This window comes from Rhodococcus sp. 05-2255-1e, assembly GCF_002259025.1.
GTDB classification, from domain to species: Bacteria; Actinomycetota; Actinomycetes; order Mycobacteriales; family Mycobacteriaceae; genus Rhodococcoides; species Rhodococcoides fascians.
Map to the genome: position 1 here is coordinate 1 of NZ_NOZE01000046.1, position 114041 is coordinate 114041.

At 63.9% G+C, this 114041-nt stretch carries 109 protein-coding genes, 1 rRNA gene and 1 pseudogene (1 of these 111 running past the window's edge); 67 read left to right on the plus strand and 44 right to left on the minus strand.

Features of this window, described 5'->3' with window-relative positions; translation table 11 throughout:
- Together rrf and CH262_RS25180 are read left to right on the plus strand one after the other, a co-directional pair.
- Positions 1-97, plus strand: a 5S ribosomal RNA gene (rrf, locus tag CH262_RS25175); the annotation flags it as partial.
- A 135-nt stretch (positions 98-232) separates the two neighbouring features.
- Complete coding sequence (locus tag CH262_RS25180) at positions 233-835, plus strand: DUF6188 family protein (protein WP_052056393.1); 603 nt, start codon at positions 233-235, stop codon at positions 833-835.
- Here the strand turns inward: CH262_RS25180 and CH262_RS25185 are convergent.
- Complete coding sequence (locus CH262_RS25185; RefSeq protein WP_230591010.1) at positions 814-1563, minus strand: YqjF family protein; 750 nt, start codon at positions 1561-1563, stop codon at positions 814-816. The genes CH262_RS25180 and CH262_RS25185 overlap by 22 nt on opposite strands.
- A 24-nt stretch (positions 1564-1587) precedes the next feature.
- Positions 1588-2256: an SIMPL domain-containing protein gene (locus CH262_RS25190; RefSeq protein ID WP_032384770.1), complete on the minus strand. Its 669-nt coding sequence runs from the start codon at positions 2254-2256 to the stop codon at positions 1588-1590.
- 86 nt (positions 2257-2342) lie between these two features.
- Between CH262_RS25190 and CH262_RS25195 the strand changes: the two genes are divergently transcribed.
- On the plus strand, positions 2343-3335 hold the full coding sequence (locus tag CH262_RS25195) for an isopenicillin N synthase family dioxygenase (RefSeq protein WP_032384921.1): 993 nt from the start codon (positions 2343-2345) through the stop codon (positions 3333-3335).
- On the opposite strand, the gene CH262_RS25200 is transcribed toward CH262_RS25195, so the two are convergent.
- Positions 3329-3757 carry a DoxX family protein gene (locus tag CH262_RS25200; RefSeq protein ID WP_032384922.1) on the minus strand — a complete coding sequence of 143 codons (429 nt, stop codon included), beginning with the start codon at positions 3755-3757 and terminating at the stop codon, positions 3329-3331. The two genes, CH262_RS25195 and CH262_RS25200, sit on opposite strands and share 7 nt — an antisense overlap.
- A 34-nt stretch (positions 3758-3791) precedes the next feature.
- Here CH262_RS25200 and CH262_RS25205 point away from each other — a divergent pair, with 34 nt between their 5' ends.
- Positions 3792-4883, plus strand: coding sequence for a DNA polymerase IV (locus CH262_RS25205; RefSeq protein WP_032384923.1), 1092 nt, complete (start codon positions 3792-3794; stop codon positions 4881-4883).
- A gap of 1 nt (position 4884) precedes the next feature.
- Here CH262_RS25205 and CH262_RS25210 read toward each other — a convergent pair whose 3' ends face one another.
- Positions 4885-5577 carry a TerD family protein gene (locus CH262_RS25210; protein ID WP_032384924.1) on the minus strand — a complete coding sequence of 231 codons (693 nt, stop codon included), beginning with the start codon at positions 5575-5577 and terminating at the stop codon, positions 4885-4887.
- A 140-nt stretch (positions 5578-5717) separates the two neighbouring features.
- On the opposite strand from CH262_RS25210, the gene CH262_RS25215 reads away from it, so the two are divergent.
- The gene (locus CH262_RS25215; protein WP_032384771.1) at positions 5718-7196 is read left to right on the plus strand and encodes a carboxylesterase/lipase family protein; all 1479 of its coding nucleotides are present in this window, start codon (positions 5718-5720) and stop codon (positions 7194-7196) included.
- 47 nt (positions 7197-7243) lie between these two features.
- Here the strand turns inward: CH262_RS25215 and CH262_RS25220 are convergent, their stop codons facing one another.
- Positions 7244-8995: a pyruvate dehydrogenase gene (locus CH262_RS25220; protein WP_032384069.1), complete on the minus strand. Its 1752-nt coding sequence runs from the start codon at positions 8993-8995 to the stop codon at positions 7244-7246.
- A gap of 205 nt (positions 8996-9200) precedes the next feature.
- Complete coding sequence (locus CH262_RS25225; protein WP_032384772.1) at positions 9201-10313, minus strand: YbfB/YjiJ family MFS transporter; 1113 nt, start codon at positions 10311-10313, stop codon at positions 9201-9203.
- Between the two features lie 130 nt (positions 10314-10443).
- Between CH262_RS25225 and CH262_RS25230 the strand changes: the two genes are divergently transcribed.
- The 5 genes from CH262_RS25230 (at position 10444) to CH262_RS25250 (ending at position 14149) form a co-directional block, all read left to right on the plus strand.
- Positions 10444-11307, plus strand: coding sequence for a hypothetical protein (locus tag CH262_RS25230; protein ID WP_032384773.1), 864 nt, complete (start codon positions 10444-10446; stop codon positions 11305-11307).
- A 91-nt stretch (positions 11308-11398) separates the two neighbouring features.
- Complete coding sequence (locus CH262_RS25235) at positions 11399-11698, plus strand: type VII secretion target (protein WP_032384774.1); 300 nt, start codon at positions 11399-11401, stop codon at positions 11696-11698.
- On the plus strand, positions 11695-12678 hold the full coding sequence (locus tag CH262_RS25240) for a hypothetical protein (RefSeq protein WP_032384775.1): 984 nt from the start codon (positions 11695-11697) through the stop codon (positions 12676-12678). The genes CH262_RS25235 and CH262_RS25240 overlap by 4 nt, the downstream gene beginning before the upstream one ends.
- Positions 12675-13622, plus strand: a complete 948-nt coding sequence (locus tag CH262_RS25245) for a hypothetical protein (protein WP_032384776.1) — start codon at positions 12675-12677, stop codon at positions 13620-13622. Before CH262_RS25240 ends, CH262_RS25245 begins: the two co-directional genes overlap by 4 nt.
- A gap of 17 nt (positions 13623-13639) precedes the next feature.
- The gene (locus CH262_RS25250) at positions 13640-14149 is read left to right on the plus strand and encodes an LpqN/LpqT family lipoprotein (RefSeq protein WP_143547172.1); all 510 of its coding nucleotides are present in this window, start codon (positions 13640-13642) and stop codon (positions 14147-14149) included.
- Here the strand turns inward: CH262_RS25250 and CH262_RS25255 are convergent.
- The gene (locus CH262_RS25255) at positions 14146-15513 is read right to left on the minus strand and encodes an MmgE/PrpD family protein (RefSeq protein WP_052056400.1); all 1368 of its coding nucleotides are present in this window, start codon (positions 15511-15513) and stop codon (positions 14146-14148) included. The two genes, CH262_RS25250 and CH262_RS25255, sit on opposite strands and share 4 nt — an antisense overlap.
- A 177-nt stretch (positions 15514-15690) precedes the next feature.
- Here CH262_RS25255 and CH262_RS25260 point away from each other — a divergent pair, with 177 nt between their 5' ends.
- The gene (locus CH262_RS25260; RefSeq protein WP_032369053.1) at positions 15691-16503 is read left to right on the plus strand and encodes a cyclase family protein; all 813 of its coding nucleotides are present in this window, start codon (positions 15691-15693) and stop codon (positions 16501-16503) included.
- Positions 16500-17918, plus strand: coding sequence for an MmgE/PrpD family protein (locus CH262_RS25265; protein WP_094718724.1), 1419 nt, complete (start codon positions 16500-16502; stop codon positions 17916-17918). The genes CH262_RS25260 and CH262_RS25265 overlap by 4 nt, the downstream gene beginning before the upstream one ends.
- 50 nt (positions 17919-17968) lie before the next feature.
- Here CH262_RS25265 and CH262_RS25270 read toward each other — a convergent pair whose 3' ends face one another.
- Together CH262_RS25270 and CH262_RS25275 are read right to left on the minus strand one after the other, a co-directional pair.
- Positions 17969-18796, minus strand: a complete 828-nt coding sequence (locus CH262_RS25270) for an HpcH/HpaI aldolase/citrate lyase family protein (RefSeq protein ID WP_094718725.1) — start codon at positions 18794-18796, stop codon at positions 17969-17971.
- Entirely contained in the window at positions 18793-19581 is a 789-nt protein-coding gene (locus tag CH262_RS25275) for an IclR family transcriptional regulator (RefSeq protein ID WP_094718726.1), read from the minus strand. Before CH262_RS25275 ends, CH262_RS25270 begins: the two co-directional genes overlap by 4 nt.
- A 211-nt stretch (positions 19582-19792) precedes the next feature.
- Here CH262_RS25275 and CH262_RS25280 point away from each other — a divergent pair, with 211 nt between their 5' ends.
- Genes CH262_RS25280 through CH262_RS25320 form a run of 9 tightly spaced genes read left to right on the plus strand, consistent with a single transcriptional unit; the run spans position 19793 to position 29147 of the window.
- A complete protein-coding gene (locus CH262_RS25280; protein WP_027497866.1) occupies positions 19793-21013 on the plus strand; it encodes an ABC transporter substrate-binding protein in 1221 nt (406 codons plus the stop codon).
- The gene (locus CH262_RS25285; RefSeq protein WP_094652289.1) at positions 21010-21999 is read left to right on the plus strand and encodes a branched-chain amino acid ABC transporter permease; all 990 of its coding nucleotides are present in this window, start codon (positions 21010-21012) and stop codon (positions 21997-21999) included. Before CH262_RS25280 ends, CH262_RS25285 begins: the two co-directional genes overlap by 4 nt.
- Complete coding sequence (locus CH262_RS25290; protein ID WP_094623270.1) at positions 21996-23039, plus strand: branched-chain amino acid ABC transporter permease; 1044 nt, start codon at positions 21996-21998, stop codon at positions 23037-23039. The genes CH262_RS25285 and CH262_RS25290 overlap by 4 nt, the downstream gene beginning before the upstream one ends.
- Positions 23036-23758 carry an ABC transporter ATP-binding protein gene (locus CH262_RS25295; protein ID WP_027497863.1) on the plus strand — a complete coding sequence of 241 codons (723 nt, stop codon included), beginning with the start codon at positions 23036-23038 and terminating at the stop codon, positions 23756-23758. Before CH262_RS25290 ends, CH262_RS25295 begins: the two co-directional genes overlap by 4 nt.
- A complete protein-coding gene (locus tag CH262_RS25300; RefSeq protein WP_032369048.1) occupies positions 23755-24459 on the plus strand; it encodes an ABC transporter ATP-binding protein in 705 nt (234 codons plus the stop codon). The genes CH262_RS25295 and CH262_RS25300 overlap by 4 nt, the downstream gene beginning before the upstream one ends.
- 13 nt (positions 24460-24472) lie before the next feature.
- Positions 24473-25105: a hypothetical protein gene (locus tag CH262_RS25305; RefSeq protein ID WP_094718727.1), complete on the plus strand. Its 633-nt coding sequence runs from the start codon at positions 24473-24475 to the stop codon at positions 25103-25105.
- Positions 25102-26466, plus strand: a complete 1365-nt coding sequence (locus CH262_RS25310; protein WP_094718728.1) for an FAD-dependent oxidoreductase — start codon at positions 25102-25104, stop codon at positions 26464-26466. The genes CH262_RS25305 and CH262_RS25310 overlap by 4 nt, the downstream gene beginning before the upstream one ends.
- Before the next feature lie 27 nt (positions 26467-26493).
- Positions 26494-27960, plus strand: coding sequence for a dihydroorotase (locus CH262_RS25315; protein WP_094718729.1), 1467 nt, complete (start codon positions 26494-26496; stop codon positions 27958-27960).
- The gene (locus tag CH262_RS25320; RefSeq protein ID WP_094718730.1) at positions 27957-29147 is read left to right on the plus strand and encodes a CaiB/BaiF CoA transferase family protein; all 1191 of its coding nucleotides are present in this window, start codon (positions 27957-27959) and stop codon (positions 29145-29147) included. Before CH262_RS25315 ends, CH262_RS25320 begins: the two co-directional genes overlap by 4 nt.
- Before the next feature lie 40 nt (positions 29148-29187).
- Here the strand turns inward: CH262_RS25320 and CH262_RS25325 are convergent, their stop codons facing one another.
- The gene (locus tag CH262_RS25325; RefSeq protein ID WP_052056464.1) at positions 29188-30114 is read right to left on the minus strand and encodes an ABC transporter substrate-binding protein; all 927 of its coding nucleotides are present in this window, start codon (positions 30112-30114) and stop codon (positions 29188-29190) included.
- Positions 30115-30190: 76 nt separating this feature from the next.
- Positions 30191-32494, minus strand: coding sequence for an ATP-binding cassette domain-containing protein (locus CH262_RS25330; RefSeq protein ID WP_230591011.1), 2304 nt, complete (start codon positions 32492-32494; stop codon positions 30191-30193).
- A gap of 171 nt (positions 32495-32665) precedes the next feature.
- Here CH262_RS25330 and CH262_RS28265 point away from each other — a divergent pair, with 171 nt between their 5' ends.
- Positions 32666-33130: a hypothetical protein gene (locus CH262_RS28265; RefSeq protein ID WP_032375304.1), complete on the plus strand. Its 465-nt coding sequence runs from the start codon at positions 32666-32668 to the stop codon at positions 33128-33130.
- A gap of 4 nt (positions 33131-33134) precedes the next feature.
- On the opposite strand, the gene CH262_RS25340 is transcribed toward CH262_RS28265, so the two are convergent.
- Complete coding sequence (locus CH262_RS25340; protein WP_032375303.1) at positions 33135-33674, minus strand: DUF2231 domain-containing protein; 540 nt, start codon at positions 33672-33674, stop codon at positions 33135-33137.
- An 87-nt stretch (positions 33675-33761) separates the two neighbouring features.
- Here CH262_RS25340 and CH262_RS25345 point away from each other — a divergent pair, with 87 nt between their 5' ends.
- Entirely contained in the window at positions 33762-35258 is a 1497-nt protein-coding gene (locus tag CH262_RS25345) for a fatty acyl-CoA synthetase (RefSeq protein ID WP_094718731.1), read from the plus strand.
- 5 nt (positions 35259-35263) lie between these two features.
- Here CH262_RS25345 and CH262_RS28270 read toward each other — a convergent pair whose 3' ends face one another.
- The 3 genes and pseudogenes from CH262_RS28270 to CH262_RS28280 all read right to left on the minus strand — a co-directional run.
- Complete coding sequence (locus CH262_RS28270; protein WP_032384787.1) at positions 35264-36907, minus strand: HNH endonuclease signature motif containing protein; 1644 nt, start codon at positions 36905-36907, stop codon at positions 35264-35266.
- 37 nt (positions 36908-36944) lie between these two features.
- Positions 36945-37196 carry a DUF3253 domain-containing protein gene (locus CH262_RS28275; RefSeq protein WP_230073891.1) on the minus strand — a complete coding sequence of 84 codons (252 nt, stop codon included), beginning with the start codon at positions 37194-37196 and terminating at the stop codon, positions 36945-36947.
- Positions 37197-37211: 15 nt separating this feature from the next.
- Positions 37212-37340 (minus strand): annotated as a pseudogene (locus tag CH262_RS28280) (DUF2256 domain-containing protein); the annotation flags it as partial.
- Between the two features lie 63 nt (positions 37341-37403).
- Between CH262_RS28280 and CH262_RS25365 the strand changes: the two are divergent.
- Entirely contained in the window at positions 37404-37970 is a 567-nt protein-coding gene (locus tag CH262_RS25365) for a peptide deformylase (RefSeq protein ID WP_094718733.1), read from the plus strand.
- 24 nt (positions 37971-37994) lie between these two features.
- On the opposite strand, the gene CH262_RS25370 is transcribed toward CH262_RS25365, so the two are convergent.
- Positions 37995-38327 carry a hypothetical protein gene (locus CH262_RS25370; RefSeq protein ID WP_094718854.1) on the minus strand — a complete coding sequence of 111 codons (333 nt, stop codon included), beginning with the start codon at positions 38325-38327 and terminating at the stop codon, positions 37995-37997.
- 106 nt (positions 38328-38433) lie between these two features.
- On the opposite strand from CH262_RS25370, the gene CH262_RS25375 reads away from it, so the two are divergent.
- Positions 38434-38847 (plus strand): DUF6992 family protein, encoded by a 414-nt coding sequence (locus tag CH262_RS25375; RefSeq protein ID WP_197077426.1) that lies wholly within the window; start codon positions 38434-38436, stop codon positions 38845-38847.
- 142 nt (positions 38848-38989) lie between these two features.
- A complete protein-coding gene (locus CH262_RS25380) occupies positions 38990-40258 on the plus strand; it encodes a DUF4185 domain-containing protein (protein ID WP_094718855.1) in 1269 nt (422 codons plus the stop codon).
- Here CH262_RS25380 and CH262_RS25385 read toward each other — a convergent pair.
- Both CH262_RS25385 and CH262_RS25390 read right to left on the minus strand, forming a co-directional pair.
- Positions 40221-40844, minus strand: coding sequence for a hypothetical protein (locus CH262_RS25385; RefSeq protein ID WP_094718734.1), 624 nt, complete (start codon positions 40842-40844; stop codon positions 40221-40223). The two genes, CH262_RS25380 and CH262_RS25385, sit on opposite strands and share 38 nt — an antisense overlap.
- A complete protein-coding gene (locus tag CH262_RS25390; protein WP_256988986.1) occupies positions 40841-41797 on the minus strand; it encodes a hypothetical protein in 957 nt (318 codons plus the stop codon). The genes CH262_RS25385 and CH262_RS25390 overlap by 4 nt, the downstream gene beginning before the upstream one ends.
- Before the next feature lie 319 nt (positions 41798-42116).
- Here CH262_RS25390 and CH262_RS25395 point away from each other — a divergent pair, with 319 nt between their 5' ends.
- From CH262_RS25395 to CH262_RS25420, 6 genes are all read left to right on the plus strand, one after another.
- Positions 42117-43097: an ABC transporter permease gene (locus CH262_RS25395; RefSeq protein ID WP_032364425.1), complete on the plus strand. Its 981-nt coding sequence runs from the start codon at positions 42117-42119 to the stop codon at positions 43095-43097.
- A 32-nt stretch (positions 43098-43129) separates the two neighbouring features.
- Positions 43130-44050, plus strand: a complete 921-nt coding sequence (locus CH262_RS25400) for an ABC transporter permease (RefSeq protein WP_032364290.1) — start codon at positions 43130-43132, stop codon at positions 44048-44050.
- Complete coding sequence (locus tag CH262_RS25405; RefSeq protein ID WP_094718735.1) at positions 44043-45944, plus strand: ABC transporter ATP-binding protein; 1902 nt, start codon at positions 44043-44045, stop codon at positions 45942-45944. The genes CH262_RS25400 and CH262_RS25405 overlap by 8 nt, the downstream gene beginning before the upstream one ends.
- Positions 45945-45981: 37 nt before the next feature.
- A complete protein-coding gene (locus tag CH262_RS25410) occupies positions 45982-47670 on the plus strand; it encodes an ABC transporter family substrate-binding protein (protein WP_032384933.1) in 1689 nt (562 codons plus the stop codon).
- A gap of 209 nt (positions 47671-47879) precedes the next feature.
- Positions 47880-48320 (plus strand): hypothetical protein, encoded by a 441-nt coding sequence (locus tag CH262_RS25415; RefSeq protein ID WP_141215041.1) that lies wholly within the window; start codon positions 47880-47882, stop codon positions 48318-48320.
- Between the two features lie 89 nt (positions 48321-48409).
- Positions 48410-49774 carry an acetamidase/formamidase family protein gene (locus tag CH262_RS25420; protein ID WP_094718736.1) on the plus strand — a complete coding sequence of 455 codons (1365 nt, stop codon included), beginning with the start codon at positions 48410-48412 and terminating at the stop codon, positions 49772-49774.
- A gap of 75 nt (positions 49775-49849) precedes the next feature.
- Here the strand turns inward: CH262_RS25420 and CH262_RS25425 are convergent, their stop codons facing one another.
- Positions 49850-50467 (minus strand): TetR/AcrR family transcriptional regulator, encoded by a 618-nt coding sequence (locus CH262_RS25425; protein ID WP_179275112.1) that lies wholly within the window; start codon positions 50465-50467, stop codon positions 49850-49852.
- Positions 50468-50552: 85 nt separating this feature from the next.
- Between CH262_RS25425 and CH262_RS25430 the strand changes: the two genes are divergently transcribed.
- Positions 50553-51905, plus strand: a complete 1353-nt coding sequence (locus CH262_RS25430) for a cytochrome P450 (RefSeq protein WP_048320081.1) — start codon at positions 50553-50555, stop codon at positions 51903-51905.
- Here CH262_RS25430 and CH262_RS25435 read toward each other — a convergent pair.
- From CH262_RS25435 to CH262_RS25445, 3 genes are all read right to left on the minus strand, one after another.
- The gene (locus CH262_RS25435; RefSeq protein ID WP_094718738.1) at positions 51902-52771 is read right to left on the minus strand and encodes an alpha/beta fold hydrolase; all 870 of its coding nucleotides are present in this window, start codon (positions 52769-52771) and stop codon (positions 51902-51904) included. The genes CH262_RS25430 and CH262_RS25435 overlap by 4 nt on opposite strands.
- Positions 52772-52818: 47 nt before the next feature.
- Complete coding sequence (locus CH262_RS25440; RefSeq protein ID WP_032364295.1) at positions 52819-53115, minus strand: antibiotic biosynthesis monooxygenase family protein; 297 nt, start codon at positions 53113-53115, stop codon at positions 52819-52821.
- A gap of 68 nt (positions 53116-53183) precedes the next feature.
- Positions 53184-54560, minus strand: coding sequence for an NAD-dependent succinate-semialdehyde dehydrogenase (locus CH262_RS25445; RefSeq protein ID WP_094718739.1), 1377 nt, complete (start codon positions 54558-54560; stop codon positions 53184-53186).
- Between the two features lie 240 nt (positions 54561-54800).
- Here CH262_RS25445 and CH262_RS25450 point away from each other — a divergent pair, with 240 nt between their 5' ends.
- On the plus strand, positions 54801-57038 hold the full coding sequence (locus CH262_RS25450) for an NADP-dependent isocitrate dehydrogenase (RefSeq protein ID WP_048320079.1): 2238 nt from the start codon (positions 54801-54803) through the stop codon (positions 57036-57038).
- Positions 57039-57234: 196 nt separating this feature from the next.
- On the opposite strand, the gene CH262_RS25455 is transcribed toward CH262_RS25450, so the two are convergent.
- Entirely contained in the window at positions 57235-58071 is an 837-nt protein-coding gene (locus CH262_RS25455; protein ID WP_179275113.1) for an adenylate/guanylate cyclase domain-containing protein, read from the minus strand.
- Positions 58068-59048: a GlxA family transcriptional regulator gene (locus tag CH262_RS25460; protein WP_094718740.1), complete on the minus strand. Its 981-nt coding sequence runs from the start codon at positions 59046-59048 to the stop codon at positions 58068-58070. Before CH262_RS25460 ends, CH262_RS25455 begins: the two co-directional genes overlap by 4 nt.
- Positions 59049-59170: 122 nt before the next feature.
- Here CH262_RS25460 and CH262_RS25465 point away from each other — a divergent pair, with 122 nt between their 5' ends.
- From CH262_RS25465 to CH262_RS25480, 4 genes are read left to right on the plus strand one after another with little or no spacing between them, the layout of a single operon-like run.
- On the plus strand, positions 59171-59803 hold the full coding sequence (locus CH262_RS25465) for an isochorismatase family protein (RefSeq protein ID WP_094718741.1): 633 nt from the start codon (positions 59171-59173) through the stop codon (positions 59801-59803).
- A 21-nt stretch (positions 59804-59824) separates the two neighbouring features.
- The gene (locus CH262_RS25470; RefSeq protein ID WP_256988989.1) at positions 59825-60244 is read left to right on the plus strand and encodes an EVE domain-containing protein; all 420 of its coding nucleotides are present in this window, start codon (positions 59825-59827) and stop codon (positions 60242-60244) included.
- Between the two features lie 12 nt (positions 60245-60256).
- Positions 60257-61243: an alpha/beta fold hydrolase gene (locus CH262_RS25475; protein ID WP_094718742.1), complete on the plus strand. Its 987-nt coding sequence runs from the start codon at positions 60257-60259 to the stop codon at positions 61241-61243.
- A gap of 7 nt (positions 61244-61250) precedes the next feature.
- Positions 61251-61907 carry a nitroreductase family protein gene (locus tag CH262_RS25480; protein ID WP_094718743.1) on the plus strand — a complete coding sequence of 219 codons (657 nt, stop codon included), beginning with the start codon at positions 61251-61253 and terminating at the stop codon, positions 61905-61907.
- Between the two features lie 22 nt (positions 61908-61929).
- Here the strand turns inward: CH262_RS25480 and CH262_RS25485 are convergent, their stop codons facing one another.
- The 3 genes from CH262_RS25485 to CH262_RS25495 form a co-directional block, all read right to left on the minus strand.
- Complete coding sequence (locus tag CH262_RS25485; RefSeq protein ID WP_094718744.1) at positions 61930-62220, minus strand: DUF1330 domain-containing protein; 291 nt, start codon at positions 62218-62220, stop codon at positions 61930-61932.
- Positions 62221-62323: 103 nt separating this feature from the next.
- The gene (locus tag CH262_RS25490; protein ID WP_094718745.1) at positions 62324-63391 is read right to left on the minus strand and encodes a ParB/Srx family N-terminal domain-containing protein; all 1068 of its coding nucleotides are present in this window, start codon (positions 63389-63391) and stop codon (positions 62324-62326) included.
- Positions 63392-63499: 108 nt separating this feature from the next.
- A complete protein-coding gene (locus CH262_RS25495; protein ID WP_094718746.1) occupies positions 63500-64030 on the minus strand; it encodes a GNAT family N-acetyltransferase in 531 nt (176 codons plus the stop codon).
- Between the two features lie 191 nt (positions 64031-64221).
- Between CH262_RS25495 and CH262_RS25500 the strand changes: the two genes are divergently transcribed.
- From CH262_RS25500 to CH262_RS25515, 4 genes are read left to right on the plus strand one after another with little or no spacing between them, the layout of a single operon-like run.
- Positions 64222-65007: an ABC transporter permease gene (locus CH262_RS25500; RefSeq protein WP_256988990.1), complete on the plus strand. Its 786-nt coding sequence runs from the start codon at positions 64222-64224 to the stop codon at positions 65005-65007.
- 3 nt (positions 65008-65010) lie between these two features.
- A complete protein-coding gene (locus CH262_RS25505; RefSeq protein ID WP_094718747.1) occupies positions 65011-65730 on the plus strand; it encodes an ABC transporter ATP-binding protein in 720 nt (239 codons plus the stop codon).
- 36 nt (positions 65731-65766) lie between these two features.
- Positions 65767-66813, plus strand: coding sequence for an ABC transporter substrate-binding protein (locus CH262_RS25510; protein ID WP_094718748.1), 1047 nt, complete (start codon positions 65767-65769; stop codon positions 66811-66813).
- Between the two features lie 28 nt (positions 66814-66841).
- Positions 66842-67945, plus strand: a complete 1104-nt coding sequence (locus tag CH262_RS25515; protein ID WP_256988991.1) for an LLM class flavin-dependent oxidoreductase — start codon at positions 66842-66844, stop codon at positions 67943-67945.
- A gap of 108 nt (positions 67946-68053) precedes the next feature.
- Here CH262_RS25515 and ribA read toward each other — a convergent pair whose 3' ends face one another.
- The 4 genes from ribA to CH262_RS25535 form a co-directional block, all read right to left on the minus strand.
- The gene (gene ribA, locus CH262_RS25520; protein WP_094718750.1) at positions 68054-69280 is read right to left on the minus strand and encodes a GTP cyclohydrolase II; all 1227 of its coding nucleotides are present in this window, start codon (positions 69278-69280) and stop codon (positions 68054-68056) included.
- Positions 69280-69777 carry a flavin reductase family protein gene (locus CH262_RS25525; RefSeq protein ID WP_094718751.1) on the minus strand — a complete coding sequence of 166 codons (498 nt, stop codon included), beginning with the start codon at positions 69775-69777 and terminating at the stop codon, positions 69280-69282. The genes ribA and CH262_RS25525 overlap by 1 nt, the downstream gene beginning before the upstream one ends.
- Complete coding sequence (locus tag CH262_RS25530) at positions 69774-70280, minus strand: NADPH-dependent FMN reductase (protein WP_057474790.1); 507 nt, start codon at positions 70278-70280, stop codon at positions 69774-69776. Before CH262_RS25530 ends, CH262_RS25525 begins: the two co-directional genes overlap by 4 nt.
- A 156-nt stretch (positions 70281-70436) precedes the next feature.
- Entirely contained in the window at positions 70437-71729 is a 1293-nt protein-coding gene (locus tag CH262_RS25535) for an NtaA/DmoA family FMN-dependent monooxygenase (RefSeq protein ID WP_094718752.1), read from the minus strand.
- A gap of 417 nt (positions 71730-72146) precedes the next feature.
- Here CH262_RS25535 and CH262_RS25540 point away from each other — a divergent pair, with 417 nt between their 5' ends.
- From CH262_RS25540 to CH262_RS25595, 12 genes are all read left to right on the plus strand, one after another.
- Entirely contained in the window at positions 72147-72974 is an 828-nt protein-coding gene (locus CH262_RS25540; RefSeq protein WP_094718753.1) for an ABC transporter ATP-binding protein, read from the plus strand.
- The gene (locus tag CH262_RS25545; RefSeq protein ID WP_094718754.1) at positions 72971-74014 is read left to right on the plus strand and encodes an ABC transporter permease; all 1044 of its coding nucleotides are present in this window, start codon (positions 72971-72973) and stop codon (positions 74012-74014) included. The genes CH262_RS25540 and CH262_RS25545 overlap by 4 nt, the downstream gene beginning before the upstream one ends.
- Positions 74014-74895, plus strand: coding sequence for an ABC transporter permease (locus tag CH262_RS25550; RefSeq protein ID WP_032388509.1), 882 nt, complete (start codon positions 74014-74016; stop codon positions 74893-74895). Before CH262_RS25545 ends, CH262_RS25550 begins: the two co-directional genes overlap by 1 nt.
- Before the next feature lie 122 nt (positions 74896-75017).
- Positions 75018-76676, plus strand: coding sequence for an ABC transporter substrate-binding protein (locus CH262_RS25555; RefSeq protein ID WP_057474792.1), 1659 nt, complete (start codon positions 75018-75020; stop codon positions 76674-76676).
- Positions 76677-76860: 184 nt separating this feature from the next.
- The gene (locus CH262_RS25560; protein ID WP_032384814.1) at positions 76861-78168 is read left to right on the plus strand and encodes an NtaA/DmoA family FMN-dependent monooxygenase; all 1308 of its coding nucleotides are present in this window, start codon (positions 76861-76863) and stop codon (positions 78166-78168) included.
- Positions 78169-78200: 32 nt separating this feature from the next.
- Positions 78201-79514, plus strand: a complete 1314-nt coding sequence (locus CH262_RS25565; RefSeq protein WP_032388511.1) for an NtaA/DmoA family FMN-dependent monooxygenase — start codon at positions 78201-78203, stop codon at positions 79512-79514.
- Between the two features lie 29 nt (positions 79515-79543).
- A complete protein-coding gene (locus tag CH262_RS25570; protein WP_032388512.1) occupies positions 79544-80833 on the plus strand; it encodes an NtaA/DmoA family FMN-dependent monooxygenase in 1290 nt (429 codons plus the stop codon).
- A gap of 83 nt (positions 80834-80916) precedes the next feature.
- Positions 80917-82353: an MFS transporter gene (locus tag CH262_RS25575; protein ID WP_143547173.1), complete on the plus strand. Its 1437-nt coding sequence runs from the start codon at positions 80917-80919 to the stop codon at positions 82351-82353.
- Complete coding sequence (locus CH262_RS25580) at positions 82350-83639, plus strand: NtaA/DmoA family FMN-dependent monooxygenase (protein ID WP_094718756.1); 1290 nt, start codon at positions 82350-82352, stop codon at positions 83637-83639. Before CH262_RS25575 ends, CH262_RS25580 begins: the two co-directional genes overlap by 4 nt.
- Positions 83639-85069: an MFS transporter gene (locus CH262_RS28285; RefSeq protein ID WP_094718757.1), complete on the plus strand. Its 1431-nt coding sequence runs from the start codon at positions 83639-83641 to the stop codon at positions 85067-85069. The genes CH262_RS25580 and CH262_RS28285 overlap by 1 nt, the downstream gene beginning before the upstream one ends.
- A gap of 5 nt (positions 85070-85074) precedes the next feature.
- Entirely contained in the window at positions 85075-86238 is a 1164-nt protein-coding gene (locus CH262_RS25590; protein ID WP_256988992.1) for an NtaA/DmoA family FMN-dependent monooxygenase, read from the plus strand.
- Positions 86235-87563 carry an NtaA/DmoA family FMN-dependent monooxygenase gene (locus CH262_RS25595; RefSeq protein WP_094718759.1) on the plus strand — a complete coding sequence of 443 codons (1329 nt, stop codon included), beginning with the start codon at positions 86235-86237 and terminating at the stop codon, positions 87561-87563. Before CH262_RS25590 ends, CH262_RS25595 begins: the two co-directional genes overlap by 4 nt.
- A gap of 24 nt (positions 87564-87587) precedes the next feature.
- Here CH262_RS25595 and CH262_RS25600 read toward each other — a convergent pair whose 3' ends face one another.
- On the minus strand, positions 87588-88439 hold the full coding sequence (locus CH262_RS25600) for a GntR family transcriptional regulator (RefSeq protein WP_032384821.1): 852 nt from the start codon (positions 88437-88439) through the stop codon (positions 87588-87590).
- A gap of 280 nt (positions 88440-88719) precedes the next feature.
- On the opposite strand from CH262_RS25600, the gene CH262_RS25605 reads away from it, so the two are divergent.
- Positions 88720-89637, plus strand: a complete 918-nt coding sequence (locus CH262_RS25605; protein WP_094718760.1) for an ABC transporter ATP-binding protein — start codon at positions 88720-88722, stop codon at positions 89635-89637.
- Between the two features lie 121 nt (positions 89638-89758).
- Here CH262_RS25605 and CH262_RS25610 read toward each other — a convergent pair whose 3' ends face one another.
- The 3 genes from CH262_RS25610 to CH262_RS25620 are packed head-to-tail and all read right to left on the minus strand — an operon-like array spanning position 89759 to position 92167.
- Positions 89759-90658, minus strand: coding sequence for an intradiol ring-cleavage dioxygenase (locus CH262_RS25610; RefSeq protein WP_094718761.1), 900 nt, complete (start codon positions 90656-90658; stop codon positions 89759-89761).
- Between the two features lies 1 nt (position 90659).
- The gene (locus CH262_RS25615) at positions 90660-91730 is read right to left on the minus strand and encodes a maleylacetate reductase (protein WP_094718762.1); all 1071 of its coding nucleotides are present in this window, start codon (positions 91728-91730) and stop codon (positions 90660-90662) included.
- Between the two features lie 35 nt (positions 91731-91765).
- A complete protein-coding gene (locus CH262_RS25620) occupies positions 91766-92167 on the minus strand; it encodes a nuclear transport factor 2 family protein (protein WP_094718763.1) in 402 nt (133 codons plus the stop codon).
- 382 nt (positions 92168-92549) lie between these two features.
- Here CH262_RS25620 and CH262_RS25625 point away from each other — a divergent pair, with 382 nt between their 5' ends.
- The 5 genes from CH262_RS25625 (at position 92550) to CH262_RS25645 (ending at position 99156) form a co-directional block, all read left to right on the plus strand.
- The gene (locus tag CH262_RS25625; RefSeq protein ID WP_094718764.1) at positions 92550-93635 is read left to right on the plus strand and encodes an ABC transporter permease; all 1086 of its coding nucleotides are present in this window, start codon (positions 92550-92552) and stop codon (positions 93633-93635) included.
- A 67-nt stretch (positions 93636-93702) separates the two neighbouring features.
- Positions 93703-94788, plus strand: a complete 1086-nt coding sequence (locus tag CH262_RS25630) for an ABC transporter substrate-binding protein (protein WP_094718765.1) — start codon at positions 93703-93705, stop codon at positions 94786-94788.
- A gap of 41 nt (positions 94789-94829) precedes the next feature.
- Complete coding sequence (locus CH262_RS25635; RefSeq protein WP_094718859.1) at positions 94830-97340, plus strand: ATP-binding cassette domain-containing protein; 2511 nt, start codon at positions 94830-94832, stop codon at positions 97338-97340.
- A 36-nt stretch (positions 97341-97376) separates the two neighbouring features.
- Positions 97377-98351: a zinc-dependent alcohol dehydrogenase gene (locus CH262_RS25640; RefSeq protein ID WP_094718766.1), complete on the plus strand. Its 975-nt coding sequence runs from the start codon at positions 97377-97379 to the stop codon at positions 98349-98351.
- A 34-nt stretch (positions 98352-98385) separates the two neighbouring features.
- Complete coding sequence (locus tag CH262_RS25645; protein ID WP_032384828.1) at positions 98386-99156, plus strand: SDR family NAD(P)-dependent oxidoreductase; 771 nt, start codon at positions 98386-98388, stop codon at positions 99154-99156.
- Between the two features lie 7 nt (positions 99157-99163).
- Here CH262_RS25645 and CH262_RS25650 read toward each other — a convergent pair whose 3' ends face one another.
- Positions 99164-99886, minus strand: a complete 723-nt coding sequence (locus tag CH262_RS25650) for a helix-turn-helix domain-containing protein (RefSeq protein WP_032384944.1) — start codon at positions 99884-99886, stop codon at positions 99164-99166.
- 228 nt (positions 99887-100114) lie between these two features.
- Here CH262_RS25650 and CH262_RS25655 point away from each other — a divergent pair, with 228 nt between their 5' ends.
- From CH262_RS25655 to CH262_RS25675, 5 genes are read left to right on the plus strand one after another with little or no spacing between them, the layout of a single operon-like run.
- Entirely contained in the window at positions 100115-101179 is a 1065-nt protein-coding gene (locus CH262_RS25655) for a zinc-dependent alcohol dehydrogenase (protein ID WP_094718767.1), read from the plus strand.
- The gene (locus tag CH262_RS25660; RefSeq protein ID WP_094718769.1) at positions 101176-102261 is read left to right on the plus strand and encodes an SDR family oxidoreductase; all 1086 of its coding nucleotides are present in this window, start codon (positions 101176-101178) and stop codon (positions 102259-102261) included. Before CH262_RS25655 ends, CH262_RS25660 begins: the two co-directional genes overlap by 4 nt.
- A complete protein-coding gene (locus CH262_RS25665) occupies positions 102258-103031 on the plus strand; it encodes an SDR family NAD(P)-dependent oxidoreductase (RefSeq protein ID WP_094718770.1) in 774 nt (257 codons plus the stop codon). Before CH262_RS25660 ends, CH262_RS25665 begins: the two co-directional genes overlap by 4 nt.
- Positions 103032-103080: 49 nt before the next feature.
- The gene (locus CH262_RS25670) at positions 103081-104154 is read left to right on the plus strand and encodes a 2,3-butanediol dehydrogenase (protein WP_032384831.1); all 1074 of its coding nucleotides are present in this window, start codon (positions 103081-103083) and stop codon (positions 104152-104154) included.
- A 49-nt stretch (positions 104155-104203) separates the two neighbouring features.
- Entirely contained in the window at positions 104204-105082 is an 879-nt protein-coding gene (locus CH262_RS25675) for an NAD(P)-dependent oxidoreductase (protein WP_094718860.1), read from the plus strand.
- A 3-nt stretch (positions 105083-105085) separates the two neighbouring features.
- Here the strand turns inward: CH262_RS25675 and CH262_RS25680 are convergent, their stop codons facing one another.
- The 4 genes from CH262_RS25680 to CH262_RS25695 are packed head-to-tail and all read right to left on the minus strand — an operon-like array spanning position 105086 to position 109083.
- The gene (locus CH262_RS25680) at positions 105086-106219 is read right to left on the minus strand and encodes a serine hydrolase domain-containing protein (RefSeq protein WP_094718771.1); all 1134 of its coding nucleotides are present in this window, start codon (positions 106217-106219) and stop codon (positions 105086-105088) included.
- Positions 106209-106835 (minus strand): TetR/AcrR family transcriptional regulator, encoded by a 627-nt coding sequence (locus CH262_RS25685; protein WP_094718773.1) that lies wholly within the window; start codon positions 106833-106835, stop codon positions 106209-106211. The genes CH262_RS25680 and CH262_RS25685 overlap by 11 nt, the downstream gene beginning before the upstream one ends.
- Complete coding sequence (locus CH262_RS25690; RefSeq protein WP_094718775.1) at positions 106832-108394, minus strand: class I adenylate-forming enzyme family protein; 1563 nt, start codon at positions 108392-108394, stop codon at positions 106832-106834. The genes CH262_RS25685 and CH262_RS25690 overlap by 4 nt, the downstream gene beginning before the upstream one ends.
- Before the next feature lie 26 nt (positions 108395-108420).
- The gene (locus tag CH262_RS25695) at positions 108421-109083 is read right to left on the minus strand and encodes a nitroreductase family protein (protein ID WP_027497814.1); all 663 of its coding nucleotides are present in this window, start codon (positions 109081-109083) and stop codon (positions 108421-108423) included.
- 176 nt (positions 109084-109259) lie between these two features.
- Here CH262_RS25695 and CH262_RS25700 point away from each other — a divergent pair, with 176 nt between their 5' ends.
- Entirely contained in the window at positions 109260-111185 is a 1926-nt protein-coding gene (locus CH262_RS25700) for a flavin-containing monooxygenase (RefSeq protein ID WP_179275115.1), read from the plus strand.
- On the opposite strand, the gene CH262_RS25705 is transcribed toward CH262_RS25700, so the two are convergent.
- The 3 genes from CH262_RS25705 to CH262_RS25715 are packed head-to-tail and all read right to left on the minus strand — an operon-like array spanning position 111186 to position 113136.
- Positions 111186-111818 carry a hypothetical protein gene (locus tag CH262_RS25705; protein ID WP_094718776.1) on the minus strand — a complete coding sequence of 211 codons (633 nt, stop codon included), beginning with the start codon at positions 111816-111818 and terminating at the stop codon, positions 111186-111188.
- The gene (locus CH262_RS25710) at positions 111818-112450 is read right to left on the minus strand and encodes a hypothetical protein (protein WP_143547174.1); all 633 of its coding nucleotides are present in this window, start codon (positions 112448-112450) and stop codon (positions 111818-111820) included. The genes CH262_RS25705 and CH262_RS25710 overlap by 1 nt, the downstream gene beginning before the upstream one ends.
- A 14-nt stretch (positions 112451-112464) precedes the next feature.
- Positions 112465-113136 carry a hypothetical protein gene (locus tag CH262_RS25715; RefSeq protein ID WP_094718862.1) on the minus strand — a complete coding sequence of 224 codons (672 nt, stop codon included), beginning with the start codon at positions 113134-113136 and terminating at the stop codon, positions 112465-112467.
- A gap of 261 nt (positions 113137-113397) precedes the next feature.
- Here CH262_RS25715 and CH262_RS25720 point away from each other — a divergent pair, with 261 nt between their 5' ends.
- Positions 113398-113925 (plus strand): hypothetical protein, encoded by a 528-nt coding sequence (locus CH262_RS25720; RefSeq protein WP_094718778.1) that lies wholly within the window; start codon positions 113398-113400, stop codon positions 113923-113925.
- A 12-nt stretch (positions 113926-113937) separates the two neighbouring features.
- Here CH262_RS25720 and CH262_RS25725 read toward each other — a convergent pair whose 3' ends face one another.
- On the minus strand, positions 113938-114041 hold the 3' end of the coding sequence (locus tag CH262_RS25725; protein WP_094718780.1) for an ArsR/SmtB family transcription factor. Its footprint extends 370 nt past the window's final position; 104 of the gene's 474 nt are visible here — the last part of the coding sequence; its start codon lies beyond the right edge, outside the window — the gene reads right to left on this strand; its stop codon occupies positions 113938-113940.

A 114041-nucleotide genomic window follows, 5' to 3' on the forward strand; every position in this document is an offset into this window, starting at 1 on the left:
GGAAACGCCCGGTCCCATTCCGAACCCGGAAGCTAAGCCCTCCAGCGCCGATGGTACTGCACTCGACAGGGTGTGGGAGAGTAGGACACCGCCGAACACAACATCCCAAAATGCCCCTGACCACCCGTGGTCAGGGGCATTTTGCATTCGAACCCACTACCCACACAACACAATCGAAAGAACGCGTCCGCACTGTGTACCGCGCTGGATTCGTGTGGCACAGTCGTGTTCGATGAAACTTCCCGTCGACGGCCAGCGCGTCCACAAGGTTCTGCTCGATTTCGACCTGACCATCGAATTCGACAGCGGTGCCACTGTCGCGTTCAGTGAAGTCGTCGTCGATGATCTTGTGGTCGACGAAGACAATCAATTCGAGGGACTCAGGGCGTTCGCCGTGTTACTCGGTCTAGTCTGCGATGACGCCGAGTTCGACGAATCCGGTGTTCTCCGTCTGACATTCGACGGACGGACGCGAGTTGTGGCCCATCCACGACCGGAGGTCGAGTCGTGGGAATTCTGTGCGGCCGACGGGTCGACCGTGCTGTGTGGTGCCGAGGGCAGCGTCGAATCGTGGCCGGCACCGCCGCACCGAAGCGACGAAGTATCCACTCGGGAGGGTCTGCCCTCGATCGGTGCGACCGTCGTTCGTATATCTATCGGCGACGATGCCTCCGTAGAATTCTCCGACGGAACCTGCCTGAATTTCGATCTACCGCTCGACGCGGGTTACTTGGTGCTTCGGGAGAGCGTTACTGCCAGTTCCGACGCGGGCGGAGACTGGGTCGTCGAGTTGTCGTCGGGGCACGTCATCTTCTACCGACCACGCACCACATAGGGCTTGCCGAACTGAGTTGCGACACCGTCCGAGTACAGCACCGAGTCGGGTGGTCGAGTACTGACCCCCGGAAGACCCGCAGCGGCAACCAATTGATCCGAGCAGTGGGTCAGTTCCGCGTCGACCAGGGCCCAATGTCGATGCACGTTCGGCACGTACAGCAGGCGTCCGCCCAGCGCGGTGTGCAGTCCCCACCGCGCGGTGAGGAAGACCGCCAGCGGGTCGTCGGACATGTCGCGTGTGCCCCGCACGATGCCGAAGTCCGTCGTCGCACCGCGCTTCGGCGGTGCCAGCCGTCGGCTTCGGTAGGAAATTGTCCGCTGGTCGTCGTCGATATCGATCGATGCCCACCGGTAGGGGATACGTGCGGCATTGGTGCCCACGACGACTGCGAGTCGGGTCGCCTCGAGGGAGCGAAAGACGACACCGCGTCGACCTTCTGCGTCGCTCGAGTACAGCCGCACATTGATCTCGCCGAAGGTCCCGAAGTACGGCACCGGGTGCCGATATCCGAGACCGGCACCGACCATGTGGAACCCGATGAGACCGACCCACGACGAACCGTCGAACTCGTCCGGTACGCACCCGTCCGGTAACAGCGGCGCGACGACCGAACTCGGTACTCGCCAGTGCAGGAAAACGAGTCGTTCCCACCGCTGGTCCATCAGAATCGGACGAGGCAACAGCGGTGGCCGGGGCCAGAGGCGTCGGGCATCGTCGCGGTTCATGTACTCGAGGGTAGGCGCGCCACGTCAGGAGGCGGTGAATCTGGCGTGCACGCTGGCGGAGATCGTGATGTTCTCGGGCTTCAGGGCGAACGCGGCGGGCCCGGATTGTGCGGCAAGCATGCGGTGGGACGGCTCGGTGACGCCGCGTTCGGCAGACCCCGTCAGCAGTCCGGGATCGGCAACGGCCACGGCCGTCACATTCACCCTTCCCAGGCTCGACGCGTAGGCCTCTGCCTTGGACACAGCATCCTGCACTGCACGTTCGCGGACCTCATGGGTGTGGGCTTTCCTGCTCGGTTCGGTGAGGTCCCAATCGAAGTGGTCGATCGAGACCCCGTCGAGAGCGGATGCCGCGTACACGAAGGCATCCACCAGGTCGAGTTGGCTGAACTTCACTTCGACGGACGCCTCGGCCTGATAGACGTACGGAAGTTGTTCGCCGTCCTGATTGAACGGACGGTGACGGGAACGCCGAACCTGATCGATGGTCCATCGATCGATCGGCCCGTGTTCACTGTTGTAAAGGGGTTCGATGAGGCGAGTGAGCTCACGTACGAGTTGCCCCGCGGGCTCCGACGCGGACTCGGCGCTGCGGCCGTCGGTACGCACCGTCAGGGACAACGTGCATTGTTCGGGTGGGTATGTCACCTCGCCGTGACCGACGACGGTGATGTCGAGTGCTTCCGGGCTCATGGCGTCCAGTCTGGCATCCAGGCACGGGGATTCATCGAATCTCAACAGTGCTGGCCGACGCGTCAGGTGCGGAGGACAATCGGGTCATGCTCCCTGTGCTCGATCTCGAGTCGTCCGAACACGACCCACAGACCTTCCGACGGGCTCTGCGCGAGGCAGCCCACGACTCGGGGTTCTTCTACCTCGTCGGACACGGCATCGGCACCGACCGGATGGCCGACGTGTTGCGTTCGGCGCGGGCATTCTTCGCGGTGCCCGACGCCGTCAAGGACGAGATCAGTCAACTGAAGAGCCCACACTTTCGCGGCTATTCGCGAGTGGGCGGCGAGCTGACCAACGGTCGGGTCGATTGGCGCGAGCAGATCGACATCGGTCCCGAGCGGCCGGCGATCGAGCATGCGCAGGGCTACTGGAATCTGCAAGGACCGAACCTGTGGCCGTCCGAACCCGAGGGCTTCCGCGAGACGTTCGAGCAGTGGGAGCAGTCGGTGTCGCAGATCGGACTCGCGCTGCTCAGACATTGGGCGGCCTCTCTCGGCGCGGACGACCACGTGTTCGACGACGCGTTCGGCACGGCGCCGGCAACGTTGATGAAAGTCGTGCGCTACCCGGGGACGCCGGATCACTCACAGGGTGTGGGTGCGCACAAGGATTCTGGGGTGTTGACGCTGCTCCTGGTCGAACCCGACTCGGCCGGTTTGCAGGTGGAGACGACCGCGGATAGCTGGGTCGATGTGCCGCCGCTGGAGGGCGCATTCATCGTCAACATCGGTGAGCTGTTGGAAGTGGCGACGGGCGGCTACCTCCGGGCGACGCGGCATCGGGTGATCGCCCCCGGGCCGGGTACCGACCGGGTATCGGTGCCGTACTTCCTCAGTCCCGCACTCGATGCCGTCGTACCGATCATCACGCTGCCACCGGAACTGGCACGGCACTCACGTGGCGTCGAGGACGATCCCGACAACCCCATCTACGACACCTACGGGGCGAATGCCTGGAAATCCCGTACGCGCGCACATCCCGACGTGGCTCTGTTACACCACGGCATCGTTCCCGCCGGGCACAGCTCCGCTCAGTGAGGCTGGCTGCGACCCTTATTCGAGGCGCGCCACTGCGCCCAGGCACCGGTGCACCACAGCGCCCACACGATCAGAAGGGGTTGGAACAGCAGTCGGATGCCGCGTGCGGCATCGGAGTCGAGACCGAACGCGTCGGTGTGCGTGACGAATTGAGAGATGTTTCCTGGGAAGACGGCGACGAAGAAGGCGGCCACCACCCATCCCACGAGCGCTGAGCGAGCAGTCCAGAACAGGAGCGCAAGACCGAGAACGATCTCGACGACGCCCGAAGCCAGGACGACGAAGTCGGTGTCGACGGGCATCCATGTCGGTACCTGGGCCGCGAAGGTACTGCGTGCCCAGAACAGATGGCTCAGACCGGCGAAGACGAGAAATGCTCCCAGCACGATCCGGCCGATGGTCCGAGATATCGATTTCGTCATTGCGCCATGAGACACCACGGGCACACTGGTGACCATGACCGGGACCACCACGACCGAGCATGCGTCGACCGATGCCACTCGGCGGCGCTGGGTACTGCACGTCGATCTCGACCAATTCATCGCAGCGGTCGAGGTGCTGAGGAACCCCGACCTCGTGGGCAAAGCCGTCGTGGTCGGCGGCAGGGGAGATCCGACCGAGCGTGGGGTGGTGTCGACGGCGTCCTACGAGGCGCGGGCGAAGGGCGTCGGATCCGGACTGCCGCTGCGGATCGCAGCGAAGAAGATTCCCGACGCCGTCTTTCTCCCCGTCGACAAGCCGGCATACGACGAGGCGTCGGCGACGGTGATGGACACGTTGCGTTCCCTCGGGGTGGTGGTGGAGGTGATCGGCTGGGACGAGGCCTTTCTGGGCGTCGAGACCGACGATCCGAAGACATTCGCCAGGACCGTGCACGACGCGGTGTTCGATGCGACCGGGCTGCATTGCTCGGTCGGGATCGGGGACAACAAGCTTCGAGCGAAGATCGCCACCGATTTCGACAAGCCTCAGGGTATCTACCAACTCACCCAGGACAATTGGTACGAGGTGATGGGAGAGCGCGGCACCGATGCGCTGTGGGGAATCGGCAAGAAGATCTCCACCCGGCTTGCTGCACTCGGTATCACCACCGTCCGTGAATTGGCCGATGCGGACGACGCAGACCTTGCCGCGGCGTTCGGGCCGAAGATCGGGCCGTGGCTCGGTACGAAGGGGCGGGGGATCGAGCTGTCTCCGGTGACGTCCGAACCGTGGGTCGCGCGATCACACAGTCGGGAAGTCACGTTCCAGACCAACGTCGCCGACTGGACCGTGATCAGGGACGAGGTCGCGAATTTGACGTCGAAGGTGCTCGCAGACATCGAAAGCGAGAATCGGCCTGCGGTCCGCGCGGCATTGAAGATCCGGTATGCCCCGTTCGAGACGCATACCGTCAGCGCCCCGATCGCGGGCCCGCCAACCTTCGATGCAGCGACTCTCACGTCGGCCGCGGTGGCCCTGGTGGATCGGCTCGACCACAGCCGAGAGGTTCGCTTGATCGGTGTGCGACTGGAAATGGTTCCGCCGCAACCGAAACCAGCGTCCTAGTTCACTTTCGGCCGGCAGCCCACTTCATTCCCCAGCCGTACTTCTTGTCGAGATCGGCTTGGCTGCCCTGGATGTACTCCACCTCGCGCGTCACGGTGATCCCGGCGGACGTGTTCTGCAGCAACGCGATCGAGCAGATCCGTGCCGAGTTCTCGGCCGAGTCCAGGCGAACCTCCACCTGTGGACCGCTGGTGGGGTACAGGGTCACCACGCCGTCGACCGCAGCCCAGTTGGGCGCGCCGTCGTAGATCATCGCGAAGATCAGAATGCGCGTGAATTTGTCGGGGTCGGCGAGATTGATATGCATGTTCTCGCCGCCGCTGACCGAACCCGACCGGTCGTCGCCGTCGAGCGCGATGAACGGCGCCTGCTGCAACGAACCGAAGCTGTTTCCCAGTGCCTGAACGACGCCCTTGGAACCGTCGCGCAGCTCGTAGAGGCAGCCGAGGTCGAGGTCCACCCCTCCGGTGCCGTACGACGCGGCGGCCAGCTTCGCCAGAAAGCCTTTCTTCTTCGGTTGCGCGGCAGGTGCCCCGCTCGACCAGTTGAGATTCACCCGCATCGACCCCTGCTTCTCACCGGACTTGGTCAAGCTGATGGTGGGCGACGCCTTGGACAGCGTCACCTTGCTCAGATTCACCGACGCGGCGGGCTGGGCGGGCTGAGAGGGCTTGCGGGTGTAGTCGATGGCCATCGTGGAGCCTTCCGAAACGGTCGAGTTCCGGATCGCGATGTCCGGTTTGGGCGGTCCGTCGAGAATAACCGCAACCGGGGTCGACGACGTGGGCCGGGAGTGCACTATGGAGTTCTCACGTTCGAAATTGAAAGGAACCGATGAACCCGGTCGTAGAGGTCGCGCAAGGGAAACTCAGTGGTCGCACAGTTGCGGGGGTGAGCGCCTTCAAGGGAATCCCGTACGCGGCACCGCCCTTCGGTGCACACCGCTTCCAGGCACCACAGCAACCCGAGTCGTGGGAGGGCGTCCGGCAGGCCACCGAATTCGGCCCGACGGCTCCCAAACCCGGATTTCCCAGCCCGATCGACCAGATTCTGTCCGAGGTGGCGATCGACGGAGACGATTGCCTGAACTTGAATGTCTGGACGCCCGACGTCGAGGCTGCGGGGTTGCCGGTACTGGTATGGATTCACGGTGGGTCGTTCACCAACGGCAGCGGCGCGGTACCCACGTACGACGGCACCGCCTTCGCCCGCGACGGAATCGTGTGCGTCACCATCAACTACCGATTGGGCGTCGACGGATTCCTGGCGATCGACGGAGCGCCCGCCAACCGCGGTCTGCTGGATCAGGTTGCGGCGCTCGAATGGGTGGCCGCCAACATTGCGGCGTTCGGCGGCGACCCCGCCCAGGTGACGGTTGCGGGGGAGTCGGCGGGCGCGATGAGTGTGGGCACGCTGCTGTCGATGCCTCGCGCGAAGGGGCTGTTCCGCCGCGCCATCCTGCAGAGCGGCGGCGGGCACCATGTGCTGACGGAGGAGACCGCGAAGAAGGTCACCGCGGCGTTGGCGTCGGACCTCGGTGTGGAACCCACCGTCGACGGTTTCGGTTCGGTGCCGGTGGTGGACTTGACGGCCGCGCAGACCGCGCTGTCGAATCGTATTGCCAAGCAACCCGATCCGCGTCTGTGGGGCGAGCTGGTCCTCAATGTCATGGCGTACGAACCGCACATCGACGGGGACGTGGTGCCGGCCCGGCCGATCGATGCGATCGCCGCCGGCTCGACCGCAGACGTCGAGATCATGGTCGGATCCAACTCCGACGAACACGCGCTGTTCTTCGTACCCAGCGGCGTGTTCCGGCACATCGACGAGAATCTGCTGCGCATGGCCATGGCGGGCATGGGTGCCGACGCAGACCGGGTGCTCGAGCTCTACCGCGCCGACACACCCGACGCCACCGCAGGTGAGGTCATGATGGCCGCGATGACCGACTGGTTCTTCCGAATTCCTGTCATCCGTATTGCCGAGGCTCGTTCGGGTTCCGCGACGTATATGTACGAATTCGCCTGGCCGTCACCGTCGTACGAGGGCAAGCTGGGTGCCTGCCACGCAATCGAGATCCCGTTCGTCTTCGACAACCTCGCCGAGGGCACCGGAGGGTTGCTCCTCGGGCCGAACCCTCCGCAGAAACTCGCCGACCGGACTCACCGCGCCTGGGTGGACTTCGTCACGGCAGGCGACCCGGGCTGGGCCCCGTACGGGTCGGAGCGAACGGTCATGACATTCGACGAGGAGTCGGCTTCGGTGCAGGATCCTCGTGCGGCGCAGCGGGAGCTGTGGGACGAGATCCGGTAGACGACAGCACCGGTGGTACATGCCGTACCACCGGTGCTGGGTCTCGATCAGGGACGCGGAACGTTACGCAGGTTCGACTTCGCCATCCGAACTGCTTCTCCTACACCGCCGTTGAGAACCACCTTGCTCATCGCGAGCGCGAAGCCCTTGAGCTGCTCGCCGGTGAGGGTCGGCGGCACCGACAGTGCCAGCGGATCGGTGATCAGTTGCACCAGGGCAGGCCCGTCCGTGGCGAACGCGGTTTCGAGTGCGCCGCGAATATCACCCGGCTGGTCTACGCGCTGCGCGTGAATGCCCGCAGCCTTGGCGATTCCGGTGTAGTCGACCTGTGGCACGTCTACGCCGAAGTCGGGGAGTCCGTCGACGAGCATCTCGGCCTTGACCATGCCCAGGGTCGAGTTGTCGAACATGACGATCTTCACCGGCAACTTGTACATCGCCACGGTGAGGAGTTCGGAGAGCATCATCGAGAATCCACCGTCACCCGAGATGGAGACGACCTGACGGCCCGGGTGCGCGAACTGCGCGCCGATGGCGTGCGGTAGCGCGTTGGCCATCGAGCCGTGCAGCATCGACGCGACGAAAGCTCTTCTGCCGGTGGGGTTGATGTATCGGGCGGTCCACACGTTGCACATACCGGTGTCGGTGGTGAACACGGCATCGTCATCGGCCAGATCGTCGAGCACGGACGCGGCGAACTCGGGATGGATCGGCACGAGCTTCTCGGCATTGCGGGTGTACGCGCCGACTGTCTTGCCCATCAGATCGTTGTGCTTGTCCAACCACTTCTCTGCGTAGCGGCGATCGGTCTTGCGAGTGACCAACGGAGCCAACGCGTTCAGAGTTGCACGCACGTCTCCGTGGATGGGGTACTTCACTGAAGTACGGCGGCCCAACTTGGTCGGATCGATGTCGATCTGCGCGGTCGCGACATCCTCGGGAAGAAACTGTTGGTACGGAAAGTCGGTGCCGAGCAGGATCAACAGATCCGCGTCATGGATACCGGCGTGCGCAGCTCCGTAGCCGAGCAGGCCGGTCATGCCGACGTCGTACGGGTTGTCGTACTGGATGAACTCCTTGCCGCGCAACGAATGTCCGACGGGAGCGCCGATGGTGTCGGCGAATGCGACGACCTCGTCATGGGCACCCTTGACGCCGTAGCCGGCGAAGATCGCGACCTTCTCGGCATTGTTGATGGCGTCGGCCAGCTGTTGGATGTCGGCGGCGGGCGGAGTGACGACGGGAGTCGACGGAATGGCGATGGGATCCATTGCGCCGGCAGCGGACAACTCGGCGATGTCACCGGGGAGCGTCACCACCGATACTCCTCCGCCGGTGATCGCTGCGTTGATCGCAGCGCGGAAGACGCGCGGTGCTTGCTCGGCGGTGGAGACGAACTCGTTGTAGAGCGAACATTCGACGAACAGTCGATCGGGATGCGTCTCCTGGAAGTACCCCGACCCGATCTCGCTGCTGGGAATGTGGGACGCGATCGCGAGAACCGGTGCGCCGGAACGGTGTGCGTCGAACAGCCCGTTGATCAGGTGCAGGTTACCCGGCCCGCAGGAACCGGCGCAGACGGCGAGGGTGCCGGTGGTCTGCGCGTCCGCCGATGCCGCGAACGCCGCAGCTTCCTCGTGGCGAACATGGATCCAGTCGATGCCGCCCTTGGCCGACCCTCCGGTCCGACGCACCGCGTCGACCACCGGGTTGAGACTGTCGCCGACGATTCCGTAGATGCGCCGGACTCCGGCGTCGACGAGTCCGCGAACGAGTTGATCGGCCACTGTGGTGGACATAGTTTTTCTCCTCGGATGTAGTAGCGCGCCTCGGGGTCGATGTGCCCTGTGCGCATTCTCGACGCCTTCCCGGCGTCGAGGGTGTACGAAACATCCTGGGTAGGTACGCGTGAACCGTCAAGAGCGAAGGCCCTGGTCACAGCGGACGCGATCTTCGTCACGTGGGCTTTTTCCCGTCAGCACCCAACCGAATGTGGGGGTGGCCTTACGCCGACATCCGCAGGATCCGCACAGAAGCCACGGTTCCGAGCACCAGCACTCCGGTCGCGATGGCGAAGGCGATCGCGTACGAATCGCCGATTGCGGGCGCAACCACCAATGGCCCCACCACTTGCCCGACGCCGTAGACCGCCGTCAGCGTCGCCGCGGTACGGCCGATGGGAAGTATTTGCGCTGTGCTCATCGTCAGCATCGTGATGCCCATGAACGTTCCCCCGAACAACAACGCTGAACATACGGCGGCAACGGTGTTCCCGGTCAGTGCGGGAAGCACTGCGGCCACGGTCTGCAATGCGAACGCTGCTACCAGAGCTTTGCGCAGGCTGGTTCGGCGTGCCACCCCTTGCCACAGCACCGTCGCCGGCACCGCAGCCAATCCCACGACGATCCACACCGCTGGACCCACCGACGTGCTGCCGTGGCCACCGACCGCTGCCACGAGAAACGTGCCGACGACGATGTAACCGAGGCCCTCGAGGAAGTACGCGACGAGCAATGTCCGCCACACCGCGCGGGTTCCGGCGTGCACCTCGCCCGCCTCGGACCGCCCTGCAGGCTCGGGGTGTACCCGAAGCGTCCACGCCGGGGCGACGAGCACCGCAGTCAGTATCGCCGAGCACAACCACAGCGCCTCCCACGACAGATGTGGTCCGGCGAGCAACGTCAGAATGCCCGACGCTGCAATACCTGCACCGACGCCGCCGAACGCGATTCCTGGTGACGCACCGTCGGCTCTGTGCTTGGTGACGGTGCTCGCGCAGGAGATGAACACCGCGGCACTCGCCAGGCCGGCCAGGAACCGCAGCGCCGAAAACGTTGCGGTGGAATGCACTGCAGCCATCGCCAATTCGCTTGCGATGAGCACGAGCGTCCACAGCCTGAACGACGTCGTCGTATTGATCGACGGGCGCACCGACAAGACGATCGCGCCGACGAGGTAGCCGGCATAGTTCGCGGTTGCGATGACGGCACCGCTGCTCGGGGTCACCTCCGCCGCGTCGACCATGATCGGTAGCAGCGGCGTGAACACGAACCGCCCGACGCCCATCGCGGCCGCGAGTCCGGCCGCGGCAGCGAACGATAATCGACGGCCGTTCATTGCGATCGCCCTCCTAAGTCGTTAGCCGCGCCAACGGTACGCGTTGGATCCCCGTCTCATCGAACCGAGCAGCAGGGAACCGATCGCACCACCGGTGCGTCCAATACCTGATACCGACTGTGGGGGACGCATGAGTGAGACGAAGTACACCGACGCAGAACGACCTATCTGGGTCCCGTACTGGCCGAACACGTTGGGCCGCCTGTGGCAGGCCGTCATCGCGATTGTCGCGGTGGTAGCCATTGCGATCTATCGCGGACGGCTCGAGGTGCAGGGAAGCGACAATGGGCACACGATCGGATCGATCGCTCTACTTGCCCTCATGGCTTGCGTTTGGATCGGCATCAACGACAACGTGATTCGATGGGGAATCCCCGTCCGATTCGTTCGGCGCGTCGAGGACCACGCGCTCGGTAGCGGCGTCTGCATTCCGCCTCGGACCGCCAAGTTCTGGTTGATCACGGTCGCGTCCATCTTGGTGTCAGGAATGGGGGTCGCCCTGTCGAAGAGTGACGTGTTCGGCGCGGCCGGTATGCCGATTGCTGGAATTGCCATCGTTGTACTGGTGGCGACGCTCGGCTTCCGCAGCCGCGTCGAACTGCGCTTGTTCGCGGACGGATTTGTCAGACGCAGACGGTCGTGCATGTTCTTCTTTCCGCGCACCCACGACATCCTCGTGCGCTGGGACGATGTGGAGCAGTACGAGGCCTCGACGTACCGAACGTCAGAGAAGCGGGGGAGTGGGTTCACCGAGCCCGTACTGTATGTCCGAGCGACTGGGCTCGATATCGAGCGTCCCCGCGACCGGCTGGATCAACCGGACCGGATGGCGATTCGCATCCATTTGCTCGCAGCCGAGCCGAATGCCGTTCTGGCATTGATGAAGTGGTGCACCGACGGCCCGGTCAACCGGATCCGCATGACCGGCTACGACTCACCCGACCTGCTGGTGCCACCACCGCTTCGTGAGCGACTGGAACTGTCGCGGTCCTAGCTTCGGCACGGAACCGATACCGGGCTCGCTGCGTCAAACCCGATGACGCCGATTCACCGGGCGTCGATACGGTGCGACTCGGGGGAGCGTCATGACAGTGAATGTGGATCCAGTGATCCTGCGGCAGTTCTCGAATGTGCTGTCGGGAACGGGGGAGGCGATCGCCGAGGTGGACACCCTCGCCCCGTTCCGAGCATCCGAGAATGCGCTGCAGGGTACCGACTTTCGCGCAGCGTGTGCGGCAGCGTCCGCAGCGGCTGCGGGAGCTGTTGCCGCTCTGGCAGGCCGAGCCGAATGCGTTGCGGACATCGCCCGTGGTGTCGCGCAGAACTACGAGATCACCGACGACGACCTTGCCCGCCGCCTCGCTGCGATGGACCAGCCGAAATGACGCCGACCGTGCCGCACGTCGCCGGCTGGGAGCCGCAGTCGATGCGCAAGACGATGATCGAACTGGCCGAGATAGTCGAGCGCGTCAACGGCCAACGAACCGGGGTGTTGGAAGAGCAGGACACACTGGCCGAGACGTGGACCGGCGAGGCGGCACGCGCCGCAGCCGATCGCGTGGTGGCCGAATGCTCCCGGATGAGCTCCGTCTGCAGTGAAATCGACTCGCTCGGAGCCGCATTCGAAGGTGCGGCCGACATCGTCGAGGCCGCCCAAGCGCACGTGCGGGCTCAGGTGTCCGCGGCGACGACGAGCGGGTTCGCGGTACGGGCCGACGGTGTGGTGAATCCCGAAGGGATGATCGCGCTGATTCCCGACAGCCTGGGTGAAGAGAAGACGCGTCGAGCCGACGAACTGCGTTCTGCAGCATATCAATTGACCGAGGACATCCAGAGTGCTCTGCGCCAGGCCGAGAGTGTCGCTCTCGACGCTGCGCAGCAGCTGGCCGAGCCCACCGAGGTGCTGACGGCGCTCGCCCTCGACAATCCCACCGGAAAGTTCGTCGAGAACCCGGACGGGTCGTTCTCCTGGATGCCGGACTGGCCGTCGACCATTGCGGCGTCGGTCGTCGGAGGCATGGCCGCCGTGACGAGGCGGGCGCTGGAAATACCCGGTGTCGAATCCGTCGACGACGTTGCCAAGAACATCGGACGAGGGCTCGGGGTCTTCGGAGTCGTTGCCGGTGCGATTCCCGGAATTGCGGGAAAAATCGACGAGGGGGTGAACCCGGCCGAGGCCGTGATCGTCGAGGCGACGCCGATAGTCGCGGGAGCAATTACGACCTGGGCGTTCGGAGCCGTGGGTGGCATGGCGGGTTCCATTTTTCCGGGGCCCGGCACGGTGGCAGGCGCTGCTGCCGGGATCGCACTGGGCCAAGTCGTCAGCTACGGCGTGGAGAAGTTGTTCGAGGCGGCAGGAAAATGAGCGAGATCAGAGACGATCGCACGCCCCAGACCGAGGACGTGCTGCGTAAGAGCCTGGTAGCGCAGAAGTATCCATTGTGGGTGCGGACGTGGCGCAGTGTTCACCTGGGTTGGCTGGTAGCTCTCGGGGTTTCGTCTGCAGTCCTTGCCGCGACGATCGTGGCTCCGGTTCTCCTGTTCGGGACGCTTTCTGGGGAGACCGCTCTCCTCGTGTCGCCGCTGGTGCTCGCGGTGCTGATACCGCTCACAGCGGCCGTGGTGTTGTCCGGCATCGGGTCTGCGCGGCTGTCGCTGTTCGTGCGACCGGTGACTGTCGCCGGAGTCGGCCGAGGCGTGGCAGTGCCAGGGCGGGGGACTGTGTTGTATCGCAGCGGAATACTCGCATTCGCGTTGGTGTCCGGCCTGTCCTACATCCACTGGGGAGGAGACGCACGGGTAAGTACAACGCGTCACGACCTGAGCGTCGTAGTCATGTCGCACTTCGGCGCTCCGATATGTCTGCTGTTCTTCGCACTGAGTGTGCTCGTCGTCAACCGGACCCGAATTTCACTGCATCCCGATGGCCTCGTGGAGGAGATCTATCGGCGCCGCGGATGGAAGGCCACCACTGCAATCACGGTTGTCCCGTGGGACGGGATCGTCGAGCTGCAGCCGCAGACGCATCCGAATCCTGCGGTGTCGCATTCACATTGGTACCCCACCATCCGAGTCGTGTATCGCGACCCTGCCGGTGGAACGGATCAGGTGCTGGTCCTGATGGCGTGCGAGAAGAAGGTCGAGCCCAACGCGCTGCTGTCCGTACTGCAGTGGTGTCGGGACAATCCCTGGGTCCGTGCGCAGCTTGCCCATGACGACGCGCGAGAGCTACTGCGCCCGCCTCGATTCCTCGATCGCATCGAAGCAGACCGAGCGGCGTCGATGTCGGGACGACGGGACGTCCAGTGACAACTCGGGAACAATCGATGCAGGGCGTTCTGCAACAGCGTGGTGTCGAGCTCGTGCCCGTACATCTCGACGAATGCGCAAGGTTCGGTCTGGAGCTCCCTGCGCTGCCGGGGTGGGATCTCGTTCCTGCGCATCTGTTTCCGCACGCCACCGCGGTGCTGTGTTCTCCGGCAGATGCGGTCGACGGGTTCGTTCCCAACGCGGCAGTCTTGACCGGAAAGTTGACGCGGTCACTCGATCCGCAGACCCTGCTGGCTTGTGGGTTCGGCGACTCCCGGGCACTTCCGGAATGGATCGACGTCAGCTACGACCGTGACCCGTTCTGCGGTCTACCGTCCGTTTCGATTGCGGGTCGGTACGACTGGGACGGTCGGACGCTGTTCGCTCGGACTAGGTATGTCGTGGTCCACCACATCGTCGATCAGTACCTCGTCCAGTTGACGGTCACCTTGCCAGACCGGATCAGGTCTCGGTTGGCATGGGCAGCAGACGAATTCGTGGACGAAGTTCGTATCGGGAGAAATTAGGTCGTAGGTAGCCTGCGCAGTTCCTCAGCAACGTCATCCGTCGTGCAGATGGATTCGACGATGCCTTCGAGCTCTGCTGCATCCTCTTTTCCCACCAGGCGGGCAATTTTGGCTCTGATCCCGCCGTAACTCATCGGGAAGTGGTCGACATCTCCGACGGGATTCGGGGTCGAGGCAGACATGGCAGTTCCATCTCGGAATTCGATCGTCACCTCGGCAGCCCGGCGCTCGGGTAGAAGTTCATCGAACTCGCCGGCCGAGGAGACATCGACCTGGGCGCTGAATTGTTGCGCGCGAGAGAAAGTGGGACCATCCGGATCGAGCGCGTCGACGTCGATCGCGTCGGACAAGAACGCAGCAGCGACGACGAACGGTAGCGAGAACATCGCGCCGAGGCGAGTGCTCGGATTGCGTTGGAACAGCGGCTCCGCCAGTGAATGTGTACGCACGACGACCCTTGCGATGTCGTCGGCTGACCAGTCGGCATGGCTGCGCAGACTCTGCACGGTGTCGATGGCGGCATGTGTGTAGGAGCAACTCGCATGCTGCTTGGAATAACCTTCGAGAGTCAGCCATCGCTCACCGAGATTCTCGGTGAGCTTCGCCAGATCCAGCGTGCCGATGATCGAGCCCAGTGAATGCTCGATCGCACCGGTATTGCCCACCACACCCGCACTGGCCAGTCGTGCGGCGTTCGTACCGGCCCGCGCCGCACCGCCGATCCAGAGGTTGCGTGCAAAGTTACCGTCGAGCACCACAGCCCACGGCGCGACCTGTACCAACGCCGCGGACGAATCGATCGCTGCAGCAATGGCATCGCGTTCGCATCCGTGAACGACGGCGGCCGCAGTCGCCGCACCGGTCGCACCCCAATGCCCGTGGGTGTGCCATGCGCTGTTCCGCGTCAGCGCATAGCCGAACCTGGCCGCCACTTCGTATCCGGCAACAACGGCGGTGAGGAAGGTGTTGCCGGAGACCTGCTGGGGTGCAAGTCGCGCTGCGGCGATCGCTGCAGGCACCACGTGCGCGGCGGGGTGTCCAGCGGCGTACTTGTTTCCTTCGTCGAGTTCCAGGCAGCACGAGGCAATCGCGTCGAGTTCGGCAGCCGATTCGACCGTGGTGCCGCGGGGTCCGCCGAGCGGGTGCGTCGAGCCGGGTTCGGCGTTCCAGTGGGCGCGTAATCGTGTCATCTCTGTGGTGCGCGCCCCGGCCAGTGTCACGCCCAGTAGGTCCAACAGAACGAGCTTGGCGCGCTCGGCGAGGTCGTCCGGCAAGGGCCGGCCCCGAAGTGTGTCGACTTCCTGGGCGAGCCGCGCGACGGAGTTCTCATGTTCCGTTGAGCGAAACGATAGTGAACCGTCCATTGTTGAATGTTAGAAGTAACAAGATCTGATCGTCAATGAAGCAACCGATAATGCCTGGTCTGTTACTCTGACGGCATCGCTTTGCTGTGAACTGGGTCGCTCCACAATGTTCCGCTTGGCGAAACGAACGCATTGCTGACGTGATCGGCGCGCTCAGCGAGTAGAAGGAGACAATCAATGTCCGATCAACTCCTCGATGCCGTCCAGCAGGGCGTGCACACGGTGGATCTCGGGAGGCAGCTGCGGGTGGGAATGCCGCAGTCGCCCAATCACCCGCAGTTCTGGCACACGCTGCCGCGCAGACACGGGGACATGACACGGTCGGACGGCGGTAGCGCAGCCAACGACATGATCACCACGGGTACCCACGTCGGAACCCACATCGACGCGCTTGCGCACGTGAGTCACAACGGGAAACTGCACGGCGGTGCCGACGCGGGCCAGTCCTGCCTCGGTGGAAAGTACGTGGAGCACGGCGTGCACACCATCGCACCGATGATCCGGCGCGGTGTACTGCTGGACATCCCCAGGCTTCTCGGTGTCGGTCGCTGCGATGGAGGTTACGAGATCACGGTCGACGATCTCGAATCTGCTTGCGCTGCACAGTCGGTCGAGATCCGTACCGGCGACGTGGTGCTGATTCGCAGCGGCTGGGGCCAGCTCTTCGACGAAGGCCTGCCCTACGTCGGAGGCCCTTCCGGCGTGCCGGGGGTCAGCGAAGCCGGGGCTCAGTGGCTCGCTGCCCTGCAGGTGCACGCGGCTGGTGCCGACACCATCGCGTTCGAACGACTCGCCCCCGGCGGAGGTCACGCTCTCCTGCCCGCACACCGAGTGCTGTTGGTGGAGAGCGGAATCTACATCATCGAAGCGTTGGACCTCGAAGAATTGTCGCGTCAGGAGATCTTCGAGTTCACGTTCCTGCTGGTGCCGCTGAACATCTTCGGTGCAACCGGCTCGCCGGTTCGCCCTCTGGCGGTGACGTCCGCATGAGTGAACTCACCCTCGCGCAGCAGGTGGCGCGGTTCGCTGTGAACACGCGATACGAGGATCTGCCGGAAGATGTGGTGGCCTCGGTCGGTATGCGCGTTCTCGATACCCTCGGAATCGCGGTCGCGGCCACGGACCTCGATACCAGCCGCGCCGCCATCGCATGGGCGTGCGAACAGGGTGGCACTGCGACGGCGACAGCCATCGGAGTCGACGTCGCGCTACCGCCCATGCTCGCCGCATTCGTCAACGGGGTGCTCGCGCACTCCTTGGACTTCGACGACACACATCTGCCCTCTATCCTGCATCCGAGCGCCAGCGTGGTTCCCGCTGCCTTGGCTGCTGCCCAGGAACACGGTGCCGACGGCCGCGCCCTGGTGCGCGGCATCGCAATCGGCCTCGAGGTCTGCGTTCGGCTCGGCATGGCAGGCTTCGACCCGGACGCCAAGAACTCGGTGTTCTTCGAGCACGGCCAACACGCAACCTCCATTTGCGGCGCGATGGGTGGTGCCGTAGCGGCTGCCGTCATCGGGGGTGCTTCCGAGACCGGGATCGTCGACACCATGGGCATTGCGGCGTCGATGGCATCGGGCATCATCGAAGCCAACCGCACCGGCGGAACCGTCAAGCGCATGCACTGCGGGTGGGCCGCGCATTCCGCACTGTCGGCCGCGGGACTGTCCAGGCACGGGATCACCGGCCCGCCGACGGTCCTCGAAGGCCGGTTCGGGTTCTTCCAAGCCTGGTTGCACGAACCGGGCCGGGCAAACGAAATAGTCGCCGGACTCGGTACCGAGTGGGCGGTTCCGGGCATATTCTTCAAACCGTATCCCGCCAACCACTTCACCCATGCCGCCATCGACGCAGGGGCTGCGCTACGCAAGCGCGGAATCGTGTTGGAGGACATCGGCACATTGGAGCTGGGTGTCCCGGCCGCAAACCTGCGCACGATCGGTGAACCGATCGAGGTCAAGCGCACTCCTGCGACCGGTTACATGGCTCAGTTCAGCGGCCCGTACGCCGTGGTCGTCGGACTGCTGGGCGGTGGGGGACTCGGTGCCGCTCTCGAGGACTACTCCGACGAGTTGGCCAACGATCCGCAGCGGCGGGAGTTGATGGCAAAGGTCTCGGTCGTGCCGGATTCGCGGTGCGACGCCATTTTCCCCCATCAGTTCCCGGCGGTCCTGACGGCCACGATGACCGACGGTTCCGTACTCGTCGAAGAAGTCCTGACGACTCGCGGTGGTCCGGAAAGACCACTGTCGTTCGAGGAGGTGTCGGCCAAGTTCACCAGCAACGCGCAACAGTTCCTGAGCGAGACCGAGCTCGGTGCGTTGGCCGGTCGTTGCCATGCACTCGGCGAATTGTCGAACATCACCGAACTGCTTGCGCCCCTGACGGTATCGAAGAACCAGTAGAGGCGCTGCACCGCCCAGTTCTCGGCTGGGCGGTGCAGTAGTTCGGCTGATTACGCGCGAGCCAGGACTTCCCGAGCTCCACGAACCACGGCTTCGTCGACGAATCGGCCGGAGTCGTCGACCGTCGGTCCTCCGTGAGCTGCGTCGTACAGCTCGAGCAACCTCCGAGCGGCGTTCACATCTTCGTCGGTGGGTGTGAGTGCGGCGTTGATGATGGGCACCTGGCTGGGGTGCAGTGCTGTTCGGGCTCGAAAGCCCATCTCGACAAACCGTGCGGTGGTGGTCTCGAAGCCGGCGAGGTCTCGGAAGTCCGTCGAGGTGGGTGCGATCGGGGCTGCGATACCAGCTGCAGCGCAGTCGATCACGATGCTCGTGCGGATTCCGTCGATCACCGTCGCCGTGTCCTCGGAGCGGGTGATGCGCAGGTCTGCCAAGAGGTCGACCTCGCCTATCCCGAACGTGCGAATTCGGTTGCAGCGGGCCATCTCCGGCAAGGCACGCAGTGCGTGGGCGGTTTCGACGAGACCGATCAATTCGACATCGGGGAGCCCTCTCTCGGAGATAATTCGGTCGGCATGGGTGAGCGAATCCACCGAACATTTTGCAACCATGATGCCGGTGATTCCCACCCTGCCTACCGCGTCGAGATCCTCCTCGAGGAATTCAGGGGTGACGCGAACCCACACTTCGGTGGCGGTCGGCTCTGTGATGTCGAGCCACTGCGCGACGTCGTGGCGAGCTCGTTCCTTGTACGGCAACGGAACTGCGTCTTCGAGGTCGATGATGACGGCGTCGGCCGCGCCCCGTACTGCCTTGTCGAACAGCTTGGGCTTGACCGCAGGAACATAGAGAAACGACCGGGCGGAGGACAGTGTCATCGGCTTGTACGAGCTTCCAGGATCTGGGTGATCGATGTCGCGGCGGCGACCACCTGGCGGGCATGAATCATGTGTTCGTCGTCCGCCGAGGACGAGTAGCGGAAGGCCGGACCGGACGAACTGACAGAGCCGAGTACATGTGCGGCCCCGTCGAAGAACGGTGCCGCAATGGAGGCAGCTCCGGTGTTCCGCTCGTTCGTGGAGGTAGCGTACCCATTGGTTCGGATGTCCTGAAGTCCTTCGTGGAAGTGACTTTCGTCGGCATCGGGGGAGTGTGCCCGCAGCTCTTGGAAGGCTTCCACCGCAAAGCGTTCGGGCAGGAAGGCCAATATCGCGCGGCTCGATGCTCCTGAGTGCAAGGCGTACTGGGGCCCGATCTCGACCACCATCTTCACCTCTTGCGGGCTCTCGTATTGGTCGAGGTACACGCGTCGATGTCCGACGAGGACCGACAGAGTTGCGGTCTCACGGGTTTGAGCGCGCAGGGAACGCAGGACCGGGGCAGCGACGGACCTGACGTCCAGCTGGCTCCACGCCTTGGTTCCGAGGCCGATAGCCGCAGGACCGAGGGCGTATGTCGACTCTCCCACGACCGGCTGCACGATCGAGCGTGACGCCAGCGATTGCAGGATTCGGTGAACGACAGCTTTGCTCAGTTCGAGTCTGCGCGCGATCTCCGAAACCCCCAGGGCCCGATCGGATTGTGCGAAAGCAATGAGCACATCGGCGACGCGATCTGCCGACTCCGTGCCCGTCGATGTTTCCAGTACCGGCTTGCTGACCATATGTGTCACCTTTCGGATGTGCCTGCGTTCCGCTGGGCGAACCATACCCGTAACAAGAATTTGACGAAAGGTCCTGTTCTGAGCGCGTGATGCATGACATACTCGGTTCCAGCGAGAAAAGTCATCAATCTGATGGTGCGCTCAGCGGAACGATCGAGTTCCGCCCTCTTGTTCGACTCGGCGCCGGTGGGTGCGGAAGGCAGACACAACAATGAAGAAGCTCGTAGGTGTGCTGACAGCGGTTGCGGTCGTGGGTGCGGCAGCGTGTGGATCCTCATCGGGTTCGGACGATTCGGGGCCGATCAAGATCGGCTCGGTGCACCCCACCACCGGTGCGCTCGCCGGTGTGGGTGGTCTGATGAACGACGGTGCAGCGCTGGCAGTTTCCGACATCAATGCGGCAGGCGGCATCGCAGCCCTCGACGGGCGGTCACTCGAACTGGTGTCCGGTGACAGCCAGGGCAAGGCCGAAGTCGGCCAGAGCGAGGCGCAACGCTTGATCGACGACGGTGCCGTGTCCCTCGTCGGTACGTACCAGAGCGACGTGACGCAGAACGTCGCGTCGGTCGCCGAACGGTCTCGTGTGCCCCTGGTCATCGACGTCGCGGTGGACGACAAGATTCTCGAACAGGGTTACCAGTATTCGTTCCGTATGCAGCCGAATGCCTCGAGCATGGGCACCGACGGTGCCAAGGCGCTCGCCGCGATCGAGGAGCAGACGGGGCAGGCTATCGACAGAGTGTCGTATCTGCACATCGAAGGCTCGTTCGGTGACAGCGTCTTCGACGCCTTCGAGGCCGAAGCCGCAAATCAGGGAATCTCCTCCGTGCAGGAAATCACCTATCCGGCAACGAACTTCTCGGACGCGACCACCCAGGTTCGGGAGGCAGCCGTGTCCAATCCCGATGTCATCGTCGCCACCGGTTACTACCCGGACGGTTTGTTGATCGCTCGCGCGGTCGAGCAGTTGAACCTGAACGTCAAGGGCGTGTACGGAATTGCCAACGGCGCGTTCGACGACAGCTCCTTCCCGAGCGATGCCGGTGCTGCCGGCGCAGGCGTTCTCAGTGCCAATTACCACTTCGATGCCACCAGCGACCGCGTCACCGACATCCGTGCACGCTTCGAGGCTCAGTACGGGCGACCCATGGAAACGGCAGCGATGTTGTCCTACCAGGCAGTCGAGGTCATCGCGGCAGGCCTGGAAGGCGGCGCTTCGACCGACCCCGAGGATCTGCGGGACGCGATTGCGGGCGTCTCGATCGAGGATCCGTTGCTCGCCTTCAGTGGGCCGATCGAGTTCGACGAAACCGGTGAGAACAAGAACGCGACCGTCATCGTCACCCAGGTACGCGACGGTGCGATCGCCCAGGTCTTCCCCGAAGAATTCGCAACGGACGCAATCGAGTTCCCGGTAGGGGCGGGACAATGACGTCCACGGCCCCAACCGTCGACAAGGCGGGAAAGCGCGGACTCTCGGGTCTCGGCCCCGGTGCTCCCGTGCTGGCCGCAATCGTCGTTGTCATGGCGGTCATCTATTTCGTCGGTGGTAAGGACCAGGGACTGGTCACCCAGGCGGTCGTCTCCGGTCTGCTGCTCGGCGGCGTCTACGCACTGATCTCGGTCGGGTTGACGCTCATCTTCGGCGTTCTCGGCATCGTCAACTTCGCCCAGGGAGCGATGCTGACGATGGCCATGTACATCGTCTACGCCTTGTCCACGGCAGGCCTTCCGGTCTACGTTGCGACACTCGTGGCGGTTCCGCTGATGTTCGTCTTCGGCATGATCGTGCAGGCGACGTTGCTGACCAAGCTGACGATCAGCGGGAGCCACGACGGCCCGCTGCTGGTCACTCTCGGTCTGTCGCTGTTGATCATCAACGTGCTGTTGATGATCTTCGGCGGACGTCCACAGTCGGTGCAGGCACCGATCGACGGTTCGCTGAACGTGCTCGGGGCCGTCGCATCATGGCCACGTGTGGTGGCGTTCATCGGTGCTGCGCTCGTCGCCGTTGCGTTGACCGCCGTGTTGAAGCGGACGCCGCTCGGCTTGTCGATCAGGGCAGTTGCGTCGAACTCGGAGGGGGCCAAGCTCGTCGGCGTCGACATCGGCCGGGTCTACGCTCTCACCTTCGGAATCGGCGCGGCCTGTGTGGCTGTGGCCGGCGGATTGATGACGCCGTTCACCAGCCTCACGCCGTCGGTCGGCGAGCAGTTCACGATTCTGGCGTTCGTCATCGTCGTTCTCGGCGGACTCGGCAGCGTGGTCGGTGCCGTGGTCGGCGGGCTCGTCATCGGGCTCGTGCAGACGGTCGGCGCGCTCTACCTACCCGGAACGGGCTCGCTGATCCTCGTGTTCGCAGTGTTCGTCCTCGTCCTGTTTCTCAAGCCCGAAGGATTGTACGGAGCTCGCCGATGACAACGACCGGTACCGCACCCACCCCGGTGCAGGACGATTCACGACTGAAGGACACGTGGCTTCGTCGCCAACTGATCACGCTGGCAATAGGATTCGTCGTCGTCGCGGCATTGCCGTTGATGCTGGGCGAGCAGGCGCAGACCGTGGCCGTCCGCACGTTGATCTTCGCGATCATGGCGGTGGCCTGGAACATCATGAGCGGCTTCGGCGGCATGTTCAGCTTCGGTCACGCCGCGTTCTTCGGCATCGGCGCTTACACGGGTGCGTTCCTGCTCGTCGAACACGATGTGTCGCCGTGGATCTCGATGATCGTGGCGGCGTGTATCGCCGCTGTGGTGGGCACACTGATCGCCTATCTGTGTCTGCGTTACCGGCTTGCCGGTTCGTACTTCGCGTTGGCCACGTTCGCCTTCGCCCAGATGTTCCTGCTGTTGGTCCAGAATCTCGAGGTCTTCAACAAGACCGAGGGCTTCAATGTGCCGATTCTGCCGCGTGATTCGTGGTGGATGTTGCAATTCGAGAAGGGCAGCGCCAACTACCTCTGGATCCCGTTGGTGATACTTGCTCTCGCGGTTCTCGGCACCATCTTCTACACGCGTTCTCGTGCAGGCCAGTTCGTCCAGGCCACCCGCGACGACGAGACAGCCGCAGCATCGCTCGGTATCGACACGATGAAGTATCGGCTGATCGCCGTCGCGGCGAGTTGTGCGCTGACCGCCGTCGCCGGCGTCTATTACACGCAGTACTACTTCTTCGTCGGACCCGAGCAGGCCTTCGGCTCGGCGGTATCCGTCGAAGCCATCGTGCCGGCCGTCATCGGCGGAATCGGAACGATCTGGGGCCCGGTGATCGGTGCAGCCGTCATCGGGCCGCTGTCCGAGTTGATCAACCAGTTGCTCAGAAATCCGCCGCAATTCCTCGAATTCCTGCAAGGAACAATCGGTTTGGACGTCGCCGCCTATTCGGTGATCCTCATTCTGATCGTGATCTTCCTGCCCAAGGGAATCTTCGGGACGATCCGTGAGAGGTGGAACCGATGAGCCTGTTGAGCATTGAGAACCTGAGCAAGTCCTTCTCGGGAATCCACGCGGTACGCGAGGTCAGCCTCGACGTGCCCGAGCACGAATTTCTCGGCATCATCGGCCCCAACGGGGCAGGTAAGACGACCCTGTTCTCCCTGCTGTCGGGTGAGCAGCCCCCGACAGCAGGCCGAGTGATCTTCGACGGAACGGATATCACCGGATGGCCGGCGAGCAAGATCGCGCGGGCCGGTCTGGTTCGTACGTTCCAGTTGATGCGCCCCTTCGAGTCGATGTCGGTACTCGAGAACGTCACCATTGCCGCACTGTCGAAGCGCAAGTCACGCAAAGATGCTCGACGCCACGCGCTCGAGGTGCTCGACCGGGTCCAACTGTCGGATCAGGTCGGCGGCAAGGTCTCGACCATGTCCACTGCGGGGTTGAAGCGACTCGAACTCGCGCGGGCTCTCGCGATGGAGCCTCGGGTCGTTCTGCTCGACGAAGTACTGGCCGGGCTCGTCCCCGCCGAGCGCGCACCCATGATCGAGCTGTTGCGCAGCGTGCATCAGCAAGGCCAGACGGTGATGTTCGTGGAGCACATCATGGCAGCGGTGATGGCGTTGTCCGAGCGTTTGGTCGTCATGCACGAGGGCGCTGTGTTGACCTCGGGCGACCCGCGCACTGTCGTCGCCGACGAACGAGTCGTCGAGGCCTACCTCGGTGAGGAGAAGACCGCATGATGCTCGAAATCGACGACCTCCACGCCGGCTACCGCAGGCTGGAGATTCTGCACGGACTGACGTTGGGGGTCGACAAGAACGAGATCGTCTCGCTCATCGGTGCCAACGGTGCGGGTAAGACGACGACGCTACGTGCGTTGTCCGGCCTCGTCACCACGTCCGGTGGCCGAATCATGTTGGACGGAAACCCCATTCACGGCATGCGTGCCGATCGAATAGTCAAGGCGGGTCTGGTCCACGTGGCGCAGGACCGCGCGCTGTTCGGTAGCCTCTCCGTAGCCGAGAACCTCGAGATGGGTGCCTACTCGCAGAAGCACGGAACCGTACGCTCGTCGTTGGATTCGGTCTTCGAGTTGTTCCCTATCCTCGCCGAACGCCGGGAACAACGCGCCGACACCATGTCCGGTGGGCAACAACAGATGTTGGCCATCGGACGAGCCATGATGGCCCGTCCACGGGTGCTGACGCTGGACGAACCGTCCGTCGGACTAGCACCGAAACTCGCCGCGGAGGTTCTCGACGCTATCGTGCGCATCCGCGACTCCGGCGTGACGGTGCTGATCGTCGAACAGAACGCCGCGCAGGCACTGGCCATCTCCGATCGCGCCTACGTAATCGAGAGCGGCTCGATCGTGTTGACCGGCAGCGGTTCCGAACTGGCACACGACGAACGCGTCAAAGCGGCGTACCTCGGCATTTAGGAGCCCCACGCACATGCACCTCTTGGCTTACACCCCGATCGACGTCGACTCGGCCGAACTGGCTCGTCGGCAGCGTCGGTACGACCAGTTGGCCCCGTCCGGCGTCACCGTCGAACTCCGCGACATCGGACCCGACGCGCCCGATGCGCTCGACACAGAATTGGACATCAGACGTTCCGAGGATGTCCTGTCTGCGGCCTTTCATGCTCTACGCGACACCGAAGCAGACGGCTTCCTGCCCGACTGCGTGCTGGATCCGTGCGCAGAGGAAGCGGACTCGTTTGCTGTACCCCTGTACGGATTGACTCGACTGACCGCGTCGTTCCACGCGTCCCAAGGAAGCCGCATCGGCGCTCTGGCCCGAAACGAGGCCATCGCCGCCGAACTGGACCGCAGGCTCGGCTTCTACGGTCTCGTCGCCGAGGCCACTGTTGTTCTGGGACTGGGTGTTCACGACATCGCCGATACTCGGGCGTGGGGACGAGCAGTGTCCGAGCACGCGCGCGAGTTGCACTGCGACGTCGCCATCAACGCCTGTTCGGCAGTCGACCTGACGGATCCTCCGGTGTCTCCGTGGGTAGTGGACCCCACAGCAACGGCGCTACGACTGCTGGGACTTCGCAGCGAATTGAAGGTCCTCGCATGAGCGCGGAGGGCCCCGATCTCGTCGTTGCAGGTGCGGGCGGCGGACTCGTCGCGGCGCTCAGGGCTGCCCAGCTCGGTCTCGACGTATTGGTGGTCGAGGCGAGCGAACACTTCCGGCGCGGCAACAACACGGCGATGTCCACCGCGATGATCCCGGGCGCGGGCTCGCGGTGGCAACGCGACGCGGGAATCGACGACTCACCGCAGCAGTTCGTCGACGACGTGATGCGCAAGACCAAGGGCACAGCCGACGCTCGGTTGGCCACGGCGCTCGCCGACGTCAGCGCTCCCTTGGTGGAATGGTTGGCAGATCATCTGGATCTTCCGCTGGCGTTGGTGACCGACTTCGCGTACCCGGGGCACTCCCGATTACGTTGTCACACAGTCGAAGGCCGACACGGTAGCGCGATGCTCGATCACCTCGCCCGTGCTGTGGCGGCCGAGCCTCGGATCGACATGCTGGTTCCGGCGCGCCTCACCGATGTGTCGGTCGACCTCGGCGGTGGAGTGGACGCGGTGACTGTCACGCTGCCCGACGGCAACACCGAGGTCATCCCTACTCGCGCAGTACTGTTGGCCACCAACGGATACGGCGCGAACGAGGCTCTCGTGGAGCAGCACGCTCCGGAAATATCGTCGGCGCGGTACCACGGCAGCGAGCACTCCACCGGAGATGCTCTCGCCATCGGGCGCAAGCTGGGAGCGGATGCGGCGTACCTCGACGCCTATCAGGGGCACGCGGCACTGTCGAAGAAGGCGACGACGCTCGTCGGCTGGGCCACTGTGATGCACGGCGGAATCGTGCTCGACGCAACGGGCCGCCGATTCGGTGACGAAACTACCGGCTACTCCGAATATGCCGCCGCTCTCGCGGCTCGGCCCGGATCCGAGGGCTGGGTCGTCATCGACAGGGAGGTCTACGACAAGTGCCTGTCGTTCAAGGACTTCGAGCAGACGGTGGCCTCCGGTGCGGCAGTGTGGGCCGATGACGCTGCAACTCTGGCCGACGCGACCGGCCTGCCGGCCGAGGCGGTGGCAGAAGAACTCGCGGCTGTGGCAGGGTATGCACAGGGCGACGTGCCGGATCCGTTCGGCCGCAGCTCTTTCGAGCACACCCTGACCGAACCGTACGCGGCCATCAAAATCGTCCCCGCGTTGTTTCACACGCAGGGCGGCCTCGTCGTCGACGAGAACGCGCGAGTACTGCGGCCCGACGGGTCTGCAATCGACGGACTGTTCGCCTCCGGCGGTGCGGCAATGGGCATTTCGGGCCACGGGGCCGCCGGTTATCTGGCGGGCAACGGGTTGTTGCCCGCGCTCGGGCTTGCGTACCTCGCGGCCAGTTCTCTCACAACTTCCTAACTAGTGAAAAATCTCGAAAGGACAATCATGTCAACGTTGTTGATCACCAATGCCCGCGTCGTGCGACCGGGATCGGCCGCTCCCGACGAGGGGGAGTTCCTCGACCTTCTCATCGAAGACGGCAAGTTCACCCGCATCGAAGCGGGAATCGATGCTGCCGGAATCGACACGGTCATCGACGCCGCAGGCAAGGTTGCGTTCCCCGGAGTGGTCGACGCGCATCAGCACTGGGGTATCTACAACTCACTCGGTGAGGACGCCGAGATCGAGTCGCGGGCCTGCGTGCAGGGCGGCGTCACCACCTCGCTGTCCTACATGCGTACCGGGCAGTACTACATGAACACCGGCGGCTCCTACGCCGACGTCTTTCCGACCGTGCTCGAGGCCACCGAGGGCCGACCGTACGTGGACTACGCCTACCACCTGGCACCGATGTCCAAGGGTCACATCGACGAAATCCCGGCACTTATCGCCGAGCACGGCGTCACCTCGTTCAAGATCTTCATGTTCTACGGCAGCCACGGCCTGCACGGGCGCTCGACCGACCAGAGCGAGTTCCTGATGACGCCCAAGGGCGAGCGTTACGATCTGGCGCACTTCGAGTTCGTCATGCGCGGAATTCAGGCTGCGCGAGAACAGTTCCCGGACAAGGCCGATCACATCTCGCTGTCGCTGCACTGCGAGACCGCCGAAATCATGAGTGCGTACACCAAGATCGTCGAAGAAGAAGGCACACTGCAGGGACTGGCCGCCTACAGCGCGTCACGGCCACCGCACTCCGAGGGCCTCGCCGTCACGATCGCGTCGTTCCTGGCCGACGAGACGCAGCTGCCAAACATCAACCTGCTGCACCTGTCCTCGCGCAAGGCGCTGACGGCGGCAATGCGGATGGCGAAGGCCTTCCCGCACGTGAACTTCCGTCGTGAGGTGACCATCGGGCACCTCTTGGCAGATATCGACACTGCCTACGGGCTCGGCGGCAAGGTCAACCCGCCGTTGCGTCCTCGAGACGACGTCGAAGCGTTGTGGGAGCACCTGCTGGCCGGCGATATCGACTGGGTCGTCAGCGATCATGCGTGCTGCAAGGACGAGAAGAAGTTCGCCGAGGACCGCGGCGACATCTTCGCCGCCAAGTCCGGCTTCGGCGGGGCCGAGTACCTGCTCCCCGGTTTGGTCAGCGAAGGCCGCAAACGCGGGCTGAGCTGGCGCCGGATCGCCGAGCTCACGTCCCTCAACCCGGCGTTGCGCTACGGCCTGCCGGGCAAGGGCGACATCGCCGTCGGGATGGATGCAGACCTCGCGCTGGTCGACCCCGATCACACCTGGACCGTGAGCCCCGAAGACTCCGAGTCGGCCCAGGAATACACGCCGTTCCAGGGCTTCGAACTCGGTGCCAAGGTGACCGACACGTTCGTCCGCGGACAGCGTGTGCTTGCTGACGGTGCCGTCTCCGGCGCGCCCGCCGGTCGCTACCTGCACCGCCCGTACCTGTGACGGGGCCGCTCGAGGGCGTCAAGGTACTCGATATCTCGACGATCCTCGCCGGGCCGCTCGTCGCGCAGATCCTGGGTGATTTCGGTGCCGAGGTCATCAAGATCGAGCACCCGACGAAGCCCGACGGGATGCGGGGACACGGTCTGGACAAGGACGGACACCCGCTGTGGTGGACGATGATCAGCCGCAACAAGCGGACGATGACGTTGAATCTCGGCAACGAGCGCGGAGCGGAGATCTTTCGGCGTCTCGCGGCAGAGGCCGATGTGGTGGTCGAAAACTTCCGGCCGGGCACACTCGAGCGCTGGGGGCTGGGATACGACGTCCTGTCCGAAGTGAACCCCGGCCTGATTCTGTTGCGTGTCACCGGTTTCGGGCAGACCGGGCCGTATTCCACCAGGCCCGCATTCGGAACACTCGTCGAGTCGATGAGCGGCTTCGCCCACCTGACCGGTGAAGCCGACGGCCCGCCGACGCTCCCCGCATTCGGGCTCGCCGATTCCCTCGCCGGAATAGCGGGCTCGTCGGCGGTGTCCATGGCATTGCTGCATCGCACCAACAACGGCGGCAAGGGGCAGGTCATCGACCTCGACCTGTTGAGCCCGATCATGGCCGCGGTGGGCCCGGGCGTCATCTACGCCGACCAGTTGGGTATCGACCAGGAGCGCACCGGAAACAGGTCCAGCAACAACGCACCACGCAACCTGTACAAGACGGCGGACGGCCATTGGCTGGCGATCTCCACGAGCGCCAATTCGATAGCCGAACGCGTCCTGGTGCTGGTGGGTCACCCCGAGGTGCTCGACGAACCCTGGTTCGCGACCGGCCGGCAGCGCGCCGCGCACGCGGATTTGTTGGACGATTACGTCGGGGGCTGGATCGCCGAGCGGACGCGGGACGTCGTCATCGACGAGTTCGAGAAGGCAGGTGCTGCAGTCGCTCCCGTGTACAAACCCAGCGAACTGCTGTCGGATCCGCAGGTCAATGCCATCGAGATGGTGACGACCGTGGAAGACGACGATCTGGGGCCGGTCCGTATGCAGAATGTCATGTGGCGGATGGGCGGTAGCCCCGGCCGAATTCGGCACACCGGTCGACGGCACGGGGCCGATACCGACGTCGTACTGTCCGAACTCGGCTGTACGGCGGACGAGATCGAGGCCATGCGACGCGACAGCGTGGTGTAGATCGATCCCGCGGTAGCGGGTGTCGGAACGCTGCGGCGGGTCAGGCGGGGAGCTGTCGAATCACCGAAGCGACGGCCTCTGCCTGGTCTGCGATACGAGGGCCCCATCGACTCGACAGGTCCTCGTCCATCGGGAAGATCCGGCCGTCGCGGACGGCGGTCATCGATCCCCAACCCGGTCGCGACGAGACGGAAGCGGATGTGACGCCACAGCATTGGGCGTCGGCAAGAAACACCACATCCGGGTTCGACGTGATGACGGCCTCGGCGGCGAGCTGCGGGTAGTCGCCGGCGTCGGAACCGTCGGCGATGCTGGTGAGTCCGAACAGACCGTAGATCTGCCCGACGAAGCTCGCACTCGTCACCGTGTACAACGTGTCGTCGAGTTCATGGAAGTACGTCAGCGGCGCCTCGCGGGTCGGGACGCTCGCGACGGCTGCATCGATCCGGTCACGAGTCCGGGATACGACGGCATCGCCGTCGGCGTCGTGGCCGGTGGCGTCCGCGACGCGCTCGATCTGCGAGTAGGCATCATCGAGGCTCGTCGCGGCAGGCAGCACCAGCGTCGGAACGCCTGCCTCGGCCAGTGTCGACGTCACGAGGCCCAGGTCGGTGGAGGCGATCACCAGATCGGGGTCGTACGCCACGATCGCTTCGAGGCTCGGGGTGAACGCCGACAACCCTGTCTTCGGAGCATCGGCGGGGAAGTCCGATTGATCGTCCACGGCCACCACCTGGTCGCCCGCCCCGACGGCGTACAGCGTCTCCGTCGCCGTCGGGCTCAGCGACACGATCTTCTGCGGAGCAGCGTCGATGGTGACCGAGCCGCCGTCCGAGCCGGATGTGATCGTCCTCGGAAACTCGCCACTCGCCGCGGGTGCCGGATCGGCGGCGGGTGGCGCGTCCGTTTCCGTGGTGCTGCATCCCGCCGCTACGAGCGCGACGACCGCGAACCCGGCTGAGATCATTCGTGCCGATCGACGCTGCACTGCCACTCCTGTGTTGTCCGGTGTCTCTTCGAACGCCAACACTATCGGGGAGCGGTCAACGCCCCAGGCTCCGTGCCAAGTACCTACCGGTGTGGGTGTCCGAGGCCACCAGCTCGTCGACCGTGCCGGTGAAGGTGATCAGCCCGCCGTTGTGGCCGCCGTCGGGACCGAGATCGATGATGTGATCCGCCGCGGCGACGACGTCGAGGTTGTGTTCGATGACGATCACCGACCTGCCCTCGTCGACCATCCCGGACAGCAACGCAACCAAGTTCGACACATCCGACGGGTGCAGTCCCGTCGTCGGTTCGTCGAGCACCAGCACCGAAGACGACCCGATCAGCTCGGTGGCGAGTTTGAGACGTTGCCGTTCGCCGCCGGACAGGGACGACAAGTTCTGGCCGAGCGAGAGATAGCCGAGTCCGACGTCCCGGCAGCGGCGCAGAATGTCTCGAATCTTCTTGACCTCGAGGAAGTCCTGCGCGTCCTCGACGGACATCTCGAAGATGTCGGCGATGCTGACGCCGTCGACGGTGTGTCGGATGGCCCCGGAGCGAAAGCGCCTGCCCTGGCACGTCTCGCAGGTACTCGTCACGGGATCGGTGAATCCGAGTTCGATGAAGATGACACCGCTGCCCTGGCAATCGGGGCACGCGCCGTCCGAGTTGGGGGAGAACAGCGACGGCGGTTGCCCGGTCTTCTTGGCGAAGTACGCGCGGATCGGATCGAGCAGACCGGTGTAGGTCGCAGGGGACGAACGGCGTGAGCCCCGGATCGGTGCCTGGTCGATGACAACGGCGTCGGGCGCGGCCTCGCGCAGATGACCGTGGATGAGGCTCGACTTTCCGGAACCGGCGACACCGGTGACGGCTGTCAGTACGCCGAGCGGGATGTCGACGCTGACGTCGCGCAGGTTGTGGGTTGTGGCACCGGAGATGCTCAGCCAGCCCGAAGGCGCACGGGGAGTGCGTATCTCGGCGTCATCACGCCGGAGCGCGGAGCCGGTCCTGGTGTCGGCTCGGCGGAGTTCGTCGAAGGTTCCCTCGAACACCACTGTGCCACCGGACTTTCCGGCACCGGGTCCGATCTCGACGATACGGTCGGCGATGGCCATCACCTCGGGGTCGTGCTCGACGACGAGGACGGTGTTGCCCTTGTCGCGCAGCGCGAGCAGCATGTCGTTCAGGCGGTGGACGTCGCGAGGATGCAAACCGGTCGTCGGTTCGTCGAAGACGTAGAGCATGTCGTTCAGCGTGGCTCCGAGGTGTCGGACCATCTTGATGCGCTGGGATTCACCACCCGAGAGCGAGGACGTCGCACGGTCCAGGCTCAGGTAGCCCAGGCCGAGATCGACGAGCCTGGTCAACTGCGTGACGATTTCGGCGGTGACGGAGTGCAGGCCCTTGATGTCCCATTGTTCGATACGGTCGGCTAGTTCGGAAACCTGCATGGCGAACGCGTCGGGCAGGGACAGTCCTTCGAGAGTGGCACCGCGGATGGTGTCGTTGTAGCGGGAACCGCCGCAGGCCTCGCAGACGCCGCGCGTGACGATGCGCTCGAACGCGGCTTTCGCCTTGCCCTTGAGCGCATCTGCGTCCTTGGCGAGGTAGCTTCGGCGGAACCTCGACACGATGCCCTCGTAGCTCTTCATGACGGTGTCGGGATTGGTCACCTCGACCTCGCCGGGCTTGGCGTCGAAGAAGAGGTGACGCTCGCGCGCCGAGTACTGCTCGATCGGGACGTCGAGATCGAACAGGCCCGAGTCGGCGAACACCCGGTACGGCCATTTGCCGACCTCGAAGTCGGGATGCTTGAACGGGCCCTCGCGCAACGACTTCGACTCGTCCACCAGTTCGCCGAGGTCGACGACCTTTGCCTCGCCGAGCCCCTCGCATTCGAGACACATTCCGGCGGGGTCGTTGAACGAGAAGGCGTTGGCGTAGCCGATGCTCGGCGTGACGGCGCGGGACCACAGCATGCGCAGCCAGTCTCCGATGTCGGTGATGGTGCCGACCGTCGACCTCGGGCCACCGAACAGTCGCTTCTGATCGACGATGACGACGGCCGACAGGTTCGCGATCAGATCTGCATCCGGTCGGCCGTAGGACGGTAGGAACGTCTGCGCGAACGCGGTGAACGTGGAGTTGATCTGCCGCTGGGCCTCGGCGGCGATGGTGTCGAACACCAGTGACGATTTGCCCGACCCGGAGACGCCGGCGAACACGACCAGCGAGCGTTTCGGCAGATCCAGGTCGACGTCGCGCAGATTGTTCTCTCGGGCTCCGCGCACCACGATCGTGGACAGTTCTCGTTCGGGTGTCGTTCGTTCGTCGGCAATCATCGGCTGGACTGCGTTCATCGCTTTGGCCACCTTTCGCTGCCCCGACGATGGTTCGTCCTGGGCCGACGCAGTCTACCGTACAGCGTACGGAAAAGGTGTGAGACGCTTTCGGAGTAACAGACTCCTTGGTCTGGCGATGTCATATGCGCATCGACCGACGGTGAGCGTCGGTCCTACCGAGAGGTTTTCATGTCGAGCAATACCCGGTTCACCGTGCGATCGGCCATCGTGCTTGCGATGTCCGCTGTGGCCCTTGCGGGCTGCGGATCGGATAGCCCGAGTGAGTCCGATGTCCGAACCGAGGTCCGTACGGTCACGGTCGAGGCGACCGCAGCCGCGCCGACCTCGGCCGTCAGAACCGACGACCCGAATGCCGCCGCGTCCGAGCCCGTCGTATCCGAATCGACCGCGCCGGCGCCGGCCCTCGTCGCAATGCCTCCGGTTGTGTGTATGAATCTGCAGTCTGCGCAGAACGCGATCCAGGCGGCCGGTGTCTTCTACTCCCGCAGCGCTGACGCGTCGGGGGAGGGCCGGATGCAGGTCAACGATTCGAACTGGATTGTCGTCGAACAAGATCCGACTCCCGGTGTCCTCATCGGCGAGGGCGAAGCCGTGTTGTCGGTGGTCAAGATCGGAGAACCGAACAACTGTTGACGGGTCAGCTCGGCAGGCGGTGTCGAGCTTCGGACTCGGCCTCGCTGCCGGGGGTGCTGTAGGCGAGGTGCCCGCCGACGAGTCCGCCGAGTCCTGCGGCTGCGAGGCCCGCCGCCGCCAGAGCTTTGGCGACTCCGTCGGTCTGCTTCCGGCGACGGAGGTAGGAGCCCAGAAAGAGGAACACGCCGGTCGCGTTCGAGGCCGCGTGGATGATGCCGACCCGCCGCTGCACAGTGTTCATCGTCGACCAGTCGGCCCATCCGGTCGCTATCGCCGGAGGCGCGGACGCGAGACCCAGCGCGACGACAATTTTGGCTGCCCTGGACTGGTTCTTGACGAGATCGAGCGCGACTGCGCTGGTCCAGCTGCCGATGGTCACCGTCACCAGCGCAGGGTGGATGGGGTGCCCGATCCACCGGCCGTGCAGCGCTGATCCCACGGCACTGTCCGCTACCGCAGGTGCAAGTACGCCATGGATCGCGTCGCTGGGTCCGTCGAGAAACGAGGCAGTCTCGAGACTGTCGAGTGCTTGTTTGATTGTCATGCAACACCGAATGCCCCGTGATCGGCGAGCGAACCATCGACGTCGAAGTCGAGGCAAAAAGCTTGGACGCCCTATAACGTCGTTGTCATGACGAACGGCACCCGAGTCAGCACCGTCGACGGCGTTCTGCGCAGGTCGGCGGCGAAATTTCCCGACCGTCCGGCTGTGACGTTCGAAGGCCGCAGCCATAGCTACCGCGAGCTCGACACTGCCGTGACGCGGGTCGCCCGTCGGTTGATCGCGATGGGCTTGGACAAGGGTGACCGGGTGGCGGCGTACGGCGTCAACTCCGACGCGTACGTGGTGGCATTTCTTGCCTGTGCGCGAGCAGGATTGGTGCACGTGCCCATCAACTACGCACTCGTGGGCGACGAGCTGCTGTATCTGCTCGATCAGTCGGGCGCACGGGTAGTGCTCGTCGACCCGGAATTGTCGAACACGCTCGATTCCGTTCGGAGCGGTACCGCCGTCGAGTTCGTGGTGTCGCTTCCGGATCTGCTCGACCCTGCCGGGGATGGTTCGGTCCTCGAGCCGGCCGCGGACTCCGCGGACCTGGCGCAGTTGCTCTACACCTCCGGCACGACGTCGAAACCGAAGGGCGCGATGATGTCTCACGGCGCGCTCGTTGCCGAGTACGTCTCGTGTGTGATCGCTCTGGGGTTCACTGAAGACGACGACCCGCTGTTGGTGATGCCGATGTACCACTCGGCGGGGATGCACGTGTTCATGCTGCCGTATCTGTCGGTCGGGGCGACCGTGCGACTGATGCGCAAGCCCGACGTCGCGGAGATTCTGCGGCGGATCGAGGACGAGAAGATCAAGTCGTTGTTCCTGGCCCCGACGGTGTGGGTTCCGCTCGCCAATCACCCCGACCTAGATTCTCGTGATCTGTCGTCGTTGAAGAAGGCGCAGTACGGGTCGTCGATCATGCCCGTCACCGTGTTGACCCGGCTGCGTGAGCGATACCCGGACATCGAGTTCTACAACTGCTTCGGGCAATCCGAAATCGGTCCGCTGGCAACGGTTCTGCAGCCGTCCGAGCACGAGGCCAGACCGGCGTCGTGCGGTCGTGCGGTGTTCTTCGTCGAGACCCGCGTCGTCGACGCGGACGGTAACGATGTGCCGGACGGTGAGCCCGGTGAGATTCTCTACCGCTCGCCTCAATTGTGCGACGGTTACTGGGACAAGCCGGAGGCGACGGCGGATGCGTTCTCGGGTGGGTGGTTCCATTCGGGTGATCTGGTGACTCGGGACGCCGAGGGGTTCATCACGGTCGTCGACCGGATCAAGGACGTCATCAACACGGGCGGAATTCTGGTTGCTTCTCGTGAGGTCGAGGACGTGATCTACACCCACCCCGCCGTTGCCGAGGTGGCGGTCATCGGGACTCCGGACGACAAGTGGATCGAAGCGGTGACTGCTGTCGTCGTGCTCAAGGACGGAAGTGAGGTGTCGGCGCAGGAGTTGATCGACCACGTGAAGGGCAGGATCGCGCCGTTCAAGGTGCCGAAGACCGTCACTTTCCTGGACGAGTTGCCCCGCAACCAGAGCGGAAAGTTGCTCAAGCGCGCGTTGCGCGCCTGAGTTGTTCAGGCTGCTCGCTGTTTTCGTCGGTGGTAGCTGGGGAGGGGCTGCTGTCTGGGGTCGACGGATTCGGGTGGGATGGCGTAGGGGTGTCCGTCGTCGCCCATGATGAGCTGCCAGTCGCCGTGGTGGACGAGGCGGTGGCATTCTCCGCAGACCAGCGCGAGGTTGTCGAGGTCGGTGCGGCCGCCGTGTTCCCAGAATCTGATGTGGTGGGCTTGGCACCACTGGGCTGGGCGGCCGCACATGACGCAGCAGGTGTCGCGGATGGTCAGGGCGATGCGTTGGTCGTCGCTGGCGAGTCTGGTGGTTCGTCCGAGCGCGAGTGGTACGCCGTGGTGGTCGACGATGACGGGGGTCAGGTCGGCGTCGCAGGTGACGAGTTCGGCGAGGAAGCGGCTGATGGGGCCGGTCCAGTCGAGGTGGAACGGCCATTCCGCGTCGCCCGGCTTGGGGACAGACTTCTGCCCGCCGTTACTGTCGCCGCCACGACGGGCCGCGGCATCGCCGCGAGGACCAGCGTCGCCCGGCTCGGACACAGATTCTTGCCCGGCACCACCACATCCGGATGTCGCATCGCCGCGAGCAGCGATATCCCCTCGAGCCACTCCATCCGGATGCGAGCCGTTGCTGTCGCCGCCGTTCGAGGAGCTCTTCGCGACCGAACCCGTGTCGACCGAATCCGTTGCGGTGCTGCCCGTTTGCGTGTTTCCGCCGTGGGCGAGCAAGTCCCGCAGGGGGACGATCAGGTGCACCGACGCCCGCGACCCAACCGCCGACCCACGAGTGCTGCCGCGGAGGTGTCGGTCGAGGATCTGATCGAGTGCATCGGCCCGGCGCTTCGACGGGCTGCGTGGGTCGCGCTCCCCGCCGGGACCTGGTCGCGGTGCCGTCAACGGCGACAGAGCGGTGAGCAGCTTCTCGGCGAGCAACCGGTCGATGTCGCCACCGAACTGGAAGCGGCCGTTGGCCAGAGGGTGCACGTCGAACCGGTTCAGTGCCGGGTTTTCCGACACCGGTCGCGGTGCGGGCGGCGGCGGAACAGGCTCGGGCGCAGGCGGTTCCGGATCCGGTGTCGGGTCGCCGTGTCGGTCGGAGGACGTGGCGGTGTCGGCGGCGCGACGCTCCTGTTCCTGCTGTTCTTGCTCTCGGCGTTGTTTCTCGGCTTTCGCGTGTCGCGCTCGGGCGTCGTCCGCGGCCGCATGCGCCAAAGCCTGCGCGCGGGAGGTCACCTGCCCCGCGGTGTTGCGCATCGCGGTGTCGAGCAATTCGTCGACAATTCCGTCGCGGCGGTCCTGATCCAACGTCGGGTCGGCCACCAGCACGACGTCGTATCCCTCAGCGATGGCGGCGGCGTGAGAGGCATGGATCCGGCCATCGGCGAGGGCGTCGAGCACCGTGGGGTGATCGAACAGCCAGTACCCCAGTGCGTTCTGGCGGGCGGCTGACCCGTCGGTGATCCGCACCGACTTCGCGTACCAGCGGGTGACGGACGAGTGCCCGAGTTTCATCGCTAAACCGCGGCGGTCTATCTCGGCGAGCAACATCAATCTCTGTGCTGCGAGGGCGTTTTCGAGGGAGTTCACGTCAGCAAGCTCGGAGACCAACTCCTGGTCCCCGAGCCCGAACACATCCCCCCATGTCTTCACACCACGAAAGCTATACCCACCCACCGACAGGTTTCCGTCAACGCTTCCAGCGGATCCGGATCGGTCCTTTTGCGGTCGAGGGATCTATGACCGACCCCTTCTGGGTGATCTCGACTTCGCCGGCGTCGACCATACGTCGGGCCGCGCGGCGAACGGGCTCCATCAAGTCGCGCCAGTCGTCGTCGGACAGGGCTCGTGCGACGTCCGAGGGGCAGATCGTCGCGTCGCGTGATCGGGCGTCGAGCAAGGATCGGATTTTGTCTTCGAGTTCCTTGTCGGTTGCACTCACTTTGCGCCGCCGGCAGGTGTCGCTGCAGTACTTGACGTCATCCCAGTTCTTCTCCCATTTCTTGCGCCACTCGATCCGCCGACCGCACGACGCGCAGACCTTGTCTGCGGGGTGCGCGGTGGAGGTACGACGGGAGTGGGCCACAGATCGACAGTAACCTCGTTGCCCAGGGCTCCGCCGTCCTCGGAGCGAAACTATCCTGTTTGCATGGCGATTCGACCGATCCTGGTTGCCGGTGATCCCCGGCTGACAACTCCGGCAACTCGCGTGACGGTGTTCGACGACGAGCTCGCAGCGCTGGTCGAGGAGATGTTCGAGACCAATACGGCTGCACCCGGTGCGGGCCTGGCGGCCAACCAAATAGGCGACCCACGTTCGGTCTTCGTTTACGACCTGCGGGACGGTGGGGTCCGTCACCGCGGACACGTGATCAACCCGGTGCTCGAGACCTCAGGGATTCCGGAGACAATGCCCGACCCGGACGACACCGAGGGATGCCTGTCCGTGCCGGGGGAGCTGTTTCCGACCGGGCGTGCTCAGTGGGCCCGTGTCACAGGTGTCGATGTGGAGAACAACCCGGTGACGGTGGAAGGCACGGGTTATCTGGCGCGGTGTTTGCAGCACGAGTCCGACCATCTGGCCGGGCTCCTCTACCTCGACCGCCTGCTCGGCCGCCATCGACGTGCGGCGAAGAAGATGATCAAGGAGAGGGGGTGGGTCGGGCCGGGCAACAGTTGGTTGCCTGGGGCCGACGCGCATCCGCTCGGACTGTGATTGCGGCTGTGCCCTATCCGACTGTCAGAACGGGTTGTAAACATAGAGCGTCCGGTAATCCCATTCCGACGATCCGGAGGGGATTCGGATCTCGGCGAGCACGTGGCCGTTCTGGGAGCATGATCCGCGGGCGTGGAACGACCAGCAGTCGATTTGCCGGCCGGTACCGAAGGGGCTGATGATCAGCGACTTCTCGCTCGCGCTGCCGTAAGCTGCGGGGTCGAATGCGCTGACGAAATTCGCGGTGGAGTCCTTGGGGCCGAACGGGTTGTCGTCGGGTGCAGCGGATGCCGTCGGCGCGGCGAGCACTGCTACGCCGATCGTCAGTGCAGCGCCTGCGAGGATCTTCTTCAGCATGGTGACTCCGTTCGTTTCGAGCACGAATACCCGGTGCTCGGTGATCGGCAGCAACGGACCGCGCGTTACGGGTCGCCCTCGGCGTCGAGCCCGGCACACTGGAGCGATGACTCGTATGGAAGCTCCCGCCGTCGCCCAACTACTCGGTCGGCGTCTCGCCGTGTGGGGCGGTGTGAGTGTGCTTGCCGGAACGGTGTTGGCGGTGCGCGGCTCGTCGCCTGCCCGTCGTGCATTCGGTCAGCAGACCGCGGGTTGGGGTGCGATCGATGTGGCGATCGCAGGGGCGGGAGCGCTCAATTCCTCGGTCCCGACGTCGAAGAGTCTGAGCAAGTTGCTGTGGATCAATGCGGGGCTCGATGTTCTCTATGTCGCGGCCGGTGCGCACATCGCCGTCCGGAAGCCCAGCTTCGGCCGTCGAATCACCGCTGACCAGGCAATCGGTCACGGAACGGCGGTCGTCGTGCAGGGCGCTGCCCTGTTCGCACTGGATACGACTCACGCGCGCATGATTGCCGGCTAATCACACGAGTGTCATTCTCGCCGTAGGCGTTTTGTCAAGTACCGACACGCCCAATTTGTTGCGCGATCAGTAGATTTGCGTAACACTCGTCCCATCAGTCACATCAGTATCGTGGGTCACGCGGGAAACGGTGGGTTCGTCCATGCGCTTACGTAGTCGGCAGATCGCTGTTGGGGCTGTCCTGGCACTGGCAGTGAGCGGGCTGAGCGCATTGACTGCGCCGACCGTCTCTGCAGAACCGTGCGGCGGCCTGGGTGGGCCGGGCTCCTCACCGCTGTTCGGTTCGTCGGGCAGCGCGGGAATGTCGGGCAAGAACCCGCAGGGACCGCAGGGTCCTCTGCCGCGCATCACCGGGAACAGCCAGAGCATCGCCTGGGTCACCGGTCCGCAGAGCGTGAACGACACCTACGACAACCTGGCGATGTCCGGAACCGACCTCGGTATCACCTGGGACAACGGTGCGGGCCAGATCTTGATGGCGTTCGGTGACACGTTCGGTGATTGCTCCTCCGGCAATGCCCAGTGGCGCAGCAATGCACTCTTCCGCTCGGACAAGGCGTCGACGAACCTGTCGCAGGGCATCACGATCGGTCCGGCCGACCCCGCGAATACCACCTCGGGTGCGGTTGTCAGAGCGAACAATCCGCGTTACGCCGCCGAGATCATCTCGAGCGCGAAGCTACCGAGCGTCGAGGACACGACCATCCCCACGGCGGCTATCGCGATCGGCAGCACCCAGTACATCAACTACATGTCGGTGCAGAGCTGGGGCACACCCGGTCGCTGGATCACGAACTACTCGGCGACGGCCAAATCGATCGACAACGGCCAGAATTGGACGACGGATCCCAAGACGATCCGCGTCAACAAGGGTGTCACGATCCCGGGCTTCACCAACGTCCACGAAAGCCAGGGCAAGTTTCAGCAGAGCGCCTACGTTCTGGGACAAGACGGTCGGTACCTGTACCAGTTCGGTACTCCCAACGGACGATTCGGTGACGCGTTCGTTTCCCGAGTCGCGTCGGCCGAAATCGAGAATCTCGACGCGTACGAGTATTCGACGCAAGATCCCGATCCGGCCAAGCAATGGTCCAAGAACGTCGGCGACACCGTGGCCGTGGTGAAGGGCCCGGTCAGCGAGATGTCGGTGGCGTGGAACGACTACCTCGGCCGGTACGTCATGATGTACGGCAACGAGAACAACCGGACGCTGGTGGCGCGCACGGCGGAAAACCCGGAGGGGCCGTGGAGCGAACCGAGGACGATTCTCGACGCCAACCAGACGGCAGGCGGCATCTACGCGCCGTTCATTCACCCGATGTCGAGCGGAAAAGACCTGTACTTCACGGCTTCTCGTTGGTCCGATTACAACGTCATGCTTCTGAAGACGAACCTCGACGCGTTGAAGTGACGCGTCCGGTGGCAGCGTCGAGGTAGGCGTCGACGTCCATGTCGACTCCTGCGGACAGCAGTCCACGCCGGATCGTCGAGAGATACTTGCTCGACGGTTCGCCGTGCTCTCGCACGATCGAACTAGTCAGCGTGAAGGCGGGCTGGTGCTCGATGTTCGGAAGCCGGAGCAACGCATCGTATTTCCCGCGATAGGCTTCACCGAGGCGGTCGATGTCGAGTGCGGCCCACTCGCCGATGCTCAGTGATTCCACAACCGAGATATCGACGGAATCGACCACGTTCTCCACTGCGGCAACATGCGCCAACCGCGCGCCGTCGATCAGGTATCCGTGCGCCAGTGACGGTTCGGCGGGATCGGTCGTCAGTGACACGAAGGCCGACGCCCCGGTCCACCGTCGGGACACGCCAGCGAAGTACAGGGCGTGATCGATCCACAACCAGCGTTCCGCCTCGACCGCTGCCGACGAGGGTGCCGGTGGATGCGCCCCGAACTCCGATCCGTCCTCGGAGCCCGTCAGATAGACGGAGAACCTCTCTCGCAACAGGTTCGAGCCGTATGCGACGTACCAGAGGCGGTCGGTCACTCGGCCTCGAACAGCTGCCGATACGCCTCGGCGAGTAGGTCGGCCGCGAGGTCGTTGTTGTGTGCCGCTGCGCCCGTTGAGTTTCCGGACCGCATCAGCCGCGCGTTGAGGCCGTACGCGAGATCGTCGAACGTGTCGTCGTCGATACCGAGGTCGACGTCCACGTCTTCTTCCAGCAACGCGCCGAGGTCGATCGACCACGACCAGACCCGCTCCTCTCGGTACGGTCCCCGTCCGGCGCTGACGGTTTCGTTGGAGACCTCGAGTTGCTCGTCGGTCCGGTCGCGCGGAACGTTGGTGTTGATGCGCAGGTCGAGTTCGATCGTGTCGTCGTCGTGCACGATTTCGTCGACTCGCAGGGTCTCGAAGCCGCCGCACGTCAGCGTCAGCAATCGTCGCGGACCGGTGTCGTCCTGTACGTCGGACAGAGCGGCTGTCTGCCAGAGGTATTTCGCGGTATTGGCTGGGTCGGGGATCGACGAGTTGATGTAGTCGGCCACGATGCTGCGGATGGCGGGGTACGCGATGTGGTCGGACAGTTCCCAGAATTGGCGACGACTGCGTCCTACGGCCGCGTCGAGGAGCGTCGTGCGCTTGGCTCGTTCTTTGGGCAGTGCCGTCTTCACTCCCGGAGTTTCGCCGATTGCGGTGGGCTCCGACGGGCGTTGTCGCAGGGGGTGGAGCTGGGACACGAGATCGGTGAGCTGCTCCAGACGATCTGCGGCACCGGGTGCAACATCGAGGGCCTCGATGTCTGGCCATATCTCGCGGTCGGCTTGCACTCGGGCCGCGAGTGATTCGGAGTAGCCCACGAAGGCCGCGTTGTCTGCGAAATGCAGAACGTAGAGTCCGTTTCTGTAGTCCTTGGCGGCGAAGATCGTGGCAATGGCCCCGGAATCGGTGACGTCGAAGCGTTCGAGGGCGAATCCGTCGGGTGTGGAGTCTGTCGGCATGGCAGTGAATCTACCGACGCGTGCGAGCACCGCCTATTCGTCTCCTGTCCGCATTGTCGCGAATGCGTCCGCCGAGCCGATGAATTAGGCGACCCTACGAGTGCGAGGTCGTCAGACTCGTTCTGCGACCGATGATTCCGCATTGTCCGAAGTGTCGGTAAGAGTTTCTCAACCGTCGTCGAAATACGAATTCCTGGTGCTATCTTGAGGATTGTCCGTTTCCACCGCTAACGAAACACGCAGGAAACAAGCGGTGTGAACAATGCCGAGAGCAGTGCCGTCGGGCACGGCCGTGGTGCTCGATGGAAGGTGGTTGCGCGTGGGCGGTTATCTCGCACGCAGGTTGCTGAACTACGTCGTCCTGCTGATCATCGCGACGTTTCTCACGTACTTGCTGGCCTCGCTCACGTTCGATCCATTGTCGAATCTGCTCAGCCGCAACCCGCCGCCGTCGGATGCTGTACTCGACGCCAAGCGTGCGGCACTGCACCTCGACGACAATCCGGTATTGCGGTATCTGAAATGGCTGTGGGCGGTCCTGCACGGAGACTTCGGGCAGACCATCGCTGCAGGCTCGGTCAACGACGAACTGTGGCGACGCATCCTGGTCTCGCTGCGGTTGGTCGTGCTCGGCACCGTCCTCGGTGCGGTACTGGGAACCCTCGTCGGTGCGTACGGTGCCGTCCGGCAGTACAAGATCTTCGACCACGTCGCAACGGTGGTGACGTTCATTCTCATCAGCACCCCGATCCTGGTTTTGGCCCCGGTGCTCAAGTACCTTGCTGTGCAGGTCAATCAGAGCACCGGCAGTCAGTTCTTCCAGTACACCGGTGAAACGTCGACGACGCTCGCCCCCGGTCTGATGAACGAAATTGTCGACCGCGCGCAGCATCTGCTGCTGCCGACCGTCGTCTTGATGCTGTTCACCATCGGTGGGTACAGCCGGTACATGCGCAGTTCGATGCTCGACGAGCTGAACATGGACTACATCCGTACTGCCCGCGGCAAAGGACTCACGCGCGGGCGCGCAATCTTCAAGCACGGCTTCCGTACTGCGTTGATCCCGATGGCCACACTGTTCGCATTCGGTATGGGTGCGGTGATCACCGGCGCGACGTTCACCGAGCGCGTGTTCGGCTGGTACGGCATGGGTGACTGGCTGATCTACGGCATCACCAGTCAGGACATCAACATCACGCTCGCGGTCTCGCTCTTCACTGCGCTGTCGGTCCTGGTTTCCGGAATGTTGACCGATATCTTCACTGCTGCTTTGGATCCGCGCGTTCGCTACGCGGACTGACCCACCACTTCGAGTAGAGGAAAGGACCGGCGATGGCGACACCTGTGGTTCCCGAGATCGCTGCGGTCGAGGGCCCGATCGACTCGTCTGCCCCGATCACGCGTCGGCGGTTGGTGCTGCGCCGGTTCCTGCGTAACCGGCCGGCGCTGGCGGGCATCGTGGTCCTTCTCGCGATGTTCGTCGGCGCGTTCGTGCTCCCGCATTTCATCCCGTTCACCTACGAGGAACTCGACGCGTACGCGCTCAACTCGCCGCCGACCACACGACACTGGTTCGGCACCAATCAGATCGGCCAGGATGTTCTGGCTCAGACGCTGCGCGGTCTGCAGAAGTCGCTGATCATCGGCATGCTCGTCGCGCTCATTTCCACGGTGCTTGCCGGCGTCGTCGGCGCGGTGGCGGGGTACTTCGGCGGTTGGACCGACCGCGCGCTGATGTGGGTCGCCGATGTATTGCTCGTCGTACCCAGCTTCCTGGTGATCGCTATTTGCTCTCCGTTGTTCCGCGACAAGAGCTTCTTCATCCTGGTGCTGCTGCTCGCGGCCTTCGCGTGGATGATCACCTCACGCATCATTCGCGCGATGACGCGGTCCCTACGTGAACGCGAATTCATCCGCGCCGCAAAGTACATGGGCGCAACACCGAGCAGCGTGATCGGCAAGCACGTGCTGCCGTCGATGGCCTCCATCCTCATCGTCGACGTCACGCTCAATGTGGGTATCGCCATCATCGGGGAGGCATCGCTGAGCTACTTCGGCTTCGGTGTCCAGCGACCCGACGTCTCGCTCGGCACGCTGATCGCAGACGGTACGTCGTCCGCGTTGACGTATCCGTGGCTGTTCGCATTCTGCTGTGGCGCACTGGTATTGATCGTGCTGGCGACGAATTTCGTCGGCGACGGTCTGCGCGACGCATTCGATCCGAACTCGACGAGGGGACAGGCACGTGGCTGAGACAGTGCCGGTGTTGAAGGTCAGCGGACTCGAGGTCAGCTTTCCCAGCGAGGAGGGGCGCGTCACCGCGGTGCGAGGCTTGGACTACCAGGTCGACAAGGGCGAGGTCATGGCCATCGTCGGCGAGTCCGGCTCGGGCAAGTCGGTGTCGTCCCTCGCGGTCATGGGTTTGCTCCCGGAGTCCGCACGTGTCACCGGATCCATCGAGCTGAACGGGCGACAGTTGCTCGGCTTGTCCGACCGCGAAATGTCGCGTGAGCGTGGACGTTCGGTGGCGATGATCTCGCAGGATCCGCTGACGGCGTTGACGCCCATCTACCGCATCGGCGACCAGATTGCCGAAGCGATCTCTGTGCACAACCCGTCGCTGAGCAAGGCGAAGGTCCACGACCGCACCCTGGAACTGCTCGATCTGGTCGGCATCGCCGATCCGAGAACACGGGCAAAGTCCTACCCGCACGAGTTCTCCGGGGGAATGCGCCAACGCGTCGTCATCGCGATGGCTATCGCGAACGATCCCGATCTCATCATCGCCGACGAGCCGACCACGGCCCTCGACGTGACGATCCAAGCCCAGATCCTGGATCTGCTGCGCACGGCCCGCGACGTCACCGGCGCAGGCGTCGTGTTCATCACCCACGACCTGGGAGTCGTTGCCGGCGTTGCCGACCGGGCCATGGTCATGTATGCAGGTCGCGCTGTCGAGACAGCTCCGGTCGACGAGTTGTACGCGCACCCGTCGATGCCCTACACCGTCGGCTTGCTCGGCTCCGTCCCTCGCCCGGATCGTCCTGCGCAGGAGCGGCTGGTGCCTATCGAGGGCACGCCGCCCGCTCTGGTGAATCTCCCGACGGGATGCCCCTTCGGGCCTCGGTGTCCGTTGCACACGGAGGCCTGCGACGAAGGCGAACCGCCGTTGGTTCAGGTTGCCCCGAATCACAGCGCGGCGTGCATCCGCATCGACGCGGCGACGGCCGAGTCGGTGGAGGCCGAGTTCGAGAGTGCCCCACGGTCGGAGGCCCCGGCAGAGCTCGTGGTGACGGTGTCCAAGGACGCTCCGGTGCTGTCGGTGACCGATCTGCACAAGAGCTACCCCATGTTCAAGGGTTCCGTGCTGCGTCGTCGGGCCGGGGAAGTGCCTGCCGTGCAGGGCATCAGCTTCGATTTGCATGCGGGGTCCACGTTGGCGATCGTCGGTGAGTCCGGGTGCGGAAAGTCCACGACTCTCCTCGAGATCATGGAATTCGTGAAGCCGCAGCAGGGTTCGATCAAGATCAACGGCGTCGAGCCCTACAGCCTGAGCCGCGCCGAGCAACGAAAGTTGCGCGCCCACATCCAAATCGTGTTCCAGGATCCGATGGGCTCGCTCGACCCGCGCATGCCGGTGGGGGAGATCATCGCCGAGCCGCTGAAGATCAACGGCGTCCCGGTCGACGAGCGAACCCGCCGAGTTCGAGAACTGATGGACACCGTCGGGATGCGTCCCGAGCTCGCGGATCGGTATCCCACCCAGTTCTCCGGCGGGCAGCGCCAACGAATCGGCATTGCACGGGCTTTGGCGCTGAAGCCGTCGATCCTGGTGCTCGACGAGCCCGTGTCTGCTCTCGACGTGTCGATCCAGGCGGGTGTGCTCAACCTGCTGCAGGATCTGCAGGAGGAGCTCGGTCTGGCGTATCTGTTCGTCTCGCACGATCTTTCGGTGGTGCGTCACCTCGCCGACGAAGTAGCGGTGATGCGCAACGGTGTGTTCGTCGAGAAGGGCCCGACGGAGCTGATCTTCGACGCACCGAAGGACCCGTACACGCGGGCGCTGCTCAAAGCCATCCCCATCCCCGATCCCGTGCTCCAACGAGCCCGAATCGCCGAGGCCGCAGCACTGGCCGACGCCATCTGACCCTGCAGGTTACGTGCACACTGAGAAAGGTGAATTGATGAGAGCCAAGCTATTTCGGGCACTGGTCCCGATCGCGGTGGCCGTGACCACTGTGGGACTGGTGGCGGGGTGCAGCTCGGGTGACACCGGGCCGAACGCCGATGCGCCCGCGTCCTTCGAGAGCGGAGCGCAGATCAACCCGCATCCCATCAGCGATCTCCAGCAGGGCGGAAATATGAACTTTCCGCTCTCGCAGGTGCCGACCAACTACAACTACTACCAAATCGATGGCACGACGGTCGATGCGGCACGGTACTACCTGGCATTGATGCCGAGAGCATTCAATGCTGCAGCCGATGCAAGCCTGACGGTCGCGACGGATTTCTTCACCGACATCACCGAGTCCGAGGTCGACGGCAAGCAGGTCATCACGTACAACATCAACCCGAAGGCCAAGTGGAGCACCGGGCGTCCGTTGGACTACACAGACCTCGTGGCAACGTGGACTGCCAACAACGGTAAGGATCCGGCCTACGAGGCGTCCAGCACCGCTGGCTGGGACAAGGTCGAGTCCGTCGTCCGCGGCGAGAACGACCAGCAGGTCATCCTGACCTTTGCCGAGAAGTTCGGTGACTGGCGGTCGTTGTACGAGCCTCTGATGCCGGCTGAGTCCATGGCCAGTGTCGACGCATTCAACACCGGATCTGTGAGCACGATGCCGGCCACCGCAGGGCCGTTCCGTATCCGGACCATCGAGCCCGGTGGCAAGCGCATTGTCGCCGAACGCAACCCGGACTGGTGGGGCGAAAATCCCGCGGTGCTCGACACCATCACGTACCTGCCACTCGATTCGACAGCGTCCGTCGGCGCGTTGCAGAGCGGCGAGATCGACTACTACGAACTGGGCAGCAGCGCAGATGCGTTCAAGGTTGCCCGCGGTATCCCAAACGTCGACCTGCGGCAGAGCCTCGGGTCTCAGTACCGCCACTTCGACTTCAACGGTGCTCCCGGACGCATCACGTCCGACAAGGCGGTACGGCTGGCTCTGATGAAGGCGATCGACCGCGACTACCTGGCCACCTCGCAGCTGGGCCAGATCACCTCCAACCCGACTGTGCTGAACAGTCATATCTACGTCGACGGACAGAAGGGCTACCAGGCCAACAACGGCGACATCACGTTCGATCCGGAGAAGGCGAAGTCCGAACTCGACGCGGCCGGCTGGACGATGAACGGTGAGTTCCGCTCGAAGGACGGTCAGCAGCTCGATCTGCACGACATCATTCCGGCCGATACCCCGAATGCGACGCAGGAAGCGCAGATCATCCAGCAGAACCTCAAGGCTGTCGGTGCCAATCTCATCATCGATGCAGTGCCGTCGGACGACTTCTTCGAGAAGTACATCCTGGTGGGTGCCTTCGACGTCACCCACTTCACCTGGGAGGGAACGCCGTACACGTCCAGCAGTGACGGCATCTTCCGTTTGACGCCCGGCAGCACGCTGCAGAATTACGGCCAGGTCGGGTCCGAGGAGATCAACGGACTACTCGACAAGGCTGCGGGCGAGCTCGACGACGAAGCACGTATCGCCGACTACAACGAGGCGGACAAGGCGATCTGGGCCGAAGGCCACAGCCTGACGCTGTTCCAGCGTCCGTTCACCTACGCGACGAAGTCCAATCTCGCCAACTTCGGCGCTCCAGGATTCGGCGACATCGACATGTCGAAGGTCGGGTTCCTGAAATAGACAACGGGCTCGAATATCCGGTCGGTGTCGCGGCAATCACGCTGGTTGTCGCGGCATCGACCGCTGTCTACACCCCGCTCGGCCTGGTGGTTGCGCTCGTCGTTCTGATCTGGACGGGTTGGTCTGTGGCCTCGGCCTTGTTGGCCGGACGATCCGCAGCGCGGTCTCGGGATCGAATCTCCGTGCGTCGTGTTCGGTTTCAACACCGCATGCGTTCGCGCGGGTATGTGGAGGTTCAGGAGGGCGCCGGGCGGGCCTGGTATCCGGTGTACTTCCACACCGGTCTTCTCGGATTGGTCCCCGGCGCCGAAGCGAAGGTCGGTAGGTCGTTTCTCGGACACCGCGCTTTCGTCGTCGAACCGGGGATCGTTGCGTTGCCCTCCGGTCGGCGGCGATCGACCTTACCGCCGGGAACACCTCTCGATGCCCCGCGCCTCAACGACGCCGATCTGCGCAGGCGCAGCGCCAGATTCGGTTCGCTGCGTCGTCGGATCATGCTCGACGCCCCCGCAGCGGTGGCCGGCCCGTTCATCGGGCTGCTGTGGTTGATCGTCGACGGTGGGGGCTTTGCACAATTTCTGGCGGTGAGTCTGTTGGCAGCTGTCACCGCGATCTGGTGGTCGGCGATCGCCGGCAGCGACCCCAGTTGAGTCGCTGAGCAATTCGCGTGACGCGCGTTCGTAACTGCTGAGAAACACCCCTGATCTACGTTCGAGATTCGGACAATTCAGGAGGCAGTATGGCGCAGTCGATGGCAGAGCACGCAGCGGAAACTATCAGCAAAGGAATCGGCCGACGCGGCTTCATTCGGGCGGTGGCAGCGATGAGCGCAGGGGCTGGTTTGGCCTCGACAGCTGCGTGTTCGACGTCTTCGACCACTACGGCGTCAACAAGCTCGTCGGCTCCGGTAGCGCCCGCGGGTGCCATTCTAAACCCAGGATCGGGCGACATTTCGGGGGACCACTACCTGAGCTCGGAGGTCGACAAGGTTCTGTGGGGTTACGTCCCGACCGTCGAATCGGCGTCGGTACTGCAGATGAAGTCCGGCGAGACTGTCACCATCGATGCGCTCAGCCACGAGGGCATTCTCGAAGACCAGGGCCGCGATCCCGTCGAATTCTTCGGCGGCAAGGGCGTTTCGGAGTCCGACGTCCTCCAGGACGCCATCGACATCGCCGGCGGATACGACAGGACGGTACGCAACTTTGACGTCGACGGACCGCACGTCGTGACCGGCCCGGTGTTTGTCGAAGGTGCGCAGCGCGGCGATGTGCTCAAGATCGAAACTCTGGAGGCCGTTCCGCGGGTGCCGTACGGCGTGGTGTCGAGCAGGCACGGCAAGGGCGCGCTTGCAGTTACGGCGTCCGGCAAGGCACCGGCGGGCATCAGCCTTGATGAAGTCATGCCGCCGATCGGAAGCGACGGCAGGAAATCGGGTGCCCCGACGCAGTACGGCAATGTATCCACGTTCACGGCCGTCGAGGACGGACAGGGCGTGATGCGGTACGGCGATGCGGCCGTGCGCTTTCCGCTGCGCCCGTTCATGGGCATGATGGGCGTGGCGTTCGCCAGCGACCCAGGTCTGACATCCCCGAATGCCAACTCGATTCCCCCGACGCTCGGCGGCGGCAACATCGACGTCGGTCTGCTCGGCGTCGGCTCGACGTTCTACCTTCCCGTGTTCGCGGAGGGCGCGTTGTTCTACGTCGGCGATCCGCACATGGCGATGGGTGACGGTGAGGTGGCCCTCACTGCGATGGAGGGGTCTCTGCGCGGCACATTCCGCCTTACGGCCTGCAAGGCGGGCAGCGGTGACGCGCCGTCTGTCGCGTACTCGTATCCCTTTGCCGAGAACGAGAACTCGTGGATTCCGATCGGCCTGTCAGATCCGGACGGGGCCGTCGGCGGCCAGAGTTCGGACCTGAACGCGGCGATGCGTCGGGCTGTGGTCAATGCTCTGGACTTCTTGGAGACCGATCTCGGCATGGACCGGGCGACGGCGTATGCGTACTTGTCCGCTGCCGCGAACTTCACCGTCTCGCAGGTGGTCGACAAGACCGTCGGCGTGCACGGACAGATCTCGAAGGCGCACTTCGACCGGTAGGAGTGCGCCTGCGGCGCAGTGGTGCGGGTAAGTGCCTCTGCGGGCACATAATCACGCCACTGCGCGTAGCGCACCTCAGCGGTGCGCGGTTGCGATGAAGTGACGTGTTGCGGCGTCGACGATGTCTGCAGGTGCGATGTCGATTTCGTCGTTCAGCCAGGCGATCACGAGTTCGGCGAGTCCGCCGATGAACAGCAGTCCGTTGATCTCGGACTGTGGTTGGGGCCAAGCCTTGTCGCCGTACAGTTCGCGCGACTGTTCGGCCACCAGATGAGCGAAGCCGCGCAGGGACTTTCGTCGGTATTCGCGGAGGGAGTCGACGGCCAGCGATTCGATCATCGCAACCCGGCCCTTGCGACGGTCCTCGGTCAGGACGCCGACGAACGCGGTCACCGCTTTGTGTACCTTCTCGTCGACGGTCCGGGCGGGGGAGTGCAGTGCATCCAGCGCTGCCGTTCGTATCTCGGCGGACACCGATTCCACGACCTGCTCGAGCAAGTCGTCTCTGCTGGTGAAGTTTTGGTAGAAGTAGCGCTCGGTGAGCTTGGCGTGTGCGCAGATCGCGGTCATGGTCGCACCCTTCGCTCCGGCTGCCGCGAATACCTCGAGGCCGGCGTCGAGCAATCTCGCTCGGCGGTCGGCCGCGCGGTCGTCGGCGCTCATGCCGTTGTAGCGACGCGTCGTAGGGGGCATGGGTAGATCTTGACAGAGACCGTGACTGTGACGCAGACTACATCTCATCTGACATGACGTCATGTCAGATTGACGGAGGTCGACAATGGCACGTGCTCTGGCTGCTCCACCCGCAGATTCAGCTCTCCAACCGGTGTTCGGCGACGGCGGTCTTCCCGTCGTCGGGCACACACTCGAGTACATTCGCGACCCTCTGAAGCTGCTCGGTAGTCGGTGGGACAAGTACGGCGAGGTCTCGTGGATGACGATGGCCGGACAGAAGTGGATCACCGTTCTCGGCCCCGATGCGTGTCAGCAAGTGCTGCAGAATGCGGACAAGGCGTTCGCCAACGGTGACGGGTGGTCGCTGTTGATCGGGCCGTTCTTCCACGGCGGGCTGATGCTGCTCGACTCCGAAGAGCATCTACGTCATCGACGAATCATGCAGCAGGCCTTCACTCGGGACCGGCTGACCAAGTCCGTCGCAGCGTTGAATCCAGTTACAGCAACGGGTTTGGACGCGTGGCAGCCGGGCCGCGACTTCCAGGTCTATCCGGCGCTGAAAGCACTGACGCTGGACGTCGCGACGAGCATCTTCATGGGAGGTGCGGAGGGAACGACGGACGCCGACATCGCGGAGCTCAATTCGAGTTTCATCGCCTGCGTGCAGGCCGCGACGTCGATCGTGCGCTATCGGGTTCCGGGCACGCGGTGGAAGCGAGGTTTGGACGGCCGAGCGGTGCTCGACCAGTTCTTCCGCCGCTACCTCCCGGCCCGTCGAGCCACCGAGACCGACGACCTCTTCTCGGTGTTGTGCCACATCGAGGGTGACGATGGAGAGCATTTCTCCGACGACGAAGTGATCGACCACATGATCTTTCTGCTCATGGCTGCGCACGACACGTCGACGATCACGCTGTCGACGATGATGCAGTACCTCGGCCAGCATCCGGAGTGGCAGGACAAGTGCCGGGCCGAATGCGAGGCGCTGGGCACCGATGCTCCCTCGTTCGCGCAACTCGACGAGCTGACCAACGTCGATCTGGTGATGAAGGAGTGCTTGCGCCTGGTCTCGCCCACGCCGGTAGTGGCCCGCCGTGCCGTGAAGGACACGGAGGTGCAAGGCAAGTTCGTCCCCGCGGGAACGTATGCCTCTGTCGCGCCGCACTTCACGCATCACATGGAGCAGTACTGGCCCAACCCCGAGCAATTCGATCCCGGACGGTTCGCCGCCGATCGCCGCGAGGACAAAGTGCATCGCTATGCGTGGGAGCCGTTCGGCGGCGGCGTCCACAAATGCATCGGCATGTTCTTCGCCGGGGCCGAGATCAAGACGATCATGCATCACTTGTTGCTGCGATTCGACTGGACGGTCGACCCCGATTACGTTGCACCGCTGAACTTCACCTCGCTGCCCTTCCCGGAGGACGGGCAGCCCGTGCAGCTGAGACGGCGTTAGACCGATCCGGCGCGGTCGGTGAGCCAACCGATGATGTCGGCTGTGACCTCGTCACGGTTGGTCTCGTTGAGGATTTCGTGGCGGGCACCGGGGTACAGGGTGACGGTCACATCGCTCATTCCCGCCTCGCGGTAGCGGGCGGCCAGAGTCTCGATCAACTGCCCACCGCCGGCGAGTGGGTCGTCCGTTCCCGACGTGATGAGCAGGGGGAGATCGGAGCGAATCTGCTCCAGGTTGTGCGGATCGGCGAGCTTCTCGGCCTCACCGAACAGCGCGGGCACCGTCGACGCCGGAAGGTCGAAGCCGCACAGTGGATCTGCGACGTAGGCGTCCACCTCGGCCTCGTCGCGCGAGAGCCACTCGTATCCGGTGCGGTGCTCGAAGGCGGCGTTGAACACGCTCAGGTCGCCCGCTGGGGCGTCGGCCATTCCTGCGGCGAGTACGTCGAGTGTCGTCGAGCCCGACAGCACCACGCCCTCGTACAGATCCGATCGCTCGATCAGAACATGCTGGGTAGCAAAGGATCCCATGGAATGAGCGAAGAGAAACAGAGGCAGGTCGGGGTACTCGGTCAGCAGTGATTCGCCCAGTTGCTCGATGTCTGCCCACAGGCCGGCGAATGCGGCGGCACCGAAATCGCCGGGGGTGTCGACGATCGACTGGCCATGGCCGCGGTGATCCGACGCGACGACGTGGAATCCGGCGTCGTTCAGAGCGGCAGCGAAGCGTGCGTAACGACTGCCGTGCTCGGCGAGCCCGTGTGCGATCTGTACGACACCGCGAGCAGGATCGGCGGACGTCGCCCAGGTGTAGGTGCTGATCTCGAGGTCGTCCTGCTTGGACACGAACGACGAAGCGTTGGCCACTGAAATCTCCTTGGTGCGGCGAGAGGGTCGAGACACGAACCTAACTCTTACGCCTCGAGCATCGGAGCAAAATGCTCGACGACGGGGAACGGTTCGTAGAAATGGTGCAGCAGCGACTTCCACTGCTGATACTCGTCGGAACCACGAAAGCCGTCGATGTGGTCTTCGAGTCGTTCCCACTTCACCAACAGCAGGTAGGTATTCGGCTGCTCGATGCCCCGCGAGAGGGTCAGATTCACGAACCCCGGCATCGACGCGATGATCGATTTCGCGTCGGCGAACGCGGTTTCGAACTCGTCGGTTCGGTGGGGGATGACATGCAGCAGGGCGTGTTCGACGATCACCGAGACAGTATGACCGCAGCAGCGCGATGCTCCCCGAGCAACTGCCCGGGGAGCATCGGCGAGTACGGCTACTTCGCGGAGACTCGGACGAGCTTTTTGTTCACGAATTCGTCCATGCCCCACGGTCCCAGCTCGCGGCCGACGCCGGAGCGCTTCACACCGCCGAACGGCAGGCCGGGCATTGTGGTGCCGTGTTCGTTGACGAAGGCCATGCCCACCTCGAGGCGTTCTGCTACGTCCCGGGCCTTGTCGAGGTCTGCGCTCCACACCGACCCGCTCAGTCCGTAGGGGGAGGAGTTCGCCAATTCGATTGCCTCGTCGGCGTTCTGGATCTTGTAGATGACGCCTGCGGGGCCGAACAGTTCCTCGGTGTAGGCACGCATGTCCGGAGTCACATCCGTCAGTAGGGTCGGCTGCACGTACGCGCCCGGTCCGTCGATCTTCTTGCCACCGGTGAGCAGTGTCGCGCCCTTGGACACCGCGTCGTCGATCTGCTCGATCAACGTGTCGGCAGCGGTCTGCGACGACAGGGGACCGAGGGTGGTGTTGGCATCCAATGGATCGCCGGTCTGCACAGCCTCGAAGGAGGTAACCAGTTTGGCGACGAACTCGTCGTAGACGTCTTCGGCAACGAGGATGCGCTTGGCGGCATTACATGCCTGGCCTGCGTTGGACAGCCGCGCGCGGGTTGCGGATTCGACGGTGACGTCCATGTCCGCGGAGTCGAGCAGGATGAACACATCCGAACCACCGAGCTCGAGCACGACCTTCTTGAGGTTGCGCCCGGCTGTCTCGGCGACGGACGTTCCGGCCCGCTCACTTCCGGTGAGCGAGACGCCCTGCACGCGGGCGTCGGCGATCATGTCGGCGATCTGCTCGTTGGTTGCGAAGATGTTGATGTACGCGTCTTCCGGCAACCCGGCCTGCCGGAAGATCTCTTCCATCAGCAATGCCGATTGCGGGCAGTTCGGTGCATGCTTGAGCAGAATCGTGTTGCCCACCATCAGGTTCGGGCCGGCAAATCGGGCTACCTGGTAGTACGGGAAGTTCCACGGCATGACGCCGACGAGCGCGCCCACGGGCTTGCGCTGCAGCACACTGATTTCCGCCCCGGGCACGTCGAGTGTCTCGTCCTCGAGCAAGCGTGGGCCGTTGTCGGCGTAGTAACGGTAGATGTTCGAGGACAGTTCGACCTCGCCCTGAGACTCGGTCAGTGGCTTGCCCATCTCGAGCGAGATGGTGCGGGCCAGTTCGTCGGCGCGCTCGACATACAGGTCGGCGACCTTGTGCAGGATGTCTGCGCGGTGCTCGGGTGAGGTCTTGCGCCACGTCTGGAAACCGGCGTGCGCATCCGCGAGGGCGCGCTCGATGCCGGCCGAGTCGAGAGTTTCGAATTCCTTGACGGTTGTGCCGTCGGCAGGATTGACAGTCTTGTAGGTCGTCATACTCGGTTCAACGGACGGCGAGGCCGATGTTGTTCCTAATCGGGCAAATCGGGTGACCCGACGGTGGTCAGGGGCGGGACCGAGCACGGTCTCGAAATCCATTGAGCGCCCTACTGGTCGGTAACTTGGATGCGCAGATGGAGTGATACCCCACTGCCCCCCACAGCGGCGAGAACGAAGATTAAAGTTGAGGACGAACGCATCCAAAAGACGACGTCGAAACTGAGGCAAAGGCGAAACATGACAGCGAAGAAGCCGACCATCATCTATACCCTGACCGATGAGGCGCCGATGCTGGCGACTCACGCGTTTCTGCCGGTCATACGTTCTTTCGCCAGCGCGGCCGGCATCGACGTCGAGTCCAGTGACATCTCGGTTGCGAACCGCATCCTCGCCGAGTTCCCCGATTACCTCAACGAAGACCAGCGAGTGACCGACAACCTCGCCGAGCTGGGCAAGCTGACGCAGCTGCCCGACACCAACATCATCAAGCTTCCCAACATCAGTGCCTCCGTTCCGCAGTTGCTGACCGCGATCAAGGAACTGCAGGACAAGGGTTACGCGATCCCCGACTTCCCCGGGAACCCGAAGACCGACGAAGAGCGCGAAATCCGCGACCGCTACACCAAGTGCCTCGGCAGTGCGGTCAACCCCGTTCTGCGCGAGGGAAATTCGGATCGCCGCGCACCCAAGGCCGTCAAGGAATTCGCGCGCAAGCACCCGCACAGCATGGGTGAATGGTCGCCGGCGTCGCGCACCCACGTCGCGCACATGCGCCACGGCGACTTCTACCACGGCGAGAAGTCGATGACCGTCGAAGGCGACCGCGAGGTCAAGATGGAGCTGCTGACCGAGGGCGGCGAGACCATCGTTCTCAAGGAGAAGGTGTCGCTCACCGACGGCGACGTCATCGACAGCATGTTCATGAGCAAGAAGGCGCTCATCGAGTTCTACGAGGAGCAGATGGAGGACGCCTACAAGACGGGCATCATGTTCTCCCTGCACGTCAAGGCCACGATGATGCGGGTCTCGCACCCCATCGTCTTCGGTCACGCCGTCAAGGTCTTCTACAAGGACGCGTTCGCCAAGCACGGCGACCTGTTCGAGGAGCTCGGCGTCAACGTCAACAACGGCCTGTCGGATCTGTACAGCAAGATCGAGGCACTCCCCAGCGCGCAGCGCGAGGAGATCATCGACGACCTGCACAAGTGCCACGAGACTCGTCCGGAGCTGGCGATGGTCGACTCCGCACGCGGAATCTCGAACTTCCATTCGCCCAGCGACGTCATCGTCGACGCGTCGATGCCTGCGATGATCCGCAGCGGCGGCAAGATGTGGGGCGCGGACGGTCGGCCGAAGGACACCAAGGCCGTCAGCCCGGAGTCGACCTTCTTCCGCATCTACCAGGAAATGATCAACTTCTGTAAGACCAACGGACAGTTCGATCCGACGACGATGGGCACCGTTCCCAACGTCGGCCTGATGGCGCAGAAGGCCGAGGAGTACGGCTCGCACGACAAGACGTTCGAGGTCCCCGCTGGGGGCGTTGCGAACATCACCGACCTGGCGACGGGCGAGGTTCTGCTGACGCAGGACGTCGAAGAGGGTGACATCTGGCGTCTGTGCATCGTCAAGGATGCACCGATCCGCGACTGGGTTGCGTTGGCAGTGCGACGCACCCGTGAGTCCGGAATGCCCGTCGTCTTCTGGCTCGACCCGTACCGCCCGCATGAGAACGAGCTGATCGGCAAGGTGCGCAAGTACCTGAAGGATCACGAGACCGAGGGCCTCGACATCCAGATCATGTCGCAGGTTCGTGCGATCCGCTACACGATGGAACGTCTCATCCGCGGGCTCGACACCATCTCCGCGACCGGCAACATCCTGCGTGACTACCTCACCGACCTGTTCCCGATCCTCGAACTCGGCACCAGCGCCAAGATGCTCTCCATCGTTCCGCTGATGGCCGGCGGTGGGCTGTACGAGACGGGTGCGGGCGGCTCGGCCCCCAAGCACGTCAAGCAGCTCATCGAGGAGAACCACCTCCGCTGGGATTCGCTGGGTGAATTCCTGGCTCTCGCAGTCAGCCTCGAGGACCTGGGAACCAAGACCGGTGACGTGAAGGCGACCATCCTCGCCAACGCACTCGACTCGGCCACCGGCAAGCTGCTCGAGAACAGCAAGGGGCCGTCGCGCTCGACCGGTGAACTCGACAACCGTGGCAGCCAGTTCTACCTCGCCCTCTACTGGGCACAGGAACTCGCCGAGCAGACCGAGGACACCGAGCTGGCCAAGCACTTCGCAGCTCTGGCAAAGACCCTCTCGGAGAACGAAGAGAAAATCGTCGGCGAGCTCAACGCGGTACAGGGCAACCCGGTCGACATCGGTGGGTACTACTACCCGGACCCCGAAGCCACCGCCGCAGTGATGCGTCCGTCCACGACGTTCAACGAGGCACTGGAGTCGGCGAAGCAGTAGTTCTTCTGCCTGCTTCACCACCCCCTTCGGGATGAATGGCCCATTCACGCGCTCAGACGTTGTGAATGGGCCATTCATTCGTTCGGGGGCAACAACTTTCGGGCTTAGCAGCAGCCGCCAGCCGTCCAGGTCCACAGTTCGCCCCCGGTTGGGATCAATGCGACATTCACGCGTTCAGACGTGGTGAATGGGACATTCATGCGCTCGCGGGGCCGGTCTCCGCACTCGGAAGTGCCGGCAGCGCCACCGGATACAACTGAAAGCTTCCGCTCATTCCCTTGAGTTCGACGTCGCGGGGCGTCCCCAGAGTCAGGCCGTCCGCCCTGGCGATGGCGTCACGCACCGGCTCGCTGACAAGAATTTCTCCGCCCTCGGCTTGGTTCGCCACTCTTGCCGCCATGGCCACGTTGAGTCCGAACAGGTCGTCGCCTCGACGCACCGAGCTGCCGACGTGCACGCCCATGCGCACGCGGATGCGGTCCCACCGATCTGGGTTCTTCAGCAGGGCTTCTTGGACTTCCACTCCGCAGCGCACGGCCTCGGTCGGGTCGGAGAAGGCGATCATGTAACCGTCGCCCTGGCTCTTGACCACATGTCCGCCGTGGTCGTCGACGTGTTTGCGGATCAGCTTGTTGTGCTTCTCGAGCAGTTTCACCCAACCGCGGTCGCCCAGTTCTTCGTTGCGGGCGGTGGACCCTTCGATGTCGGAGAACATGACCACTATGTCGCCGTCGGCGGTCATGCGTGCCAGGTCGGGGCGTTCGACCTTGGCCCAGCCCGCGAGGTCTTCTACGGAGTTTCGGACGGTAGCGCCGAATCCCTTGTTGATGAGTAGCTCCGTGGTGTGGAAGGCGGTTCTGATCGCGAAGGGCACCAGGCCGCGTCGCTTACGGCGTTGCTGCGATTCGAGAGCGCGGTCGAGTGCTCGGCGCGTGTGCTTCAACTTTCGTCGAGACACGATGAGAACCACACCGAGCGCGATGATGGCGGCGAGCTCGACTCCGGCAACTATCCACAGGATCACGTTGCTCATCCTCGCCTGTCGGCGGTGTCCGTGGTTGCACAACCGACCGCGAACTGCTTCCGGTAGGCCGTCGGCGTGACGGCGAACGCCGAGTGGAAGTTCTGACGCAGGGTGACGGCGCTGCCGAATCCGCACGAGGCAGCGATGGTCTCGATACTGTGGCCGGTCGTTTCGAGTTGGCTGCGGGCGGCGTCGAGCCGCTGGTCGAGTACCCAGCGCGCGGGCGTGGTGCCCGTCGCATACTGAAATTGCCGGATGAAGCTGCGCCGGCTCATGCGTGCCCGCTCGGCAAGGCGCTCGATCGGTAGGGGCTCGGCCAGTCGCTCCAGCGCCCAGCTCTGGACGTCGGCGATCGCGGAGTCCTCGGATGCCTCGATCACCGGCCGTTCGATGTATTGCGCCTGACCGCCGTCGCGATGGGGTGCGACCACCAGACTGCGCGCGACCCGCGTTGCCGCTGCCGCGCCGAGGTGCTTGCGGACGATGTGCAGGCAGGAATCGATCGACGACGCCGTGCCCGCGGAGGTCATGACGTCGCCGTGGTCGATGTAGAGCACGGACTCGTCGAGGCCCAGTTGCGAATTGCGGTCGCGCAGTTCGGTCATCTTGGACCAATGGGTGACGGCAGGGCGTCCCGCGAACAGTCCGGTGTCGGCGACGGCAAACGACCCCAGACACAGTCCCGCGATCTGGGCTCCCCGTCTGTGAGCGCCTCGAAGAGCGGTGGACAGGTGAGCGCCGATGTGTGGCAACGACTCCGGCCACGACGTCACGATGACGATGTCGGCCCAATCGGCGATGTCGGGGCCTTCGATCTCGCCGACGGGGCAGCCCTCCTCGGTGCGGATCGACCCTGGCCTGTCGGACCACACCCGCGTCTCCCAGTCGGGGGCCAGCCCGAGGCGCGTCACCTCGCCGAACACCATCAACGGCGCGGCGAGGTGGAACATGGTGATGCCGTCGAACACGTACAGCGCGATGCGCATGAATCTCCGATCGACGAATTGGCGCAATTTCATCGAAAGTATGCATCCGTGCCACTCGTGAACGCAAGGTCGGTGCCGAAGTATGGGTATCGACCGAGTACGCCACCTGAAGGAGAACGTCCATGACCGCACCGCGTAGAGCCCTCATCGTCATCGATGTACAGCAGGAATACTTCGAGGGAGTTCTGAAGATTCAGTACCCGCCTCGCGACGAGTCGCTGGCCAACATCGTTCGTACCATCGAAGCGGCTGTGACGCAGGATGTTCCGGTGGCCATCGTGCAGCACGAGATGCCCGAGGGCTCGCCTGCTTTCGTCAAGGGAACCCCGACGTACGAGCTTCATCCCGACATTCAGGCCGTCGTGCAGCCGTCCTTCGCGCGAGTCGAGAAGCAGTACAGCAGCGTCTTCGCTGGCACCGACGTGGCGAAGTGGTTGCAGGGCAACAATGTCGACACCGTCACGATCGTCGGATACATGACCAACAACTGCGATCTCGCCACCAGCGCCGACGCGGAAGCACTGGACCTGACCGTCGAAATCCTTTCCGACGCCACCGGCGCGATCAACCTCTCGAACGAGGCGGGGACAGTCTCAGCCGAGCAACTCCACAAGGCGCTGATGGTGCTTTACCAGTCCAATTTCGCAGCGGTGGCGACGACCGACCAGTGGATCGACGCGGTCAAGAACGGAAACGGGCTCACAGCGAGCAATCTGGTGGTCTCGGCTGCGCAGGGCAACGACGCGGTGGCGTAGCTCGTCATTACGATGGCGAGTGTGACGGCACGCGCGATAACGGACCAGACGCTCGGCGCATGGGTGATCAAGTGCAATCCGCACAAGACCGACCTAGCACCGATGGTCGAAGCTGCACGTGCGGAAGAGAATTGGTGCGTCGCGAACAACTATCGAACTCGTCTGATGGCACCTGGGCAGCCTGTGTTGTTCTGGGTCAGCAGCCACCCGCGACGCGGGATCTGGGGTGCGGGTCGATTGACCGGCACCCCGGTCCCCGGCCCGCAGTGGAAGGTCTCGACGGACATCACGCTGTTCGATGAGCCGATCCTCGCGCCGGATCTGCAGGCCGTTGCGGAACTGTCGATGCTCGAAGTGTTCCGGTCGCCGCAGCAGTCCAATCCCTCATGGGTCGACGCGTCCGCGTGGGCAGTGATCCGACAGATGCTGCCTCTCGAATGATGTGATGGCGCTATGACACCGGAGGACGAACCGACACTGCACGGAATGCTCGATGTCGGGGACGGACAGAGCGTCTACTGGGAGCAATGGGGTCCGTCCGACGGCGTCCCGGCGGTCTACTTGCACGGCGGACCGGGCGGGACCCTGAACGCCAGTCAATTTCGTCGTCACTTCGACCTGTCCCGTGTTCGCGCCATCGGATTCGAGCAGCGCGGGTGCGGCCGGTCCACCCCGCACGCGTCGGATCCTTCGACGTCCCTGGCTACCAACACCACTGCGCACCTGATCACCGATATCGAAGCCCTGCGCGAGCACCTCGGCGTCGAGGCGTGGATCGTCAACGGCGCGTCCTGGGGATCCACCCTTGCTCTTGCCTACGCCCTCGCCCATCCGACGAGGGTTCTCGGCATGGTGCTCGTTGCTGTCACGACGACAGGTAGGGCTGAGGTCGACTGGATTACGGAGGGGGTCGGCGCGGTCTTCCCGGAGGCGTGGGATCGGTTCGCCACATTTGCCGAGCAAGCCGGAGTCGGCTATCGACGCGGTGAGGGCCGCATAGTCGACGCGTACAACCGCCTGTTCAATTCGAACGATTTACAGTTGCGAGACAGCGCATCTCGGGAATGGGCGCTGTGGGAGGACGTCCACATCTCGATCGGTACCGATGGCGTGCGGCGCAATCCGCGGTGGGACGACGACCGGTTCCGACTCGCCTTCGTGCGGCTGACCGCGCACTACTGGTCGCACGACGGGTTCTGTGATCCGCCTCTGCTCGATCGTGCCGACGGTCTGCGAGATGTTCCGGGCGTCCTGATCCATGGCCGAAAGGATGTTTCCGGACCGGCTGTCACGCCGTGGCATCTACACCGACGTTGGCCCGGGTCGACACTCGTCATCGATGAGCGCGACGGCCATGGGGGACTGTCCATGGCGGCGCGCTGGGACGCTGCGAACGAGGAATTGACCAAGCGGGCCCTGCAGAGGCCGCATGGTGCATGATCGAAGGGTGACTTCTTTCCCGATCGTTGATCTGACTCCCGACGAGCTGCTGACCACAACGCGCACCGTGCGTAAGCGCCTGGACCTGACGCGGCCGGTGCCGATGGAGCTGATCAAGGAATGTCTCGAGATCGCACTGCAGGCCCCGTCGGGGTCGAACAAGCAGGGATGGCAGTGGATCGTCGTCACCGATCCTGATCTTCGTGCCCGCATCGGTGCGATCTACGGCGAATTGTTCGCCGCATATCAGGCGTCGAAGCATTCCGCGTCGGCTTTGTTCGCCGACGATCCGGAGCGCGCATCGGTACAGAAGCGCGTCGGCGACAGTGCCGGGTGGCTCGGCGAGCACATGGGTGAGGTTCCGGTGCTGCTCATTCCGTGCATCCAAGCTGGTAAGACGCTTCCGGCCGGTAATCAGGCCGGTCTGTGGGGCTCGCTGTTGCCCGCGGTGTGGAACTACGCCCTGGCCGCACGCGCCCGTGGCCTTGGAACAGCCTGGACCACAATTCATCTCGCCCGTGAGCGGGAGATATCCGAGCTACTCGGCATTCCCGAGGATTTTCATCAGGGTGCGCTCATTCCGACGGCGTACTACACGGGTGAGACGTTCAAGGTTGCTCCGCGGGATCCGATCGAGACGGTTCTGCACGTCGATCGCTGGTAGGCGCATCGGCCTGGCGGAGCCATCAGACGAGCGTCTTCACGTGGATGATTTCGGTTCTCGCCACGGCCCGCCGATGGACGTCGGCGAGCGCAAGCCGCTCGGGGTCCTTCATGTAGGCCTGCAAGGCCGAATCATCCGGTAGGTGGATGACCTGCACCTCGAGTGGTCCGTCGCCGGTGTCGACTCGGCGGACCCTGCTCACTACTTCGCCGCCGTACTTCGGAATCAGGTCCAGCACCGTGTCTTCGTAACGAGTGAGCGCGTCTGCTTGTCCGTCCGCCGCCCACAACAGCACACACAGCTTCAGGTTCATGACGCGAGACGGTACCGGACGCCACGAACTGGACCTGGTCGATCACGTATGCAATGCCCGACGCCAGCCCGGCGACATGACGTGGACCTACCGCGACGCGGAGTTAGCGCGGCAGTCCCGACTTGTACTGCAAGGCATACGTCAGTTTGCCCGGCTTGGCGTCCGAGTACAGTGCCGAAAGCTTTCCGAATTCACCCTTGTTGGCTGCTTTGCCGTCGTTCCACGCATCCAGAGCGCCGAGTTCGGCTGCAGTGCGGCCACTCTCGATGACCGCGTCTTTCGGGGCGGCGATCTGAGCGCGGGAGACCGACTCGACGGTGCTGAGGTAGCTCGCGAGATTGTTGCTGTCCCAGCCGCTGATGTCGACGGCACCGGAGTCGCGAACCCATGCGCCCCAATAGAACTCCTGGAAGGGGATGGTGCCGGGGCTGAAGCCGATGTCGCGGGCGAAGTACATCAGGCTGCGGTACTTGTCGTTCTGGAACTTGGCGAGACCCACTCCCGACGGAAGCTGCTCCACCGGAACTTCGTTGCCGTCGACGTCGTAGTTCCACACCCACTTCTCGGCTTTCATCCGCGCCCAGAAATCAGTTGGGCTCAGGTCACTGAGATTCGCGACCACCCGCAGACGGAGGTGCAGATTCGGTCCACCGTCGGCTGTTTCGTGGAACGACGTCAGCGTGTGGTGTCCGTCGGTCAGGTACGGCACGCCGCCCGGTCCGATGACAACCGTCTTCATGGGCGCGATCGTGTCGGGCGTTTCCTGGCCGACGGGCACGGTGCAGGTGAACGACGACGGATTGTCCAGTCGCGCATCGGGCAATGCGGAGGCGGCCTCTTCCTGCCCGTTGGCCTCGCACCAGTCGTCGAACTTCTTGTTGATCTCGTCCTTGCCGAGTGTGTATCGACCGAGCTTGTAGTACACCTCGTCGTACCCGAGCGACGGTTGTGTCGCGTGTACATCACCGATCGGCAGATCGAGAAGCTCACCGGCTTCGGCACATTGGTAGCCGAGGCCAGAGGACGATCCACTGGGGAGCAGGTCCGCAACCTGACACAGCGGCGACGCCGTCCGAGCCGGTGCAGCAGTCGCAACGCCGCCCATCGACGTGGACACGATCGATATCAAAGCGAGCGTGCCCAGTAGAGCAGCTCTGCGACGCGATGCCATTCGTGAAACTCCCAGAGTTCGGAAAGTGAAGTTTTCCGAGACTGTCGCACCGCGGTCACCGGCTGGTGTCGGGGAACCGACGCGGAGGTGAACGTCGCATGATGTGCGTCAGCGATCCTCGCGCAACATCGCGTAGACGAGGGTGTCTGTCCATTCGCCCTTGCACCACCAGTTCTGGCGGAAGTGCGCTTCCTGACGCATTCCGACCCGGGCGGCCAACCGGGCCGACGCGTCGTTGCGTCCGTCCATCTGGGCCGTAATTCTGTGGATCTGCGGTAACGAGAACACGTGGTCGATCAAGCCGCGCACCGCCTCGGTGGCGTAGCCGCGACCGGCCACGGACGGTGAGAACGTCCAGCCGAGTTCGACGAGTGCCGGCGAACCGTCAACGAGCCATGCTTCGACGTTGCCCACCACCGTCCCCTCGTGTTCGACGACCATCGCGAGCGCCTGGGTGTGCAATCCGGATCGCTTCATCCGCTTACCCACCGCCGCAACGGCGTCGGCATGGGTCCACGCTTCGTGGAGGAGATAGCGGCACACCTCGGGATCGCTGTAGTACGCGAGAACCCCGTCTGCGTCGTCTGGTTCGTACAGACGAAGGGTCAGGCGCTCGGTGTGGATGGGCTCGACTGTCATATGTCCGATTCTGCCCGACCTAGATTCACGCTGATTCGAACCCTGGCCCCGGACCCCTCTCGTAACGGAGGGTGGTGAGTCGAAGCTGATCGTCATCAAGTGGAAGGCACGTGAACATGGTCGTGACGTCGTACGCCGCTCCCGCGGGACCTGTGGACACGCGGCACAGCGTCGTATCGAAGGTCGACCCGGTGCCTGTCTCAGCGAAAACTCCACTGTGGCAGCGATACCGATGGACTGTCCTGCGGGCCTTGTCGCCGATCGTCCTACTCGTCCTCTGGCAGATCGCCAGTGCTGCCGGAGTTCTCTCCGAACGAGTGTTGCCCGCACCGTCACTGATCTTCGACGCGGGTCTGGAATTGCTGCGCAACGGTGAATTGCCCGACGCTCTGGCTATTTCCGGAACGCGAGTGGTTCAGGGACTCCTGCTGGGCGGGCTGATCGGGGTGGCTCTCGGGGCGCTCGTCGGACTGTCCAAGCTCGCCGAAGCAACCGTCGACCCGCCGCTGCAGATGCTGCGTGCACTCCCACACCTCGGGTTGATCCCACTGTTCATCCTGTGGTTCGGAATCGGCGAGACTCCCAAGATTCTGCTCGTCGCTCTCGGAGTGGCATTTCCGTTGTACCTCAACACGTTCTCGGCCATCCGCCAGATCGATCGCGACTTTCTCGACACCGCAGTTGTCCTCGGTTTCTCGTGGCGACAGCGATTCACCACGATCATTCTGCCGAGTATCGCGCCCCAGCTACTGGTGGGACTCCGGCAGTCGTTGGCCATCGCGTGGCTGTCGTTGATCGTGGCCGAGCAGATCAATGCAGAATCCGGGCTCGGCTACATCATCAACAATGCGCGGGACTTCCTGCGTGTGGACACCATCATCTTCGGGCTCGTCGTCTACGCGCTGATGGGAATCGGCACCGACGGAATCGTACGAATCCTCGAAAAACGAGCCCTCCGTTACCGATTGGACGCGTGAGCCATGACTACGACGACGACTTCCGTCGCCACCCTGCACGGCATCGACAAGTTCTACGGATTCAGCCACGTGTTGAAGGGTGTCGACCTGTCCATCGAGCGCGGCGAAATCGTCTCGCTGGTCGGACGTTCCGGCTCCGGAAAGTCGACCATCCTGCGTGTCCTGGCCGGACTGTCCACGGACCACACAGGAGAGCGGCACGTCGCCGGGCATCCTGCGGTCGCGTTCCAGGAACCACGCCTGTTTCCGTGGCGGTCGGTTCGCCAGAACGTGTCCTACGGTCTGAACACCGCAGGGGTCACCGGCACCGAGGCATCGACTGCTGCGGACGCGACGCTCGACGAGGTGGGGCTGGCCGAGAAGCGAGACGCATGGCCACTCACGTTGTCCGGTGGGCAAGCTCAGCGCGCTGCGCTGGCGCGGGCATTGGTGGGGGAGCCCGAACTGCTGCTCCTCGACGAACCGTTCGGAGCGCTCGACGCACTCACACGACTGACCATGCAGTCACTTCTGCTCGACCTGTGGGGACGGCACCGCTTCGGCATCCTCCTGGTCACGCACGATGTCGACGAGGCGATCGCGCTGGCCGATCGGGTTGTAGTGCTCGAGAACGGCGCAGTCTCGGACACCGTCACCGTCGATCTGCCCCGCCCCCGCGATCGCGGAACGCCGGGCTTTTCCCGCCTTCGCACCCATCTGCTCGGAGCTCTCGGAGTTCACTGACCGTCCAATTCGGCAAATGACAAGGATCTTTCACACATGTCGTCACATGCTCGTCCTCGATCTCTGCGCGCACTCGGTGTGCTCACTGCCCTGTCCTTGACGGTCGTCGGACTCACCGGTTGCGTCTCGCGTGGTAGCGATACCACCAACACCCAAGCCCCGGAATTGGTCTCGAACGACCAACTCGCCACGGTCACCCTCGATGTCGGCGACCAGAAGGGTGGCACCGAAGCCCTACTGCGCGCATCGGGTGAGCTGGACTCCGCTCCCTACGATGTTGCGTTCTCCACCTTCACTTCCGGCCCGCCTCAGGTGGAGGCGGCAACGGCCGGCCAGATCGACTTCGCGGTCACCGGCAACACGCCCCCCGTCTTCGGGGTTGCAGCCAATGCACGCATCAAGGTCGTCTCCGCCTACACCAACGATGCGAGCGGCGATCAGATTCTCGTGCCACCGGATTCGACTCTGGCGTCGTTCGCCGACCTGCGCGGTAAGAAGATCGCGGTGGGCAAGGGAAGTTCGGCGCACGGACACGTGCTGCTGCAGTTACAGAAGGCCGGCTTGACCACCGACGACGTTCAGCTGGTGTTCCTTCAGCCTGCCGATGCGCTGACGGCATTCACCTCGGGCGAGGTCGATGCCTGGGCGATCTGGGATCCGTTCACCGCCATCGCGCAGGTGCAGAACGGCTCGAAGACGCTGACCACTGCCGAGGGTGTGGCCAACGGTTATGGCTTCGGTATCGCGTCTCAGCAGGCTCTGGACGATCCCGCGAAGAACACTGCGCTGCAGGACTTCGTGGTTCGTCTGGCCAAGGCGTCCGCATGGGCGGACGCACACCCGGCAGAGTGGGCGTCGGCGTACTCGACGGCCGTCGGCATCGACCCGGCCGCGGGTGAATTGGCGCAGGGGCGAAGCCAGCGACCCGCAATTGCTCTGGACGACAACGTGATCGAATCCGAGCAGACGCTCTTCGATGTATTCGTCGAGAGCGGAAGCATCCCTGGCGGCAACACGTTCGCAGACTTCGTCGACACGCGTTACAACGACGCCATCGCCGCCGCGACCGCCTCCACCAACTGATCACCCACCACGTCGTAGGAGTTCACTCGTGACCGCACGCATTTTCTGGTTCCTCCCCACCGCTGGCGACGGCCGCTCCATCGTCGGTGCATCTCACGCGTCGGCCAACATCGTCGAACCTGCCGGGTTCCGTCGTCCGTCGCTGCGGTACCTCACGGAGGTGGCTCAGGCCGCGGACCGCCTCGGCTACGAGGGAGTGTTGACACCGATCGGAACCTGGTGCGAGGACGCCTGGTTGACCACCGCCGCGCTACTGCAGAGCACCCGACGGTTGAAGTTCCTTGTCGCCTTCCGTCCCGGCCTCACGCCGCCCACGTTGGCGGCGCAACAGGCAGCGACGCTGCAGCGGTTCTCGGAAGGTCGGGTGCTGTTCAACATCGTCACCGGGGGCGACGACGTCGAGCAGCGTCGTTTCGGGGATTGGATCGATCACGATCGGCGATACGCCCGCACCGACGAATTCCTCGGACTGGTGCATCGGATCTGGACGGAGACGTCGGTCGATCACGAAGGCGAATTCTTCAAGGTGGCCGATGCGCGTGTTTCGGAGGCACCGGACCCGTTGCCCGAGTTCTGGTTCGGCGGCTCGTCGGATCCCGCACTCGCCGTCGCCGCCAAGCATGTCCAGACGTATCTGACGTGGGGTGAGCCTCCTGCCGACGCCCGCGCCAAGATCGAGAAGGTGCAGGCGCTCGCGGACGCCGAGGGCCGCAAGCTCACCTATGGCATTCGCCTGCACACCATCAGCCGCGACACCTCCGAAGAGGCCTGGGCCGTCGCACAAAAGTTGCTCGACGAGCTTCCCGAGGAACAGGTGTCTGCGGCGCACGCGCTGCACTCGTCGTCGCAGTCCGAGGGACAGCGCCGGATGGCCGCATTGCACGGGGGCAGCAAGGATTCGCTCGAGATCTACCCGAACCTCTGGGCCGGAGTCGGTCTCGTTCGAGGCGGTGCCGGCACCGCGCTGGTTGGTTCGCACGAGGAAGTTGCCAACCTGATCGGGGAGTACCACGACGCCGGATTCGACGAGTTCATTCTGTCCGGCTACCCGCACCTCGAGGAGTCCTACCACTTCGCCGAAGGTGTTCGACCCATCCTCGACGCGCGAGGAATCACGGTCCCCGCACGCTAGGGCACGTGGGATCGAACCACCGGGTGTGCCGGTTATGGGAAATCTGTCCAGTAGAGCTTGTGAAAAATGGATGATAGAAGGCTACGATGGCCTCGATCGCTCGGCCGTTCACCAACCCTGAGCCACGCTGTGCGGCAAAAAATGTCCCATCTGGGAGCGCTTGGTCTCGAGGTAGTGGATGTTGGCCTGCGCGGCACCCACGACGATAGGCAACCGTGAACTGACGTCGACGCCGTGCGCTTCCAGGCCACGAATCTTGTCGGGGTTGTTGGTCAACAAACGAACCGTGGTCAGACCCAGGTCTTTCAAAATAGCAGCGGCACCACCGTACTCACGTCCGTCGGCCGGTTCGTCGAGTTCGAGGTTGGCCTGCACGGTGTCGAAGCCCTCGTCCTGCAGGCGATAGGCCGCGAGCTTCTTCAGCAAACCGATTCCGCGGCCCTCGTGACCACGCATGTACACGAGTACACCGCCGTCGGCCGCGATCCGTTCGAGTGCGGTGTTCAGCTGTGGACCGCATTCGCACCGCTGCGACAGAAACGATTCTCCGGTCAGGCACTCCGAGTGCACGCGAACCATGGCGTTGTCTCGGACGTCACCCGACACCAGCGCAACGTGTTCGGCCCCGGTCTTGTGATCGAGGTAGCCGAACATCTTGAAATCGCCGTGCGGGGTCGCGAGGACTGTCTCCACCATTCGCTCGACCCGAGCGGGACCGGCCACCGGTGCCGGATCGCGAAGCTGCCGATAGGCGATGAGTTCCTCGATGGTGAGCACCGGAAGCTGCATCCGCGCACCGAGATTCTCGATCTCGTGGAACTGCATCATCGAACCGTCGTCGGCAACCAGCTCGGCGATGACGCCGACAGCGGGAAGTCCGGCGAGGGCACACAGGTCGACGGCTGCTTCGGTATGACCCGGCCGCTCCAGGACACCGCCGGGTCGCGCACGCAGGGGAAGCACGTGGCCGGGACGGATGATGTCGGTGGCGACGGAACCGGGATGGGCGAGTACCTGCAGTGTCCGGGCGCGATCCGCAGCGCTGATACCGGTGGTGATGCCCACAGCTGCATCGACGGTGACGGTGTACGCGGTCCTCTTCGGATCCTGATTGTTCGACACCATCGGCGGTAGTTCGAGAGCGTCCGCCCTGGCGTCGCTCATCGGAGCGCACAGCAGCCCCGAGGTGTTGCGGACCGTCCATGCCGTCCATGCGGGAGTGATCCGGTCGGCCGCCATGATGACGTCGCCCTCGTTCTCCCGATCGGCGGAATCGGTGACGAACACCGGCTTTCCGGCGCGGAGCGCTTCGAGCGCATTTTCGACGGCGCTCATCAGAGATCAACCGCCAACCGACGAAACTTACTGCCATGAAACACGATCGGGGCAACACCGTCCTTGACCTCGAGTTCGTTGATGCGCAGCAGGACGATGTCGTGATCACCGGCCGTGACCTGTTCGGTGACACTGGCATCCAGCCACATGCTCGCACCGTCGATGAAGACTGCACCGTCCTCGGTGGTGGTGGTCGTCAATCCTTCGAATCGGTTGCCCGTCTTCGCGGCGAGTGTGCGAGCCGCGACGTCGTGCAGTTCGCCGAGCACACTGATGCCGATTCGTGAGGCTGCAGCGAATTTCGGCCACGTGGTCGAGGTGTCCTGAACGCAGAAGGCGACGAGGGGCGGGTCGATCGACACTGCAACGAAACTGCTTGCGGCCATGCCGATCTTGACTCCGTCGATCTCGGCGCAGACGGCGACGACCCCACTGGGGAACTGTCCGAACGCGTTTCGCAGCACGGACTGGTCGAGGCTGGTGGTGCTCAGGGTCATGATGCATCCGTTCGTGTTCGAGCCGCGGCGAGTATGGTCTCGCCCCAGCGGGTGACGTAGTCGGCGATCCGAGTATCGGTGGTGTACGTCGAATCGATGAGGTACAGGCCAGGGGCCGGGGCGACCGCCCCGAGTTCGACGAGAACGTGCTTGAGAAACAGATCCGGTGCCATTGCGTGCGCCGGACCGCCGCCGAGCATAAGCGGTACGGCGACGACATTCTTCAGTCCGGTATCGCCGGCGAATTGATCGAGGAACAACTTCAAGACGCCGGTGTAGGTGGCCTTGAACGTCGGGCTTGCGAAGACGACGAGATCGGATGACGCAACGGTCTCGACTGCGGCCTGCACGGCCGAGTCGCCCCAGCCGAGCAGTCCGGCACCGAGCGTGATCACGTCGATCGTCTCACCGGGCTCACCGGTCAGTGCGGTGGCGAGGACTCGCGCGGCGTCGAGTGTCCGCGACTCCGGCTTCGGATTGCCCGCTACAACAGTAATTTTCATTCGTTGGCGCTTTCTACGAGGCGATGGCACCAGCCAACACGAGGAGCGTGACGGCCGTGAGACTCGAACGTTGCGCGGCCATTGCGCTGGTTCCGGCGGATGCGTCAGGGGTTCTGAACTGGGGCACTATCGAATTTCTGGTGATACAACGCCGGTTCAGAAGGCGGCGAGGTTCTCGCGGAACGTGGTTCGGGAGTAGCCGTCGCGAATTGCTCCACGCCGACGCAGCGCGGGTGCGAGTCCGTCGGCGATCTCGGAGATCACTTTGCGGGTGACGGGGGAGGCGATGAGGAACCCGTCGCCGCCGACGAACTCCATTGCCTCGTCCATCTTCTGCGCGACGGTCTCGGTCGTTCCGACGAGTTCCATCGACTCGACCGTCGGATAGTTGGCGATGATCTCGCGGAGCGTCTTGCCCGATTTGGCCATGTCCTCGAGCGTGCTCTTGTGGCCGTTGTATTTCGTCAGGTCGGGAACCGGCGCGTCGATGTCGAACTGCGAGAAGTCGGTACTGCTGAGATACGACATCGCAGCGAGTACTCCGTCGATGTTGTTCTTCTGGACTTCGCGCATGCGATCGCGCTTGACGACGGCTTCCTCGTCGGTGTCGGCCATGATGGGACTGACGAGGAAGAGCACCTTCACGTCGTCGGGCTTGCGGCCGTAGTCGACCAGCCGCCGGCTGATGTCCTCGCGGTATTCCTTCATCGCGTCCAGTCCGCGAACATTGGCGATGATGGTGTCTGCGTGTTTGGCCCCGAACGCGCGCCCGGCGGGGGAGCCGCCGGCCTGACAGATGACCGGCCGACCCTGGGGACCGCGGGGAATGTTCAACGGTCCACGGGACGCGTAGTACTTGCCCTCGAAGTCGATCTTGTGGATCTTCTCGTGATCCGCGAAAACACCTGACGCCGGGTCTAGAACCAGCGCGTCCTCGTCCCACGAATCCCACAGTTGCGATACGACGTCGACCCATTCGTCGGCCATCTCGTAGCGAAGGTCGTGTTCGATCTGTTTGGGCAGTCCGTAGTTCTGTGCGGCACCGTCGGCGCTTGCGGTGACGAGGTTGATTCCGACCCGGCCCTCGGTGACGTGATCGAGCGTGGACATCAGGCGGGCAGCAAGGAACGGCGGATAGAAAGTGGTTGCGACAGTGGCGATTATGCCGATTCGCTCGGTGGCGTCGGCCATCAGTGGAACGAGTGGCATGGGATCGAAACGCACGGTGGTTCCGCGACGAACCGAGCTCTCGAACGTTCCGCGATACACGTCGGACAGCACCGAGGAATCCTCGAGCATGATGTAGTCGAATCCGGCGCGCTCCAGGCTTTTTGCCGCGTCGACGAACAGATCGGGGCGGCCGATGTCCGACGCGACGTTTCCGGACCACGGTTGGTTCCAGCCGTAGACACCGAATCCTGTGGTGAAGAACCAGCCGAGATGCATCATGCTGCAACGCCTTTCGTCGGCGATGACGTCGAATGCCGATGTGGCCGAGGTACGTCGGTGCGAGCGCGTTCGTACATGTCACTCCTGTCGTGATGGTGGGCAATGCAGCGATTGCAGATAGGTGAAGCCTGCTGCAACTGCATTACCGAACATGGCGCAGGAGTAAATGAGCTATTACGCCGCAGACAAGGCCTGCTGGAGCGCCTGTAGAGCCGGATAACGCCGCCCACGTCGGCAGCGGTAGCTGATCGAGACCTACGTCACTGTGGCGTTTAGCCCCATTCCATGCCCTTTGAGCTGCATGTTTGCTCGGCGTAATACTTCAGTTACGCCGAGGGTCGCTTTCAGTAACGCGTCGCGAGAAAGCTGTGCAGTCAAGCAGCAGATCTGCTGGAGACAACCGCCTGGAGGATCTTGATGAGTGGCAATTCGCGCACAGCGTACGCCGAGATCGACGTCGAACAGCTGGGCAAGACTTTCGTTCGCTCGGGATCCGGCACACCGGCTGTCGACGACATCAGCATGAAAATCACGTCGAGCTCGGCCGTCGGCATCGTCGGTGAGTCCGGCTCCGGGAAATCGACGTTGGTCCGGATGATGTGCGGCCTGTTGTCGCCGACTACAGGTTCGGTGTCGTACAACGGCTCCGAACTGAACGGGGTGTTGTCCTCACGGGCAGGGCGACGCGATTTCAGATCCAAGGTGCAATACGTCGCGCAGGACACGACGTCGTCGTTCGATCCGCGTCGAACGTTGCGTGACGCCGTGCGGTTGCCCGCCATGCGTCTGCTGGGGATGAATGCCAAGACCGCCGATGCCCGCGTGGACGAGACGCTCGCGTCGCTCGAGCTGGACCCGGCGATGGCCGATCGGTTCCCCACCGAGGTGTCGGGCGGACAACGGCAACGCTTCTCGATCGCACGAGCTCTCGTCGTCGAACCTCGCATTCTGTTGTGCGACGAAGTGGTGTCCGCCTTGGACGTCTCCGTTCAAGGAGCAATTCTGAACATGCTGCGGCAGTACTGCATCGACTCGGACTGCGGCCTGGTGTTCGTTTCCCACGGGTTGCCGGCCACCGCATTCATCGCGAGTGAACTCGTTGTCATGAGAAACGGTGTGATCGTGGAACAGGGCACAACAGACGATGTGGTCGAACGGCCCCAGGATCCCTATACCGTCGAACTGCTCGACGCGTATCGCGGGGACGAACAGGTCGAGCAACTCGCCGTGGCGGCTGCGCGATGACGGGCTTTCTCGGACGTCACCGGTGGTGGATAGGCCGGATCGCCGTCCTGCCCGTGCACCTGTTGGTGTTCGCTGTTGCGGCCTTCTTCCTGGTGCGAGCCATCCCGGGCGATCCTGCACGTGAGGTTGTCGGTCCCGAGGCCACCGAGGCGGACTATCTGGCGACGAAAGCGGAACTCGGTCTGGACGGAAGTTTGTGGTCGCAGTTGATGACCTATCTGGGAAATCTTCTCCACTTCGATCTGGGCAACGCGATCATGACCGGCAGACCGGTCACGACCGACATCGCAGACCGGCTGCCCGGCACGGTGGAACTGGCGGGAATTGCCTTCACCGTTCTCATCACCGTGACGCTCGCCCTGTCAGCGGTGGTGGTCGCCAAGCCCCGGTCGGTCGCGGCGCGAGTGGTGCGTTGGTACGGCCAAGCTGCCGGTGCGGTCCCCGAATTCGTCGTCGGTGTGGTCGGGATCTTCCTGTTCTACGCCACCCTGCAGGTGGTGCCGGCACCCTCGGGCCGGATCAGGGCAGGGCTCACCGAACCCGAGCCGATCACGTCCTTCCCTCTGCTCGACGCCCTTCTTCGCGGTGACTCCGTCGTCGTGTCCTCGATGTTCTCGCATCTGCTTCTTCCCATCGGAGTACTCGTCGTGTCGGTGACGCCGATTCTGCTCAAGCAGCTGCTGACTGCACTCGATTCCAGCCTGACCGCGCAGCCGACACTGTTCAAGGTCGCCACCGGATCGGCACGAAAGTACATCTACGCCAGCGCATATCGCCGCGCGCTGCCTCCCACCGTCGCATTGTTCGGCCTGGTGTTCGGGTCGCTCCTCGGCGGCGCGGTCATCCTCGAGACCCTCTTCGGCCTCGGCGGAATGGGGCGGTACGCAGTGGAGGCAGTGGCTGCGACGGATCTCATTGCGCTGCAGGGCTTTCTGCTCGTGGTCGCGGCGATCTCACTGCTCGTCTTCCTGTGCGTCGACCTGATCAACATGTTGCTCGATCCCCGGCGCAAGCCGGGTCGAGCAGGAGGTGGTTCCTGATGGTTGCCCTGATACCGAAGAAAGCCGGCACAGACTCGGCGACGCCGTCGAAGCGGCGACGCCCGGCCGCGATCGGCACGGTTGCGCTGGCGGTGCCGTTGGCGTTGATTCTGCTCGTCACGTTGATCGGCCCGTGGATCGTGCCGTTCGATCCGACCAAAGTTGTGGGCGCGCCGTCGCTCTCGCCGGATTCACAGTTCTTACTGGGAACCGATTCCAACGGTCTCGATGTCTTCTCGCGGACCATTGCCGGCGCACGAATCGACGTCACCATCGCTCTCGCAGTGACCATTGCTGCCACGATGGGAGGCATCCTGATCGGGTTGATCATTGGGATGAACGAGGCGGGCCGCGGTCTCGGCGGCTTCCTGGCCCGCGCCGCCGCTCGTTTCCTGGACCTGCTCGAAGCCGTCCCGACGGTGATTGTCGCCCTGGTGGTGGTCTCGTTCTTCGGGACGTCGTCGATCACGATGATCTTCACGTTGTCGATCATTCTCGCGCCGATTCAAGCCCGGCTCGTCCGCACCGAGGTGCTCCGAGTGCGCGGCGACGCATACCTCGACGCGGCTCGTCAGGCGGGACTGTCCGAGACACAACTGGTGTTCCGTCACGTCCTGCCCAACTCGTCGGTTCCAGCGCTGCAGAACGCATCGGTGGTGTTCGGCATGACGATCATCCTCACCGCGGCACTCGGCTTCCTCGGTGTCGGACTGCCGCCGCCCACCCCGGAATGGGGCTCGATGATCACCCGCGGCGCAGGCGACGCCGCGATCGGCAAGTTGTGGTCGGCGGGCGCACCTGCCCTCGCCCTGTGCCTGACAGTGGCCTCCGTTGCCGTCGTCGGCCGCCGACTGACCAAGGGCACCCGCCGCTCTCACTGACAGCCGTAACGGACAGCGACGTCCGCATATCTCTCTCGTCCACGACCTCCCGCGATCGAAGCCGTCGGCTCGACCGGTGATGACACCTGCATTCGTGCACTCAGCAAGGAGAACGAACCCACGTGAAAATCTCTCATCGATTGTCGGTCGGAATCCGATGGACAGTGCCGTTGCTCGTCGGCGCGCTCGCGCTCAGCGCGTGCTCGGACGGTGGCGGCAGCCAGGCCTCGGCATCGACCTCGGGCGAGATCGTCGTCGTCACCCCAGATCAGGCGTCGAATGTGGTGCGCGACTACGGCTACACCGCCGGCACCGACAATCAGGACGTCACCAACAACATGCACGCCCAGTTGATCCGTAAGCCGTACGTGGAGGAAGACGGCTCGGATGCGCTCGTGCAGGATTACTACAATTTCGAGCCGTACCTCGCGGACAGTTACGAGGTGAGCCCGGATCAGCTCGTCTACACGTTCCATCTGCGTCAGGGAGTGATGAGCGAGCACGGAAACGAGCTCGATGCCGACGACGTTCTGTGGTCTTTCGAGCGTAAGTTCGCGACCCCGGGCGGCGGTATGGCCGGCTACTTCAAGCCGATGTTGGTCGACCCGGCGACCCAGTTGAAGAAGATCGATCCGTATACGGTCAGCTTTACGGTCGAGAAGGCCGGTTACGGTCTGACCCTGCTGGCCAACCTTGCCGAGAACATCGGATCGATCTACGACAGCAACTATCTGATCGAGAATTCCACTCCCGAGGATCCGTACGCGGTCGCGTGGGGTGCGGCAGACATGATGCGCGGCAACTTCGGTTACGGCGCATACATGTTGGAGTCGGTGACGCCGGGTCAGGAAATCGTCATGCGAGCGAACCCCAACTTCGTTCTGGGTGAACCCGAGATCAAGCGCATGATTCGGCGTGTGGTGGCCGACCCGGCGACCAGAGCCAACATGGTCACGCGCGGCGACGCGGATGTGGCACTGGCGCTGCGCTCTTCGGATCAGGCGACCCTGGAGAGCAACGACGCCGTGACCGTCCCGACGACGACGTCCAATCAATACTTGCTGTTCTCGATGAACACCACCACTGCTCCGTTCGCCGATGCGCGTGTGCGTCAGGCGATGGCCTACGCGATCCCGTACGACCAGATCATGTCCGACGTGTTCTTCGGCCGGGCGTACAAGTACAACCACGTTCTCGACGACAAGGCACCGAACTGGGACGGCAGCGACCTTCCGAAGTTCGACAGCGACCCGGAACGTGCGAAGTCGCTGTTGGCCGAGGCTGGACTACCAGACGGCCTTGCCTTCACCCTCAGTGTCAACAATCAGCTTCCGGCCGCTCAGGACACCGCGATCCAGATTCAGTCGTTCGCCGCCGAAGCCGGCATCGATGTGACGATTGCGGAACTACCTGCAGCGCAACTCAATGCCGACACGCTCGACGGTAAGGTGCAGGCCAGCTTGAGTATCGGCGCATCGGTCACGATGACTCCGCCGTACTCACTCCAGTTGCTCACTCAGCCCGGTGGCGGTTCCAATGTCGCTCTCTGGAACGACCCCGAGTTCCTCGGAATGGTGCAGCAGGGTCTCGACGCAGGCGACGCCCTGAGCCCCGAGGCCGGCGTGTTCTGGAACGAGGCAGAGCTCCGCATGACCGAGCAGGCCCCGTACATCTTCATCGCCCGAGTGCGGCCGTCGGTGGCGCTGAAGGCGGGCATCGACGGCTTCGTGCAGCGCACCGACTTCCGAATCGACTACTCGAATCTGACCCTCGGCACCTAGAAATCGTTGCACCGTAGGTAGTTCGGTCGGTGGTCATATCCCGATCACCGGCCGAGCTACCGGGGCCGATGCAGCGAAACGGCGGCGAAATCAGACGGCTACCGAGAACGCGGTTCGTCGAAACATGAACACGGTGTAGTCGACCACGACGCATCGCGGACGAATTATCAGCGAGGACTTTCACATGACAGACAACAGATTTCATCTTGGTTGGTTCGGCAGCTTCGTGCCGACGACCTGGAACACCGCATTCGAGGGCAGCGACAGCGGAGACTGGCTCAACGGAGACTTCTACGTCGACTTCGCCAAGACACTCGAGCGCGCGTGCTTCGACTTCCTGCTGTTGGAAGACTCGTCGATGGTCTCGGATACCTACGGCGGAAGTTCGGAAGCGACCTTGAAGACCGGCGGTTGGGCGCCCAAGGGGGATCCGATTGCGCTGGCTCCCTTGCTCACTCGCGCGACGAGCCGATTGGGCGTCGCGCTGACGGCGTCCACGTCGTTCTACCCGCCCTACATGCTCGCTCGGTCCATTTCGTCACTCGATCACCTGTCTTCGGGGCGTATCGGCTGGAACGTGGTGACCTCGAGCGAGGATCGAGCCGCGCAGAACTTCGGAATGGACGCACTCCCGCCGCACGACGAGCGGTATGCGCGAGCAGACGAGTACGTGCAGTTGGTCGAGCAGCTCTGGGATTCGTGGGACGCGGACGCGGTGGTGATGGATCGCGAGACGTCGACGTACGTGGACCACACCAAGGTCCACACCATCGACTTCCAGGGCAAGTACTACTCCTCGCGTGGTCCGCTCAACACCATGCCGTCACCGCAGGGCCGGCCGGTCATCACGCAAGCCGGGGGCTCCCCCGCAGGCCGCGACTTCGCGGCCAAACACGCCGACATGATCATGGCCCTTCCCAAAGGCGTTGCCGCGATGAAGGAGTACCGGGCCGACATCAGGCGTCGCATGGAGCTGCACGGGCGGGACCCCGACTCGGCGAAGGTGATGTACGTGGTCTCACCCATTCTCGGTGAGACACACGAGGATGCGCTGGCCCGCCAGGAGCGCAAAGCCGATGCGGTGCGCGCCAACCCGGCGGGTGTCCTCATCGGTTGGTCGGCGAGCATGGAGATCGACTTCTCGACGTTCGACCTGGACAAACCGATGCCCGACGACGTACACACCAACGGCCACCAGTCAACGCTGGAGAACTTCCGCAACTGGGCCGATGGCCGAACACTGCGCGAGGCATGTGTCGCGTACCGAACCGAGTCGATGGAACTGGTCGGGACCCCGGATGCCGTTGCCGCACAGATGGGTGACGCCATGGCCGAGGTCGGCGGCGACGGGTTCCTGATCTGGAGCCAGCCGCACAACCGGCGCTACATCGGCGAGATCGCCGACGGCCTCGTTCCGGCCCTGCAACGACGCGGGCTGATGCGCACCGAGTACACCGGCGAACATCTGCGCGATCACCTGCTCGAGTTCTGAGCACCCACAGCTCCCACGACTGGAGAAACGTCATGACTGCCAACAAATTTCACCTGGGCTGGTTTCTCGGGGCCGGTTTCGGTGTCCAGTCCTGGAACCAACCATGGTCCGGTACCGGCGCCACCGACTGGATGATGCCCGATCAGTACGTCGACCTGGCCTCCTCGCTCGAGCGGGCCTGCTTCGACTTCCTCATCATGGAGGATTCGGTTCAGGTCTCCGATACCTACAAGGGCTCCATGGAGTACTACCTGGCGACGGCTACCGCTGCGCCCAAACATGATCCAGCGGTTCTGGCGGGCATCCTGTCCTACACCACCAAGCACCTCGGTATCGTGCCGACGCTCACCACGACGTTCTACCACCCGTACACGGTCGCCCGGTTGATGTCGACACTCGACCACATCGCTGCCGGGCGAATCGGCTGGAACATCGTCACCGGCAGCAACACTCGTGCCGCGCAGAATTACGGCTTCGACATGCCCGAGCACGATCTTCGGTACGACATGGCCGACGAGTTCGTCGAGCTCGCCTGCAAGCTCTGGGACTCCTGGGAAGACGGTGCGGTGCATGCGGACACCTCGGCAGGCGGCATCTACGCCGACCACGAGAAGGTCAATCGTATCGACTTCGAGGGCAAGTTCTTCAAGTCCCGTGGTCCGCTGAACACCATTCCGAGCCCGCAGCGTCGGCCGGTGTTCCTCCAGGCCGGGGGATCGGACAAGGGTAAGGAGTTCGCAGCCAAACACGCGGACGCGATCATCTCCAATCCTCATGGCACCGAGAAGATGCGGCGCTACCGCGAGGACATTCGCCAGGGAGCGATCGAGGCGGGTCGAAATCCCGACGACGTCAAGGTTATGTACCTCATTTCCCCGATCCTGGGGGAGACGACGGCGGAGGCCAAGGCCAAGCAGCAACGTCGGGCAGATGCGGCATCGAAGAACATCGACGGCCTGCTCGCCGGACGCTCACACCTGTCCGGCATCGATCTGAGCCAGTTCGATCTCGACGCGCCGCTGCCGGCCGATCTCGAGAGCAACGGACATCGCAGCAGTTTCGCCGAGTTCAGGGGAGACGGCACCCAGACTCTGCGGGACCGCATCACCGCCCACAGTGCCATCGACACACTGGAATTCGTCGGAACCCCCGACGACGTCGCAGACATGATGGACGGCGTCATGCAGGAGGTCGGCGGCGACGGCTTCCTGATCGCGGGCGCACCCATGAATCGCCGTTACGTCGCGGAGATCACCGACGGACTCGTACCTGCGCTCAAGCGTCGCGGACTGACCCGAACGTCGTACGAGCACACACACTTCCGCGAGAACCTTCGCGCCTTCTAGTCACACTTCGGATCTGGAAAGAGGAAGCTATGTTCCACCTTGGTTGGTTCTTGAGCTGGCAGGTCCAGTCGTGGAACCAGATGTGGTCGGGTGAGGGCGGCACCGAATGGAACCACCCCGAGCTGTACATCGACATGACGCGGTCACTCGAACGCGCCGGATTCGACTACATCATGTTCGAGGACGGCGCGTTCGTCCCCGACTCGTTCGGTGGATCCTCGAAGTGGTGGCTCGCCAACGCCCGGTCGGTACCCAAGCAGGACCCGAATTCGCTGCTGCCCATTCTGAGTCAGCACACCGAGCGTCTGGGCTTGATCGCCACGATGACCACGTCGTTCCATCCGCCATACATGGCGGCACGAACCTCGGCCACTCTGGACCATCTCAGTAACGGCCGGGCAGGCGTCAATCTGGTCACCTCGCACAATGTTCGGACGGCACAGAACTTCGGCTACGAGGAGATGTTCGAGCACGATCACCGCTACGAGATGGCCGACGAATGGATCGAACTCGTCAAGCAGTTGTGGTCGTCGTGGGAACCGGACTCGGTTCGGCTCGACCGCGAGGCGGGTGTCTTCGCCGACTTCACGAAGGTGCACAACATCGACTTCGAGGGCAAGTATCACTCCTCCCGCGGTCCACTGAACACCACACCGACTCCCCAAGGCCGACCGGTGATCTGCCAGGCCGGTGGGTCGCCTGCGGGCCGCGGGTTCGCGGCGAAACATGCCGAGACGATTCTCGCTCAGGTCGAGAGTGTCGAGGCCATGAAGGCGTACCGAGACGACGTCCGCGCTCGGATGGTCATCGAGGGGCGGGACCCCGATTCGTGCAAGATCATGTTCATCGTCAACCCGGTCCTGGGTGAAACCGACCGCGAAGCGCAGGACAAGCACGAGCGAACACTGGCCGGCTTTCGGAACGATATCGATGTCAACCTCGCGTCGATGTCGTACGCGAGTGGTATCGACTTCTCGAAGTTCGATCTCGACGCCCCGATTCCTGCAGTCGAAACCAACGCCGGTAGGGCCACGATGGCATTGATCGGTGCCAACACGGCCGGGATGACGCTTCGAGAGGCGGCCAGCTCGGACATCAGGAAGTCTGTTCCCCTGATCGGTACCGCCGACGCAGTCGCCGAACAGATGGGCGACATCGCCGCGGAGGTCGGCGGCGACGGATTCCTCATCGCCGGCAACGTGCATCGCCGCTACATCAGCGAGATCACCGACGGTCTTGCGCCCGAGCTACGCAAGCGCGGTCTGATTCGAGACGGATACGCACACACGCTGTTCCGCGACAACCTGATGGACTTCTGATCGTCACTGCAGCGACAGACGCGTCACCGGAGATACGATCGAACTCCTACCCGTGGCGCGTGCTGTCGGTCACCGGACTGGGCATGAGTATCACGTTCGTGTCGGTCTCGATGCTCCCCGTGGCGCTGCCGGACATGAGCGAGGGGTTGGGAGCTACTGCAGCGCAGACAGATTGGTTCATGCTCGCCTATCTGCTCACCACGGCAGTGTTCATTCTGGTCCTCGGCAAGGTTGCCGACCTCGTCGGAAGGCGTCCCGTCTATCTGCTGGGGCTGGCCTGCCTGACGGTCAGTGCCGCCGCCATCGCGGTCGCAGGCGAACCGACCCTGGTCATCGTCCTCCGCGTCCTGCAGGGCGTGGGCGCTGCCGCGGTGATCACCAACACCACCGCCCTGCTCGTCGAGGCGTTCGAGCCGCGAATGCTCTCGATCGGCATCGGCTGGAACATCACCATCATGTCGCTGGCGATATCTGTCGGCCCACTGCTGGGCGGTGTGCTGACCGAAACAGTCGGCTGGCGCGGAGTATTCGGTGTGGTGGTTCCCCTCGGAGTGGCCGGAACCGTGTGGGCTGCGATCACGCTGCGCCGAACGGCGCGTCCGGCACGCGGGGTGCCCTTCGATTACGCGGGCGCGGCCGGCTCGATGGTGATTCTCGGTGGACTCGTCTACGGGGTGAATCGCGGTGGCAGTGTCGGATTCGATGACTGGGCATCGATGGTGCCCTTGGTCGGCGTTGTTCTCGCCCTTCCGCTGTTCTGGTGGTGGGAGAAGCGCGCCGCCGATCCGATCGTGGATCCAGCGTTGCTGATCGATCGCTTTCGGGGAAGCGCGTACACGGCGTCGTTCCTGGTCACCATGGCCGAAGGTGCCGTCGCAGTGACGATCTCGCTGTACCTGCAGAGCGTCGAGGGACAGAGCCCCATCCGTGCGGGCCTGCAGATCACTGCCCTCGCGGTGGGGACCACGGTGATGTCGCCGATCGCCGGGATGCTGACGACCCGGGTGTCGACGCGAGTGCTGACGACGGTCTCGACACTCGGCACCGCTCTGGTTCTGACGGTGCTCGCGGTGCACATCGCCGGCCCGGCGCGCGGCGTACCCCTCGTGGTGATCCTGTTCCTCCTGGGGATCAGTGGCGGACTCTTCAAGACCGCGAACGCGTCGGCCATCAACGTGGGTGTGGCCGAGAACCGCTCGGGGATGGCCAACGGTCTTCGAGTGTCTCTCGACAACACCGCCGTCACGCTCAGTACCGCGCTGGCCCTCGTGCTGGTGGTCTCCGCACTGCCGCCTGCCTTGCGCGAGCTGGTGTATTCCGGCGGCGCACAGAGTGTGTCGCCCAGCGAGTCCGATTCCTTGGCAATGGGATTCACGGTGGCCGTGGCTGCGATGGCGGTGGCTGCTCTGGTCGCCAGCGTGCCGTCGGGGTGGCGCGGCGTGCACCCGAACGAACCTGCCGAGCTTTCTCGGCCGCACAGAAGTACCCGATCCGTATCGAGAACAAGGAGCACGGCATGACCAAATTTCATCTGGGGTGGTTCACCAACTTCTCCAACCCGCCGTGGAATTCGGCCTGGGCGGGCGACGAAGGACGCACCTGGGCCAACGGAGAATTGCACGTGGATTTCGCACGGTCACTCGAACGTGCCTGCTTCGACTACATCATGCTCGAGGATTCCTCGATGGTGTCCGACGCCTACGAGCAGTCCTCGAGGGTGGACCTCAAGTACGGCCTGTACGCACCCAAGCACGACCCGGTCACCCTCGTGCCGATGCTGACGGCCGCGACGAAGCACATCGGCGTCATCGCTACCTGCTCCACGTCCTTCTACCCGCCCTGGCTGCTGGCTCGACGGTTCTCGACGCTCGATCACCTGAGCAGAGGCCGCGTCGGCTGGAACGTGGTGACCTCCAGTGAGGATCGCGCGGCCCAGAACTACGGGATGGACAAACTCGCCGAGCACGACCAACGGTACGAGCGGGCAGACGAATTCGTCGACGTGGTCAAGCAGTTGTGGGCGTCGTGGGACGACGACGCCATGGTGCTCGACCGGGACAACGGCACTTACGTCGACCACACCAAGGTGCACGTCACGGACTTTCGCGGTAAGTACCACGCGTCGCGTGGGCCGCTGAACGTTCCGCGGTCGCCGCAGGGCGAGCCGGTGATCTGTCAGGCCGGTGGATCGCCGCGTGGGCGTGAGTTCGCGGCGCGCAACGCCGAGACGATTCTCAGCGCCGCGAAGGACCCGGCCGCGATGAAGGCATTCCGCGACGACATCAGGATGCGGATGGAGAAGGCCGGTCGGGATCCGGACAGCTGCAAGATCATGTTCATCACGCAGCCGGTGTTGGCCGATACCGAATCCGATGCCCGCGCCAAGGTGGAGCGGATGTCCGCCGACGTCGATTCGCGCATCGAGTCTGCGCTGGGCCACATCTCGGCGTTGACCGAGATAGATCTGTCGACGTACGAGCTGGACGAGGAGTTCCCCGAACTGTCCACCAACGGGCACCGGACGACCCTCGGCGACTTCCTGTCCTACGGAAACACACCGCGCACAGCGGCACTGGGTTGGACCATGAAGAACGTCCACTACGTCGGCACTCCCGATTCCGTCGCGGAACAGATGGGCGAGACGATGGACTTCGTCGGTGGCGACGGATTCCTGATCACGGGCAACATCGGTCGCCGCTACGTCGGTGAGATCACCGAAGGCCTCGTCCCTGCACTGCAACGACGTGGCCTGGTCCGCACCGAATACGAGCACGACATGTTTCGTGAGAATCTCATGTCCTTCTGATGCGGTTGCTGCGCAGAGATTCGGTGGTGCCGGGGCCGGTGTATGCGTTGGCGTTCGTCAACGTGTGCATCGGGCTCGGGTACGGCGTTGTGGCACCGGTCATTCCGGTGTTCGCCAGAGATTTCGGAGTAACGGATCTCGCTGCCTCGTCGGTGGTGAGTATCTATGCTTTCACCCGCGTGCTGGCGTCGTTCGGAGCATCTCGACTGCTGCTGCGGTTCGACGAACGGACGATTCTCACCGCCGGCCTGTTGATGGCGGCGACGTCCTCCCTGGCGGCGGCCTTCGCTCCGACGTTTCTCTCGCTTCTACTGCTCCGAGCAGTCGGGGGTGTCGGGACCGCAATGTTCACCGTCTCGGGTCAACAACTGCTGTTCCGCTACAGCACCCCGGACACCGGAGGAAGAACTGCGTCGGTCTTCCAGTCCGGCTTCCTCATCGGGGGAGTGTTGGGACCGGTCATCGGCGGCGCGGTTGCCCTCGTCTCGTTGCGGGCCCCGTTCCTCACCCACGCTGTGACGCTCGTCGTCGGGGTTGCCGTGGTCTGGTTCGCGTTCCGGTCCAGCGACAGGACGGACGTCGCGAACGGAGTCGTGCACGATACGAGTACCCGGCCGGAACCGATGACGCTGCGAGCCGCGCTCGGGGAACGGGGATTCCGGGCCTCGATCGCGTCGAACTTCGCCAACGGCTGGGTGGGCAACGGGGTGCGGTTCACCCTCGTTCCGTTGTTCGTCGCGACGGTGATCGGCGGCAGCCCGTTCGTGTCGGGTCTCGTACTCGTGGTCGGGGCCGTCGTCCAGATCGTGGTCGTCAAACCTGCGGGTCGGCTCGTCGACAGCTGGGGCCGACGACCGATGCTGGCGTTCGGGTCCGGTCTGATCCTGCTCGGGCTCGTCGTGCTTGCGATCGTTCCCACACTGCCGATCCTCGTGCTGACCATGGTGCTCTGGGGCGTGGGTGGCACCTGTGCGATGGTCGCCAGCGCCGCGACGGTCGGTGACGTACTGGCCGGCCGCGGAGGAAGCCCCATCGCCGTGTACCAGGTCACCTTCGACGTGGGCACCATGCTCGGCCCACTGGTCGCCGGAGCCGTCGCCGCCCAGGCGTCCTACTCGCTCGCCTTCACCGCCAGCATTCCCGTTGCGGCACTGGCAGTTCTACTCGCACTTCGACCCTGGCGGACCGTGGCGATGTCGACTCCTGAATCGAAGGTGGTCGTCACCGAGGAATCCGCCGTACCCACACCGACCATTCATGACCACCACTATGGAAAAGAGGACCGATGTCACAACCGTTCACACTCGGCTGGTTCACCAATTACCTCGTGCCCGACTGGACCGGTCCCTTCGCCGGGACAGGCGGAACAGACTGGGCCGACGGCACTTTCGCTGTCGACACCGTCCGGGCGTTCGAGCGAGCAGGAATAGACTTCGTGATGCTCGAAGATTCGACGGCATTGACCGACATCTTCGGGGGCACGTTCGAGTCCGAGCTCAAGTGGACACCACGCGCGCCGAAGCACGACCCGATGGGGTTGGCTTCGCGTCTGGCGTTCGAGACCGACAGAATCGGCATTGTCGTCACCGCGTCCACCAGCTTCTATCCGCCCTTCCTGCTCACCCGTTTGCTGTCGACCCTCGACCATCTCAGTCGTGGCCGCATGGGGTGGAACATAGTGACCTCCACGGGCGATCGCGCCGCACAGAACTTCGGCCGAGACACGTTGCCGACGCACGATGCCCGATACGAGATCGCGGAGGAATTCGTCGACGTCGCAAACCAATTGTGGGCATCCTGGGACGCCGATGCCGCGTCACCGATCGTTCCCGGTCTCGAGTCCTACGTCGACCACACCAAGGTCAGAACTATCGACCATGTGGGAGAACATTTCTCGGTGCGTGGTCCGCTCAATACGCTCCCGAGCCCACAGGGCAAGCCAGTGTTGTGCCAGGCGGGTGCATCGAAGTCCGGTATCGATCTCGCTGCTCGCGTAGCCGATCTGGTGGTCGCTGCGCCCAAGGGCCGGGATGCGATGCGCGAGTACCGCAAGACCGTGCGGGCGCGCGCGGAAGAATTCGGGCGCAACCCCGACGACATCAAGGTCCTCTACATGGTGACGCCCATTCTGGGGGAGACCGAGGACGACGCCAAGCGCAAGGCCGAGCGCTACTACGAGCCGACCGACGCGGCCATCGCACGCCGCCTGATCATGTTGTCCGGAGACATCGACTTCTCGACTCTCGATGTGGATCAGCCGATTCCGGACGATCTGAAGACCGAGGGGAGCACCAGTATCTTGGACAATCTTCGTAAGTGGGCAGCCGGACGCAGCATTCGGGAAACCGTCGCCACGGAACGGACCGAATCGTTGCGGTTGGTCGGCACTCCTGCCAGCGTGGCGGACGAGATGGAGAGCGTGATCGACGAGGTCGGCGGCGACGGCTTCCTGTTCTTCGGTGGTGGCGGCGGGGTACTGAACCGCCGGTACGTCGACGACGTGTGCGATGGGCTGATGCCCGAGCTCTCGCGCCGTGGTGTCGCCGGCACCGGGTACCGGGGTCGCAACCTCCGTGAGCACCTGGCAGGTGCACGATGAGCACACCACGCATGCATCTGGGGTGGTTCACCAGCTTCCGCCCGCCGGTGTGGAGTTCGCACTGGACGGGGTCGGATTCCGATACGTGGGCCGACGGGCGGTTCCACGTCGATATGGCCAGGGCGCTCGAACGCGCGGGATTCGACTATCTGATGCTCGAGGACTCCTCGATGGTCTCGGATATCTACGGCGGCACGACCGAATTCGACTTGGCCAAGGCGCAATACGCACCCAAGCACGATCCCGTTGCCCTGGTGCCGATGTTGGCCGCCGCCACGTCTCGACTCGGGATCATCACGACGATGTCGACCAGCTTCTATCCGCCGTACCTGCTGGCGCGGGTGGTCTCGACCCTCGATCACATGTCTCACGGACGGGTTGGATGGAACGTGGTGACCTCGAGCGAGGACCGCGCCGCACAGAACTTCGGCATGGATGCTCTACCGCCCCATGACGAACGGTACGAGCGGGCAGAGGAGTTCGTCGAGGCCGTGGATGCGCTGTGGAACTCGTGGGAACCGGACGCTCTGGTGATGGATGCCGCGTCGAACACGTACGTCGATCACACGAAGGTGCACGACGCCAACTACGTGGGCAAGTTCCATCGCACCCGCGGCCCGCTCAACACGCTCCCGATGCCGCAGGGCAGGCCGGTCATCTGCCAGGCCGGTGGATCGCCGCGCGGACGCGCCTTCGCCGCCCGCAATGCCGACACCATCATCTGTCAGGCTCAGGGGCTCGAGGCGATGAAGGCCTATCGCGACAACGTTCGAGCCATGGCCTCGGACGCAGGCCGCGACCCGGATTCGATCAAGATTCTCTACATCGTGTCCCCGGTTCTCGGTGAGACCGACACCGAAGCGCGCGAACTCGACGCACGGTCACGTGAAGCAACTGATGCGCGGGTGCATGCTGCACTGGCGCACATCTCTGCGGTGACGGGTAACGACCTGTCGACCATGGACATCGATGCCCCGCCGCCTGAGCTCACCACCAATGGTCACCGTACGACCCTCGCGGACTTCCTCGCCGGGTCCGGTAGCAGCAAGACCAACGACGACGGCACTCCGAAGACGCTGCGACAGTTGGCTGCTACGTGGTCGATCACGTCGGTCCCGTTGGTGGGGACACCCGATACCGTCGCCGAGCAGATGGAGGATGTCATCGATGCGGTCGGTGGAGACGGCTTTCTGATGACCGGGAAGCTCGGACGCCGCTACTACACCGAGATCACCGACGGGCTGATACCGGCGCTGCGTCGGCGTGGCCTGGTTCGCAGCGGCTATGCGCACGAACAGTTGCGAGACAACCTGCTGGACTTCTGAACTCCCACCGTCGCGGCGGTCACCTCAGCCCAGGGCCGAGGTGGCCGCCGTTTCGGTCGATCCGATGATGGCGACACGGTCTGCTCGAAAGTGCGTGAAGCTCAGTTCGGACGGGCGACCATCGGTGTCGCGAGTGATCAACTCGCGCAGCAATACCGGCGCACCCACCTGCATGTCCAGCAGTTCGGCCGCCCGTTCCTGACAGGAGATCGCTTCGACGACCGAGCTGCTCCCGCCGTAGGTGGTGCCGAAGATTCGTCGATGAGCGACGGCGATGGGCGGATACTCCGAGTGGTTGCTCTCGATGCGTTCGGTGAATTCGTCGATCTCGAAATCCGTGATGCAGTAGCCGACACGCAGATACAGAGGCTTTCCACCCATGCGGCCGATCTGCTCGAGGAGAATCACCGAATCGACCTCGGTGCCGATGAATTCTTGAATGACGGTGGGCGCGGCAATACGTCTGCACTCCAACGTCTCGACCGTCAAGCGGCCCTCGTCCGGCATTCCGGCCCAGGCCCTCGGCCCCACCTCGCCTTCTCGCACCGCCACGATGTCGTGGGCGATCGACGTACCGGCACGGCGCGCGCGGAGCACGACACCATCGTCTGCGAGCATCTGAAGTGCTTTTCGCACAGCGTTTCTCGTTGCGCCGAGCGACTGGATGAGATGCTGCTCGGACAGAATCTCGTCGTGGGGCATCGTGCCTCGGCGGATCCCCGACCTGATCAGCTCGTACACGCGGCGGGGTGAGGTGACGAACTTCTCGGAGCGGTTCGTCTGGGCGCGGAGATATCGTGCTCGTTGTTCGTCGGCCTGTCTGCGTAGATGAGCTGCGACAGAACCGGATTCGTCATCGAAGAAGGGGCGGGTCATCTGTCATCGCCTTTCGGGGATGCGCATGGGAGAGCCGAGGTGGCCGCGACGTCGAGATCACCAGTGATGACTGCGAGCATATCGGACATCGGTGCTGGTTTCGCTGCCTGCGCTGCGGCCTTAACCAAGAAACTTATGAAGAAATCCCTGCTCAGGCCGCTGTGTGGGCGGCGCATGGGCTGCGTAATGTGCTGTTTACCGTCGACGAGGCTCTGGGAAACACCGAACCGCGACCATGGACACCGTCCTCGAATCGACAGCGTATCGGCAGGAGTTATCTATGACGACAACCGCAGAGCCAGAATCGCTTTCGCTCACCCATCGCGATCATGACACCGATGACTACTCGCCGGTAACCGGCCGACCGGTCCTCGATGTCCAAGACCTCACCGTGACGTACGGAACCGGTGACTCCGCTGTGGTCGCGGTGGACAAGGCATCGTTCGAGATCGCACCCGGTGAGAGGGTGGCGCTGGTGGGCGAGTCGGGCTCGGGTAAGTCGACGCTGGCCATGACAATCGCGGGTTTGATCGATGTATCCGCGGGTGCCACCATCGAATCGACGCTCCTCGAATTCGAGGGAAAGCCGGCGCAGCCGTCGACCGGCCGCAGTGTGCCGCGCAGAACCGACGGCATCGCGATGGTGTTCCAGGATGCGATGACTGCGCTGGATCCCGTGTGGACCATCGGGGGACAGTTCAAGCACGTCCTTGCCGGAGTGGGCGTCACCCGGAAACGCGAACGAGTGGACCTGACCGAGCACTGGCTGAACAAAGTCGGGCTTTCCGATACCCGTCGCGTGATGCGCAGTCGACCCTACGAGCTGTCCGGCGGTATGCGCCAGCGGGTAATGACGGCCCTCGCACTGTGCGGATCACCCCGACTGCTCATTGCCGACGAACCCACGAGTGCGCTCGACGCGTCGCTGGCCCGCGGAACGATGGAATTGCTGCAGAACCTGACCCAGGAGCAGGGGACTGCACTGCTCATCGTCAGTCACGACATCAAGCTGTGTCTCGAATTTTCCGACACCATGCTGGTGATGTACCGCGGTGAGCTGGTGGAGCAGAAGGCGTCCGCCGACATAGCAACGACCGCGACGCATCCGTACACCAAGGGACTGCTGGGTTGTGTGCCCACGCTCGCGAATCGCTCGGCGACGAGGCTTCCCGTGCTCCGGGATTTCATTCCTGCCTGAGCCCCGTGGGGATCAGTTCCACGGCGCGCGCTGCTCGACAGCACAAATCCGTGTGCTGTGCCGGTTCAACAGGAGCTGTCTCCCCACGGAGCGGCGGGCGCCGCCCGGGTTGGCGTGGTCTCTACTGCTCCGGCGCGAGAATGATGTCGAATTCGACCCTCGACCAGGTGTTTTCGCCCAGTTCCCGACCGTCGGGGGTGGGGGTGCCCGCAGGCTGTTCCACGAAGTCCTTGATGAGCGAGTCCTTGACCCCGAACACCGAATCGCGATCGAGCAGTTCGTCGCCGCGCACGAAGATGTGGGTGATCAGAGTCCGTTTACCCTCGGCGGTGACCATGAAGTGCAGGTGCGATGCCCGCATCGGTGAGCGTCCGGCGGCGTCTAGCATCCGTCCGACGGGGCCGTCGAAGGGAATCGGGTACGGGGTCGGAGTGAGGCCCCAGAACGCGAACTTCCCGTTGTCGTCCGAGAACAGGTGACCGCGAGCGGCGACCCGTCCGTCGGAGTACTGGACGTCGTAGAAACCGTCGTCGTCGGCTTCCCACACCTCGATCCGGGCATTCGCAATGGGTTCACCTGCGATATCGGTGACCGTCCCCTCGACCCAACACGCCTGGCCGGGTGCGCCCTGGGAGATGTCTCCGCCCGACTCGATGGCGGGGGCGTCGTCGACGAAGAACGGACCGAACACCGTCGACTCCGTTTCACCGGCGATCGCTTCGTTGTTGACGGTGACGGTCTGCATCGAGGCACCGAAAACATCGGACAGCAGGATGAATTCCTGACGCCGGTCATCTGTGATGTGACCGACTTCGGTGAGGAACTCGATGGCCTTGGCCCACTCGTCCTCCGTCAGTCGGACTTCTCGAATGAACGCATGAAGATGCTCGGTCAACCCGGTGAGGAGTTCTCGCAATCGCGGATCGGGGGTTTCGGCGAAGCTGGCGACGACCTTGTCGGTCAGCGCACGCTCTCGGCCGCTCTGCTCGGATGAGACGTCGGTGCGGTTGCCGATACCCATGTCAGCGGTCCTCGTTCTCGGAAGTCGTTCCTGCCCAAGCATTACGGAGCAAAACCATGAGCGATTCAGCAGTGACGGGCCGCGGATTGGACGCGGGAGCTGCTTCGAGAACGAGCGCAACGGCCTCCTCGAGATCGGACTCCTTCAGACCGTAGTCGCGCAGCGCGGTCGGTGCCTCGAGTTCGGTGCGGAGCGACCACAGTCCCTCCACCGCAGTGGAGGTCCCGAAAGCAGCCGCGATGCGCTGCTCGGCTGCGGGCGCATACGGAGCGTTGTACTCGAGTACGTGGGGCAGCACGATCGCATGCGTCTGGGCATGCGGCATGTTGTACGTGCCACCGAGAACATGGCAGATCTTGTGATGCAATCCGGACCCCGCGGACGCGAAGGCGACCGCGGAAAGGTAAGCGCCGTAAAGGGTTTGCTCATGGCCGGATTGGCTGGTGGAATCTCGCTTGATGTCTCGAAGCCCGCTGGACAGCGCAGTGATGGCCTCTACTGCGAGAGTCGAATTGATCGGATCCGCCCGAGGAGCCCACATCGAGTCGACGGAATGCGCCAGGGCGTTGAGTCCGGACGCCACACTCAATTCCACCGGAAGGGTCAGCAGCGAGTGCACGTCGTAGATCACGGTGGTGGGGAGTACGCGCGGGTCGACGCCGGTGGTCTTGCGCGACGCCTCGGTCAGTCCCCACACATTCGTGGCCTCCGAGCCCGCGTACGTGGTGGGAATGGCGACGATGGGAATGCCACTGGTCAGGGCGACGGCTTTCGCCAGACCGGTGGTCGAACCGCCGCCGACGGAGACCAGCAGATCCACCTCGTGTTCGCGGGCTGCAGCGCGTGCCTTCTCCGCTGTCTCGATCGGAACATGCTGTACCACTTCGGAGTACATCAGGCGAGGCTCGATCTCGCTGCACACCGATGTTGCCAGCTCGGTTTCGGCGGGGCCTGCAATCACCATGACCGACGTCGCGCCGAGTCGACCGACCTCGGCAGCGAGGTTGGATGCGGCCTTACCTGCTCCGAACAGAACGCGTTGTGCGAGTGTGTCGTGCTCGAATTCGAGCATCCGTGCCTCCGGTGTGTCGGTGAGTCGAGTGCGCGTCAGTGCGAGGGGCGCGGAGTGGGCTGGTAGGCGAGCAGCAGCCACTGGTCGTTCTCCTTGACCCACACCGCAATCGAGTTGTTGACCAGCTCTTTTTCTTTGCCGTTGGCGGTGATGCTCGCGTTCATTTCGCCGACGACGACTGCGGTGTCGCCCGAGACGAGAATGTCGTCGGTGGGGTGATCGATGCGGTGGTAGACGTAGAAGCCCGAGGTGACCTTGCTCAGGTACGAGTCGACCGTGTCGCGGCTGCCGTCGGAGTGGGTGTACACGAGGTTCGGGTGGCAGCAGCTCACGAAGGCGTCGAGATCGCCGTCGACGATTGCCGCGTAGCGCTTGTTCTCGAGCTCGGAGATCGTGGCCTTGATGGCGTCGATATCGAGTTCCTGTGCCTGTGTCATGGATTCTCCTGGAAAGTCGAGCGGCCGCAGGTGTGCCGGTAGGTGATGACGGTAGGGAGCTGAATGGCAAGTGTCAACTGTCACAGAACACTCTCCACTCCGCCCGATCAGCGTTCGCATGACCTCGGCGGCCACTTGCAGGCATGGTTCAAATTTCAGTATCCGCAGTTGGGAGACCCCTTATGGCCGGTGAAAGTGGCGTAGCGCATGAGCTGCTTGACAAAGTGACCCACTGCACAGTTCAATCAGGACAGGACATTCATGCAGCAGTGGTGGACATTTTGACGCGATGTGCCGCGTGCGACGCGCACAGCTGACTTTCTCGCTACAGAACCTGCCGCCGGCTCCACCACCCTCATCGCCCGATCAACGGAGAACTCTCGTGACATCACATGGTCAATCGGTTGGAGAACCGGCTCCCTCGGCGGGCGTCGAGCCCACTCCACGAAACGAACGATCGTCGGCAAGCGTAGTGGGGACGGCCCTGAGCGGACGAGCTCGAGGCGCTGTCGCCATCGGAATTGCCACCGTAGTTCTGTTCCTGATCAGCGCCCTGCTCGCGCCGCAGAGCGTCAGCAGTGGCGCGATATCGGCGATGTTGCCGTTCGCGGCGATCCTCGCGGTCGTCGCGATCGGACAGACCCTGGTCGTGCAACAGGGCGGTATCGATCTTTCGGTACCGGGCGTGTTCTCACTGTCGGTCGTCGTGGTCACCAAGCTCGCCAGTAGCGGTACGACCGGTGCCATCGTCATGGCCGTGGTCGCAGCACTGCTCATCTCCGCAGTGGCCGGAGCCGTCTCGGGCTTCGTCGTCGCGCGGTTGAACGTTGCCCCGATCGTCGCGACCCTCGGTATGAATGCACTGCTCATCGGCGCGACCTGGGCCGTCTCCGAGGGTGCCGCACGCCGCACCCCGACCGGACTGTCCGATGTCATCGGATCGACGCTGCTCGGAGTCCCGGTGACCGTCGTCGTCGCGGTCGTCCTGACCATCATCGTCGGGGTTGTCGTTCGCCTCACCCCGACCGGACGCATCTTCGAGGCCGTCGGTGCCAATCCGCGCGTCGCCGTCGCGGCAGGCATCGCACCGCTGCGCTACACGTTGAGCGCGTATTCCGTGGCCGCCGTGCTCTACGCCGTCGCCGGCGTGTTGTTGACCGGCATCGTCAACACTCCTGGAATCAGCGAGGGCAACACCTACCTTCTGCCGTCGGTGGCCGCAGTGGTTCTCGGTGGCACATCGCTGCTCGGCGGTAAGGGCAGTGTGCTCGCCTCGTTGATCGCCGCAGTCTTCTTCACCCAGGTCGACCGATTGGCGTCGACTCTGGGACTCGCGTACGGCTGGCAGATCCTCATCCAGGCTCTCGCGCTCGGCCTCGGTGTGGCCTTCCACAGCGGTTTCCGGCCCGGACGCACCCGTCGTACGGCTGCCGTCGAGGAACCCAGGAAGCCGGTCGAGGTGTCATGACCGCCGGCACACGGGACTTGCCCCGCTACGACATTCGTTCTTCTCCCTTGACTCGAGGACACCATCGATGAAGCTCAAGACCTATACCCTGCGGATGATGACGCTGTTGCCTGTCGCGGCCCTGATCGCGGGCTGCTCGGTGGGCGGCTTCGAGACCGTCTCCAGCAGCGAGCCGCGGCCGGACTGGTGCGGCCCCAACCCTGCCGTCATCGGATTCGCCGACGGCAGCGGTGGAAACAGTTGGAAGCGAACCAACTTCGCCGAACTGCAGGACGAACTCGCCAAGTGCTCGTCCGTCACGGACTTCATCACCACCGATGCCCAGGGTGACACGCAGAAGGCGATCGCCGACATCAAGAGCCTCGGCGCTCAGGGCGTCGACGGAATGCTCGTGTTCCCCGACTCGGGCAAGGCCGTCCTTCCGGCCCTGCGCTACGAGTACAAGGCCGGCGTCGCCGTCGTTCCGTACCGAATTTCTCCCGGTGGCTCCGAGGGCTCGGAGTACACCACCTTCGTGGCCGCGGACTTCGGCGCGATCGGCCGCCTGTATGCCGAGTGGCTGGTGAAGTCGCTTCCCAACGGTGAGGGCAACGTTCTGTTCCTCGGCGGACCGCCCGCGAACTCTCAGGATCTCGCGGAATACGAAGGCATGCAGGAAGTCCTGGCCGATCATCCAGGTATCAAGTTGATCGGCGACCAGCCGTTCACCGTCACCAACTGGACGCCCGCGGAAACCCAGCAGGCCACCTCGACGATGCTGTCGCGCTTCCCGCAGATCGATGCGGTCATGACGGACTTCGCCGCGACCAGCATCATGACGGCATTTCAACAGGCCGGCCGTCCGCTTCCGCTGATCGCGTCGGCCGATTCCAACGGATTGTCGTGCCAGTACGAGCAATTGAAGGACGCCAATCCCGGGTTCGAGCTGTTCACGGTCACCTCGCAGACCTACATGGTCCGGTTGGCCGTCCAGCACGTCGTGGCCGAGGCCACCGGAGGCGTTGCACCCGAGTCGAAAGTCGATGTGCCGGTTGCCTTCGAGGACTCGATCAGTGGCGCGCCGAGCGCACCGATCTGCGAGCCGAATCTGCCCGAGGACGCGCTCCTGTCGAGCACGCTCGATCCGCAGCGCATCGGAGAGGTACTGCAATGACACGTCCGATCACACCGCAGCCAGTGCTGTCAGGAGCTTCGATGAACGAGAGATCCACGTCCACAGTCACTCTCGCCGAGCCGTACCTTCAGGTCCGCGGAATCGGCATGACGTTCGGCCCGGTGACCGCACTGGCCGGTGTCGACATCGACATCAGGCCGGGGCAGGTGCACGCGCTGCTGGGTGAGAACGGCGCAGGCAAGTCCACGCTGATGTCGATCATCTCCGGAACGCTGAGTCCGACATCGGGATCCGTGGTCGTCGCGGGCGATGAGCGGACCGGCTTGACGCCCGCCGACGCTCTCGAACTCGGCATCTCCATCGTCCATCAAACTCCGGCTCTGTTGCCGGACCTGACGGTCGCCGAGAATCTCGTTCTGGCCATTCCTCGCCATCTGCGCCCCTCGGTCTTCGAGATGGGGCCGTGGGTCACCGAGAAGCTGGCGGTGGTGGGGTGCACGGTCCACCCGGACACCAAGTGCGCCGACCTCCCCATTGCCGAGCGTCAACTGATCGAGATCGCCAAGGCACTCGCGATCGACACCAAGGTGCTCATTCTCGACGAGCCGACGGCACCACTGGTGCAGGACAAGGTCGATCTGCTCTTCGAGCAGGTTCGTCGGTTCGCTGCAGCCGGGGTAGCAGTCGTCTACATCACCCACCGCATTCCCGAGGTCCGGGAGCTGGCGGACACGATGACCATTCTTCGCGACGGCCGGGTGCGCGGCTCCTACGATCCGCAGTCGCTCACCGACGACGAGATCATCACGCTCATCGCAGGCCGCGACGTCGACGCAGTGTTCCCGCCCAAGGGCACCGGCCCGAGTGCGGAAGGCCTCGTCGTCGAGAATCTGTCGAGCCCCGATTTCGAGGACATCTCGTTCACGGTCGGTGCGGGCGAGATCGTCGGTCTCGCCGGTGTCGCGGGCAACGGCCAGGTCGCGTTGCTCCGTGCCCTGGCCGGTCTCACCGAATCCACCGGCACCGTTCGGTTGGGCGGTGATCGGTTGACGCTGAAGTCGTCCGCCGACGCACACCGCGCCGGAATCGCGTTCATGCCTGCCGATCGCGCAGGAGAAGGCGTATTGCCGGAATTCTCGATCCGGGAGAATTCCGCCCTCGGCGCGTTCGGGCGATTCGTGTCCAACGGCATCATCGACAAGAGCCGCGAAAGTCGACTCACGACGGCGATGGCCAAGGCCCTGACCGTCAAGGCACCGAGCGTCGAGACCTCGGTGGGGAACCTGTCCGGAGGCAACCAGCAGAAGGTGGTCCTGGCCCGAGCGTTGCTGTCCGAGCCCGCGCTCATTCTGGCCGAGGAGCCGACGCAGGGCGTCGACGCCGGGGCCCGCGCCGAGATCTATTCGCAGCTACGAGCGGCCGCGGACGACGGTATGGCAATCGTCGTGCTGTCCTCCGACGCCGTCGAACTCGAGGGATTGTGCGACCGGGTTCTCGTCGTCTCCCGCGGTGCCGTCGTCGAGTCCCTCAGCGGTGACGCGGTGACCGAGCACAACATGATGCAAGCCATGGTGTCGGCCACCGGACACCGAAGTGCTGCGGCGGCAACGGGAGTCGGGGCGGTGGACAAGCCTCCGAGCAAAATCGCTCGATCACTGCCCGCGTACACATTGCTCGGGGCCATCGTGCTGCTGTCCCTGATCGCCACGACGCAGAACGCACGATTCCTCGGTGAAGCCAACCTCGTATCGGTACTGCTCACCACCACGGCGCTCGGTTTCATCGCGCTCGGTCAGATGCTGGTGGTGATGACCGGCGGCATCGATCTGTCGGTGGGTCCTCTCACCGGGCTGGTGCTGGTGATCATGTCGTTCTTCTGGTTCGACGGGGCGTCGGTGGGGAGTCTGGTGGCCGGTGTTGCGGTGGCCGTCGCCGCCGCGGTCATCGTCGGCGCAATCAACGGCGGATTGATCCGCGGCCTGGGCTTCACCGCAGTGGCAGCGACGCTGGTGACCTACATCGGTATACAGGGAATCTCGCTGCTGCTCCGACCGGAGATCGACGGATACGTCGACTTCGCCATCCTCGATGTCATCAACTACAGCGTCGGCCCGGTTCCCGTGGCCTTCGTGGTCGCTGTACTCGCAGCCGTGGCGCTCGGTGCCGTTCTGCGCTTCGCTCGGCCCGGAATAGCGCTTCGTGCTTCGGGATCGGACAGCGTCATCGCCGAAAAGATGGGCGTCCGCACCGGCCTCACCGTCACCGCGGCCTACATCGGCTGCTCGTTGATGACGATGCTGGGCGGCATCATGCTGGTCGGTCAGGTCGGCGTCGGTGACCCGAACCAGGGGATCGGTTTCACCCTGTCGGCCATCACCGCGGTCGTCGTGGCCGGAACGCTGCTGCGCGGCGGTAGCGGTTCGCCGATCGCAGTACTGCTCGGAGCGCTTCTGCTGCAGGTGATTCTGGCCCTGGCCAACTTCCTGCGCCTCGATACGGCCTGGCAGTACTGGCTGCAGGGCGCCATCGTCATCGTGGCCGCCGTCCTGTACATCGCTCTGCAGCAGCGCAATTCGGCCCGCACGCACTGACCTTCCGCACAAGAACGTCATACAGAGGAGACAGCAGTGAAAGCACTCAGATTCGTCGCAGAGAACAAGGCCGAGGTTGCCGACCTCGACATCCCGACGATCGCGGCGGACGAGGTTCTGATCGCCGCACGGTCGGTCGGCGTCTGCCATTCCGATATCGAACTGCTCGAGGGCCGCTACATCATCCCGTTCGAGTACCCGATCATCCCCGGCCACGAGTGGTCCGGTGAGGTGGCGAAGGTGGGTGCCGACGTCGACGGCTTCCAGGTGGGCGACCGTGTCGTCGGAGAATGCGTCATCGGCGAGGACCATTTCGGGTTCTCCATCAGCGGCGCAGCGGCGGAGTTCTTCGTCGTCAAACCCGCATGGCTGCACAAGCTTCCCGACGAGGTCTCGTTCACCAGTGGCGCACTCGTCGAACCGTTCAGCTGCGGTTACTACGGGTTGATGCGCGCCGGAAACGTCAACGCGAGCGACGTACTCGTCGTGCTCGGAGCCGGACCGATCGGGCTCGGGGTGGTTGCCGGTGGCGCCGCGCTCGGGGCGACGACCATCGTGGTCGAACCTTCCGAGGGCCGCCGGCAGGCGGCGTTGAAACTCGGTGCTGCACATGCGGTCACTCCGGACGAGGTGGACGAACTGCTCGGCAAGGTGAGCAGCGGCCGAGGTGCCGATGTCGTCGTCGAGGCAACGGGCCGTCCCGAGGTGATGGCCAGTGCACTCGAACTCGCCGGGCATCGAGCCCGAGTGGTGTACATCGGTATCGACGTCGGACGATCGGCACCGGCGAAACTGGGGCTCATCCAATCCAAGGAACTCGACATCCGTGGCGCGATCGGCTCGCCGGGCGTGTGGCCGGCGACGCTGCGTTTCATCGCCAGGAGCGGGCTCGATCTCGGTGGACTGGTGACCCGTGAAATCGCGGCCGACGATGCCGTGACCGCTCTCGACGAGGCACAGAAGCCGGCCGAGAACATCAAGGTGCACATCACCTTCGACGCAACTCTCTGAAATCCCGAAACCCATACGACACCGAGGACCCTTCATGTCTCGTCTGACCGACAAAGTCGCCATCGTCACCGGATCCGGCAAGGGAATGGGCCGTGCCATGGCAACGCTGTTCGCTGCGCAAGGTGCTGCCGTCGCCGTCACCGACGTCTCCGAGAAGGACGGAGTGGAGACCGTCCGACTGATCGAGGAACAGGGCGGCCGGGCGGCGTTCTGGCGATTGGATGTCAGTGACGAAGCCGAGGTGTCCTCGGTGTTCGATCAGGTGTCCGCGGAGTTCGGGAAGCTCGACATCCTCGTCAACAACGCAGGTATCTCGGGTGTCGACAAGCCCACCCACGAGGTCACCGAGGCGGAATGGGACGCAGTCTTCGCGGTCGATGTGAAGGGCGTCTTCTTCTGCACCAAGCACGCGATCGGGCACCTACGGGCCAACGGCGGCGGCAGCATCGTCAACATCTCGTCGATCTACGGACTCGTCGGATCGCACGAGATGGCCCCGTATCACGCCGCCAAAGGCGCGGTCACGATCATGACGAAGAAGGACGCGGTGACGTACGGACGCGACGGCATCAGGGTGAACTCCGTCCACCCGGGCACCATCCTGACTCCGTTCGTGCGTGAACTGGCCGAACGCAGCGAAGGCGGGCTGCGCGGCTACCTCGACATCATGGAGCCCAAGCATCCGATCGGTCACGTCGGTGAGCCGGAGGACGTCGCCAACGCCGTGCTGTTCCTGGCCAGTGACGAGGCCCGCTTCGTGCACGGTGCCGCGCTGGTGGTCGACGGCGGTTACACGGCGGTGTGAGACCGCATCATTTCTGCCGACCGACCACGAACCAGATTGCGACACAGGTCTCGTCGTGCGGGTTGCTCAGTCGATGCGGAATGGACGAGTCGAAGTGGAGACTGTCACCCGGGCCGAGCACCTGGCGGGCGAAGGCCACCTGAATCTCCAATCGTCCGGACAGGATGTGGATGTATTCCTTGCCGCCGTGGTTCATCAGATTGTCTGCAGGGCAGGATTCGGTTCCAGCCGGATAGGTGACTCGGAGGAACTCCACGTCCGGGTCGTCGTCCGGCGTCAGGCGTTCCCAACGCACACCCCCGAGATACAACTCGGGTCGTTCGTCGGCCCGCTGAAGGCCGGGAAGCGCTCCCACCTCCGGGAGCGGCTGAACCGAGGACGCTCGCGCACTGCCGTTCGCGTGGGCTACCTCGGTTCGGTCCGCGAGCTTCGGCCGAGTCGACGGTGTAGGCCGCGGGGATTCGAGGTCATGCGGTGCCACGTCCTCGGCCATCAGAGAGTCGAGCGAGAGACCCAACTCGGTGACCATGGCGTACAGCGTGCCCACCGAGGGTGCCGTCCGTCCGAGCTCGACCTGAGAGATGAAGCTGGGGGACAGATGAACTCGACGTGCCATCTCCCGCAACGACATGTTCGCCTTCTCGCGCGCTCCGCGCAGTCGCAAGCCCATCTGCGCGTTCATCTGAACGGCTGTCTCGGCCGATTCGACCTCGACGCTCTCTTCGGTCATTCTTCCGTCGCCTCCCACCTCTGCAATCAACGTCGCCCCCTGATGCCGGGTGTACGCACCCACTGGACGGACCGTAGTGCATCGATTGTCTCATTGCTCGGTCATTCCGCTGTTCCACGTTCTCGCACAGGCTTTCGTGCCGTAACCGCTTGGCACTGAACATGTGCAGTGTTACTCTACACTCAAGAAGTAGCGTGCATCACATTCGAAATTCGTCCAGGAGGAATTGTGCCCGACACCATGCAGGCGGCCGTGTACTACGGCGCGCGCGACATCCGCGTCGAGGAGGTTCCGGTTCCGCGACGCGCGTCGGGTGAAGCGCTCGTCCGTGTTCTGCGCTCGGGTATCTGCGGCACCGACGCCTCGGAATGGGTGGCCGGACCCAAAACCTTCCCGGTACTGCGACGGCACACCAACAGTGGGCATCAGGGCCCGTTGATCCTTGGCCACGAATTCGTCGGCGAGGTGGTCGAAGCAGAGCCCGACTCCGAGAACAAGATCGGAGATCTGGTGGCTACCGGGGCCGGAATCTGGTGTGGCACATGCCGACGCTGCAAAGAAGGCCGCACCAACCAGTGCGCGACCTACAAGACCCTCGGACTCAACGTCGACGGCGGCATGGCGGAGTACGTGAGCGTCCCGACGAAGACGCTGCGAGCGTTGCCCGAAGGACTGTCCGTCGACTATGCCGGACTCGCTCAGCCATTGGCCGTCGGCATTCACGCTGCGCGGCGCTCGGGTGCCCGTGACGGTGACAACGTCGTCGTCATCGGTGCCGGTGCCATCGGTTCGTTCGTCCTCGCCGGCCTGAAGCACCTGGTGGATGTCGATGTCACCGTCGTCGACTTCCCGGGGAAGCGGCTCGATCGTGCGACGCGCCTCGGAGCGCATCGCACGCTGACTCCGTCCGAGGACCTCGGCGCGCAGATCATCGAGGCACTGGGCGGAAAGAAGCCGGACGTCGTCATCGAAGCAAGTGGAGCGCCCGGCCAATTGGTCTCGGCGTTGACCATGGTGACCGACGGTGGCCGCGTACTCGCAGTAGGAATTCCCAAAGAGAAACCGGAGCTGGATGTGCATTCGCTCGTTTTCCGAGAGATCACTCTCGAGACCACCCTCGCGCACGTGTGCGACACCGATCTACCTGCCGCACTGGACATTCTGAACACCGGACCGCTCGGCCAGGAGCTGGCCGAGGCGCCTGTGGGGCTGGCAGATCTACCCGCGGCGCTGGAGCGACTCTCGACCGGCAAGGTCGAAGGCAAGGTCCTCATCGATCCGGCCATCCGATGAGCACGCCCAGCAAGGCGGCGCTCGTCATCGGTGCCACCGGGATTGCCGGCCAGACGATCTCGCGTCAGCTCGTCGACGCAGGATGGACCACCTACGGTCTGGCCCGAGGCACGACCAATCCGGTCGAGGGCGTGGTGCCGGTCTCGGCGAATCTGCTCGATCCGGAGTCGCTGGCTGCAGCACTCGACGGCGTCGACCCGGAGATCGTGTTCATCACGGCCTGGATAAAGCAGGACTCGGAGGCCGAGAACATCGAGGTCAACGGCAGCATCATCCGCAACGTTCTCGGTGCAATGAAGGGCAAGTCCGCGCTGCGTCACGTCGCGCTGATGACCGGGCTGAAGCACTATCTCGGCCCGTTCGACGATTACGCGACCGGTGTCATGGCCGAAACTCCGTTCCACGAGAGCGAACCCAGGCTGCCGAACCCGAACTTCTACTACACCCAAGAGGACGAACTGTTCTCGGCGTCGGAAGCGCAGGGGTTCACCTGGAGTGTGCACCGAGCGCACACCGTCTTCGGTTACGCGGTGGGGAACGCGATGAACATGGCGCTCACGCTGGGCGTGTACGCCGAGATCTGCCGCGAGACCGGTGCGCCGTTCGTGTTCCCCGGTTCGGATACCCAGTGGAACGGCTTGACCGACATCACCGATGCGGACCTTCTCGCCGAGCAGATGATCTGGGCGGCAACACATGTCGAGGGCGAGAACGAAGCCTTCAACATCGCGAACGGTGACGTGTTCCGATGGCGCTGGATGTGGCCACAGATCGCGGAGGCGTTCGGCGTCGAACCCGTCGGTTTCGCCGATGCCCCCAAGCCGCTCGCCGAACGAATGGGTGACGCCGCGAAGGTGTGGACCGAGATCGCGGCGAAGCACGATCTGGTCGAAGCAGATGTCGATCGCCTTGCGTCCTGGTGGCATACGGACGGTGATCTGGGCCGCGACATCGAATGCCTCACCGATATGACCAAGAGCCGCAAGGCCGGTTTCCTCGGGTTCCGATCCACGTTCGAGAGTTTCATGGACAAGACCGAGAGTTACCGCGCGGCCGGGATCCTCCCGAGGAGTCAGCGATGAACGAACAGTCTCAGTTCACGAACAAGGGTGCGATCGTCACCGGCGCCGGCAGCGGTATCGGCCGGGCAGTGGCGCATCGGCTGGCGTCGTTGGGTGCCCGGGTGCTCGCTGTCGACATGAACATGGCGGCCGCAGAGCGCACAGCTGCGGAGTCGGAGGGTGAGATCCATCCGTTCGCCGCCGACGTGTCCGTGCACGATCAGGTGAAGGCCTATGCGGACGCCGCGACCTCGCTGATCGGCGAACCTCGACTGTTCTTCAACAACGCCGGTGTCGAGGGCGTGCACAAGTCCATCGTCGATACCACCGAGAGCGAATGGCGATCGGTGGTGGACGTCAACCTCAACGGAATGTTCTTCGGGCTCAAGAACGTGCTCCCGCTGCTGCAGCGGTCCGGGGGTGGAGCGGTGGTCAACACCGGTTCGATTCTCAGCCTCAAAGGAGCTCCCGATCGCTCCGACTACGTGGTGACCAAGCATGCCGTTCTGGGGCTGACCCGCAGTGCTGCAGCCGAATCCGCGGACCACGGCATTCGGGTGAACTGCATCTGCCCCGGACCGGTCGACACTCCGTTGATGTCGAGGTCCGAAAGTCTGGTCAACCCGGACGATCCGAACTTCGAGCGCGACCGGTTCATCGAAGGCACACCGCTTCGGCGGTACGGATCTCCCGAGGAGATCGCCGAGCTGGTGGTCTTCCTGCTGCGCGAGGACGTCGGCTATCAGACCGGTTCCGCGGTCACCATCGACGGCGGAATCACCGCGGTCTGACGCAGGACCTCGCCCCTTCACACAGATTTTTCGACTTCAGGAGAAAGCTATGCGCGCTGCGGTATTTCACGACCGACACGATGTACGGGTAGAAGACGTTCCGGCCCCGAAGGTGGGCCCGGGCGAGGTTCTGCTTCGACCGTTCTTCTGCGGCATCTGCGGAACGGACCTGCACGAGTACGCCTTCGGTCCGATCGTCATTCCGACCGAACCCCACGCACTCACCGGTGCGAAAGCGCCGCAGGTGTTCGGACACGAATTCTCGGCGCGCGTAGTCGAGATCGGCTCCGACGTCGAGTCGGTCGCGGTGGGCGATCGCGTGTCGGTGATGCCGCTCGTCACCTGCGGTAAGTGCTACTACTGCCGACGCGGACTGAACCATCTGTGTGTGATCATGGCCTGCACCGGTCTGAGCTGGGGCGGCGGCGGAATCTCCGAACTGGTTGCGGTGCAGGAACAACAGGTGTCGGTGCTACCGGACAGCGTCAGTGATGTCCAGGGCGCGCTGATCGAGCCGGCAGCGGTGGCCGCCTACGGCGTCGACTGCACCGGGTTGCGCGCCGGGGACACCATTCTCATCACCGGTGCGGGACCGATCGGTGCCCTGTCCGCTCTGTACGCGCATGCGTCGGGCGCGGCAAAGATCATCGTCTCGGAGCCGAATGCCAAGCGCCGCGCGCTGATCGAGGCATTCGGTATCGCAGAGGTACTGGATCCGACGGTGCAGGACGTGCCCGCCGCCGTTCGCGCCCTCACCGGCGGTATCGGAGTCGACGCCGCAGCGGAATGCTCGGGTCACCAGCACGGATTGACGGCCGCACTCGACAGCGTCCGCTCCGGAGGAACCGTCGCGCAGGTCGGTCTGCACGTCAAGCCCGCAACAATCGATCCCATGGCCATGTCCAACAAGGACCTGACTCTGGTGGGCACCTGGTGCTACCCGGTATACGACTGGCCGCGCATCATCGCGCTGGTCGCCTCCGGACGCTACCCGGTGGAGAAAGTGGTCAGCGAGATCATCGACGTCGAGAACATCGTCGCCGACGGATTCGAGCGGCTGCTGGATCCGAACGGTGACGCGCAGAAGCTTCTGGTGCGAGTCGGCGACGCACCGACGTCCTGATCGACACCGAAGAGCACACTTTATGGCCCGCCCCACGCTAGGAGAGACAATGCACATCGGATTCGCCGGAGTCGGCCGCATGGGTACCCACATGGTGCGCCGCTTCCTCGAGGCGGGCCACACGGTCACCGCCTACGACCTGTACCTGACGCCCGATACCGCGCCGGCCGAACTGGTCGATCTGGGAATGACGATCACCACGACGCCCGCCGATCTGGCGCGAGCCGAGATTTCATTCAGCATGTTGCCCGACGCGGCAGCGACCGAGGAGGTGCTATTCGGTGAGCACGGAATCGCGACAGCCGGTGCGGCGGAACACCTTCATGTGGTGATGGGAACGGTAGGACCGACCGCCGTGCGCGAGTTCGCCGAGCGCGCAGCAGGATCGGGCACCGCGGTTGTCGACGCCCCGGTATCGGGCAGTGTGAGCCTGGCCGAGACCGGGCAGATCACGACCATGGTCGGGTGCGACGACAAACAGTTCACCTACCTGAAGCCGGTACTGGAGGCAGTGACGCGCGCTCAGTTCCACACCGGTGCGGCCGGTACTGCTTCGGTGGCCAAGCTTGCCGTCAATTCGGTTCTCGCAGCATTGAACCAGGCCGTTGCCGAAGCACTGATTCTCGGTGAGTCGGCTGGTTTGGCACCGGCCGCCCTGTACGAGGTGTTGGGTTCGAGTGCGGTGGCTGCGCCGTACGTGGGCTACAAGAAGGAACACTTTCTCGATCCGGCAGCGGCTGGTGTGGCATTCCCGTTGTCGCTCTTGCACAAGGACGTAGGCCTGGGACTCGCGCTCGCCCGCGACCACGGGCTCGAGCTTCCCCAGGCCACAACCGTCGGGAACGTTCTCGACGGGGCGTTGGACTCCGGACTCGGGGCCAAGGACATGGCGGCAGTGCTCGAATTCTTGACGCCGTCCGAGCGCTGACCGTCAGACCATCGCCTCGTACACCGCCCGGACGTACTGCTCCGCGCGGTCCGAGCCGATGATTCCGGGCCCCATTCGGTTCATGACGTAGGAGATGGTCAGCTTCGACTCCGGGTGCAGAACGGTGAGCGATCCGCCCCAACCTCCCCAGAAGCAGATCTTGCCGTCGGGGATGTAGGGAATCGATTCGTGTTGTGGGAGAGCGAAGCCCAGACCGAAGCGCAACGGAATTCCCAGCGCCAGATCGATTCCGTTCGATTGCTCCTCGAAGATCGTGTCGATGGTCTCCGGGCTCAGCAGTCGTATGTCGTCCACGGTTCCGCCTCGGGAGATGACCGACAGGATCCTCGCGACCGATTGTGCGTTGCCGTGCCCGTTGAGTGCACCCATGTCCGCGGCACGCCATGCCGGGGTATTCGCGGACGAGGCCTGGACCAACGGTCCGAGAAAGGTCTTGCGACGCACCATCGTCGGATCGGGCCCGGCATCATCGGTCGGCGGGGGCGGCGGAACCACATCGGCGATCCGGGCCCAGTCGCTTTCGGCGGCACCGATCTGGAAGTCGGCTCCGAGGGGACCGGCGATCTCATCGGCGACGAACTGCCGCAACGGCTTTCCGGTGACGCGGCGGACGAGTTCACCGATCAGGTGGCCCTGACTGGCTGCGTGATACCCCGATGTGGTGCGCGAATCCCACCACGGAGCTTGCTCAGCCAGACGCGAGGTAGAGAGTTCCCAGTCGTAGAGGTCCTCTTCACTGAACGGCCTGTCCCATCCCGATACTCCGGACGTGTGCGACAGCAGGTTCCGGAGTGCGATGTCTTCCTTGCCTGCGGCCGCGAACTCGGGCCAGTACGTCGCGACCGGCGCATCGGGATCGAGCACTCCACGGTCGATGAGCATCAACGCCGCCAGGCACGTCACCATCTTGGTGGTCGACCACACGTTGGTGATCGTGTCCGACTCCCACGGCAGGGTGCGCTCGGTATCGCGATAGCCGCCCCAGAGGTCGACAGCGGTATGGCCGTCGATGTCGACCACAAGCGACGCGCCGAGTTCGGCTCCGCTCTCGACGTTGGCGGCGAGTGCGTCGCGCACCGCCGCGAATTCGGGCTCGCAGTGACCGTCAATTGCCATGTGATGCCCCCAGAATGCGGTGAACGGCCAATTCGACGTAGTTGTCGGCGACCTCCTCGATGCTCAGCTCGCCGCCGTCGTGAAACCAGTTGCTGATGCCGTTGAGCATGTCGGTCAGCGCGAACGACGCCAGACGCGCATCCGGGACGGTGAATTCACCGCTGCGCATTCCGGCGGTGATGACGTCGCGGACGCGTCGTTGGTACTGGCGACGGTAGTCCTCGACGACAGTGCGGTGCTCGGGGGTGAGTGAGGCGAGTTCGTGCAGGCCCACGATGTACTCCACCCGTCGTCGGTTCAGATGTACCAGGTGCGCACGCACTAGAGAGGACATGCGTTCGGTAGGGGTCCCGGCTGCGTCGAGCAGCGGCAGGTTCTCCTCGGCCGGCTCCTGCGTGACCGTCAGGCAGATCGCGAAGAGGATGTCTTCCTTGGACGGGAAGTGGTGGTAGAGGCTGGCACCCTTGATGCCGACGGCGTCGGCGATGTCGCGCATGCCCACGTTCGAATAGCCCTCACGCGCAAAGATATCGGCGGCGTTGGCCACGATGTCTTCTCGGCGTTGCCGGGTACGTATCTGCCGAGGGAGTGGAGTCACAGCATCGGGTTGAGTCATACAGTCTCCTCGACCGCCGCCAGCAGTCGCAGTTCACGCTTGAGGATCTTGCCCTGCGGGTCGACGGGCAGTTCGGCCACGATGTGCACCGACTTCGGGGCCTTGTACGACGCCAACTCGGTGCGGCAGTACTCGATGATCGCGGCCGGGTCGGCGGTCACTCCGTCGCGTGCGATGACGAAGGCGGTTACGGCCTCGGACCAGTACGGGTCGGGGACTCCGACGACGGCGGCACGCAGCACGTCCGGGTGCGTGTGGATGGTGCGTTCCACTTCCTGCGACGACACGTTCATCCCTCCCGACTTGATCATGTCCTTCATCCGATCGTAGAAGAACAGGTTGCCGTCGGCGTCGATGCGCACCATGTCGCCGGTGTGCACCCATCCGTCTCGGAACACCTCGGCGGTGCGCTCGGGGTCCTTGAAGTAGCCGAGCATCACCGATGGAGTGCGACAAAGCAATTCACCGATCTCGCTCCCGTTGCCCGCAGGGTCGACGACCTTGATCTCGAGGTGGGTGACGGGCTTGCCGATCCACGACGCGTCGCCGTCGGGAATGTCGTCGAGTGTCGTGAACCATCCGACGGAGCCGAGCTGCGAGAGTTCGGACTGTCCCCAGTAGGTGCCCCAGATTGCCTCGGGTGCCGCGGCGGCCCAGGCGCTGATCGTGTGGGGTGATACCTGGCCACCGTAGGTGAGGCAGCGTCGAACCTGACTCACGGCCTCGGGCCCGAACTGCTCGTCACGGGCCAGGGCCAGATAGAACGTGGGGGTCTGCGCGATGACGGAGATCTTCTCGGCGGCGATGATACGCAGCGATTGCGCCGGATCCACTGTTGCGGGCAGCACGAGGGTGGCCCCCATCAGCGTGAGGGTCGTCATCGAGCCGAGTCCGGCGATGGTGTGGAACGGCATGACGAACAGCCAGGTGTCCTCCGGTCCGGTGCGCAGGCCCCAGCTCCACGCGGGCGCGGTGGAGATGAGGAAGTTGCGGTGCGGAATCATGACGCCCTTGGGGGCCGCTTCGGTTCCGGAGGTGTAGATGACCATCGCGACGTCGTTCTCGTCCATCTCGACGTCGGGCTCGGTGGACGGGGAGTTCGCCGTCAGTGCGGCGTATTCGGTACCGAACGTCACCAGGGTGGTGGTGTCCGGCTTCACCGAGGAGATGATCTCGGTGTAGGCCGGATCGGCCACCACCACAGTCGGTTCCGCGTGTTCGAGTTGGTGCTTCACCTCGGCGGCGCGATACATCACGTTGATGCCGGTGAAGGCCGCTCCGGCTTTGAGGGTTCCGTAGTACGCCACCACCACATCGACGCTGTTACGAGCCATCGATGCGACGCGGTCACCCGCGGTCACCCCGAGGTCGACCAGCAGGTTGGCGAACTGGTTTGCCCGAGAATCGAGTTCGCCGTAGGTGGTGACCTCGCGGGTGCCGTCCGCCGAGTAGCTGATGAACGCAACCTTGTTCGGCTGAGTCCGCGCATGGCGACGAAGTTGATCGCCGATGGTGGCGCGGCCGATGGGGGAGCGATGGTGGATGGCAGTACCGGGCACGGCGGACTCCTTCAGATGCTGTGGTTTTACAGTGCAGGCGAGAGAGCAGCGGAGTCGAACATCGGCTGCGAGAACGTCTCTGCCGCAACGATCTGCTCGACGGGATCGCGAGTGAGCTTGCGGGGGAACGACTTCTCCGGATAGCCGACGGCGATGTGCGCGGCGGTGATGTAGTCGTCCGGGATGCCGAGCAGTTCGCGGATGGCGGGTTCCTCGTGGCACAGCAACGTGGTCACCGCGGTCGCGACGCCCTGATCGCGCAGACTCAGGCACAGGTTCTGCACGGTGGGGTAGATGGACGCCCCGCCGACGACGGAGAGTCGGCCGAGTTCGTGGTCGGTGGGGTGCAGTCCGTCCAACGCTGCGCAGACCACCACGATGGCGGGCACCTCGTGGAGGTGGCGGGCAAAGTAGTCGGCGTCCTGCACGGTCTTGGGCAATGCGCCGACGGCGACGGTTCCGCCGGTGATGCCGGCGAAGTAGGCGTCCCACATCGGCAGGTAGAGGTCGGCGAGGGCCTGCTTGCGGGCGGCGTCACGCACGACGATCCACCGTACGGGCTGACGGTTACCGCCCTGCGGGCCGAAGCGGGCGACGTCGAACGCGGCTTTGAACACCTCGTCGGGAACAGGATCGCTGAGGTACCGCCTGCAGGTGCCGGTGGTGCGCATCGCCTCGGTGAGTTCCATGGGTGTGTCCCTTCGCCTGTCCGCTGTTAGGTAGTGCCATGAAGCATCATGTGGCGTGGGCCACATTGTCAAGGGTTGAAGTGCAGTGAATCTTGAGATCGCGAAACCCTTGCGGCAAATTACCTAACCGTGGTTAGTTGAGCTGTCGGAGTTGGTTGAAGCAGTAGGAGGTACCGGTGTCCACAGGCGCAGCAACGGCAGCGGAGACCGTGGGCCGGATCGATCGAGACCGGCTCTCGCGCGCTCTCACCGCATCCAACCTGCCCACGCTGGTGGCGGTGCTCTATCAGTTGACCGGCGATCCCACGTGGCTCGCAGATCCGTATCGCCCCACGCGTAGTCGAGGCATGGACAACAACGACACAGGCGGATTCGACGACGCAGTTGCCGACCGCATCCGTTCCGCAGCGCTCGACGCGATCTGCGCGTTCCACGAGGGTGCGCCCATGGCGGTGCCGTCACCCGATTCGGAGCACCTGGTCGAGATGATCAGCGTGGCCGTCGGTGAGCAGGTTCCTCCCGAGTTCGGCGTCATGGTTGCCGAAGACATGGGCTTCACCGCCTCGGACACTCCGGTGGCTGCACCGAACGATCTGTCGGTCATCGTGATCGGTGCCGGCGTCTCGGGAATGCTCGCGTCCATCAAGCTGCACGAGGCGGGCATCAGTCACACAGTGCTCGAGAAGAACTCCGACGTGGGCGGCGGCTGGTTCGAGAACACCTACCCCGGTGCCGGCGTCGACACCCCCAGTCACCTGTACTCCTACTCATTCGCGCCGCGTGCGTGGAGCACGCACTTCGGCAAGCGCGACGAGGTGTGGCAGTACCTCAGCGACGTTGCCTCCGAACATGATCTGCGGCAACGTATTCGCTTCGACACCGAGGTGGCGACCGCCGAGTACGACGCGCAGAGACAAGGGTGGACCGTCACCACGGTCGACGGCGAGATCCTGACCGCCGATGTGGTGATCACCGCTACCGGTCAGCTCAATCGGCCGAAGGTGCCCCACATTCCCGGGCTCGAGTCGTTCGACGGCCCGATCTTCCACACCGCGAACTGGCCGGCCGATTTGGATCTGACCGGTAAGCGCGTCGCCATCGTCGGAACCGGGGCCAGTGCCATGCAGGTGTTGCCGGCCATCGCGTCGACGGTGGGGCATGCGACGGTGTTTCAGCGGTCGCCGCAGTGGGTCTCGTCGAGCGACGTGTACTTCACCGAGATGGGCGACGACGCCAACTACTTGATGGACGTTGTTCCGCTGTATCGGCTGTGGTACCGGACGCGGCTGGCCTGGAACTTCAACGATCGTGTGCACAGCTCGCTGCAGGTCGATCCCGAGTGGGAGCATCCGCGGCGTTCGATCAACCCGATGAACGACGCGCATCGACGCGTCTTCACCCGCTACATCGAACGCGAGCTCGAAGGCAGGCCGGACCTGATCGAGAAGTCACTTCCCGATTACCCGCCCTTCGGCAAGCGGATGTTGCTCGACAACGGCTGGTACGCCGCGCTCAAGCGAGACAACGTCACCCTCGTCGCCGACGCCGTCGCGTCCATCACCTCGAATTCGGTTGTAGCGCGCGATGGTTCGGAGACCGAGGTCGATGTGGTGATCCTCGCGACGGGCTTCGAGACTCACAAGCTGCTGACGCCGATCGACGTGCGCGGCCGAGCGGGGGAGTCCATTCGAGATATCTGGGGCCCGGAGGACGCGCACGCGTACCTCGGTATAACTGTTCCGGACTTCCCGAACTTCTTCATCACCTGCGGTCCCGGAACGGTGTTGGGCCACGGGGGCAGTTACATCACGATCGCAGAATGTCAGGTGCGCTACATCGTCGATGTCTTGATCGACATGGTGGACAAGCGGATCGGAGCCATCGAGTGCAAGGCCGACGTGGAAGCGGAGTACGTCCGTAAGCACGACGAGGCGCACGCGAAGATGATCTGGTCGCACGGCGGCATGGACAACTGGTACCGCAACGACGCCGGACGGGTGGTTTCGACGCTGCCGTGGCGCATCGTCGACTACTGGGAGATGACGCGGCGAGCCGATCTGGACGACTTCGTCATGGAGCCTCGACGGGATGATGCTCGCTGATCAGTTGGACGTAGCCTGCTGGGCCGACAACACGAAGCCGTGCCCGCCGCCCGCGTCGCAGACCATGGCGTCGACTCGGGAGTAGCAGGTGTAGCCGAGGTGCGAGATCGATGTGTTGTAGTCCAGTGATTGCGCGTTCTCGACCCCGAAAGCGCCCTGGTTGAAGCACATCGGCGTCACCTTGCCCGGGTCCAGGAAGAAGCCTTTGCTCATCTCGTCGGCCGAGAACGGTGGCTTGTCGCAGTCCGCGCCGTCGGGCACGGGTGCGTCCGTGGCTTGGCAGCCGGACGAGAACGCGGTGGAGCCGAGCTTGCAATAGATGTTGCCCGACGGCGACTTCCATCCGACCTCGTTGTTGACAGCGGAATATCGGGCCGGGTCGACGGGAGTGATCGGCACAGAGTCGACCGATGGTGTTGTCGCAGAATCGGTCTCGGATGCGCTGCTGCCCGGCTGTGGAGCCACCGTCACCTGCGGTGCCGCCTCGGTCGATGTCGCCGGCGCACCCGCGACGACGGTGGGAATGACCGACGGCATCGCATCGGTCGGTTCGTCCGAACTGCTGCATCCCGTCAGGAGAATGCCGGTAAACATCATGGCGACGAGGGCCATTCGCCTGCTGTGTCCCGTCATCAGTTGGACGTCGCTTGCTGCATCGACAACACGAAGCCATGCCCGCCGCCGGCGTCGCAGACCATCGCTTCGACGCGGGAGAAGCACGTCAGCCCATTGAACGTGATGGAGGTGTTGTATTCCAACGTCCGCGCGTTTTCGACGCCGAATTCGCCTTGGTTGAAGCAGGTCGGTGTCACCTTGCCCGGCGTCATGTAGAAGCCTTTGCTCAGTTGGTCGATGGTGAACGACGGGGTGACGCAGTTCGCGCCGTCCGGTACCGGAGCATCTCCTGACTGGCAACCGGACCCGAATTCGGAAGAGCCGATCTTGCAGTAGATCTTGCCCGAGGGCGACTTCCACCCCACCTCGTTGCCGTATGCCGTGTAGAGGGCCGGGTCGACGGGAGTGATCGGTGCGGTGTTGTTCACCGGATTCGGCTTGCTCTGCGATGAATCCGTGGTCTTCGGCGCGGCAGTGTCCGTGGTGTCGACCGGCGGGTTGGCAATGGTCACTTGCGGTGGAGCAGGAATTGCTGATGCGGCGTTGGAGGCGGGGGTCGGTGCAGCCGCGGGGGCCTCCTCGCCGCCGCAGGCGGTCAGCGCGAAGGCGATTGCAGCAGTGGACGCGAGTAGAGCACTTTTTCGGATCATTCGGAGCTCCTTCATCAGAAAGCGATGTTGACGTCGCGGGAGATCATGAAGCCTCTGTCGCCGTCGTAGCAGGTAACGCCGGCTTCGGTGGACCGGCAGAAGTTGCCTGTCACTCCGATGACCTGGCCGTATTCGAGGACTCGTGGGCCGGGATTCCCGCCGAAAAAGATTCCCTGGTTGGTGCAGATCTGCTCGACGGTGCCGTCCTGTGTGATCTGCACGCCGTAGGTGTTGTTCTCGGTGTTGAGGCACTCGCGTCCGGTGTTGCCCGGTACGGAGTAGCGGACCTGGCAGCCCACGATCGTTCCGGGGGCATTGGATGAATTGAATGCGCAGAACACATTCCCACTGGGGGATTGGAAGAAGTACTGGCCACCGTCTACCTCGAAGTCGCGTGCGTCGACGTTGACGTCGTCACGGTTCGGGGCAGGTGGAACGGCAGCAGGTCCCGCTTCGGTGGGCTGCTCCAGCGCCGGAGTCATGACCTCAGGAGTCTCGACGGCCGGCCCGTCCGTACCGGTCCCACTACCCGTGTCGGGAGAGCCACCGGCTGACGGAGCGGGAGCGGCACTGGTGACCGGCGCTGCATCCGTGCTGGTCGGTGCATCTGACCCGCAGGCCGTAAGAGTCAGGGTGGTAGCGGCGACCAGGGCACACATGGCCACGATGTTGCGGACTTGCCTCATTCGTTCGTCCTCACCGGTGGCTGCAGAGTGCGTCACCTCTTGGCAGGTAAATCGAACGGTCCGATCGGTCTGTTAACGTCCGTCGGGTCACGACCCCGTCACGAATCGGTATACGACATGAACATCGGACATTTCGCCTGAGAGGGTGAAGGCAATAACACTCAACAGCCAGTTGATGTTTCAGCTTCAACCTGAGGCGCTGGGGCCGATTCTGGTACAAATCGGAATCACATTGTGCGACTTAGACGAAAGGTATGCAGTATGCGAAAGTCATTGCGGCGAGCGGTAGTAGCAACAGTACTGACTGTGCCCCTGGTGTTCGGGATCGGAGTGGGTACGGCAGCGGCCGCCCCTCAGGTGACGAACCTGCAGGTGCCCATCGTGACCGGTTTCCAGATAGCTCCCGGAGCCGTCCCCGGTGGCCTGTTCCAGGCCATTCCGATGAAGGCTATTGTGGGCGACGAGCCCGGTGTCGCACGCTTCTCGGCCGCGAACATTGCCCCGTTCGCGGACCAGTATCCCTACCGGTATCTGAACCTGAACTGGCGAAACCTCGCGACAGGCGCGACGGGTGCCGCCGATCTTCGGCATTGGCAGGACGATCCGACTCCGCCCGCGGACAACTTTTTCAGTAAGCAGTACCTTCCACTCGAGGTGGTAGCGAATACCGGTCCAGGGCCTGTTGTGGTGACTGTGACGCATTCTCGCGACTACTCGTACGGTGCCGAGTGGGGCTCGCCGTACCTCGACACTCTTCTCCCCGGTGCCGGCATAGTGCTGGTTCCCTGATCGGGTAAGGCCTCAGGTGCCGAGGTCTCCCGCGATGTCGGCGGCGGTGAGCATCGAAACCAGAATCGGCACAACTCGTTTGGGTGCTATCCGGTATTCCCCGCGACCGTGCTGTT

Excerpts from the sequence above, each read along its gene's own strand:
- CH262_RS25255 (WP_052056400.1), bottom strand. The coding sequence starts at position 15,513 with ATGGACGGTTCACTATCGTTTCGCTCAACGGAACATGAGAACTCCGTC.
- CH262_RS25275 (WP_094718726.1), bottom strand. The coding sequence starts at position 19,581 with ATGGTCAGCAAGCCGGTACTGGAAACATCGACGGGCACGGAGTCGGCA.
- CH262_RS25705 (WP_094718776.1), bottom strand. The coding sequence starts at position 111,818 with ATGACGGGACACAGCAGGCGAATGGCCCTCGTCGCCATGATGTTTACC.
- CH262_RS25685 (WP_094718773.1), bottom strand. The coding sequence starts at position 106,835 with ATGACTCAACCCGATGCTGTGACTCCACTCCCTCGGCAGATACGTACC.
- CH262_RS25675 (WP_094718860.1), top strand. The coding sequence starts at position 104,204 with ATGCACATCGGATTCGCCGGAGTCGGCCGCATGGGTACCCACATGGTG.
- CH262_RS25560 (WP_032384814.1), top strand. The coding sequence starts at position 76,861 with ATGACAGACAACAGATTTCATCTTGGTTGGTTCGGCAGCTTCGTGCCG.
- CH262_RS25340 (WP_032375303.1), bottom strand. The coding sequence starts at position 33,674 with ATGACAATCAAACAAGCACTCGACAGTCTCGAGACTGCCTCGTTTCTC.
- CH262_RS25210 (WP_032384924.1), bottom strand. The coding sequence starts at position 5,577 with ATGGCCATCGACTACACCCGCAAGCCCTCTCAGCCCGCCCAGCCCGCC.
- CH262_RS25280 (WP_027497866.1), top strand. The coding sequence starts at position 19,793 with ATGAAGAAGCTCGTAGGTGTGCTGACAGCGGTTGCGGTCGTGGGTGCG.
- CH262_RS25695 (WP_027497814.1), bottom strand. The coding sequence starts at position 109,083 with ATGGAACTCACCGAGGCGATGCGCACCACCGGCACCTGCAGGCGGTAC.
- CH262_RS25530 (WP_057474790.1), bottom strand. The coding sequence starts at position 70,280 with ATGAAAATTACTGTTGTAGCGGGCAATCCGAAGCCGGAGTCGCGGACA.
- CH262_RS25270 (WP_094718725.1), bottom strand. The coding sequence starts at position 18,796 with ATGACACTGTCCTCCGCCCGGTCGTTTCTCTATGTTCCTGCGGTCAAG.
- CH262_RS25235 (WP_032384774.1), top strand. The coding sequence starts at position 11,399 with ATGACAGTGAATGTGGATCCAGTGATCCTGCGGCAGTTCTCGAATGTG.
- CH262_RS25510 (WP_094718748.1), top strand. The coding sequence starts at position 65,767 with ATGTCGTCACATGCTCGTCCTCGATCTCTGCGCGCACTCGGTGTGCTC.
- CH262_RS25540 (WP_094718753.1), top strand. The coding sequence starts at position 72,147 with ATGAGTGGCAATTCGCGCACAGCGTACGCCGAGATCGACGTCGAACAG.
- CH262_RS25445 (WP_094718739.1), bottom strand. The coding sequence starts at position 54,560 with ATGACGACCTACAAGACTGTCAATCCTGCCGACGGCACAACCGTCAAG.
- CH262_RS25380 (WP_094718855.1), top strand. The coding sequence starts at position 38,990 with ATGCGCTTACGTAGTCGGCAGATCGCTGTTGGGGCTGTCCTGGCACTG.
- CH262_RS25615 (WP_094718762.1), bottom strand. The coding sequence starts at position 91,730 with ATGCTCGAATTCGAGCACGACACACTCGCACAACGCGTTCTGTTCGGA.
- CH262_RS25345 (WP_094718731.1), top strand. The coding sequence starts at position 33,762 with ATGACGAACGGCACCCGAGTCAGCACCGTCGACGGCGTTCTGCGCAGG.
- CH262_RS25265 (WP_094718724.1), top strand. The coding sequence starts at position 16,500 with ATGAGTGAACTCACCCTCGCGCAGCAGGTGGCGCGGTTCGCTGTGAAC.
- CH262_RS25230 (WP_032384773.1), top strand. The coding sequence starts at position 10,444 with ATGAGTGAGACGAAGTACACCGACGCAGAACGACCTATCTGGGTCCCG.
- CH262_RS25490 (WP_094718745.1), bottom strand. The coding sequence starts at position 63,391 with ATGGCATCGCGTCGCAGAGCTGCTCTACTGGGCACGCTCGCTTTGATA.
- CH262_RS25220 (WP_032384069.1), bottom strand. The coding sequence starts at position 8,995 with ATGTCCACCACAGTGGCCGATCAACTCGTTCGCGGACTCGTCGACGCC.
- CH262_RS25225 (WP_032384772.1), bottom strand. The coding sequence starts at position 10,313 with ATGAACGGCCGTCGATTATCGTTCGCTGCCGCGGCCGGACTCGCGGCC.
- CH262_RS25665 (WP_094718770.1), top strand. The coding sequence starts at position 102,258 with ATGAACGAACAGTCTCAGTTCACGAACAAGGGTGCGATCGTCACCGGC.
- CH262_RS25400 (WP_032364290.1), top strand. The coding sequence starts at position 43,130 with ATGGCGACACCTGTGGTTCCCGAGATCGCTGCGGTCGAGGGCCCGATC.
- CH262_RS25455 (WP_179275113.1), bottom strand. The coding sequence starts at position 58,071 with ATGAGCAACGTGATCCTGTGGATAGTTGCCGGAGTCGAGCTCGCCGCC.
- CH262_RS25285 (WP_094652289.1), top strand. The coding sequence starts at position 21,010 with ATGACGTCCACGGCCCCAACCGTCGACAAGGCGGGAAAGCGCGGACTC.
- CH262_RS25605 (WP_094718760.1), top strand. The coding sequence starts at position 88,720 with ATGACGACAACCGCAGAGCCAGAATCGCTTTCGCTCACCCATCGCGAT.
- CH262_RS25710 (WP_143547174.1), bottom strand. The coding sequence starts at position 112,450 with ATGATCCGAAAAAGTGCTCTACTCGCGTCCACTGCTGCAATCGCCTTC.
- CH262_RS25370 (WP_094718854.1), bottom strand. The coding sequence starts at position 38,327 with ATGCTGAAGAAGATCCTCGCAGGCGCTGCACTGACGATCGGCGTAGCA.
- CH262_RS25535 (WP_094718752.1), bottom strand. The coding sequence starts at position 71,729 with ATGATGCATCTCGGCTGGTTCTTCACCACAGGATTCGGTGTCTACGGC.
- CH262_RS25645 (WP_032384828.1), top strand. The coding sequence starts at position 98,386 with ATGTCTCGTCTGACCGACAAAGTCGCCATCGTCACCGGATCCGGCAAG.
- CH262_RS25240 (WP_032384775.1), top strand. The coding sequence starts at position 11,695 with ATGACGCCGACCGTGCCGCACGTCGCCGGCTGGGAGCCGCAGTCGATG.
- CH262_RS25630 (WP_094718765.1), top strand. The coding sequence starts at position 93,703 with ATGAAGCTCAAGACCTATACCCTGCGGATGATGACGCTGTTGCCTGTC.
- CH262_RS25190 (WP_032384770.1), bottom strand. The coding sequence starts at position 2,256 with ATGAGCCCGGAAGCACTCGACATCACCGTCGTCGGTCACGGCGAGGTG.
- CH262_RS25205 (WP_032384923.1), top strand. The coding sequence starts at position 3,792 with ATGACCGGGACCACCACGACCGAGCATGCGTCGACCGATGCCACTCGG.
- CH262_RS25290 (WP_094623270.1), top strand. The coding sequence starts at position 21,996 with ATGACAACGACCGGTACCGCACCCACCCCGGTGCAGGACGATTCACGA.
- CH262_RS25185 (WP_230591010.1), bottom strand. The coding sequence starts at position 1,563 with ATGAACCGCGACGATGCCCGACGCCTCTGGCCCCGGCCACCGCTGTTG.
- CH262_RS25200 (WP_032384922.1), bottom strand. The coding sequence starts at position 3,757 with ATGACGAAATCGATATCTCGGACCATCGGCCGGATCGTGCTGGGAGCA.
- CH262_RS25680 (WP_094718771.1), bottom strand. The coding sequence starts at position 106,219 with ATGGCAATTGACGGTCACTGCGAGCCCGAATTCGCGGCGGTGCGCGAC.
- CH262_RS25180 (WP_052056393.1), top strand. The coding sequence starts at position 233 with ATGAAACTTCCCGTCGACGGCCAGCGCGTCCACAAGGTTCTGCTCGAT.
- CH262_RS25330 (WP_230591011.1), bottom strand. The coding sequence starts at position 32,494 with ATGAACGCAGTCCAGCCGATGATTGCCGACGAACGAACGACACCCGAA.
- CH262_RS25660 (WP_094718769.1), top strand. The coding sequence starts at position 101,176 with ATGAGCACGCCCAGCAAGGCGGCGCTCGTCATCGGTGCCACCGGGATT.
- CH262_RS25720 (WP_094718778.1), top strand. The coding sequence starts at position 113,398 with ATGCGAAAGTCATTGCGGCGAGCGGTAGTAGCAACAGTACTGACTGTG.
- CH262_RS25390 (WP_256988986.1), bottom strand. The coding sequence starts at position 41,797 with ATGCCGACAGACTCCACACCCGACGGATTCGCCCTCGAACGCTTCGAC.
- CH262_RS25245 (WP_032384776.1), top strand. The coding sequence starts at position 12,675 with ATGAGCGAGATCAGAGACGATCGCACGCCCCAGACCGAGGACGTGCTG.
- CH262_RS25420 (WP_094718736.1), top strand. The coding sequence starts at position 48,410 with ATGGCGCAGTCGATGGCAGAGCACGCAGCGGAAACTATCAGCAAAGGA.
- CH262_RS25610 (WP_094718761.1), bottom strand. The coding sequence starts at position 90,658 with ATGGGTATCGGCAACCGCACCGACGTCTCATCCGAGCAGAGCGGCCGA.
- CH262_RS25195 (WP_032384921.1), top strand. The coding sequence starts at position 2,343 with ATGCTCCCTGTGCTCGATCTCGAGTCGTCCGAACACGACCCACAGACC.
- CH262_RS25305 (WP_094718727.1), top strand. The coding sequence starts at position 24,473 with ATGCACCTCTTGGCTTACACCCCGATCGACGTCGACTCGGCCGAACTG.
- CH262_RS25465 (WP_094718741.1), top strand. The coding sequence starts at position 59,171 with ATGACCGCACCGCGTAGAGCCCTCATCGTCATCGATGTACAGCAGGAA.
- CH262_RS25620 (WP_094718763.1), bottom strand. The coding sequence starts at position 92,167 with ATGACACAGGCACAGGAACTCGATATCGACGCCATCAAGGCCACGATC.
- CH262_RS25460 (WP_094718740.1), bottom strand. The coding sequence starts at position 59,048 with ATGCGCATCGCGCTGTACGTGTTCGACGGCATCACCATGTTCCACCTC.
- CH262_RS25315 (WP_094718729.1), top strand. The coding sequence starts at position 26,494 with ATGTCAACGTTGTTGATCACCAATGCCCGCGTCGTGCGACCGGGATCG.
- ribA (WP_094718750.1), bottom strand. The coding sequence starts at position 69,280 with ATGAGCGCCGTCGAAAATGCGCTCGAAGCGCTCCGCGCCGGAAAGCCG.
- CH262_RS25495 (WP_094718746.1), bottom strand. The coding sequence starts at position 64,030 with ATGACAGTCGAGCCCATCCACACCGAGCGCCTGACCCTTCGTCTGTAC.
- CH262_RS25550 (WP_032388509.1), top strand. The coding sequence starts at position 74,014 with ATGGTTGCCCTGATACCGAAGAAAGCCGGCACAGACTCGGCGACGCCG.
- CH262_RS25475 (WP_094718742.1), top strand. The coding sequence starts at position 60,257 with ATGACACCGGAGGACGAACCGACACTGCACGGAATGCTCGATGTCGGG.
- CH262_RS25600 (WP_032384821.1), bottom strand. The coding sequence starts at position 88,439 with ATGACCCGCCCCTTCTTCGATGACGAATCCGGTTCTGTCGCAGCTCAT.
- CH262_RS25575 (WP_143547173.1), top strand. The coding sequence starts at position 80,917 with ATGAGTATCACGTTCGTGTCGGTCTCGATGCTCCCCGTGGCGCTGCCG.
- CH262_RS25505 (WP_094718747.1), top strand. The coding sequence starts at position 65,011 with ATGACTACGACGACGACTTCCGTCGCCACCCTGCACGGCATCGACAAG.
- CH262_RS25485 (WP_094718744.1), bottom strand. The coding sequence starts at position 62,220 with ATGAACCTGAAGCTGTGTGTGCTGTTGTGGGCGGCGGACGGACAAGCA.
- CH262_RS25425 (WP_179275112.1), bottom strand. The coding sequence starts at position 50,467 with ATGCCCCCTACGACGCGTCGCTACAACGGCATGAGCGCCGACGACCGC.
- CH262_RS25570 (WP_032388512.1), top strand. The coding sequence starts at position 79,544 with ATGTTCCACCTTGGTTGGTTCTTGAGCTGGCAGGTCCAGTCGTGGAAC.
- CH262_RS25260 (WP_032369053.1), top strand. The coding sequence starts at position 15,691 with ATGTCCGATCAACTCCTCGATGCCGTCCAGCAGGGCGTGCACACGGTG.
- CH262_RS25450 (WP_048320079.1), top strand. The coding sequence starts at position 54,801 with ATGACAGCGAAGAAGCCGACCATCATCTATACCCTGACCGATGAGGCG.
- CH262_RS25635 (WP_094718859.1), top strand. The coding sequence starts at position 94,830 with ATGAACGAGAGATCCACGTCCACAGTCACTCTCGCCGAGCCGTACCTT.
- CH262_RS25310 (WP_094718728.1), top strand. The coding sequence starts at position 25,102 with ATGAGCGCGGAGGGCCCCGATCTCGTCGTTGCAGGTGCGGGCGGCGGA.
- CH262_RS25525 (WP_094718751.1), bottom strand. The coding sequence starts at position 69,777 with ATGACCCTGAGCACCACCAGCCTCGACCAGTCCGTGCTGCGAAACGCG.
- CH262_RS25715 (WP_094718862.1), bottom strand. The coding sequence starts at position 113,136 with ATGAGGCAAGTCCGCAACATCGTGGCCATGTGTGCCCTGGTCGCCGCT.
- CH262_RS25325 (WP_052056464.1), bottom strand. The coding sequence starts at position 30,114 with ATGATCTCAGCCGGGTTCGCGGTCGTCGCGCTCGTAGCGGCGGGATGC.
- CH262_RS25580 (WP_094718756.1), top strand. The coding sequence starts at position 82,350 with ATGACCAAATTTCATCTGGGGTGGTTCACCAACTTCTCCAACCCGCCG.
- CH262_RS25545 (WP_094718754.1), top strand. The coding sequence starts at position 72,971 with ATGACGGGCTTTCTCGGACGTCACCGGTGGTGGATAGGCCGGATCGCC.
- CH262_RS25215 (WP_032384771.1), top strand. The coding sequence starts at position 5,718 with ATGAACCCGGTCGTAGAGGTCGCGCAAGGGAAACTCAGTGGTCGCACA.
- CH262_RS25565 (WP_032388511.1), top strand. The coding sequence starts at position 78,201 with ATGACTGCCAACAAATTTCACCTGGGCTGGTTTCTCGGGGCCGGTTTC.
- CH262_RS25300 (WP_032369048.1), top strand. The coding sequence starts at position 23,755 with ATGATGCTCGAAATCGACGACCTCCACGCCGGCTACCGCAGGCTGGAG.
- CH262_RS28265 (WP_032375304.1), top strand. The coding sequence starts at position 32,666 with ATGTCGAGCAATACCCGGTTCACCGTGCGATCGGCCATCGTGCTTGCG.
- CH262_RS25650 (WP_032384944.1), bottom strand. The coding sequence starts at position 99,886 with ATGACCGAAGAGAGCGTCGAGGTCGAATCGGCCGAGACAGCCGTTCAG.
- CH262_RS25295 (WP_027497863.1), top strand. The coding sequence starts at position 23,036 with ATGAGCCTGTTGAGCATTGAGAACCTGAGCAAGTCCTTCTCGGGAATC.
- CH262_RS25670 (WP_032384831.1), top strand. The coding sequence starts at position 103,081 with ATGCGCGCTGCGGTATTTCACGACCGACACGATGTACGGGTAGAAGAC.
- CH262_RS28285 (WP_094718757.1), top strand. The coding sequence starts at position 83,639 with ATGCGGTTGCTGCGCAGAGATTCGGTGGTGCCGGGGCCGGTGTATGCG.
- CH262_RS25375 (WP_197077426.1), top strand. The coding sequence starts at position 38,434 with ATGACTCGTATGGAAGCTCCCGCCGTCGCCCAACTACTCGGTCGGCGT.
- CH262_RS25415 (WP_141215041.1), top strand. The coding sequence starts at position 47,880 with ATGCGTTCGCGCGGGTATGTGGAGGTTCAGGAGGGCGCCGGGCGGGCC.
- CH262_RS25410 (WP_032384933.1), top strand. The coding sequence starts at position 45,982 with ATGAGAGCCAAGCTATTTCGGGCACTGGTCCCGATCGCGGTGGCCGTG.
- CH262_RS25250 (WP_143547172.1), top strand. The coding sequence starts at position 13,640 with ATGCAGGGCGTTCTGCAACAGCGTGGTGTCGAGCTCGTGCCCGTACAT.
- CH262_RS25365 (WP_094718733.1), top strand. The coding sequence starts at position 37,404 with ATGGCGATTCGACCGATCCTGGTTGCCGGTGATCCCCGGCTGACAACT.
- CH262_RS25430 (WP_048320081.1), top strand. The coding sequence starts at position 50,553 with ATGGCACGTGCTCTGGCTGCTCCACCCGCAGATTCAGCTCTCCAACCG.
- CH262_RS25595 (WP_094718759.1), top strand. The coding sequence starts at position 86,235 with ATGAGCACACCACGCATGCATCTGGGGTGGTTCACCAGCTTCCGCCCG.